This window comes from Streptomyces sp. NPDC127098, from assembly GCF_042722465.1.
In the GTDB taxonomy this organism is placed as follows: Bacteria; Actinomycetota; Actinomycetes; order Streptomycetales; family Streptomycetaceae; genus Streptomyces; species Streptomyces millisiae.
Genome location: NZ_JBHXFJ010000002.1, coordinates 1 through 110,855, shown reverse-complemented (window position 1 = coordinate 110,855; position 110,855 = coordinate 1). Strand labels below are relative to the sequence as shown.

Annotated in this window: 108 protein-coding genes (1 of these 108 running past the window's edge); 53 read left to right on the top strand and 55 right to left on the bottom strand. The window is 72.9% G+C overall.

The window, feature by feature from the left end; all coding sequences use genetic code 11:
* A protein-coding gene (locus ACFWI8_RS01985) for a glycoside hydrolase family 31 protein (protein WP_387084505.1) crosses the window boundary here: on the top strand, positions 1–725 show its 3' end. Its footprint begins 1,330 nt before the window's first position; 725 of the gene's 2,055 nt are visible here — the last part of the coding sequence; its start codon lies beyond the left edge, outside the window; the stop codon is at positions 723–725.
* A 12-nt stretch (positions 726–737) separates the two neighbouring features.
* Here the strand turns inward: ACFWI8_RS01985 and meaB are convergent, their stop codons facing one another.
* The 3 genes from meaB to ACFWI8_RS01970 are packed head-to-tail and all read right to left on the bottom strand — an operon-like array spanning position 738 to position 5,895.
* Positions 738–1,760 (bottom strand): methylmalonyl Co-A mutase-associated GTPase MeaB, encoded by a 1,023-nt coding sequence (gene meaB, locus ACFWI8_RS01980; protein WP_387084503.1) that lies wholly within the window; start codon positions 1,758–1,760, stop codon positions 738–740.
* A complete protein-coding gene (gene scpA / locus ACFWI8_RS01975; RefSeq protein ID WP_387084501.1) occupies positions 1,757–3,964 on the bottom strand; it encodes a methylmalonyl-CoA mutase in 2,208 nt (735 codons plus the stop codon). Before scpA ends, meaB begins: the two co-directional genes overlap by 4 nt.
* Positions 3,964–5,895 carry a methylmalonyl-CoA mutase family protein gene (locus ACFWI8_RS01970; protein ID WP_387084499.1) on the bottom strand — a complete coding sequence of 644 codons (1,932 nt, stop codon included), beginning with the start codon at positions 5,893–5,895 and terminating at the stop codon, positions 3,964–3,966. The genes scpA and ACFWI8_RS01970 overlap by 1 nt, the downstream gene beginning before the upstream one ends.
* Positions 5,896–6,381: 486 nt before the next feature.
* Here ACFWI8_RS01970 and ACFWI8_RS01965 point away from each other — a divergent pair, with 486 nt between their 5' ends.
* Both ACFWI8_RS01965 and ACFWI8_RS01960 read left to right on the top strand, forming a co-directional pair.
* The gene (locus ACFWI8_RS01965; protein ID WP_311595154.1) at positions 6,382–6,825 is read left to right on the top strand and encodes an archease; all 444 of its coding nucleotides are present in this window, start codon (positions 6,382–6,384) and stop codon (positions 6,823–6,825) included.
* A gap of 51 nt (positions 6,826–6,876) precedes the next feature.
* The gene (locus ACFWI8_RS01960) at positions 6,877–8,319 is read left to right on the top strand and encodes an RtcB family protein (RefSeq protein ID WP_387084497.1); all 1,443 of its coding nucleotides are present in this window, start codon (positions 6,877–6,879) and stop codon (positions 8,317–8,319) included.
* Between the two features lie 301 nt (positions 8,320–8,620).
* Here the strand turns inward: ACFWI8_RS01960 and ACFWI8_RS01955 are convergent, their stop codons facing one another.
* From ACFWI8_RS01955 to ACFWI8_RS01945, 3 genes are read right to left on the bottom strand one after another with little or no spacing between them, the layout of a single operon-like run.
* Complete coding sequence (locus ACFWI8_RS01955; protein ID WP_387084495.1) at positions 8,621–9,496, bottom strand: biotin-dependent carboxyltransferase family protein; 876 nt, start codon at positions 9,494–9,496, stop codon at positions 8,621–8,623.
* Positions 9,493–10,161, bottom strand: a complete 669-nt coding sequence (locus tag ACFWI8_RS01950) for an allophanate hydrolase subunit 1 (protein ID WP_387084493.1) — start codon at positions 10,159–10,161, stop codon at positions 9,493–9,495. Before ACFWI8_RS01950 ends, ACFWI8_RS01955 begins: the two co-directional genes overlap by 4 nt.
* A complete protein-coding gene (locus ACFWI8_RS01945) occupies positions 10,158–10,928 on the bottom strand; it encodes a LamB/YcsF family protein (protein ID WP_387084491.1) in 771 nt (256 codons plus the stop codon). Before ACFWI8_RS01945 ends, ACFWI8_RS01950 begins: the two co-directional genes overlap by 4 nt.
* 217 nt (positions 10,929–11,145) lie before the next feature.
* On the opposite strand from ACFWI8_RS01945, the gene ACFWI8_RS01940 reads away from it, so the two are divergent.
* On the top strand, positions 11,146–12,051 hold the full coding sequence (locus ACFWI8_RS01940) for a class I SAM-dependent methyltransferase (protein WP_387084489.1): 906 nt from the start codon (positions 11,146–11,148) through the stop codon (positions 12,049–12,051).
* A gap of 45 nt (positions 12,052–12,096) precedes the next feature.
* On the opposite strand, the gene ACFWI8_RS01935 is transcribed toward ACFWI8_RS01940, so the two are convergent.
* From ACFWI8_RS01935 to ACFWI8_RS01905, 7 genes are all read right to left on the bottom strand, one after another.
* Positions 12,097–13,185: an NAD(P)-dependent alcohol dehydrogenase gene (locus ACFWI8_RS01935; protein WP_387084487.1), complete on the bottom strand. Its 1,089-nt coding sequence runs from the start codon at positions 13,183–13,185 to the stop codon at positions 12,097–12,099.
* Between the two features lie 4 nt (positions 13,186–13,189).
* Positions 13,190–14,593 (bottom strand): aldehyde dehydrogenase family protein, encoded by a 1,404-nt coding sequence (locus ACFWI8_RS01930; protein WP_387084485.1) that lies wholly within the window; start codon positions 14,591–14,593, stop codon positions 13,190–13,192.
* An 8-nt stretch (positions 14,594–14,601) separates the two neighbouring features.
* A complete protein-coding gene (locus tag ACFWI8_RS01925; RefSeq protein WP_387084483.1) occupies positions 14,602–15,357 on the bottom strand; it encodes a (5-formylfuran-3-yl)methyl phosphate synthase in 756 nt (251 codons plus the stop codon).
* A gap of 202 nt (positions 15,358–15,559) precedes the next feature.
* Positions 15,560–16,300, bottom strand: coding sequence for a triose-phosphate isomerase (locus ACFWI8_RS01920; protein WP_387084481.1), 741 nt, complete (start codon positions 16,298–16,300; stop codon positions 15,560–15,562).
* 10 nt (positions 16,301–16,310) lie between these two features.
* Positions 16,311–16,769, bottom strand: a complete 459-nt coding sequence (locus tag ACFWI8_RS01915) for a ribose-5-phosphate isomerase (protein ID WP_387084479.1) — start codon at positions 16,767–16,769, stop codon at positions 16,311–16,313.
* A complete protein-coding gene (locus ACFWI8_RS01910; protein WP_387084477.1) occupies positions 16,766–18,484 on the bottom strand; it encodes a dihydroxyacetone kinase family protein in 1,719 nt (572 codons plus the stop codon). Before ACFWI8_RS01910 ends, ACFWI8_RS01915 begins: the two co-directional genes overlap by 4 nt.
* A complete protein-coding gene (locus ACFWI8_RS01905) occupies positions 18,481–19,410 on the bottom strand; it encodes a sugar phosphate isomerase/epimerase family protein (protein ID WP_387084475.1) in 930 nt (309 codons plus the stop codon). The genes ACFWI8_RS01910 and ACFWI8_RS01905 overlap by 4 nt, the downstream gene beginning before the upstream one ends.
* Before the next feature lie 114 nt (positions 19,411–19,524).
* Between ACFWI8_RS01905 and ACFWI8_RS01900 the strand changes: the two genes are divergently transcribed.
* The gene (locus ACFWI8_RS01900) at positions 19,525–20,256 is read left to right on the top strand and encodes a GntR family transcriptional regulator (protein ID WP_387084473.1); all 732 of its coding nucleotides are present in this window, start codon (positions 19,525–19,527) and stop codon (positions 20,254–20,256) included.
* Between the two features lie 105 nt (positions 20,257–20,361).
* Here the strand turns inward: ACFWI8_RS01900 and ACFWI8_RS01895 are convergent, their stop codons facing one another.
* On the bottom strand, positions 20,362–20,928 hold the full coding sequence (locus tag ACFWI8_RS01895) for a TetR/AcrR family transcriptional regulator C-terminal ligand-binding domain-containing protein (RefSeq protein WP_387084471.1): 567 nt from the start codon (positions 20,926–20,928) through the stop codon (positions 20,362–20,364).
* Positions 20,929–21,008: 80 nt separating this feature from the next.
* Between ACFWI8_RS01895 and ACFWI8_RS01890 the strand changes: the two genes are divergently transcribed.
* The 3 genes from ACFWI8_RS01890 to ACFWI8_RS01880 all read left to right on the top strand — a co-directional run bounded on the left by ACFWI8_RS01890 (position 21,009) and on the right by ACFWI8_RS01880 (position 23,513).
* A complete protein-coding gene (locus tag ACFWI8_RS01890; RefSeq protein ID WP_387084469.1) occupies positions 21,009–22,250 on the top strand; it encodes an MFS transporter in 1,242 nt (413 codons plus the stop codon).
* A gap of 73 nt (positions 22,251–22,323) precedes the next feature.
* Positions 22,324–22,812, top strand: coding sequence for a GNAT family N-acetyltransferase (locus ACFWI8_RS01885; RefSeq protein WP_387084467.1), 489 nt, complete (start codon positions 22,324–22,326; stop codon positions 22,810–22,812).
* Positions 22,813–22,835: 23 nt separating this feature from the next.
* A complete protein-coding gene (locus tag ACFWI8_RS01880) occupies positions 22,836–23,513 on the top strand; it encodes a GPP34 family phosphoprotein (RefSeq protein WP_387084465.1) in 678 nt (225 codons plus the stop codon).
* A gap of 6 nt (positions 23,514–23,519) precedes the next feature.
* Here the strand turns inward: ACFWI8_RS01880 and ACFWI8_RS01875 are convergent, their stop codons facing one another.
* Together ACFWI8_RS01875 and ACFWI8_RS01870 are read right to left on the bottom strand one after the other, a co-directional pair.
* On the bottom strand, positions 23,520–24,098 hold the full coding sequence (locus ACFWI8_RS01875; protein WP_387084463.1) for a GNAT family N-acetyltransferase: 579 nt from the start codon (positions 24,096–24,098) through the stop codon (positions 23,520–23,522).
* The gene (locus ACFWI8_RS01870; RefSeq protein ID WP_387084461.1) at positions 24,059–24,727 is read right to left on the bottom strand and encodes a phosphotransferase family protein; all 669 of its coding nucleotides are present in this window, start codon (positions 24,725–24,727) and stop codon (positions 24,059–24,061) included. Before ACFWI8_RS01870 ends, ACFWI8_RS01875 begins: the two co-directional genes overlap by 40 nt.
* Positions 24,728–25,128: 401 nt before the next feature.
* On the opposite strand from ACFWI8_RS01870, the gene ACFWI8_RS01865 reads away from it, so the two are divergent.
* From ACFWI8_RS01865 to ACFWI8_RS01845, 5 genes are all read left to right on the top strand, one after another.
* A complete protein-coding gene (locus ACFWI8_RS01865; RefSeq protein ID WP_387084459.1) occupies positions 25,129–25,971 on the top strand; it encodes a tripartite tricarboxylate transporter substrate binding protein in 843 nt (280 codons plus the stop codon).
* A complete protein-coding gene (locus ACFWI8_RS01860) occupies positions 25,968–26,489 on the top strand; it encodes a tripartite tricarboxylate transporter TctB family protein (protein ID WP_387084457.1) in 522 nt (173 codons plus the stop codon). Before ACFWI8_RS01865 ends, ACFWI8_RS01860 begins: the two co-directional genes overlap by 4 nt.
* The gene (locus ACFWI8_RS01855; protein WP_387084455.1) at positions 26,486–27,979 is read left to right on the top strand and encodes a tripartite tricarboxylate transporter permease; all 1,494 of its coding nucleotides are present in this window, start codon (positions 26,486–26,488) and stop codon (positions 27,977–27,979) included. Before ACFWI8_RS01860 ends, ACFWI8_RS01855 begins: the two co-directional genes overlap by 4 nt.
* Positions 27,980–28,004: 25 nt before the next feature.
* Positions 28,005–29,006, top strand: a complete 1,002-nt coding sequence (locus ACFWI8_RS01850; protein ID WP_387084453.1) for a 4-hydroxythreonine-4-phosphate dehydrogenase PdxA — start codon at positions 28,005–28,007, stop codon at positions 29,004–29,006.
* Between the two features lie 343 nt (positions 29,007–29,349).
* Positions 29,350–31,035, top strand: a complete 1,686-nt coding sequence (locus tag ACFWI8_RS01845; RefSeq protein WP_387084451.1) for a DUF885 domain-containing protein — start codon at positions 29,350–29,352, stop codon at positions 31,033–31,035.
* A gap of 158 nt (positions 31,036–31,193) precedes the next feature.
* Here ACFWI8_RS01845 and trxA read toward each other — a convergent pair whose 3' ends face one another.
* The 5 genes from trxA to ACFWI8_RS01820 all read right to left on the bottom strand — a co-directional run bounded on the left by trxA (position 31,194) and on the right by ACFWI8_RS01820 (position 34,316).
* Positions 31,194–31,532, bottom strand: a complete 339-nt coding sequence (gene trxA / locus ACFWI8_RS01840) for a thioredoxin (protein WP_387084449.1) — start codon at positions 31,530–31,532, stop codon at positions 31,194–31,196.
* The gene (locus ACFWI8_RS01835; protein ID WP_387084447.1) at positions 31,529–31,966 is read right to left on the bottom strand and encodes a MerR family transcriptional regulator; all 438 of its coding nucleotides are present in this window, start codon (positions 31,964–31,966) and stop codon (positions 31,529–31,531) included. The genes trxA and ACFWI8_RS01835 overlap by 4 nt, the downstream gene beginning before the upstream one ends.
* A gap of 201 nt (positions 31,967–32,167) precedes the next feature.
* Positions 32,168–33,001, bottom strand: a complete 834-nt coding sequence (locus ACFWI8_RS01830) for a hypothetical protein (protein ID WP_387084445.1) — start codon at positions 32,999–33,001, stop codon at positions 32,168–32,170.
* Positions 32,983–33,894, bottom strand: a complete 912-nt coding sequence (locus ACFWI8_RS01825) for a radical SAM/SPASM domain-containing protein (protein ID WP_387084443.1) — start codon at positions 33,892–33,894, stop codon at positions 32,983–32,985. The genes ACFWI8_RS01830 and ACFWI8_RS01825 overlap by 19 nt, the downstream gene beginning before the upstream one ends.
* Entirely contained in the window at positions 33,891–34,316 is a 426-nt protein-coding gene (locus ACFWI8_RS01820) for an ATP-binding protein (RefSeq protein WP_387084441.1), read from the bottom strand. Before ACFWI8_RS01820 ends, ACFWI8_RS01825 begins: the two co-directional genes overlap by 4 nt.
* Before the next feature lie 161 nt (positions 34,317–34,477).
* On the opposite strand from ACFWI8_RS01820, the gene ACFWI8_RS01815 reads away from it, so the two are divergent.
* The 5 genes from ACFWI8_RS01815 (at position 34,478) to ACFWI8_RS01795 (ending at position 39,190) form a co-directional block, all read left to right on the top strand.
* Positions 34,478–35,731 (top strand): XRE family transcriptional regulator, encoded by a 1,254-nt coding sequence (locus tag ACFWI8_RS01815; RefSeq protein ID WP_387084439.1) that lies wholly within the window; start codon positions 34,478–34,480, stop codon positions 35,729–35,731.
* Between the two features lie 5 nt (positions 35,732–35,736).
* Positions 35,737–36,291 (top strand): GNAT family N-acetyltransferase, encoded by a 555-nt coding sequence (locus tag ACFWI8_RS01810; RefSeq protein ID WP_387084787.1) that lies wholly within the window; start codon positions 35,737–35,739, stop codon positions 36,289–36,291.
* A 91-nt stretch (positions 36,292–36,382) separates the two neighbouring features.
* Positions 36,383–36,868, top strand: coding sequence for a hypothetical protein (locus ACFWI8_RS01805; RefSeq protein WP_387084437.1), 486 nt, complete (start codon positions 36,383–36,385; stop codon positions 36,866–36,868).
* Between the two features lie 104 nt (positions 36,869–36,972).
* Positions 36,973–38,211 carry a DUF4032 domain-containing protein gene (locus tag ACFWI8_RS01800; RefSeq protein WP_387084435.1) on the top strand — a complete coding sequence of 413 codons (1,239 nt, stop codon included), beginning with the start codon at positions 36,973–36,975 and terminating at the stop codon, positions 38,209–38,211.
* A 67-nt stretch (positions 38,212–38,278) separates the two neighbouring features.
* On the top strand, positions 38,279–39,190 hold the full coding sequence (locus ACFWI8_RS01795) for a YbhN family protein (RefSeq protein WP_387084433.1): 912 nt from the start codon (positions 38,279–38,281) through the stop codon (positions 39,188–39,190).
* Positions 39,191–39,236: 46 nt separating this feature from the next.
* Here ACFWI8_RS01795 and ACFWI8_RS01790 read toward each other — a convergent pair whose 3' ends face one another.
* The 3 genes from ACFWI8_RS01790 to ACFWI8_RS01780 form a co-directional block, all read right to left on the bottom strand.
* On the bottom strand, positions 39,237–40,811 hold the full coding sequence (locus ACFWI8_RS01790) for an alkaline phosphatase D family protein (RefSeq protein ID WP_387084785.1): 1,575 nt from the start codon (positions 40,809–40,811) through the stop codon (positions 39,237–39,239).
* 133 nt (positions 40,812–40,944) lie between these two features.
* Positions 40,945–41,883, bottom strand: coding sequence for an arabinan endo-1,5-alpha-L-arabinosidase (locus ACFWI8_RS01785; protein WP_387084783.1), 939 nt, complete (start codon positions 41,881–41,883; stop codon positions 40,945–40,947).
* Positions 41,884–41,999: 116 nt separating this feature from the next.
* Entirely contained in the window at positions 42,000–43,592 is a 1,593-nt protein-coding gene (locus ACFWI8_RS01780) for an alkaline phosphatase D family protein (protein WP_387084431.1), read from the bottom strand.
* Between the two features lie 353 nt (positions 43,593–43,945).
* Here ACFWI8_RS01780 and ACFWI8_RS01775 point away from each other — a divergent pair, with 353 nt between their 5' ends.
* Complete coding sequence (locus tag ACFWI8_RS01775) at positions 43,946–45,520, top strand: alkaline phosphatase D family protein (RefSeq protein ID WP_387084782.1); 1,575 nt, start codon at positions 43,946–43,948, stop codon at positions 45,518–45,520.
* A gap of 25 nt (positions 45,521–45,545) precedes the next feature.
* Here the strand turns inward: ACFWI8_RS01775 and ACFWI8_RS01770 are convergent, their stop codons facing one another.
* The 4 genes from ACFWI8_RS01770 to ACFWI8_RS01755 form a co-directional block, all read right to left on the bottom strand.
* Positions 45,546–45,914 carry a VOC family protein gene (locus tag ACFWI8_RS01770; protein ID WP_387084429.1) on the bottom strand — a complete coding sequence of 123 codons (369 nt, stop codon included), beginning with the start codon at positions 45,912–45,914 and terminating at the stop codon, positions 45,546–45,548.
* Positions 45,915–46,048: 134 nt separating this feature from the next.
* Positions 46,049–46,459 (bottom strand): hypothetical protein, encoded by a 411-nt coding sequence (locus tag ACFWI8_RS01765; RefSeq protein WP_387084427.1) that lies wholly within the window; start codon positions 46,457–46,459, stop codon positions 46,049–46,051.
* A 163-nt stretch (positions 46,460–46,622) separates the two neighbouring features.
* Entirely contained in the window at positions 46,623–47,198 is a 576-nt protein-coding gene (locus ACFWI8_RS01760; protein ID WP_387084425.1) for a TerD family protein, read from the bottom strand.
* Positions 47,199–47,295: 97 nt separating this feature from the next.
* On the bottom strand, positions 47,296–47,751 hold the full coding sequence (locus ACFWI8_RS01755) for a tellurite resistance TerB family protein (RefSeq protein ID WP_387084423.1): 456 nt from the start codon (positions 47,749–47,751) through the stop codon (positions 47,296–47,298).
* Between the two features lie 204 nt (positions 47,752–47,955).
* On the opposite strand from ACFWI8_RS01755, the gene ACFWI8_RS01750 reads away from it, so the two are divergent.
* The 5 genes from ACFWI8_RS01750 (at position 47,956) to ACFWI8_RS01730 (ending at position 53,603) form a co-directional block, all read left to right on the top strand.
* The gene (locus ACFWI8_RS01750; protein ID WP_387084421.1) at positions 47,956–48,750 is read left to right on the top strand and encodes an endonuclease I family protein; all 795 of its coding nucleotides are present in this window, start codon (positions 47,956–47,958) and stop codon (positions 48,748–48,750) included.
* Between the two features lie 148 nt (positions 48,751–48,898).
* On the top strand, positions 48,899–50,152 hold the full coding sequence (locus ACFWI8_RS01745) for an MFS transporter (RefSeq protein ID WP_387084419.1): 1,254 nt from the start codon (positions 48,899–48,901) through the stop codon (positions 50,150–50,152).
* Positions 50,153–50,361: 209 nt separating this feature from the next.
* Complete coding sequence (locus ACFWI8_RS01740) at positions 50,362–51,312, top strand: phosphoglycerate dehydrogenase (protein ID WP_387084417.1); 951 nt, start codon at positions 50,362–50,364, stop codon at positions 51,310–51,312.
* Between the two features lie 84 nt (positions 51,313–51,396).
* Positions 51,397–52,827, top strand: coding sequence for an Nramp family divalent metal transporter (locus ACFWI8_RS01735; protein ID WP_387084415.1), 1,431 nt, complete (start codon positions 51,397–51,399; stop codon positions 52,825–52,827).
* A 98-nt stretch (positions 52,828–52,925) separates the two neighbouring features.
* Positions 52,926–53,603, top strand: a complete 678-nt coding sequence (locus tag ACFWI8_RS01730; RefSeq protein WP_387084413.1) for a class I SAM-dependent methyltransferase — start codon at positions 52,926–52,928, stop codon at positions 53,601–53,603.
* Between the two features lie 35 nt (positions 53,604–53,638).
* Here ACFWI8_RS01730 and ACFWI8_RS01725 read toward each other — a convergent pair whose 3' ends face one another.
* Entirely contained in the window at positions 53,639–54,292 is a 654-nt protein-coding gene (locus ACFWI8_RS01725; protein ID WP_387084411.1) for a hypothetical protein, read from the bottom strand.
* Positions 54,293–54,388: 96 nt separating this feature from the next.
* Positions 54,389–55,054 (bottom strand): hypothetical protein, encoded by a 666-nt coding sequence (locus ACFWI8_RS01720; RefSeq protein ID WP_387084409.1) that lies wholly within the window; start codon positions 55,052–55,054, stop codon positions 54,389–54,391.
* A 146-nt stretch (positions 55,055–55,200) separates the two neighbouring features.
* Between ACFWI8_RS01720 and ACFWI8_RS01715 the strand changes: the two genes are divergently transcribed.
* On the top strand, positions 55,201–55,332 hold the full coding sequence (locus ACFWI8_RS01715) for a hypothetical protein (RefSeq protein WP_387084407.1): 132 nt from the start codon (positions 55,201–55,203) through the stop codon (positions 55,330–55,332).
* 61 nt (positions 55,333–55,393) lie between these two features.
* Here ACFWI8_RS01715 and ACFWI8_RS01710 read toward each other — a convergent pair whose 3' ends face one another.
* Positions 55,394–56,179 (bottom strand): hypothetical protein, encoded by a 786-nt coding sequence (locus ACFWI8_RS01710; RefSeq protein ID WP_387084405.1) that lies wholly within the window; start codon positions 56,177–56,179, stop codon positions 55,394–55,396.
* Positions 56,180–56,240: 61 nt separating this feature from the next.
* Between ACFWI8_RS01710 and ACFWI8_RS01705 the strand changes: the two genes are divergently transcribed.
* Complete coding sequence (locus ACFWI8_RS01705) at positions 56,241–56,591, top strand: hypothetical protein (RefSeq protein ID WP_387084403.1); 351 nt, start codon at positions 56,241–56,243, stop codon at positions 56,589–56,591.
* Here the strand turns inward: ACFWI8_RS01705 and ACFWI8_RS01700 are convergent.
* Positions 56,577–57,185 (bottom strand): helix-turn-helix domain-containing protein, encoded by a 609-nt coding sequence (locus ACFWI8_RS01700; protein WP_387084401.1) that lies wholly within the window; start codon positions 57,183–57,185, stop codon positions 56,577–56,579. The genes ACFWI8_RS01705 and ACFWI8_RS01700 overlap by 15 nt on opposite strands.
* An 86-nt stretch (positions 57,186–57,271) precedes the next feature.
* Here ACFWI8_RS01700 and ACFWI8_RS01695 point away from each other — a divergent pair, with 86 nt between their 5' ends.
* From ACFWI8_RS01695 to ACFWI8_RS01685, 3 genes are all read left to right on the top strand, one after another.
* Positions 57,272–58,273: an NAD(P)/FAD-dependent oxidoreductase gene (locus ACFWI8_RS01695; protein ID WP_387084399.1), complete on the top strand. Its 1,002-nt coding sequence runs from the start codon at positions 57,272–57,274 to the stop codon at positions 58,271–58,273.
* Positions 58,270–58,899 (top strand): class I SAM-dependent methyltransferase, encoded by a 630-nt coding sequence (locus ACFWI8_RS01690; RefSeq protein WP_387084397.1) that lies wholly within the window; start codon positions 58,270–58,272, stop codon positions 58,897–58,899. The genes ACFWI8_RS01695 and ACFWI8_RS01690 overlap by 4 nt, the downstream gene beginning before the upstream one ends.
* Positions 58,900–59,043: 144 nt before the next feature.
* Positions 59,044–60,786, top strand: a complete 1,743-nt coding sequence (locus tag ACFWI8_RS01685; RefSeq protein ID WP_387084395.1) for a stealth family protein — start codon at positions 59,044–59,046, stop codon at positions 60,784–60,786.
* Between the two features lie 3 nt (positions 60,787–60,789).
* Here the strand turns inward: ACFWI8_RS01685 and ACFWI8_RS01680 are convergent, their stop codons facing one another.
* Positions 60,790–61,005, bottom strand: coding sequence for a hypothetical protein (locus tag ACFWI8_RS01680; protein WP_387084393.1), 216 nt, complete (start codon positions 61,003–61,005; stop codon positions 60,790–60,792).
* Between the two features lie 270 nt (positions 61,006–61,275).
* On the opposite strand from ACFWI8_RS01680, the gene ACFWI8_RS01675 reads away from it, so the two are divergent.
* Positions 61,276–61,758 (top strand): hypothetical protein, encoded by a 483-nt coding sequence (locus ACFWI8_RS01675; RefSeq protein ID WP_387084391.1) that lies wholly within the window; start codon positions 61,276–61,278, stop codon positions 61,756–61,758.
* A 100-nt stretch (positions 61,759–61,858) separates the two neighbouring features.
* Here ACFWI8_RS01675 and ACFWI8_RS01670 read toward each other — a convergent pair whose 3' ends face one another.
* The 7 genes from ACFWI8_RS01670 to ACFWI8_RS01640 form a co-directional block, all read right to left on the bottom strand.
* Positions 61,859–62,596 carry an alpha/beta fold hydrolase gene (locus tag ACFWI8_RS01670; protein WP_387084389.1) on the bottom strand — a complete coding sequence of 246 codons (738 nt, stop codon included), beginning with the start codon at positions 62,594–62,596 and terminating at the stop codon, positions 61,859–61,861.
* A gap of 62 nt (positions 62,597–62,658) precedes the next feature.
* Positions 62,659–63,324, bottom strand: a complete 666-nt coding sequence (locus ACFWI8_RS01665; protein WP_387084387.1) for an SDR family oxidoreductase — start codon at positions 63,322–63,324, stop codon at positions 62,659–62,661.
* 37 nt (positions 63,325–63,361) lie between these two features.
* Complete coding sequence (locus ACFWI8_RS01660) at positions 63,362–63,655, bottom strand: hypothetical protein (RefSeq protein WP_387084385.1); 294 nt, start codon at positions 63,653–63,655, stop codon at positions 63,362–63,364.
* Positions 63,656–63,727: 72 nt separating this feature from the next.
* Positions 63,728–65,089 (bottom strand): cation:proton antiporter, encoded by a 1,362-nt coding sequence (locus ACFWI8_RS01655; protein WP_387084383.1) that lies wholly within the window; start codon positions 65,087–65,089, stop codon positions 63,728–63,730.
* A gap of 10 nt (positions 65,090–65,099) precedes the next feature.
* Positions 65,100–66,260, bottom strand: coding sequence for an acyl-CoA dehydrogenase family protein (locus ACFWI8_RS01650; protein ID WP_387084381.1), 1,161 nt, complete (start codon positions 66,258–66,260; stop codon positions 65,100–65,102).
* Positions 66,261–66,283: 23 nt separating this feature from the next.
* The gene (locus ACFWI8_RS01645; RefSeq protein WP_387084379.1) at positions 66,284–66,568 is read right to left on the bottom strand and encodes an acyl carrier protein; all 285 of its coding nucleotides are present in this window, start codon (positions 66,566–66,568) and stop codon (positions 66,284–66,286) included.
* Positions 66,568–67,584, bottom strand: coding sequence for a beta-ketoacyl-ACP synthase III (locus ACFWI8_RS01640; protein ID WP_387084377.1), 1,017 nt, complete (start codon positions 67,582–67,584; stop codon positions 66,568–66,570). The genes ACFWI8_RS01645 and ACFWI8_RS01640 overlap by 1 nt, the downstream gene beginning before the upstream one ends.
* A 264-nt stretch (positions 67,585–67,848) precedes the next feature.
* Here ACFWI8_RS01640 and ACFWI8_RS01635 point away from each other — a divergent pair, with 264 nt between their 5' ends.
* The 16 genes from ACFWI8_RS01635 to ACFWI8_RS01560 all read left to right on the top strand — a co-directional run bounded on the left by ACFWI8_RS01635 (position 67,849) and on the right by ACFWI8_RS01560 (position 83,783).
* On the top strand, positions 67,849–68,124 hold the full coding sequence (locus ACFWI8_RS01635; RefSeq protein ID WP_387084375.1) for an acyl carrier protein: 276 nt from the start codon (positions 67,849–67,851) through the stop codon (positions 68,122–68,124).
* Positions 68,117–69,337 carry a beta-ketoacyl-[acyl-carrier-protein] synthase family protein gene (locus ACFWI8_RS01630; protein WP_387084373.1) on the top strand — a complete coding sequence of 407 codons (1,221 nt, stop codon included), beginning with the start codon at positions 68,117–68,119 and terminating at the stop codon, positions 69,335–69,337. Before ACFWI8_RS01635 ends, ACFWI8_RS01630 begins: the two co-directional genes overlap by 8 nt.
* Positions 69,334–70,440, top strand: a complete 1,107-nt coding sequence (locus ACFWI8_RS01625; RefSeq protein ID WP_387084371.1) for a beta-ketoacyl synthase N-terminal-like domain-containing protein — start codon at positions 69,334–69,336, stop codon at positions 70,438–70,440. The genes ACFWI8_RS01630 and ACFWI8_RS01625 overlap by 4 nt, the downstream gene beginning before the upstream one ends.
* A gap of 53 nt (positions 70,441–70,493) precedes the next feature.
* Positions 70,494–71,837 carry an NAD(P)/FAD-dependent oxidoreductase gene (locus ACFWI8_RS01620; RefSeq protein ID WP_387084369.1) on the top strand — a complete coding sequence of 448 codons (1,344 nt, stop codon included), beginning with the start codon at positions 70,494–70,496 and terminating at the stop codon, positions 71,835–71,837.
* A gap of 11 nt (positions 71,838–71,848) precedes the next feature.
* Positions 71,849–73,438, top strand: coding sequence for an acyl-CoA carboxylase subunit beta (locus ACFWI8_RS01615; RefSeq protein ID WP_387084367.1), 1,590 nt, complete (start codon positions 71,849–71,851; stop codon positions 73,436–73,438).
* 35 nt (positions 73,439–73,473) lie between these two features.
* Positions 73,474–74,160 carry a 4'-phosphopantetheinyl transferase gene (locus tag ACFWI8_RS01610; protein ID WP_387084780.1) on the top strand — a complete coding sequence of 229 codons (687 nt, stop codon included), beginning with the start codon at positions 73,474–73,476 and terminating at the stop codon, positions 74,158–74,160.
* A gap of 91 nt (positions 74,161–74,251) precedes the next feature.
* Positions 74,252–74,899 carry a MerR family transcriptional regulator gene (locus ACFWI8_RS01605; protein WP_311595272.1) on the top strand — a complete coding sequence of 216 codons (648 nt, stop codon included), beginning with the start codon at positions 74,252–74,254 and terminating at the stop codon, positions 74,897–74,899.
* 433 nt (positions 74,900–75,332) lie between these two features.
* Complete coding sequence (locus ACFWI8_RS01600; protein WP_387084365.1) at positions 75,333–76,805, top strand: MFS transporter; 1,473 nt, start codon at positions 75,333–75,335, stop codon at positions 76,803–76,805.
* A gap of 211 nt (positions 76,806–77,016) precedes the next feature.
* Positions 77,017–78,078 (top strand): SMP-30/gluconolactonase/LRE family protein, encoded by a 1,062-nt coding sequence (locus ACFWI8_RS01595; RefSeq protein ID WP_387084363.1) that lies wholly within the window; start codon positions 77,017–77,019, stop codon positions 78,076–78,078.
* Positions 78,079–78,127: 49 nt separating this feature from the next.
* A complete protein-coding gene (locus ACFWI8_RS01590) occupies positions 78,128–78,703 on the top strand; it encodes a TetR/AcrR family transcriptional regulator (RefSeq protein ID WP_387084361.1) in 576 nt (191 codons plus the stop codon).
* Between the two features lie 98 nt (positions 78,704–78,801).
* Entirely contained in the window at positions 78,802–79,791 is a 990-nt protein-coding gene (locus ACFWI8_RS01585; protein WP_387084359.1) for an AfsA-related hotdog domain-containing protein, read from the top strand.
* Positions 79,788–80,480, top strand: a complete 693-nt coding sequence (locus tag ACFWI8_RS01580) for an HAD family hydrolase (protein WP_387084357.1) — start codon at positions 79,788–79,790, stop codon at positions 80,478–80,480. Before ACFWI8_RS01585 ends, ACFWI8_RS01580 begins: the two co-directional genes overlap by 4 nt.
* Before the next feature lie 2 nt (positions 80,481–80,482).
* Entirely contained in the window at positions 80,483–81,187 is a 705-nt protein-coding gene (fabG, locus tag ACFWI8_RS01575; protein ID WP_387084355.1) for a 3-oxoacyl-ACP reductase FabG, read from the top strand.
* A gap of 76 nt (positions 81,188–81,263) precedes the next feature.
* Complete coding sequence (locus ACFWI8_RS01570; protein WP_387084353.1) at positions 81,264–81,707, top strand: ester cyclase; 444 nt, start codon at positions 81,264–81,266, stop codon at positions 81,705–81,707.
* Between the two features lie 401 nt (positions 81,708–82,108).
* On the top strand, positions 82,109–83,146 hold the full coding sequence (locus ACFWI8_RS01565; protein ID WP_387084351.1) for a sensor histidine kinase: 1,038 nt from the start codon (positions 82,109–82,111) through the stop codon (positions 83,144–83,146).
* Complete coding sequence (locus ACFWI8_RS01560) at positions 83,133–83,783, top strand: response regulator transcription factor (protein ID WP_311595285.1); 651 nt, start codon at positions 83,133–83,135, stop codon at positions 83,781–83,783. Before ACFWI8_RS01565 ends, ACFWI8_RS01560 begins: the two co-directional genes overlap by 14 nt.
* On the opposite strand, the gene ACFWI8_RS01555 is transcribed toward ACFWI8_RS01560, so the two are convergent.
* Positions 83,774–84,535, bottom strand: coding sequence for a BTAD domain-containing putative transcriptional regulator (locus tag ACFWI8_RS01555; protein ID WP_387084349.1), 762 nt, complete (start codon positions 84,533–84,535; stop codon positions 83,774–83,776). The genes ACFWI8_RS01560 and ACFWI8_RS01555 overlap by 10 nt on opposite strands.
* Before the next feature lie 352 nt (positions 84,536–84,887).
* Here ACFWI8_RS01555 and ACFWI8_RS01550 point away from each other — a divergent pair, with 352 nt between their 5' ends.
* Entirely contained in the window at positions 84,888–85,601 is a 714-nt protein-coding gene (locus ACFWI8_RS01550; RefSeq protein WP_387084347.1) for a thioesterase II family protein, read from the top strand.
* Between the two features lie 32 nt (positions 85,602–85,633).
* Here the strand turns inward: ACFWI8_RS01550 and ACFWI8_RS01545 are convergent, their stop codons facing one another.
* From ACFWI8_RS01545 to ACFWI8_RS01505, 9 genes are all read right to left on the bottom strand, one after another.
* The gene (locus ACFWI8_RS01545; RefSeq protein ID WP_387084345.1) at positions 85,634–86,731 is read right to left on the bottom strand and encodes an SMP-30/gluconolactonase/LRE family protein; all 1,098 of its coding nucleotides are present in this window, start codon (positions 86,729–86,731) and stop codon (positions 85,634–85,636) included.
* A 31-nt stretch (positions 86,732–86,762) separates the two neighbouring features.
* The gene (locus tag ACFWI8_RS01540; RefSeq protein WP_387084343.1) at positions 86,763–87,998 is read right to left on the bottom strand and encodes a 3-deoxy-7-phosphoheptulonate synthase; all 1,236 of its coding nucleotides are present in this window, start codon (positions 87,996–87,998) and stop codon (positions 86,763–86,765) included.
* A 49-nt stretch (positions 87,999–88,047) separates the two neighbouring features.
* Entirely contained in the window at positions 88,048–89,139 is a 1,092-nt protein-coding gene (locus tag ACFWI8_RS01535) for an acyl-CoA synthetase (protein ID WP_387084341.1), read from the bottom strand.
* Positions 89,139–89,444 (bottom strand): acyl carrier protein, encoded by a 306-nt coding sequence (locus ACFWI8_RS01530; RefSeq protein ID WP_387084339.1) that lies wholly within the window; start codon positions 89,442–89,444, stop codon positions 89,139–89,141. The genes ACFWI8_RS01535 and ACFWI8_RS01530 overlap by 1 nt, the downstream gene beginning before the upstream one ends.
* A complete protein-coding gene (locus ACFWI8_RS01525; RefSeq protein ID WP_387084337.1) occupies positions 89,441–89,929 on the bottom strand; it encodes a hypothetical protein in 489 nt (162 codons plus the stop codon). Before ACFWI8_RS01525 ends, ACFWI8_RS01530 begins: the two co-directional genes overlap by 4 nt.
* A 9-nt stretch (positions 89,930–89,938) precedes the next feature.
* A complete protein-coding gene (locus ACFWI8_RS01520; protein ID WP_387084335.1) occupies positions 89,939–91,714 on the bottom strand; it encodes a prenyltransferase/squalene oxidase repeat-containing protein in 1,776 nt (591 codons plus the stop codon).
* Positions 91,711–92,856, bottom strand: coding sequence for a phenylacetate--CoA ligase family protein (locus ACFWI8_RS01515; RefSeq protein WP_387084333.1), 1,146 nt, complete (start codon positions 92,854–92,856; stop codon positions 91,711–91,713). The genes ACFWI8_RS01520 and ACFWI8_RS01515 overlap by 4 nt, the downstream gene beginning before the upstream one ends.
* Positions 92,857–93,298: 442 nt before the next feature.
* A complete protein-coding gene (locus tag ACFWI8_RS01510; RefSeq protein ID WP_387084331.1) occupies positions 93,299–93,781 on the bottom strand; it encodes a DUF6644 family protein in 483 nt (160 codons plus the stop codon).
* 2 nt (positions 93,782–93,783) lie between these two features.
* Positions 93,784–94,518, bottom strand: coding sequence for a DUF6152 family protein (locus ACFWI8_RS01505; RefSeq protein ID WP_387084329.1), 735 nt, complete (start codon positions 94,516–94,518; stop codon positions 93,784–93,786).
* A gap of 76 nt (positions 94,519–94,594) precedes the next feature.
* Here ACFWI8_RS01505 and ACFWI8_RS01500 point away from each other — a divergent pair, with 76 nt between their 5' ends.
* Positions 94,595–95,482 (top strand): LysR family transcriptional regulator, encoded by an 888-nt coding sequence (locus ACFWI8_RS01500; RefSeq protein ID WP_387084327.1) that lies wholly within the window; start codon positions 94,595–94,597, stop codon positions 95,480–95,482.
* On the opposite strand, the gene ACFWI8_RS01495 is transcribed toward ACFWI8_RS01500, so the two are convergent.
* Positions 95,463–96,362, bottom strand: a complete 900-nt coding sequence (locus tag ACFWI8_RS01495) for a LysR family transcriptional regulator (RefSeq protein WP_387084325.1) — start codon at positions 96,360–96,362, stop codon at positions 95,463–95,465. The two genes, ACFWI8_RS01500 and ACFWI8_RS01495, sit on opposite strands and share 20 nt — an antisense overlap.
* A 103-nt stretch (positions 96,363–96,465) precedes the next feature.
* Between ACFWI8_RS01495 and ACFWI8_RS01490 the strand changes: the two genes are divergently transcribed.
* From ACFWI8_RS01490 to ACFWI8_RS01475, 4 genes are read left to right on the top strand one after another with little or no spacing between them, the layout of a single operon-like run.
* A complete protein-coding gene (locus tag ACFWI8_RS01490) occupies positions 96,466–98,022 on the top strand; it encodes an MFS transporter (RefSeq protein WP_387084323.1) in 1,557 nt (518 codons plus the stop codon).
* The gene (gene hutH, locus ACFWI8_RS01485) at positions 98,019–99,548 is read left to right on the top strand and encodes a histidine ammonia-lyase (protein ID WP_387084321.1); all 1,530 of its coding nucleotides are present in this window, start codon (positions 98,019–98,021) and stop codon (positions 99,546–99,548) included. Before ACFWI8_RS01490 ends, hutH begins: the two co-directional genes overlap by 4 nt.
* A gap of 38 nt (positions 99,549–99,586) precedes the next feature.
* The gene (locus ACFWI8_RS01480) at positions 99,587–100,840 is read left to right on the top strand and encodes an epoxide hydrolase family protein (RefSeq protein WP_387084319.1); all 1,254 of its coding nucleotides are present in this window, start codon (positions 99,587–99,589) and stop codon (positions 100,838–100,840) included.
* Positions 100,841–100,873: 33 nt separating this feature from the next.
* Positions 100,874–104,743, top strand: a complete 3,870-nt coding sequence (locus tag ACFWI8_RS01475) for a molybdopterin-dependent oxidoreductase (protein ID WP_387084317.1) — start codon at positions 100,874–100,876, stop codon at positions 104,741–104,743.
* Here the strand turns inward: ACFWI8_RS01475 and ACFWI8_RS01470 are convergent.
* From ACFWI8_RS01470 to ACFWI8_RS01455, 4 genes are read right to left on the bottom strand one after another with little or no spacing between them, the layout of a single operon-like run.
* Positions 104,737–105,549: an ABC transporter ATP-binding protein gene (locus tag ACFWI8_RS01470; protein WP_387084315.1), complete on the bottom strand. Its 813-nt coding sequence runs from the start codon at positions 105,547–105,549 to the stop codon at positions 104,737–104,739. The genes ACFWI8_RS01475 and ACFWI8_RS01470 overlap by 7 nt on opposite strands.
* A complete protein-coding gene (locus ACFWI8_RS01465; protein WP_387084313.1) occupies positions 105,550–106,608 on the bottom strand; it encodes a FecCD family ABC transporter permease in 1,059 nt (352 codons plus the stop codon).
* A complete protein-coding gene (locus ACFWI8_RS01460) occupies positions 106,605–107,648 on the bottom strand; it encodes a FecCD family ABC transporter permease (RefSeq protein ID WP_387084311.1) in 1,044 nt (347 codons plus the stop codon). Before ACFWI8_RS01460 ends, ACFWI8_RS01465 begins: the two co-directional genes overlap by 4 nt.
* A gap of 19 nt (positions 107,649–107,667) precedes the next feature.
* Complete coding sequence (locus ACFWI8_RS01455; RefSeq protein ID WP_387084309.1) at positions 107,668–108,738, bottom strand: iron-siderophore ABC transporter substrate-binding protein; 1,071 nt, start codon at positions 108,736–108,738, stop codon at positions 107,668–107,670.
* 252 nt (positions 108,739–108,990) lie between these two features.
* Here ACFWI8_RS01455 and ACFWI8_RS01450 point away from each other — a divergent pair, with 252 nt between their 5' ends.
* Complete coding sequence (locus ACFWI8_RS01450) at positions 108,991–110,757, top strand: DUF6055 domain-containing protein (protein ID WP_387084307.1); 1,767 nt, start codon at positions 108,991–108,993, stop codon at positions 110,755–110,757.
* Positions 110,758–110,855 lie beyond the last annotated feature (98 nt).

Genomic DNA, 110,855 nt, shown 5'->3' with positions numbered 1-110,855 from the left:
CCGAGGCCCTCGGCGACGACTTCGTGCCGATCTCCCGCTCCGGCACCGCCGGCTCGCAGCGCGACCCCGCGCACTGGGCCGGTGACATGCCGTCCACCTGGAGCGGCCTGGTCTGCACGCTGCGCGCGGTGCTGTCCATGTCGCTCAGCGGCTTCTCCATGGTGACCCACGACGCCGGCGGCTACTGGACACCGGCCTCCTACCGGCGGGCCGGCGAGCTGCGCGAGACCATGGAGCCGGACGCCGTGTTCGCCGACGTCGAGCCCGAACTGTACGGCCGGTGGGCCCAGTGGGCCGCGTTCTCGCCGATCATGCGGTTCCACGGCACCGGCCGGCGCGAACCCACCGCCTACCCCGAGCCGTACCGCTCGGCCGCCATCGCCGCCTGCCGGCTGCGGCACCGGCTCGGCCGGTACATCGGCGACACCGCGGAGACCACCGACGGGCTGCCGCTGATGCGGCCCATGCCGCTGGCCTTCCCCGGCGACCGACAGGCCAGGGACGCCGAGCTGCAGTACCTGTTCGGCCCCCACGTGCTGGTGGCGCCGCTCCTCGAACCCGGCGGCCGGCGCGCCTTCTACGTGCCGCCCGGGGAGTGGGTCGGTCTTGTCGGCTGCCCGCGCCTCACCGGACCCGGCTGGCGGGAGGTGACGTGCGCGGCCGACGAGTTCCCCGCCTTCGTGCGCGCGGAGTACGGCGTCGAGGCCGTGCTCGACCCGGCCTGAGCCCGGTCGCCGTCAGTGCCCGTCGCCCGGGACGTCCTCCTCGGCCGGCTCGTTGAACGCGGCGAGCAGCCGCTCGGCGGCCAGCGTCGGCGTCAACGAGCCGTCCCGCACCTGCCGTTCGAGCGCCGGGGTGAGCCGCAGGACCGCCGGGTGGCCGTGCAGCCGGCCGAGCAAGTCGTCGTGGACCATCGACCAGGTCCACTCCACCTGCTGGTCGCGCCGCTTGGCGGCCAGCAGACCGGCCGCCTCCAGCGCCCCCCGGTGCGCCTCCAGCTTCCGCCACACCTCGTCGAGCCCGGCCTCCTCCAGCGCGCTGCAGGTGAGCACCGGCGGCGACCAGACCGCGTCGGCCGGCCGCAGCATCCGCAGCGCGCCCCGCAGTTCGCGCGCCGCCGCCCGCGCCTCCCGCTCGTGCGGGCCGTCGGCCTTGTTGACGGCGATGACGTCGGCCAGTTCGAGGACGCCCTTCTTGATGCCCTGGAGCTGGTCCCCGGTCCTGGCCAGGGTGAGGAAGAGGAACGAGTCGACCATGCCGGCCACCGCGGTCTCGGACTGGCCGACGCCGACCGTCTCGACGAGGATCACGTCGTAGCCGGCGGCCTCCATCACCACCATCGTCTCGCGGGTGGCCCGGGCGACCCCGCCGAGCGTGCCGGCCGAGGGCGAGGGGCGCACGAACGCGTTCTCGTCGACGGCGAGCCTGGCCATGCGGGTCTTGTCGCCGAGGATGGAGCCGCCGGTGCGGGTGGAGGACGGGTCGACGGCCAGCACCGCCACCCGGTGGCCGAGGCCGGTGAGCAGGGTGCCGAGCGCGTCGATGAATGTCGACTTGCCGACCCCCGGCACCCCGCTGATGCCGATGCGCCGCGCCCGGCCGGCGTGCGGCAGCAGGTCGAGCAGCAGCCGCTGCGCCAGCCGCCGGTGGTCGGGCCTGGTCGACTCCACCAGCGTGATCGACCGGGCCACCTGCGCCCGGGAGCCGGCCAGCACGCCCTTGGCGTACCCCTCGACGTCGATGACGGGCCTGGGCGTCACGGTGCTTCGGGGGCGAGGTCGAGGTCGAGACTCCCGGCCAGCGTCAGCAGCAGGTCGTGGGCGGCCTCGGGGATCACCGTGCCGGGCGGGAACACCGCGGCCGCGCCGGCCTCGCGCAGCGTCGGCACGTCGCCCGGCGGGATCACCCCGCCGACCACGATCATGATGTCCTCCCGGCCCTGGGCGGCCAGTTCCTCGCGCAGCGCGGGCACCAGCGTCAGGTGGCCGGCGGCCAGCGAGGACACCCCGACGATGTGCACGTCCGCCTCCACGGCCTGCCGCGCCACCTCCTCTGGGGTCTGGAACAGCGGGCCGACGTCCACGTCGAAGCCCAGGTCGGCGAAGGCCGAGGCGATCACCTTCTGGCCCCGGTCGTGCCCGTCCTGTCCCATCTTGGCGACCAGGATCCGCGGCCGGCGGCCCTCGCCCTCGGCGAACGCCGCCACCAGTGCGCGGGTGCGCTCCACGCCGGGCGACGTCCCGGCCTCCTCGCGGTACACACCCGAGATGGTACGGATCTGGCCGGAGTGCCGGCCGAACACCTGCTCAAGGGCGGCCGAGATCTCGCCCACCGTGGCCTTGGCCCGGGCCGCGTCCACCGCGAGCGCCAGCAGGTTGCCGTCGCCCGTGGCACCGTTGGTCAGCGCCCGCAGCGCGTCGTGGCAGGCGGTCTCGTCCCGCTCGGCCCGCAGCCGCCGCAGCTTGGCGAGCTGCTGGGCGCGCACCGCCGAGTTGTCGACCTGGCGCACCTCGATGCGCTCGTCGGCGTCCACCCGGTAGAGGTTGACGCCGATCACCGGCTGCCGGCCCGAGTCGATCCGGGCCTGGGTGCGGGCGGCGGCCTCCTCCACCCGCAGCTTGGGGATGCCCGCGTCGATCGCCCTGGCCATGCCGCCGGCCGCCTCGACCTCCTCGATGTGCTGCCAGGCACGCCGCGCCAGGTCGTGGGTCAGCCGCTCCACGTAGGCGCTGCCGCCCCAGGGGTCGATCACCCGGGTGGTGCCCGACTCCTGCTGGAGCAGTATCTGGGTGTTGCGGGCGATGCGGGCCGAGAAGTCGGTGGGCAGGGCCAGCGCCTCGTCCAGCGCGTTGGTATGCAGTGACTGGGTGTGGCCCTGGGTGGCGGCCATCGCCTCCACGCAGGTGCGCACCACGTTGTTGAACACGTCCTGCGCGGTCAGCGACCAGCCGGAGGTCTGCGAATGGGTGCGCAGCGACAGGGACTTGGGGTTCCTCGGCTCGAAGCGGCGCACCAGGCGGGCCCACAGCAGCCGGGCCGCGCGCAGCTTGGCGACCTCCATGAAGAAGTTCATGCCGATGCCCCAGAAGAACGACAGGCGGGGCGCGAAGGCGTCCACCTCCAGGCCGGCGGCGACGCCGGCCCGCAGGTACTCGACGCCGTCGGCGAGGGTGTACGCCAGCTCCAGGTCGGCCGTGGCCCCCGCCTCCTGGATGTGGTAGCCGGAGATGGAGATCGAGTTGTAGCGGGGCATGTGCCGCGAGGTGTAGGAGAAGACGTCGGAGATGATCCGCATCGAGGGCTGCGGCGGGTAGATGTAGGTGTTGCGGACCATGAACTCCTTGAGGATGTCGTTCTGGATGGTCCCCGCCAGCTTCTCGGGCGGCACGCCCTGCTCCTCGGCCGCCACGATGTACAGCGCGAGCACCGGGAGCACCGCGCCGTTCATCGTCATCGACACGCTCATCCGGTCCAGCGGGATGCCGTCGAAGAGCTGCCGCATGTCGTAGATCGAGTCGATGGCCACGCCCGCCATCCCGACGTCCCCGGTGACCCGGGGGTGGTCGGAGTCGTAGCCGCGGTGGGTCGGCAGGTCGAACGCCACCGACAGGCCCTTCTGACCGGCCGCCAGGTTCCGCCGGTAGAACGCGTTGGACTCCTCGGCGGTGGAGAACCCGGCGTACTGCCTGATCGTCCACGGCTGGTTGACGTACATCGTGGGGTAGGGGCCGCGCAGGAACGGCGCCACCCCCGGGTAGGTGCCGAGGAAGTCCAGGCCCGCCAGGTCGTCGGCGGTGTACAGCGGCCGGACGGGGATGCCCTCGGGCGTCTCCCACACCAGGTCCTCGACCGAGTGGCCGCTGCTCTCCTTGACCGCCGCCCGCCACCGGTCGACGTCGACGGGTGCCTCGCCGTCGCCGGGACCGTCCAGGGGCACCTCGGAGAAGTCGGGGATCATCGGCATCACGCCACCTCCGGCGCATCGCTGACGGGTTCTTCGGGCACGTCGATGACGGAGTCCAGCAGCGAGGACAGCACGGCGACCGCGTCCACGCCGACGAAGACGAACGTGTCGACGCCGGCGGCCCGGTACTCCGCCTCCCGCTCACCGGGGCGCCCCGCGAGCAGCACCCGGCGCGCCCCGGCCGCCTTCAGCGCCGCCGCCACCGCCGCGGCCTGCTCGGCGTAGAGCGCGTCGCTGGAACACAGACAGGCGACTGCGGCACCGCTGGCCCTGAACGCGGCGGCCACGGTTTCCGCGTCCACCGACACCGGCTCGTGCACCGGCTCGATCCCGGCCGCCTGGAACAGGTTGGCCGCGAAGCCGGCCCGGGCTGTGTGCGTCGACACCGGCCCGAGCGCCGCCAGGAGCACCCGCGGCTCGACGCCGGCCGCCCTGGCCTCGTCCGCCCTGACCCGCAGCGCCTCGAACGCCTCGTCCCTGCGCACCCTCGGAAGCCCGCCGCCCGCCCGGGCCGGCGCCGGGGCCCGCTCCGGCAGCCGCTCACCCGGGTTGGCGAACTCGCTGACCCCGGTGATCGGTTCCCGCCGCGTGGCCAACTGCCGGCCGCGCCGCGCCCACTCCTCGGCGAGCCGGTCACCCACAAGACCGGAACGCAGGGCGGCCGCCTGCCCGCCGGCCCGCTCCAACTCCTGGAACCACGCCCAGCCGGCCCGCGCCAGCTCGTCGGTCAGCCGCTCCACGTACCAGGAGCCGCCCGCCGGGTCGACGACCCGCCCCAGGTGCGACTCGGCCAGCAGGATCGCCGAGGTGTTCCGGGCGATCCGCCGCGCGAACGCGTCCGGCAGGCCGAGCGCCTCGTCGAACGGGAGCACCGTCACCGAGTCCGCGCCGCCCGCCCCTGCGGCCAGCGCCGCCACGGTGGTGCGCAGCATGTTCACCCAGGGATCGCGCCGCGTCATCATCACCCGCGAGGTCACCGCGTGCTGCCGCTGCGCGCCGGCCGCCGGCGCCGCGCCGCTCGCCTCACCCACCCGCGCCCACAGCCGGCGGGCCGCCCGCAGCTTGGCGATGGTCAGGAACTGGTCGGTGGTCGCGGCGTAGCGGAACTCCAGTTGCCCCAGGGCCGCGTCCACCGAGAGCCCGGCCGCGGTCAGCTCCCGCAGGTACGCCACCCCCGTGGCCAGCGAGCACCCCAGCTCCTGGGCCGGGCTGCCGCCCGCCTCGTGGTACGGCAGCGCGTCCACCACCAGGGCGCGAACGCCCGGGTGGTCCCGGTGGCAGCGGGCGGCGAGGCCGGCGGCCGCCCACAGCCGGGTGGTCAGTTCGGCCTGCTCGCCCTCGCGGGCCGCCAGGCCGAGCGGATCGGCGCCCAGCACGCCGAGCACCGCGCCCGGCGCGAGACCACGCCCGTCCGCGATCCGCAGCAGCTCCCTGGCCGCCGCGTCGAACGCGGCACCCGCGTCCAGCACCACGGGCGCCAGGTCGAGCAGCACCCCGTCGAGCGCGGTCTCCAACGCCGCCACCGGGACGCCGCCCTCGCCGACGGTCAGCCACACCGAGGTGACGCCGTTCTCCAGGTCGGCCAGGACCGCCTCGTTGACCCGCGCCGGGTCCGCCGCACCATGGAACTGCCGCACGTCCCAGCCGGCGACCGCGGTGCCCTCCGGGCGCGCGCCCCTGACGAACGGCGCGAAGCCCGGGAACCCCGGATCAGGCGCCTGGTCGTCCGCCGTGTACAGCGGCCGGGTGACGATGCCGTCGGCCAGCGCCGTGCTCAGCACCTCCTCGGCCGCGGCCCCGTCCAGGCCCGGCCGGCCCGCCCTGGCCAGGACGCCGGCCACCAACTCCCGCCAACGGTCCCCTGACACCTCGGGAAAGCCCTCGGCCAGGGGCAGCTCGCCCCCGGCCGTCGGCATCGGCCCCTTCGCCATGGTTCTCCTCTCCTCCCGTCAACCCGGTGAGGTTCGCACGCCGGACCAAAAGACCCATCAAGGATGGCTAAAGGCGACACGGAAGCGGCCCGTAGCTGGCAGGGTACGCGGGGTGGGGTCGCCTGGCGTACCCCTCAACAGGTCGTGGACCGCCCCGTGCGAGAGCGCCCCGGCGAGCACGGCGCCGCGTCGCGCCACGCCCACGTCCCACACGCCGGCGCGCGACCCCACTGCGCGCGCCGGCGCTACCCCCGACCGGCGTGGCCGCCGGCCCCGGTACCCGCCGGCTACCCCCGGCGCCCCCGGTCCTCCGCCGCACTCCGCGGCTCCGCGGACGACGGGCGGAACGCCAGCATCGAGCGCGGGCCCGGCCACTGTCACGCGATCCCGGTGTCGGGGTGCGGACATGGCGGCAGTACGACAGGCCCCGTGGCCGCGACCGCGGCGCGGGATGCGCGCGGCGCGCCGGCGCGCCACCATGGAGGTATGGCCACCGGCGGCGAGCACCCCGGCGGGCGCGGCGGCCACCGCGGCGTCCCGCACACCGCTGACCTGCGCGTCTCGGCCTGGGGGCCGACGCGCGAGGAGTGCCTGACCCAGGCCGTGCGCGGCGTCGTCGAGTCCTTCGCCGATCCCTCGTCGGGCGCCCGCGCCCCGCGACGGCGGCACACCGAGATCCACGCCGACGACGACCCCGAGCTGCTGGTGGCGCTGATGGACGACGTCGTCTACCGGCTCGACACCGCCGGCGAGGTGCCGGTCGACGTGGACCTGGACCCGATCCCCGGCGGGCTGCGGGTCGCCTACCGGATGGCCGACGCGGACGACCTCGAACCGGTCGGCGCCGCCCCCAAGGCCGTCACCCTGCACGACCTCGCGCTCGGCCGCGGGCCCGCCGGCTGGACCTGCTCGGTCACCCTCGACGTCTGAGACGACGACGTCCGCGTCACGCCCGCCCCCGTTCCGGGAGGAGACCGCCCGATGACCCAGCACGCGGAGCGCGTCCAGATCACCGAGGCCGGCGCCTACCGGTACCGCATCCCGCGCCACGGCGCGATGCGGGTGCCCGGCGTCGTCTTCGCCAGCCCCGAGCTGCTGCCCCAGGCCGCCGGCGACCAGGCCCTCGACCAGGTCGTCAACGTCGCCGCGCTGCCCGGCGTCGTCGGCGCCTCCTACGCCATGCCCGACGTGCACTGGGGCTACGGCTTCCCCATCGGCGGCGTGGCCGCCACGGACGTGGCCGCCGGGGGAGTGGTCTCGCCGGGCGGCGTCGGCTTCGACATCTCCTGCGGCGTCCGGCTGCTCGCCGCCGACTGCGACCGCGCCGAGATCGCGCCCCGGATCGGCGCGCTGCTCGACGCCCTCGGGCGCCGCACCCCGCGCGGCGCCGGGCGCGGCGCGGTCTGGCACATCGGCCGCCGCGACCTCGACCGGGTGCTGCGCGAGGGCGCCGTCCACGCGGTGGAGAGCGGCCACGGCGTCGAGCGCGACCTGGAGCGGTGCGAGGACGGCGGCGTGCTCACCGAGGCCGACCCGGCGGCCGGCCGGGTCGGCGACCGGGCCAGAGAACGCGGCCTCGGCCAGCTCGGCAGCCTGGGCTCCGGCAACCACTTCCTGGAGGTCCAGGAGGTGGAGACCGTCCACGACGAGGCGACGGCGCGCGCCATGGGCCTGGTCGCGGGACAGGTCTGCGTGATGATCCACTGCGGCTCGCGTGGCCTCGGCCACCAGATCTGCACCGACCACGTGCGCACCATGGGCCGCGCCATGCGGCGGTACGGCATCGAGGTGCCCGACCGCCAACTGGCCTGCGCGCCGGCCGACTCACCCGAGGGCCGCGACTACCTGGCCGCCATGGCCGCCGCCGCCAACTACGCGCGGGCCAACCGGCAGCTGCTCACCGAGTCCAGCCGGGCGGCGTTCGCCGGGACCGTCGGCCACGGCCTCGACCTCGTCTACGACATCTCGCACAACCTGGCCAAGATCGAGACGCACCGGGTGGACGGCGAGACCCGCCGGCTGTGCGTCCACCGCAAGGGGGCGACCAGGGCGCTGCCGCCCGGCCACCCCGAGCTGCCGCCCGACCTCGCCGAGGCCGGCCAACCGGTGCTGATCCCCGGCACCATGGGCACCGCGTCCTACCTCCTCACCGGTGTCCCCGACGGCGACGCCTGGCACTCCACCTGCCACGGCGCGGGCCGCGTCGAGAGCCGCCACCAGGCGGCCAGGGAGGTCAACGGCGGCCGGCTGCGCGCCGACCTCGAGGCCCGGGGCATCGCCGTCCGCGGGACCACGGCCCGCGGCCTGGCCGAGGAGGCGCCCGGCGCCTACAAGGACATCGACGCGGTGGTGACGGCCGCCGAGGGCGCCGGCCTGTGCCGCCGCGTGGCCCGCCTCGTGCCACTCGGCGTGGTCAAGGGCTGACTGTCGCGGTGCGGCGGGCCTGCGGCCCGGCTTGCCGGGGCCGTCCGTCGCGGCAGCGCGGTCGGCTGCCGGCTCCGCCGGGGCCTTGCCGATGGCGAGTGCGGTGTCGCGCGGTCGGGCGGCGCGATGCGATCGATGCCCGCGGCACGCCCCGGGCCTTCGGCCCGGCTCGCCGGGCCCGAGCGGGGCGCGGCGCGGCGCGGCGGGAGCCTGCGCTGGGGCGCGGCCTCCGGCGCGGCAGCGCCGTCGGCTGCCGGCCCCGCCGGCCAGGCGTTCCGCCCTGCCGGCCGGCGGTGTGCGGTCAGACCCGAGCGGAGCGGAACCGGACGGTCGCCCCCGGGGGGATCTGGCCGGCCAGGGGCAGGTCCGCGCCGAGCACCACGGCGATCACCGGGTAGCCGCCGGTGACCGGGTGGTCGGCGAGGAACAGCACCGGCTGGCCGTTGGGCGGGACCTGGAGCGCGCCGGCCACCATGCCTTCCGCCGGCAGCTCGCCGTCCCGCTCCCGCCGCAGTTCAGGACCCGAGAGCCGGATGCCGACCCGGTTGCTGCTGCTGGTGGCCGTCCAACGGGCCGCGCACAGCAGCTCGACGGCCTCCGGCGGGAACCAGTCGTCGCGTGGCCCCGGCAGCACCCGCAGCGCGAACTCACCGGGCGGCGCCGAGCACGGCGCGGCGTCGACACCGGGAAACGGCGCGGCCGGCGGCGAGCCGACCCGCAGCGTGTCGCCGGCCCGCAGCGGCGCGGGGCCGAGCCCCGACAGCAGGTCGGTCGCCCGCGAGCCGAGCACCGGCGGCACGTCGAGCCCGCCCCGCACCGCCAGGTAGCTCCGCAACCCCGAGGCGGGCGGCCCGAGTTCGAGGACCGTGCCGTCCCGCAGCACCAGCGGCGCGGCGAACGGAGCCGGGATCCCGTCCACCGTCACAGCACCCGGGGCACCCGTCACCGCCACATACCGCACGCCGCGCCCGCGCGCCCGCACCCGCAGGCCGCCGAAGGTGGTCTCGACGCCGGCGGCGTCCGCCGCGTTCCCCACCAGCCGGTTGGCCAGGGCCAGCGCCGGCCCGTCGGCGGCGCCGGACCGCGGCACGCCGAGCTCCGCCCAGCCGAACCTGCCCCGGTCCTGGACGGTGGCCAGCGGACCGGTCGCGAGAATCTCGAGACGCCACCCGGTCATGCCGCGGCCCCCGCCCCGATCGCCGTGAAGCGCACCGTCCGCCCGGGCACCAGCAGCGCCGGCGGGTCGCGGCCGGTGTCCCACAGCGGCGCGTCCGTCGTTCCGAGCAGCCGCCAACCGCCCGGCGAGGAACGCGGATAGACGCCGGTGAAACCGCCGGCCACCGCGACCGAGCCCGCCGGCACGGCGGTTCGCGGCTCGGCCCGGCGCGGCACGTGCAGCAGGGGATCGGTGCCGGTCAGGTAGCCGAAGCCCGGGGCGAAGCCGGCGAAGGCCACCGTGTAGCGGGCCGATGTGTGCCGGGCGACGACCTCGGCCACGCTCAGACCGGTCAGCGCCGCGACCTCCGACAGGTCGGGCCCGTCGTAGCGCACCCGGATGGTCAACGGGGCGTGCGCCGGGGCGGGGGGCGCCACCGAGCCGGTGGCGAGTGCGCGGGCCCGCTCGGCCAGCGCCCGGCGCACCTCGGCGTGGTCGGTCAGCGCGGGGTCGTAGCGCACCAGCAGGGTGGTGGCGGCGGCCACCAGTTCGCCCACCCCCGGCGGCCGGTCGGCGACCAGCGAGGCGCGCAGGGCCAGCACGCAGGGCAGCCCGTCCAGCTCGGCGAGCACCGCCTGGTCGCCCACCCGCCGCACCGCGCGCAGCCCGCCGTCCGGTGCCGTCACGCGGGCACCGAGAACGGTCGCGGGGTGTGGCCCGCGCGCTCCAGTTCGAACCGCAGCCGACGGGCGATCTCCACGGCCCCCGGGGTGTCCCCGTGCACGCACAGCGACCGGACGTCGATGGGGAGCGTGGTGCCGTCCACGGCCTCCACCACCCCCTCGGCCACCATGCGGAGACAGCGGTCCACGATCACCTCCGGGTCGTGCAGCACCGCGTTCGGCCGGCCACGCGGCACCAGGGTCCCCTCCGGGGTGTAGGCGCGGTCGGCGAAGGCCTCGTGCACCGGGGTCAGACCCACCTCCGCCGCGATCCGCAGCCAGACGCTGCCCGGCAGGCCGAGCACCGGCAGCGCCGGGTCGTACCGGCGCACCGCCTCGGCGACGGCCGCCGCCTGCTCCTCGTGGTGCACGATCGCGTTGTAGAGCGCCCCGTGCGGTTTGACGTAGGAGACCCGGGTGCCGGCCAGCCGCGCGAAGCCGTCGAGCGCGCCGATCTGGTAGACCACCTCGTTGACCAGCACGTCCGGCTCGACGTCGATGAACCGGCGGCCGAAACCGGGCAGGTCCCAGTAACTCACCTGGGCGCCGATGGCGACACCCCGCGCCGCCGCCGCCTCGCACACCCGTCGCATCACGCTGGGATCGCCGGCGTGGAAGCCGCAGGCGACGTTGGCGCTGGTGACGATCGAGAGCAGCGCCTCGTCGTCCCCGAGCCGCCACTGCCCGAACCCCTCGCCGAGATCGCTGTTCAGGTCGATCACTGTGCTCATCGGGACGTGACCCTACCGTGGGGGCGGCGGCCGGCGTCGGCAGCCGCGACGGGCTCCGCGGCCCGGTCGCGTTAGCGCACTCGGCGACGCGCCGGAGCCGCTCGGGCGGGGTTCCTTCGTACGAGCTACCTTCGCCGTTTTCGTGGGCACCGGGACACGGGGGCCTGGACGATGAACGCGTCGCAGGAACAGCGCTTTCGCATCGGGGCGGAGACACATGGTTGACACAGCTCGTCGCAACGCCGTCACGGAGGGTGTGGAAGGCGGTGTCGGCCTGACCGCGCTCCTGGTCGCCGCCGCCCGGGCGATCGAGACGCACCGCGGCGACAGCCTGGCGCAGGACCCCTACGCGGAGCACTTCGTGCGCGCCGCCCCGGCGTCCGCGGGCTGGCCGGTCCGCCCCCACCAGGTGCCGGACGGGGACGCCGACCCGCTGTGGGGGCGGTTCGCGCGCTACTTCGGGCTGCGCACCAGGGTCCTCGACGACTTCCTCCTCACGTCGGCGCGGGGTGGGGCCCGGCAGGTGGTGCTGCTCGGGGCGGGCCTCGACGCGCGGACCTTCCGGCTCGACTGGCCACCCGGCTGCGTGGTCTTCGAGATCGACAGGGCGGCCGTCCTGACCTTCAAGCACCGGGTGCTCGACGAGGTGTCCGCCGCGCCGCGGGCGACGCGCGTACCGGTCCCGGTCGATCTGCGCGGCGACTGGGTCGGAGCACTGACCGGTGCCGGCTTCGACTCCGCGGAACCGACCGTCTGGCTCGCCGAGGGGCTGTTGTTCTACCTGCCCGCCGCCGCCGAGACCTATCTCGTCGACACGGTGGACCGGTTGAGCGCCGAGGGCAGCGCCCTGGCGTACGAGGCCAAGCTGGAGAAGGACCTGACCCGGTACCGCGACAGCCCGCTCTACACCTCCACGAAGGAGCGGATCGGGATCGACCTGCTGGCCCTGTTCGACAGGGATCCGCGGCCCGACTCGGTGGCCGCCCTGGCGGACCGCGGCTGGTCCACGTCGGTCCACACACCGTTCGACTTCACCCGTAGGCACGGACGCGGCCCGCTGCCCGAGCCGAACGACGCGCTGGAGGGCAACCGGTGGGTGTTCGCGAACAAGTCCAGGCCGTGACAGCGGGGTTCGGCGCCGCCCGCCACGGGCGGCGCGAGCTCGCCTTTACGGCACCAGGACGGGTTTGACCACCCGGCCCGCTTGGACGTCGCGTTCGGCCGCGTCGATGTCGCCGAGCGGGTAGGTACGGACCAGTTCGTCGAAGGGGAACCGCCCGGCCCGCCACAGCCCGACCAGGCGCGGGACCAGCAGGCCCGGCACCGAGTCCCCCTCGCAGACATGGGAGATCCTCCGGCCCCGGTCGAGACCGCCGGGTTCGATCGGCAGCGGGGCGTGGAGCCGTGCGACCAGGGCGAGGTGCCCGGTCGGACACAGGGCCCGAAGCGCGTCGTTGATCAGCGGGGCGGAGGCCGTGGTGTCGAGCGCGTACCGCGCGCCGCCGTCGGTCAGCCGGCGCACGCGTCCTGGCAGGTCGGCCGATCCGGCGGGCAGCGGGATCGCGCCGAACCGCTCGGCGAGGAGCAGCCGTTCGGGGTGCCGTTCGACGGCCACGGTCGTCGCCCCGGCGGCGGTGGCCGCCATCACCGCCGCCAGGCCCACCGATCCCGCCCCGAGCACCAGGACGGTGTCGCCCGGCCGGACTCCGAAGGTGTTCAGGACCGTTCCCGCGCCGGTGAGGAAGCCGCAGCCGAGCGGCCCGAGCAGTTCGACGGGCAGCGCCGGATCCACCCGGACGGCGTTGCGGGCCGAGACCAGCGCGTACTCGGCGAACGAGGACTGTCCGAACCAGCGCGGGGCCAGCGGGCGTCCGGCCGCGTCGGTGAACCGTGCCGCCTGCTCGGCGCGCCCGCCGAAGAGATTGAGCGCGGCGAACGAGTCGCAGTAGGCGGGGGCCCCACCCAGGCAACTCCGGCAGTCACCGCAGGAGTCGAAGCTCAGCACGACGTGGTCGCCGGTGCCCAGGCCGGTGTTGGGGCCGCCCGTCTCCACCACCACCCCGGCCCCCTCGTGGCCGAGCACCGCCGGCAGCGGTGAGCGGCCGGCCGAACGCCGCACCGCGAGATCGGTCCCGCACATCCCGGAGCCCGCGATCCTCACCAGCACCTCGCCGTCGACCGGCCCCGCGTTCAGGACCACCTCCTCGACCGCGAACCGGCTCTCGTACGAACGCAGTACCGCCGCGTCGAACCTCATCCCGTCACGGCTCCTCAGGACGGTGCACCACGAACGGGCTGAGGTTCCCGTAGAGCCCCCACGGCCCGCCCGCGACGCCGACACCGCTCTCCTTGACGCCCGCGAAGGGCTGGGCGAGCGACAGCTCGCCATGGTGGTTGATCCACGCCGTCCCGCACTCCAGCCGGTGGGCCACCGCCTCGGCCCGGTCCAGATCGGTCCCCCACACCGAGCCGCCGAGGCCGAAGCCGGTCCCGTTGGCCGCTTCGACGGCCTCGTCGAGCCGGCCGTACGGCAGCACCGGCAGCACCGGGCCGAACTGCTCCTCCGTCACCACCGGGTCGTCCGGCGGGACATCGGTCAGGATCGTCGGGGCGAAGAAGTACCCCGGCCGGTCGAGACGGTGGCCGCCGACCACGGCGCGGGCCCCGGCCGCCAGGGCCCGGGCCGTGTAGCGCTCGACGCGGTCCAGCTGGGCGGCGTTGTTGACCGGCCCGAGACGCGAGTCCGGGTCGAGCCCGGGCCCGACGACCACGGCCTTCGCCCGGTGCGCGAGCGCCTCGACCACCCGGTCGTGGATCCGGGCCGGCGCGTAGACCCGCTTGACCGCCATGCAGACCTGCCCGCAGTTGCGGAACGCCGCCCAGAACAACCGGTCGGCGACGCGCTCCACGTCCACGTCGTCGAGCAGGACGGCGGCGTCGTTGCCGCCCAGTTCCAGGGTGACCCGGGCGAGCGAGGTCACCGCGCCCGCCGCGACCGCCCGGCCGGTGGGACCGGATCCGGTGAACGTCACGTGGCGGATCCCCGGGTGGGCGGCGAGGGCGGCGCCCAGGGGCTCGCGACCGGTGACGACCGTCAGCACGCCGTCGGGGAGGGCGGTGGCGAGGACGGCGGCGAGCAGCCGGGTGGCGAGCGGCGTGTGGGGCGAGGGCTTGAGCACCATCGTGTTGCCCGCCGCCAGCGCGGGCGCGAACTTCGCCGACGCCAGTTGGAGCGGGAAGTTCCACGGGACGATCGCGGCGACGGGCCCGAGCGACCGCCAGTGGATCTGGCTGCGCACGGGCCGACCGTCCGTGATCGTCCTGGGGAGGACGCCCAGGTCCGCGAAGTAGCGCAGCCGGGCCGCCGTGCGGGCGACCTCGGCGTGCGACTCGGCCAGCGGCTTGCCCTGCTCACGGGTGAGCAGCGGAGCGAGGTCCGCTCCGGCCGCCGCCACGGCGTCGGCCGCCGTGCGCAGCGCGGTGGCGCGGGCGGCGGGGTCCGCACGCCAGCCAGGCCAGGCCGCGCGGGCCCGGTCGACGATCTCCGCCAACTCGTCGGGGTGGTGGTCGGGAGCCTCGTCGAACGCCTCACCCGTCGCCGGATCGACGACGGGGAGACGGCCGCCCGGGCCCCCGGGTCCGCGCCGGGACCGACTCGTGCCCATCCGGGCGGTCAGCTCGCGGCGGCGACGGCGGCCGCGTGCGCCCGGGCCTGCCGGTCCATCTCCGCCCGGAAGGCGGCGACCAGGTGGGGCTGAATCCGCCCGCCGTCGCGGTCGCCCCGCTCGCAGACCGCGCCGCGCACGCCCACGATGTCCGTGCCGATGCGGGTCAGCGCGTCGAGGTCCCCCTCCCTGACGCTGCCGGCGAGCGCGGCGAGCAGCCCCGCCTCGTGGGCCAGCCGGACGAACTCCGCGCAGCGGTCCGGCGGGACGTGGTCGAACAACCGGCTCCCGTCCTTGATCGCGGTGTCCAACATGGCCGCGTCGCAACCGGCGCGGTGGGCGATGTCGGGCAGGGCGAGCGGGTTGACGCAGCCGATCCGGTGCGCGTCGGCGTAGCCCGAGGCGACGACCAGGGCGTCAGGACGGTGGTCCTTCACGGCCCGGACGACCCCGCGCATCACCTCGACGGCCTGGTCAGGCGTCGTGCATCCGTAGAGGCCCACCTTGACGTACGTGGCTCCGGAGACGACCGCGCCGAGCGCCGCCTGGGCCACGGTGCCGGGCTTGTACGGCACGTCCCCCACGGTGGCGGACACCGGCTTGTCGGCCGGCACCGCGTCGCGGATCTCCCTGATGACCCACGGGAAGTTGGCACCGAGCGAGCCCTCGTCGGGCTTCTTGACATCGACGATGTCGAGATGCCGCGCCGCACTCGCGCAGACGAGGGCTTCCTCGACGCTGTCCGGAGAGACGAGAAGCAACAATGTGGACCCTTTCCACGGCGTGTCCACCCGGCCGAGCGGCCGGTGCGCGGAGTCGCCAGGAGCCCGGGCGACCGGCTCATTCTGGTCGTCACCCGAGGACCGTCGGCAGGGCGCGCGTCGACCGGACGAGTCACTCGCCGTCCGCCCCCGCGCGCCGTCCACGCCGGGAAGCGCCCCCTCGTGGCGGGGGCGGTGCGGCGGGTCAGCGCCCGGCGGCGATGTCGAGCAGCCGCAGGAACCCTTCCACCCGCCAGGCCGCGCGGCCGACGAAGAGCCCGTCGACGCCGGGGACGCGTAGCAGGTCGGCGGCGTTCTCCGGGGCGACGGAGCCGCCGTACAGCACGCCGGCGACCCGGTCGCCGACCGCGTCCCGCAGGGCGGCCACCGGGGCGGCGATCTCCGCCGGGGTTGCGGGCCGGCCGGTGTCGCCGATGGCCCAGACCGGTTCGTAGGCCAGCAGGACCGTGCCGGTGTCGGCCGACCCGTCCAACGCCGCGAGCGCCTGGGCCACCACGTGGTCCGCGGAGCCGCCGGCGTCGAACGTCGGCGCGTCCTCGCCGACGCAGACCAGCGGGATCAGCCCGTGCCGCAGCGCCGCCCGGACCTTGCGGCGGACCGTGGCGTCGGTCTCCGCGAAGTGGGTCCGCCGCTCCGAGTGGCCGAGTTCCACGATCGCCGCCCCCGCGTCGGCCGCCTGCGGCATCGAGATCTCCCCGGTCCAGGGACCCTCGTCCGCCCAGTGCGCGTTCTGCGCGCCGACCAACACCGGGGAGTCGGCGCCCAGCGAGCGTGCCACCGTGTCGATCGCCGTCGCCGGCGGGATCACGAACGGCCGCACGCCGGCGGGCGCCTCCGGGCCGACCGCCTCCCGTAACCGCGCCGCGTACGCCGCCGACTCGGTGATCGTCTTGGTCATCTTGAAGCTGGTGCCGATCCAGCGCACGGCGGGACCCTCACCCCTCGTAGGAGCGGATCGCCTCGACCTTGGCCGCCGAGGCCGACGCCGGGTCGAAGGTGTACGTCAGCCACTCCCTGGCCAGCCGGCGCGCCAGCTCGAGGCCGATCACCCGCTGGCCGAGACACAGCACCTGCGCGTTGTTGGAGAGCACGGAGCGCTCCACGGAGAACGAGTCGTGCGCCGTGACCGCCCTGATCCCCGGCACCTTGTTGGCCGCGATGGCCACCCCGAGTCCCGTGCCGCAGACCAGCAGCGCCCGGTCGGCCCGCCCCTCGGCCACCAACCGGGCCGCGTCCACCGCGACATGGGGGTAGTCGGTGCCCTGCCCGGCGGCGATCCCGACGTCGACGACCTCCGCCACCAGATCGTGGGCCGCCAGGTCGGCCTTGAGCGCCTCCTTGTAGTCGAAGCCGGCGCCGTCGGCGCCCACCGCTATCCGCAACCGCCCTGTCACTGGAACTCCTCACTCAGTGCCGTCACGATCAGCGCGAACGAGACCGCGCCCGCGTCGGGGGTGCCGATCCCGCGTTCGCCGTGCACCCGGGCCCGGCCGAGGCGCGCCGGGATGTCGGCCGTGGCGTCCGCGGCCCGCCGCGCCGCCCGCGCGGCGGAGGCGGCGGCGCGGGCGACGGGTTCGCCGGCCTCCAGCGCCCTCGTCAACGTCTCGGCGAACGGCACGGCCGCGTCCACCAGCGTCTTGTCGCCCGGGCGGGCGCCGCCCAGCTCCGTGACGGCGTCCACCGCCGCCCGCACCCCGGCGGCCAGCCGGGTCGCCTCCGGCGCCGCGTCGTCGCCGAGCGCCGCGCCGAACGCCGTCAGCATGGCGCCCCACAGCGCCCCCGACGTGCCGCCGGCCCGCTCCGCCCACGCCTCGCCGGCCAGGACCAGCGTCGTCATCGCACCGGCCCCGGCGGCCGCCGCCTCGGCGCCGGCCGTGGCGGCCGCCGCCGCTCCGCGCCGCATCCCGATGCCGTGGTCGCCGTCCCCGGCGACCGCGTCGAGCCGGCCCAACTCCGCCTCCTCGGCGGCGATCACGTCGCGGACCTTCTCCAGGGCGGTCACCAGACGCCGCGCCGCCGCGCGCGACGGCGCTGCGCCCGCCGTGACCGTGGGGGTGGTCGCGTAGGTGTCCAGGTCGTCCGTCCGCGCCGGCCGCGGCGCGACCACGCCCTTCCGGTACGCGGGGGAGTCCGCCGGCGCCTGCCAGAGATCGGCCAGCTCGTCGTCGAGGAAGGTGAGGGTGAGCGAGAGCCCGGCCATGTCCAGGCTGGTCACCAGCTCGCCGACCTCCGGGTCGACCGGCCGCAGCCCGTGCTCGGCAAGCCGCTCGGCGACCCGCCGGTGGACCACGTACAGCTCCTCGTACTTGGTCTCGCCGAGACCGTTGACCAGCACCGCCACCCGGTCCTCGGCGTAGCCGACGTGCCACGCGGGCCGTTCCGCGAGCAGCCGGTCGACCAGCAGGTCGGCCACGGCGTCGGCGCTCGTCAACTCCCGCTCCTCGATGCCGGGTTCGCCGTGGATGCCGAGCCCGATCGCCATCCGGCCCGGCGCGACCGTGAACAGCGGCTCGGCCGCGCCCGGCAGGGTGCAGCCGCCGAAGGCGACGCCCAGGGACCGCGTCGCGGCCACCGCCCGACGGCCGACCCGCTCCACCTCGTCGATGTCGAGGCCGCGTTCGGCCGCCGCCCCCATGATCTTGAACACCGGCAGGTCGCCGGCGATCCCGCGGCGCGTCGCGTGCTCCTCGGGCGGTGCGGAGGCGATGTCGTCCGTCACCGTCAGCACCCGCACGTCGAGCCCCTCGGCCCGCAGTCGGACCGCCGCCTGGCCGAAGTGCAGCACGTCGCCCGCGTAGTTGCCGAAGGAGAGGATGACGCCGCCGCCCGCCTCGCAGGCCCGCGCCACGGAGGCGACCTGGGCGGCGGACGGCGAGGCGAACAGGTTGCCGCAGGCCGCGCCGTGCGCCAGACCCGGGCCGACCCAGCCGGCGAACGCCGGGTAGTGGCCGCTGCCGCCGCCCACCACCAGCGCGACCCGCCCCCGCGGGGTCGCGTCGGCCCGCACCACCCCGCCGCGCACCCGCCGCACCCGGCCGGCGTGCGCCGCCGCGAACCCCGCCAACGCCTCGTCGGCGAAGGCCGCCGGGTCGTTGCACACCACCGTCACCTGGCACCCCCGCGCAGCTTGGCGGCCAACACCCGCCGCAGGTACTCCCGGTTGGTGGCCGACACGCTCAACCCGTCACCGCCGTAGTGCTCCACGCAGATCGGCCCGGCGAACCCGGCGGCCAGCGCGATCTCGACCGCCCGCCGGTAGTCGACGAACCCGGACTCGGCCGGGGCCGGCACGGTGAAGTAGGCGCCGGTCGCCGGGTCGTGGTCCCGGTAGTAGTTCTTGATGTGCCAGTAGTTGGTGAACGGGGCGGTCGCGAGCACGATCTGCTCCCAGTCCTCCACCGGCCGGTGCAGCCGCACCAGGTTCCCGATGTCCGGGTTGAGCCCGACGTTCGGCAGGTCGATCTCCCGCACCAGCCGGACCGCGCTCTCCGCCGTCCCGAGGTAGGTGTCCTCGTACATCTCCAGCGACACGGCCACCCCGAGCCCGGCCGCGTGCTCGCCGACCCGCCGCAGCCGCTCGACGGCGAGCCCCCAGGCCCGCTCGTCCCCGACGGGGTCGCTCGCGCCCGGCTCGGTCCAGAACCACACGGCCGCCCGCTGCCGCTCCGTGAGCTCGCGGTGCAGCCCGACCGACACCGTCCCGACGCCGAGCTCGGCCGCCGCCTCGACGGTCCTGAGCAGGTACGCCAGGTTCTCCGCGGCCCGCTCCCCGTCCGGATCGGTGACGCTGCGCCGCACCGTGGAGATCGCGGTGACACCGAGTCCCGCCTCCCTGAGCTCCCCGGCCAGCTCCCGGCGCCGCTCGGCGGTCAGGTCCCCTGGCCGCACCCAGGTGTCGGTCAGGTCCACGTGGGTGAACCCGGCGGCGGCCACCTCGTACAGGGTCCCCGCCCAGCGCGCCGCCGGCGCGTCCTGGGCCTCGGGGAACTGCAGGAGCGCGGCGCCGATCGGCCAGTCCTGCGCAGAGAAGGGCATGTGCGTCTCCGAACGTCGATGTCAGCGGGGCGCCCGTATCGTGGATCGTATAGGATCTATTCTCGTCGGTACAGTCCGCGTGCGGCCCCGCCCGCCCGATACCATCGAGCCGATATGACTCCGCAGAGCCCGCCCACCCAGCCGAAGACCTCCGTGGTCCCGCGCCGCGCCCTCCGGGACGGCGTCTACGACGCGATCCTGGAGAAGCTGCTCGACGGCTCGACGCCGCCCGGCAGCTCGCTGAACATCGACTCGCTGTCGCGGGAGTTGGGCGTCTCCCAGACGCCGGTGCGCGAGGCGCTGGTCCAGATGGAGCACACCGGCCTCGTCGCCAGGACCGCCCTCAAGGGCTACCGCGTCGCGCCGCCGCTCTCCGCCGACCAGATGACGGAGCTGATGGACGCGCGCGCCGTCGTCGAGCTCGCCGCCGTGGAGCGCGCGGCCCTCCGCGCCGCCGACCTCCTGTCGGACCTGCGCGCCGCCCACGCCCGCCACGTCCTCGCGGCCCACGAGGTCGCCCGCCTACGCAGCGGCGAGGGACCCCCGACCGGCTACGCCGACCTCCGCGAGTGCTTCACCGCGGACTGGGCCTTCCACCTGGTGATCATCCGCGCCGGGGGCAACCACTTCCTGACCCAGATGGCCGAGTCGCTGAACGCCCACGCCCACCGGCTCCGCCAGTCGGTCGACCACGGCACCTTCGACATCGACCAGGCCGTCACCGAACACGCCGCGATCCTCGCCGCGTTCGAGTCCGACGACCCCACGGCCCCGGTCGAGGCCATGCGCGCCCACCTCGCCGCCATCGACCGCCGCTCCCACGCCGAGGAGGACGGCGAGGACTGACGGGCGGTCACCGCTTCGCGGTAACTCGGCAGGCCGCACGCCCATGGGAAGCCCAGTGGATCGGCGGAGGTCAGCGACAACAGCCGCCCGTTCGCCGGGCAGGTCCTAGCCGAGCAGGCCGGCGACCAGGTCCCGCGCCCAGTCCGGGCCGGCCGGGCGGTTGATGAAGACGGCGCGGTAGTAGAGCGGGCCGAGCAGCAGGTCGGCGGTGCGATCGAGGCTGGGTGGGTCGCCGCCGCGGGCGCGTTCGCGGTCGAGGATCGCGGCGAGCTGGGTGTGCCGGTCGGCCACGCACGCGTCGCAGCCGAGGGGGCCCGTGCCGACCGCCGCGCGCATCAGTTTGAGGACGTCCGGGTCGGCCAGGTCGGTCGCGAACTGGCTGACCCACCGCTCCAGATCGCCCCGCAGCGAGCCCGTGTCCGGCACCACCACGTCGCCGCTGAACCGGCTGCTCGCGATGTCGCCCAACAGCTCGGGCACGGAGCCCCAGCGCCGGTAGACGGTCGTGGCGTGCACGCCGGCCCGGGCCGCGATGACCGGGATGGTGAGGTTCTCCGCCGCGTCCTCGGCCAGGAGCTCGGTCACGGCGCGATGCACGGCGTACCGGACCCGCGCGGACCGGCCGCCGGGCCGGGGGCGGGTGGCGCTCGTGCTGTGGTCGCTCGTCGTCACACCTCCACTATTGCATTGATCGCTGCTTTTGCTGCTACGCTCCCGGGTAAACGCAGCGATCACTGCAATATGGAGCTCGGATGCCCGACATATCCCAGCGCCCCGCGGCGCGCCCCAGGACAGGCACGGCGGCGTTCGCCGCGGTGGCCGCGATCTTCGTGCTCTTCACCGCGGCCTCGAGCGCGCCCTCGCCGCTCTACGTCGTCTACCAGGAGGCATGGGGTTTCTCCGCCGCCACGCTCACCGTCGTCTTCGCCGTCTACGTCATCGGCATGCTGGCGGCCCTGCTCGTCGTCGGCGCACTCTCCGACCACGTCGGACGCCGCCCGGTCGTCGCGGGGGCGATCGCCCTGGAGGCCGTCTCACTCGGCCTCTTCCTCGCCGCGGACCACGTCTCCGTGCTGCTCCTGGCGCGGCTGCTCCAGGGCATCGCCACCGGCGCCGCGATGACCACGCTGGGCGCCGCCCTCGTCGACCTCGACCCGCCCCACGCCCCGGGCCGGGCCGCCCAGTTGAGCAGCGTCATCCCGCTCACCGGCCTCGCCGTGGGCGCCCTCGGCACCGGTGCCCTGGTCGAGTACGCCCCGGCGCCCACCCGCCTGGTCTACGGCCTGCTGCTCGCCGGCATGGTGCTCTCGGCCGCCGTGTTGCTGTTCCTCCCCGAGACCTCGGCCCGCCGCCCGGGCGCGCTGCGCTCGCTCGCCCCGCGCCTCGGCGTGCCCCACGCCGTCCGCCCCGACCTGTACACCCTGTTGCCGATCCTGATCGCCAGCTGGGCGCTGGCCGGCCTCTACCTCTCCCTCGGCCCCTCCGTCGCCGCCGGTCTGCTCGGCCTGCGCAGCCACCTGATCGGCGGCCTCGTCGTCACGCTGCTCTGCGGCACCGGCGCCGCCGCCGCGCTGCTGCTGCGCGGCCGGTCGACCGTCCGGCTGCTGGACGCCTCGGCGGCCCTGCTCGCCTTCGGCACGGCCGTCTCCCTGACCGGGATCGAGACGGACGCCGTCTCCCTGGCCGCGGCCGGCACCGTGGTGGCCGGCGTCGGCTTCGGCGGCGCGGGCCTCGCCTGCTTCGGCACCCTGGCCCGGCTGGCCGCGCCGGCGGAACGCGGTGAACTGTTCGCCGTCGTCTTCGTCATCGCCTACCTGGCGTTCAGCCTCCCGGCCGTCGTCGCCGGCTTCGCCGCCACGTCCGCCGGACTGCACCCGACGGCGCTCGCCTACGGGCTCACCGTCGCGGCCCTCGGCGTGCTGGCCCTCGCCGCCCAGCGCCTGCGCGCCCGCCAGACCGCGCGGCAGGCCACCTGCCCGCAGGCCGCCGTGTAGCCGGGCCCGGGCGGCAAACGGGATTGCGCCCGTCGCGTCGCGCGCCCATGCTGACGAGCCGGAGGTGACGCCGATGGACAGCGTCGTGGTGGCGCTCACGGTCCGCGACCTGGCCCCCGCCGACCTGCCCTGGTGCGGCTGGTCAGGGTCCGAGCTCCACCTGGGGCACGTGGCAGGCGAATTGCGCAGGGCCGAGCTCGGCGAGGTCGACTACCTGGCGGTCTGCCCGCCCTCCGGGCTGCCGATGGCGATCGGCGGCGTCGACCACCGGGCCCGCGAGGGCTGCGGCGTGCTCTTCCAGTTGGCCGTGCACCCGGCGCTGCGCTCGTGCGGCCTCGGCACCCTGCTGGTCCGGGCCGCCGAGGCGCGGATCAGGGAACGAGGGACCGGCCGCGCGGAGTTGAGCGTGGAGGAGAACAACCCGCGGGCCCGGGCGTTGTACGAGCGGCTCGGCTACGTCGCGTACGGCAGCGAGCCCGCCGGCTGGGACGAACTCGCCCCGGACGGCTCGGTGCGGCGGTATGAGACCGTGTGCACAGTGATGCGGAAGGACCTCGCCTGACGGGCGGGAGAGGGGACACGGGGATGGCGCCGCTGCTGGAGACCACGCTGGGCGAGCAGTTGCTGCTGCTCTCCCTCGACGACGAGTCCGGGACGGGGAAGGAGTCGGAGAAGGCGGGCTGGGCGATCGCCGCGGCCTCGCTCGTGGAGCTGGCCCTGGCCGGCCGGATCGACGTGACCGACGACAAGGTCACCGTCCTCGACCCGACGCCGGTCGGCCAGCCCGTGCTCGACGCCGCGCTCGCCGGGATCGCCGGCCGGGAGAAGCCGGCCGGCACCAGGCACTGGATCGAGCGCCTGAAGAAGGAGGCCGCGGCCGGAGCGAGCGCCGGCCTGCTGGAGAAGGGGCTGGTGAGGGAGGAGCGGAAGAAGGTGCTCGGCATCTTCCCCGTCCGCCGCTACCCCGAGGCCGACGGCTCGGTGGAGGCCGCGGTGCGGGAGCGGCTCGACGCCGTCGTCCTCCGGGGCGCCACCCCGGACGAGCGCACGGCGGCGCTCGTGGCCCTGCTGCACGGCGCGAAGCTGCACCGACTGGCCTTCCCCGACGCCGACAAGCGCACCGTGGAGACCGCCATGGCGGCGATCGCCCAGGGCCAGTGGTCCGCGACGGCGGTCCGCCGCGTCGTCAAGGCCGCGGAGGACGCCATGGGCGCGATCATCGCGGTGACCATAGCGACGACCGTGGTGACCGCCACCAGTTGACGTCCCTCAGCCGCGGCCGAGCTCGTCCGGCAGCAGCGAGCCGACCCAGGCGTCGACGCGGTCGCCGCGGTGGAGGAGCCGCTTCCTGAGCGTCGCCTCCACCCGGAAGCCGACCTTCTCCGCGACCCGGCGGGAGGCGACGTTGCCGACCTCGGCGCGCCACTCGACCAGCTGGAGGCCCAGGTCGGCGAAGGCCCACCGGCAGGCCGCCGCGGGGGCGGTCGGCGCCACGCCCAGGCCCCGGGCGGCGGGGTCGACCCAGTAGCCGATCTCGGCTGTGCCGTCACCACGGAGGTGCAGTCCGACCCGGCCCAGGCGGTCGGCGGTGGCGGCGTCCTCGGCGAGGAACTCCGCGCGGCTGCCTTCGGCCCAGCCGTCCGCGGCCAGCCGGCGGACGAAGTGCTCGGCGTGCGAGCGGCGGTACGGGGCCGGCAGGTCGATGAACCGCTGGAGCGCCGGGTCGAGGGAGACCCGGTGGACCCAGTCGATGTCGGCCTCGGCGAAGGGGCGGAGCCGCAGCCGGCCGGCGTCCAGCACCACGGGCGTCATCGCCAGCCCGCCGTCGCCGCGGCGCGCTCGCGCCACAGGAGGACGCCTGGCCCTTCTGGCTCCCAGCGGTGGCAGAACCGTTCCAGCGCCTCGCACCTGGCCAGCATCGCGGCCCGCCGGTCCGGCCAGGCCGGGACGTCGCCGCCGTATGCCCGGAAGAAGTGGTCGAGGGCCCCGACCTGCTCCGGGTGGTGGGCGCGGACCAGCCACTCGCACCACGCCAGGTCCTCGACCGGCTGCCCGAGGCGGGCGAACTCCCAGTCGACCAGGGCCGTCACCTCCAACGAATCCGGGTCGAGCAGCACGTTGTTGGGCCCGAAGTCGCCGTGCACCAGCACCGTGCCGGGGCCCGCCGGGCCGAGCCCCAGGTCGTCGGTCGGGGTGTCGTGGACGCGGCGCAGCAGCCGCCCGCACGAGGCGAGGACGGCCGGCGCGTGGCCGGCGTCCAGGAGCTCCTGCCCGGGGACGCCCGGCAGGAAGCCGAGCGTGAGGGTGCCGGCCGCCGCGGCGCGGACCGGCGGCACCGGCAGCCGGCCGCGCAGGCGGGTCAGCAGCGTGCGCTCACGCTCCAGCCGCGGCGCCGCGTCCGGCCCCGCGTAGGTCTTCGCCACGACGGCACCGTCGCCGAGCGTCTGGTTGGTGTAGCCGTGCCTCAGGGGACGCATGCGTCGATCATCGACCACCGGTGAATCGGCCGACAGCGTGGGGGACGGGTCCTGAAACGACGGTGGCTTCCGGCAGGTCGTCTCGTCAGGACGCTCGCCCGCGGGGGAGCGGTCGCCGGGTGACCGAGGCCCTGGCGCGGTTCCTCGCCGACTGACGGCGGCGCGCGCCGGCGTTCGAACTGATTCCCGCCCGACTCTTGCCAGGGGCACGGCCGCCCCCTACCTTCTTCAAATATCCAATAGGATCTCGGATGTTTGCAGGAAGGCTGACGATGACGTCACCGCTGCGCAGCCGGCTGGGCGTCGTAAGCGCACCACTGGTTCTGTGTCTCGCGTCGTGTTCGGTCCTCGACACGACCCCACCCGTTCCCGACGACTGGACCCCGCGCGGTTCGGTGCCCATGGTCGTCGCCTTCGCGCCCGGCGGCGGGAGCGACCGCTCGGCGCGGGTCATCGCGCAGGGGCTCAACGAACTCGACGACGGCTTCGACGTCAACGTCGAGAACAAGGAGGGCGGCTCCGGCGCCGTCGGCTGGGCCACCTTCATGGCCGAGCGCGGCAACGGCAACACCCTGCTGGTCGCCGAGACCGCGCTCAACACCCTGCCGCTGGTCTACGACGTCCCCTTCACCTACCGGGACTTCACCCCGCTGGTGATGTTCGCCGAGGACTCCCGCGTCGTGGTGGCGCCCGCCGACTCCGAGTTCCGCGACTGCGGGGACGTGATCGAGGCCAGCGAACGCGGCCGCGTGGTGGTCGGCTCCAGCGGGCGGACCGGCGCCGACTCCCTGGTGGTCGCCGAACTCACCGAGGAGGGCGGCTCGTTCGACACCGTCCCGTACGGGTCGAGCGGCGAGGTGATGACCGGACTGCTCGGCGGACAGGTGGACTTCGCGCCGACCAGCGCCGCCTCCGTCAAGCCCTACCTGGAGAGCGGCGACCTGGTGCCGCTGTGCAGCATGACCGCCGAGCGCTACGACGACCCGGTGCTCGGCGAGGTGCCCACCGCCCGCGAGCAGGGCATCGACGCCGAGGTCACCGTCTGGCGTGGCGTGTTCGGCGCCGGCGAGATCGCCGACGTCCAACGCGACTACTGGATAGCGGAGATCCACGAGGCGATGGACTCCGACACCTACCGGGACTACCTCGCCGACGACCTGCTGCTCCCGGCCGACCGCAGCGGCGACGAGTTCGCCGCCTACCTCGCCGAGTACGACGACCGGATGCGGGAGATCTACCGATGAAGCAGGACACCCGCCCGTCCGTGGTCGTCGCCTACGCCGCGCTGGCCGCCGTCGGCGCCGCGTTCTTCGCCCTCTCCTTCGAGTACCACTGGTCCAACCCCGAGGACGGCGCCGTGGGCCCCGGCGCGCTGCCGCGCGTCGCCGGGCTGGCCCTGCTGCTGCTCGGCCTGGTGCTGGTCGGCCAGGAGCTCCGTACCGGCACCGCGCTGGAGGGCGACGGCCTGGTCGTCGAGGACGGCGACCACAGCCCCGAGGAGCGGCGGCGGATCCGCCGCAAGCTGCTGGCCGTCGTCGCGACCATGGTGGTCACCGCGCTGGCCATCCCGCTCCTCGGGCTGCTGCCCGCCCTCACCCTGATGACGCTGTTCCTGGCCGTCGTCGTGGAACGCCAGCCGCTGACCCGCTCGTTGCTGGTGGCCGGCGCCACCTACGCCACAGCCCACCTGATCTTCGTCGTCGTCCTGCGCGTCCCGCTGCCGCTCGGCGTCTTCGACCCGGCCGTCTGGAGCGCCCAGTGATCGGAAACCTCGTCACCGGCTTCGAGGCCGCCTTCACCCCGGACAACCTGCTCTGGTGCTTCGTCGGCGTGCTGCTCGGCACCGTCATCGGGATCCTCCCCGGACTCGGCTCCGCGACCGGCGTCGCCATCCTGATCCCGGTCACCCTCACCTTCCCGCCGCTCACCGCGCTGATCATGCTCGCCGGCATCTACCACGGTGCCCAGTTCGGCGCGACCATCACGGCCATCCTGATCGCCACCCCGGGCGAGGCGTCGTCCGTGATCTCCACGCTCGACGGCTACCAGATGGCCCGCAAGGGCCGGGCCGGCCCCGCGCTCGCCATCTCGGCGATCGGCGCGTTCGTCGCCGCCATGGTCTCGCTGTTCGCGCTGATGGCGGTCGCCCCATTCTTCGCCGAGGCAGCGCTCACCTTCGGGCCGCGCGAGATGCTGGCCGTGATGATCCTCGGCCTGTGCACCATCGTGGTGTTCTCCGGACGCAACCTGGCGCTCGGCATGGCCATCGGCCTGCTCGGCGTGCTGATCGGCTGCGTCGGCGTGGACGTCGGCAGCGGCACCGCCCGCTACACCTTCGGCGAGATCGACCTCTACGGCGGGGTGCCGTTCGTCGAGGTCATGATCGGCCTCTTCGCCATCGGCGAGCTGCTCAACCAGCTGCACCTCGGCATGGCCCCGCCCATCAAGGCCAGGTTCCGCGAACTGATGCTGACCCGCGAGGACCTGAGGCGGTCGGCCGCGCCGGTCGCCCGGGGCACCGTCGTCGGCTTCCTGCTCGGCTGCCTGCCGGGCGCCGGCACCACCCTCGCCTCGTTCATGGCCTACGGCACCGAGAAGAAGTTCTCCCGCAACCGCAAGGAGCTCGGCAAGGGCGCCATCGAGGGCGTGGTCGCGCCCGACGCGGCGACCAACGCCGCCTCCAACGCCAACTTCATCCCCACCCTGGTGCTCGGCGTGCCGGGCGGCGCCACCACCGCCGTGCTGCTCGGCGCCTTCCTCGTCTACGGCATCCAGCCGGGACCACAGCTCTTCGACAGCCAGCCGGAACTGGTCTGGGGGCTGCTGGTCTCGTTCTTCCTCGGCAACCTGATGCTGCTGCTCCTCAACCTGCCGCTCGCGCCCGTCTTCGCCCAACTGCTGCGCATCCGCTACGCCTTCCTCTACCCGCTGATCATCGTCACCAGCGTGCTCGGCGCCTACTCGGTGAAGAGCAGCATGTTCAGCGTCTGGGTGGTGCTGCTCTTCGGACTCGTCGGCTACGCCATGAAGCGCCTCAACTTCCCCATGGCGCCTCTGGTGTTGGGCCTGGTGATCGGCCCGCTGTTCGAGAAGGCGCTGGTGCAGACCTCCGCCCTGGGCGGCGACGACGGCCTCTTCCTGCTGCGCAGCCCGGTCGCCGTCACCATCCTGACGCTCGCCCTGCTGCTGGTCGCGGGCCCCGCGCTCGGTCGCGTGCTGCGCCGCCGCGTGACGGCCCGCGCGGCCAACTGACCCCCGACGCCACGAAAGGCACCGCATGACCACCGCCCCGCCCCGCCCCCGCGTCGCCATCACCCTCGGAGACCCGGCCGGCATCGGACCCGAACTCGTCGCCCGGCTGCTCGCCGACCCCGAGACCACGGCCGCCGCCGACCTGTTGCTGATCTCCGACCCGGCCGAACTCACCCTCGCCGAGGCCGACTCGGGCCTCACCGTCGACTACACCACCACGCCCACCGAGGGCCGCCCGCTGCTGGTGGACAACGGGGCACGGCGGCCCGCCGAGCCCTTCGAGCGGCGCCGGGCCACCGAGGCCGGCGGGCGGTGGGCGATGGACAACCTGCGGGTGGCGCTCGACCTGGCCGCCAAGGGCGAGGTCGACGCCATCCTGTTCGCCCCGCTCAACAAGTCCTCGCTGCACCTGGCCGGGCTCGCCGAGAGCGACGAGCTGCGCTGGTTCGAAGTCGTCCTCGGCGTCGAGGGCTTCACCTCGGAGCTCAACGTGCTGCCGGGCCTGTGGACCTCCCGCGTCACCTCGCACATCTCCATCGCCGAGGTGGACGCCGGCATCACCCGCGAGCGGGTGGCGGCGGCCGGCCGGCTGCTGGACGGCGTGCTGCGCGGCGGCGCCGGCATCGCGGCCCCGCGCATCGGGGTCTGCGCGCTCAACCCGCACGCGGGGGAGAGCGGCCGCTTCGGCCGGCACGAGATCGACATCATCGCGCCGGCCGTCGAGGACCTGCGCGCCGAGGGGATCGACGCCACCGGGCCCTTCCCCTCCGACACCATCTTCCTGCGGGCCCGCGCCGGCGACTTCGACGGGGTGTTGACCATGTACCACGACCAGGGGCAGATCGCGATGAAGCTGATGGGCTTCGACGGCGGCGTCACCATCGCCGGCGGCCTGCCCATCCCCATCTGCACCCCGGCCCACGGCACCGCCTTCGACCTGGTCGGCAGGCGCGCCGCCACCATGGGCTCGATGAACAACGCGTTCCGCCTGGCCACCAGGCTCGGCGCCGCGGCGGCCGGGAGGTAGGCGGTACCCGGGCAGGTCGGGCGGACACCGCGTGGCCGGCCCGCACGGCGCCGTCCGTCCCGGCACGTTCGGCGGAGCGCTAACGCTGGGAGGTGCCCCCATTCGCTCCGCTCAAGGCGGAGGGTCGCCCTCACAGCGGGTTGTTCGGGCGATTCGACAGCTCTGCTTCCCAGGTCCGTCCCGCGTCGCTGTCGCTGTCGCCCGCGAACCGGGCGAGCGGACCCACCCGTGGCGGGGCCCAACGGCGCTGGCACGGCCACCACCGCACGGTGTGTGACCGAGGTAACCCCTTAATCAAACGGGAGTTCCTTCCTTTGCCCCGCACGTCGGAGATGATGGCACGATGCAGCGTTCTGGCTCCTCCCTCTCTGCTCCCCTCCCCGGTACGCCTCGCGCGATCGCCGACGATTACGTGGACCGGCTCGTCGAGCTCAACCCCGTGGCCGGCACCCTGTTCGGTGCCAACCCCGGTGCGGACGATTTTCCCGACTACTCCCCGGACGGCCACGCCGCGCTCGCCGCCGTCGAACGCGCCACCCTCGCCCGGCTGGACGCGGTGGGCGACCCCGGCGACGTGGACGAGCGGCGCGCGGCCCGGCTGCTGCGGGAACGGCTCGGCGCCTCGCTCGCCCTGGAGGAGGCGGGGGAGAACCTGCGGCAGGTCGACAACCAGTTCTCCCCGGTGCATCAGCAGCGTTTCGCCTTTCTGTTGATGCCCACCGCCACCGACGAGGACTGGGCGGTGGTCGGCCGCCGGCTCCGTAACGTCCCGGCCGCGCTGCGGGGTTACGCCGATTCGCTGCGGGCCGGCGCGGCACGCGGCCTGAACGCCGCCCCGCGCCAGGTGGAGACCGTCGTCGAGCAGCTGGACGCCTGGCTGGAGTCCGACTGGTACCGCACCTTCGCGGCCGGCGGCCCCGAGGCGCAGCGCGCCGAGCTGGCCGCCTCGGCCGACGCGGCGACCGCCGGTCTTGCGGAGCTACGCGCGTATCTGAGCGAGGGTTACCTGCCCGCCGTCGCCGGTACCCCGGACGCGGTAGGCCGTGAGCGCTATCTGCTGTCGGCGCGCCACTGGACCGGCTCGGACCTGGATCTGGAGGACGCGTACGCGTACGGCTGGGAGGAGTTCCACCGGCTGGAGCGCGAGATGCGCGCGGTCGCGGCGGAGATCCTGCCGGGCGAGTCGACGTTCGCCGCGATGCAGCACCTGGAGAAGAAGGGCCAGGCGATCGACGGCGAGGAGGAGATGCGGGTCTGGCTCCAGGAGCTGATGGAGCGGGCGATCAGCGATCTGGACGGTACGCACTTCGATCTGGCGGATCCGATCAAGCGGGTGGAGGCCAGGATCGCCCCACCCGGCAGCGCGGCGGGCCCGTACTACACCGGCCCCTCGCTGGACTTCGCGCGCCCGGGCCGCACCTGGCTGCCGACGCTGGGCAAGACCAGGTTCCCGGTGTGGAACCTGGTCTCCGCCTGGTACCACGAGGGTGTCCCCGGGCACCATCTCCAGCTGGCGCAGTGGGTGCTGGTGCAGGAACGGCTCTCACGCTTCCAGGTGAGCGTGGGCTCGGTGAGCGCGGCGACCGAGGGCTGGGCGCTGTACGCCGAGCGGCTGATGGACGAGCTGGGGTATCTGACGGACCCGGCGCACCGGCTCGGCTATCTGTCGGCCCAGATGCTGCGCGCGGTGCGGGTGATCATCGACATCGGCATGCACCTGGGGCTGAAGGTCCCGGCCGGTGAGAGCTACCACCCGGGCGAGGTGTGGACGCCGGAGCTGGCCACCGAGTTCCTCATGACCCACACCGGGACGGAGCCGGAGTACACGCGCTCGGAGCTGACCCGCTACCTGGGCATGCCGGGCCAGGCCATCAGCTACAAGCTCGGCGAGCGCGCCTGGCTGGCTGGCCGCGAGGCGGCGCGTGCGGCGGGTGGCGCCGGCTTCGACCTGAAGGCCTGGCACATGGCGGCGCTGTCGCTGGGCTCGCTGGGTCTGGACGATCTGGCGGACGAACTCGCCGCGCTGTGACGGTGCGATGACTGATCCCCTGCCCAAGCGGGCCCGGTGCGGGTCCGCTTGAGCAGGCGTGGCGCTGCCCGGACTCCAACGGAGTCGGGAACGTCTACACCCTGGTCTGCAACACCGGCCGGCCCAGGACAAGACCATCCCATGTCATCGGTGACGGGCTACGCGTCGAGATCGTCGGCGAGCTCCTGGAGCAGCCGCCGCTTGGGCCGGGCGCCGACCAGCGAGCGCACCGGCTCGCCGGCGCGGAACAGCATCAGCGTCGGCATGGACATCACCTGGTAGGCCGCGGCGGTGGCCGGGTTGTGGTCCACGTCCACCGAGACCACCCGCAGCCGGTGCGCCTCCTCCCGCGCCACCTCGTCGAGCACCGGCGCGATCATGCGGCACGGCGGGCACCAATCGGCCGTGAAATCCACCAGCACCGGCACGTCGGAGCCCAGCACCTCCGCTTCGAACGTCGCGTCGGTGACCTCGGTCACGCTCGTCGTGGCAGTCATCGTCCGTCCTCCGGGGCGTCGTCGATCAGTTCGTCGATCAGTTCGCAGCGCGGCGGCGGGCCGCCCGGCAGCCGGGCGCCGGCCGCCAGCTCGGCGGCGGCCAGCCGGGCGCCGAGCGTGGCCCGCACCTCGGTGAGCCGCGCGACGAAGGCGTCGAGCTCGGCCAGCTTGCGCCGGTAGACCTCGAGCGAGGCCGGGCACACGTCCCCGGCCGGCTCCCCGGACCGCAGGCAGTCGACGAACGGCCTGGTCTCCTCCAGGTCGAAACCGAAGTCCCGCAGGGTCTGGATCTGCCGCAGCTGCCGCAGGTCGTCCTCGTCGTAGTCGCGGTAGCCGTTACCCGCCCGCCGGGACCGCAGCAGCCCCCGCGACTCGTAGTAGCGCAGGGTCCGGGTCGTCGTCCCCGCGCGCTTCGCCAGCTCACCGATGCGCATGGCTCCGAACGTAAACCTTTACGTCGACGTTCAGGCAAGCGGCGATGCTTGCGGCGCCACCGTGACGCCCCGATGAGCAGCCCAGGCTTCGGCTGCCTCGGCCAGTGCCCTCAACCACGTTTCCTCGGGCCGGCGCAGCGCGAACGCCCAAGCCTCGCAGCGGGCTGCCCAGACTCCGCGACCGCGGAGAGCGCTTCCCCCCTACCGGACGGGCTCGACCGTGACGCCTCGGTGTCGGGCCCACGCCTCGGCCGCTTCGGCGAACGTCCGCCGGCCTTGTCTGTCCGGTCTGCGGTCTGCCATCTCCCGCCACATGCGCACCGTGGCGCCGGCGAAGGCATCGATTCCCTCCGGGTTCGCCTCCCGCCACGCCGCGCAGCCGGCCCCCCACGACTCCGCGGCCACGGGGCTGAGTCCGGCAGCCACCAGCTGAACGACGATCTGTGCCGGATCGATGAACCCGGCCCCCCGGGTGGGCCACCCCCAGTCCACCACCCAGGCCCGGCACGCGCCAATGATCAGGTTCTCCTGATGGAGGTCGGCGTGCAGGAGCGCATCCCCACGGAGGAGTTCGGCCTCCGACTGGTCGGAGAGAAAGCGGTCCCACCGGGTCTCGGTCCAGTCTCGCGCGGCCTGTGGGGGCCTTACCGCCCCGATCTCGTCCACGAGTTCGCGGACCACGGGCAGATCCGCCGAGCCGGGCGAGAAGTCCGCCGGCCGCCCGTCCAGCACCTCGAAACCGAGGGCGATCCATTCCCCGTCCTCCGCGTCCCAGAGCAGCCGGGCGGACAACGGCCCCGCGAGTGGCGTGACCAGCTTCTCGCGCAGGAGGGATTCCCGCCGCCAGCCGTGGTTCGGCTCCGCCTTGACGAAGACCGGCCCTTTCTCGCATTCCAGGACCGCCGTGAGGCCCGGCTCCTTTTCGTCCCCGATGGGCCGGAACTCGTTCACGTGCCCGGTGTAGGGATGAATCAACGATTCGACCCCGGGGGGCATACCGTCTGTCATGAGATCTCTCACCGGAAAGGGCCGCATGGATCACTGGGATAACCGGGCCTGCATTCCCCCTGATCAGGCGGACAGGGAACGGGGAAATCCCCCTTTGGGGCGCAGGGCGTCTGGGCAGGGTAGCAGGGCGTCTGATCGGGATAGCAGCGCTGATCCGGAGCACACTCCTCGGGCCGAACCGCCCTGCCGATCCTGGCGGTGGCATCGGTCATGAGTGCGCCGTCGAGGAGGCTCGCCAACGGGGTGGCCCTGACGTTTCCCACCGGCATCCAGTTGGAGAAGACGCACGGAGAGACCTCACCGTCCGGCCCGATGGCGGCCCTGCCGTCCCCGCATCGACCGCAGAGGCCGCTCGGGTCGGGCGTGCGTTCCGAGGCCCCACGCCCGAAGGGACGGACGCTATCCACCCCGATCGTCGTCACGCCGACGCCCTGTAGCTCCGACCGTGCCTCGTCCACGCGCTGGGCCTCGTCGGCCGCGACGATGCCAACCCGCAGTCGGACGCCCAGGCGGACGGCCTTCTCGATGTTCGCGCGGGTCCGCGCATGGCTCGGGCGCCGCGTCATGGCGTTGTGCTCGACTGCCTGGTCGGAGTAGTACGAGGTCGCCAGCGAGACGCCGGGACGTTGGAGCAGGCGCCACCACGCGTCGGTGACGTGCACGAGATTGCTGTAGACCTCGACCGCCAGGCGGATGTTCAGCGCGCGGTCCACCAGTTCGGCCGCGTGCGGGTGCATGGTCGGTTCCCCGCCGATGAGTTGGACGTGTCGCACGCCGCAGGCGGCGGCCTGGTCCAGCACGTCGATCCAGTCCTCGCGGCTCATGGTGCCGTGGGTGCCGTCCGGCCCCGAGGCGTTGTAGCAGTGCACGCAGCTCAGCTGGCACTTCCGCGTCAGGTCCAGCCAGAGAAAGCGCGTCATCGCGACACCTCCCGCAGCCGGCAGGCGAACCAGACGATCTTGCCGACGCGCGGGTGAGTGGCCTCCCACCCGAACCGGTCGGCCATCTCGCGCAACAGCCACAGCCCCCGACCGGAGTCGGCATCCCACTCCGGCCTGCCGATGACCGGAATTTCCGACGACCGGTCGAAGACCTGAACCACGGCCTCGCCGCCGATGCGAACGATCCGCAGATAGCACTGCCGACACTCCACGTGCCGGATGACGTTCGACAGCAACTCCGAGACCCCGAGCCGCGCCACCTCGACGGCCGCCGGCGAGGCGTCCCAGCCACGGAACACGTCGGCCACGGCCCGCCGCCACAGCTCTATCTCCTGGGCACGGGCGACCAGCGACCATCCGTACACGTGCTGTTCCCTGGCGACTCCTGCGGCGGCCTGCATGGCACCTCCGAGGCTCTGGTGTGACGACGGCTTCCTGTGCCAGTGAACGACTGGCCGCTACGGAATGTCAGGAACAAACGACGCTTCGCGCAGGACGTCGGACCGGAAAATTCCGCCGCGCGCGGTTCGGCCGTCAGGGGTTCTGCGACTACCTTGAGTGCGTGGCCGGTAACAGCACCCTCAAAGCGCGTATGGCGGAAGCTGGCTTCACGCAGACAGAGCTGGCCGAGGCGGTGAACGCCATCCTGCAGGCGGACGGGCATGCGGGGACGGTCGGTGATCGCACCGTGCGTAATTGGCTGACGGGCAGGACGCGCTGGCCGCACCGCAGGCAACGGGTCGCGTTGGAGGCAGTATTCAATTGCCCAATTACCGAGTTGGGCTTCGCTCCCAGACGCGATGTCTCGCGCCCGGTTCCCTCGGAGGCATCCGTGCTTCGCCGCCGCTTCATCAGCACATCCGCTCACATGGCCATGGCTCACGCCGCCGGTGCAGCCCAATCCGCCCGCCCGCGCGTGGGCTCAGCTGACGTCCAGCGGCTGTTGTCCAAGTTCGCTGTCATCGTTGCCAGCGATCACCGCTACGGCGGAAGGTTGACCATCGAAGCCCAGGCTGCGGCTCTGGCCGGAGAAGCTCTCACACTTCAGGAACGCGGCAGCGCGAGCCAGCGCGTTCGCGCGGCGCTATATGCCTGCGCGGCGTCCTTCACGTCGAGCGCCATGTGGGCCGCGATCGACGGGCGGCGCTTCGAGGCGGCGCAACGGCACTTCGCTCGCGCCGTGAGCCTCGCGGCCATGTCGGGCGAGCCGACGATCCAGTTCCGCATCTGGTCTCACGCTGGAAGTCTCTACCGTCATCTTGGCCGCCCCGCAGACGCGTTGGCAGCGAACGACGTGGCCCGTCGCGCCACTCTCACGCGGCGAGATCCCATGTTCGCCTCGCTGGGACACGCCCGGCACGCGGCCATTCATGGGCTGAGAGGCGACTCCCGGGCCGTGCGGCAGCTTCTGGGCAACGCCCAGGACGCTCTGCAACGGGCTGAACCTGGCGAGTCCCGCCCGGTCTGGATGAACGCCTTCTATGACCAGGCCGAGTTGGAAAGCCTCGCGGTGGCAGCGTATTTGGCGTTGGGAAGATATGAAGACGCCGAAGCACACGCTCATCGCAGCCTGGCCCTCTTGAAGCCGGCGATGCAGCGTTCGCGGGCCATCACCACAGCACGTCTCGCGCAGGCGCAACTCGGGCAAGGCGAGGTCGAGCGGGCCGTAGCAACCGCCATGTCCATCCCCGACGAGCCATCGGGCCAGCATCCCCGAATCACCAGCATGCTCGGCGAGTTCGACACGCGTCTGCGCGTGGCCGCTCCCTCAAGCCAGGCTGCCCGTACCTGGAACCAGTACTTCCGAGAGACGTGAAGGGAATCATGGTGGCCACCGCTGTTGAACTTCGTCGTACTTCCGAGATCGACGCCGTCTGGACCATCCTCATCGAGGTGTATGCCGAGGTTCGAGCCGACAAACTCCATTTGCCGCACTACTCCGTGGAGCGATTCGGCGAACGGCTTGCGCGGCATGCCTCCGAGCCGGGGTGGGAAGTGGTGATCGCGTTCGACGGCGACGAACCAGTCGGGTACGCCTACGGCAATGCCATCGAGCCAGACGACCGTTGGTGGCAACGAATGACGACTCCGTTGCCGGCAGGCTGCGCAGACAAGCCAACGATGGCGCTCAAGGAGATCATGCTGCGGGCTCCCTGGCGTGGGCTGGGCATCGCTCGGCGCATTCATGACGCGCTCCTCGCGGCCAGGCCGGAGGAACAGGTCACGCTCCTGGTCAATCCCCTGGCGGGGAACGGCAAGGTCAAGGCCCTGTACGAGTCGTGGGGGTACACCGAGATCAGTTCCCAGCAACCCTCCCCGGACGGGCCCGTCCTCACGGCCATGGTGCGGCCGACGCGGGCCACGGCCCCGCGCTGAACAGACAAGGACGGCAGCGGAAAGCGCCAAAGCCGGTGAGTGAGGTGCGGGATAGGCTCCGCTGCCTATTGTCGAGCTGACCAGGAGAGGCATGCCCACCATTGCCGTGACCGGCCACATGGATCTCACGGAGGCCACCGAGCGGCTGGTGCGGGCCGAGATGCGGAGGTTGCTCGTGCGGCACGACGTCACCGAGCTGGTGGGGGTCTCCTGCCTCGCCGCCGGGGCGGACACGCTCTTCGCCGAGGCGGTGTTGGAGGCTGGCGGCCGCCTCGTCCTGGTGATTCCCGCGCGTGACTACCGGGCGCGGAAGGTGGCGCCGGAGCATGCCGCCACGTTCGACCGGCTGGTGGCGGCGGCCGGCGAGGTGGTCACCATGCCGTGGGAGCGGGCCGGTGGCGAGGCGTACACGGCGGCGGGGAAGGAGTTGCTGCGGCGCGCCGACCGGCTGGTCGCCGTGTGGAACGGCGCACCGCCGAGCGGGAAGGGCGGGACCGCCGACGTGGTCGCGGAGGCGCGTGCGGCCGGCATCCCGGTGGACGTGGTGTGGCCGGCGGGCGCGGCGCGGCGCGGCTGAGCGGAGGAGGCGGCACGCGATCCGCGTAGCGGCCCCGCGCCGGTCATGAAACTTTACGTCGACATGGCGGCAAACCGCAGGGGACCGTGACGCAGACTGGGGTCATGGACCTGCAGATCACCGCCACCGACCCCGAGCACCCGATCACGCTTCTCGACCTGCCGTGGGACGTGCCGCTGACCGACTGGCCCGAGAAGCACCTGGTCTCGCTGCCCCGCGGCATCTCCCGGCACGTGGTGCGGTTCGCCAGGGCCGGCGGCGAGGTCGTCGCCGTCAAGGAGGTCGGCGAGTGGGCCGCGGTCCGCGAGTACGGGCTGCTGCGCGACCTGGGCCGGCTCGACGTGCCGGCGGTCGACCCGGTGGCCGTCGTCACCGGCCGGTACGACGCGCATGGCGAGCCGCTCGAACCCGTCCTGATCACCCGGCAGCTGAAGGGCTCGCTGCCCTACCGGTCGATGTTCGAGACCACCATGCGCCCCACCACCATCAAGCGCCTGCTCGACGCGCTCGCCGTACTGCTGGTCCGGCTGCACCTCAACGGCTTCGCCTGGGGCGACTGCTCGCTCTCCAACACCCTGTTCCGCCGGGACGCCGGCGCCTACGCGGCCTACCTGGTCGACGCCGAGACCGGCCAGATCCAGCCCACCCTCTCCAGGGGACAGCGCGAGTACGACCTGGAGGTGGCCCGGGTCAACATCGCCGGCGAGCTGATGGACCTGGAGGCGGGCGGCTCGCTGCACCCGTCCGTCGACCCCGTCCCCTTCGGCGACGAGATCTGTGAGCGCTACGGCGAGCTGTGGCACGAGCTCACCCGCACCTCCGTCTACCCCAAGGACAAGCGCCACTACATCGACCGGCGGATAAGGCGACTCAACGACCTGGGCTTCGACGTCGCCGAGATGCAGATCAAGCGCTCGCCCGACGGGGACGCCGTCACCTTCTGGCCCAAGGTCGTGGACGCCGGCCACCACCAGCGCCAGCTGCTCCGCCTCACCGGCCTGGACGCCGAGGAGAACCAGGCCCGCAGCCTGCTGCGCGACCTGGAGACCTGGATGGTCACGCAGGACGACTACGCGCCAGGCGACCCGCTCGGCGCCCGCCCCGAGGTGCTGGCCCACCGCTGGGTGCGCGACGTCTTCCGGCCCATCGTCCGGGCCGTGCCGCGCGAGCTGCGGGAGAGCGTGGACACCGCGCAGATCTACCACGAGCTGCTCGAACACCGGCTGCTGCTCTCCGAGCGGCGCCGCGAGGACGTCTCCATGGAGGAGGCCGCCCTCGACTACGTGGCCCGTCGTGGCGAACGCGGCCCCGACGACGAGGGCGCGGTTGTCTTCCCGGCCTGACCCGGCCGTCTCCTCCCGGCCACCACCCGGATCACCGAAGGACACGTCGCGGCGCCATGCTCGTCGCGTGCTCCGACGGATCCTCTGTCTGCTGCCGATCGTCGCCGTGGCCGTCTGGCTCTACCACAACAGGACGCACCTGGGCTCCGGCGTCCGGCAGGCGCTCGACGGGAACGGGTACTGGATGCTGGCCGCCGTGGCCAGCACGCTGCTCGGCTGGGTCGCCGTCTCCTTCGCCCGGCAGGGCACGGTGCTGGAACGCCTGCCCGCCGGCCGGCTGCTGGTCACCCAGTTCGCCGCCGGCGCCGCCAACCACCTGCTGCCCTCCGGGATCGGCGCCGGCGCCGTCAACATCCGCTTCATGGCCCGCTGCGGCCTGCCGCCGGCCCGCTACTCGGCCGCGCTCGCCCTCTACTACCTCGCCGAGGGCGTCGCCCGCGGGACGCTGCTGCTCGCCTTCCCCGAGGCGCTGCGGCTCGAGACGCTGCTGCCCGAGGAGATCGGCCTGTCGCTCGCCGCCACCCTGGCGGTCGCCGCGCTGCTCGGGGTGGCCGTGGCGCTGGCCTGCGTGGGCCGGATCCGCCGGGCCGTGGCCACCTTCGTCCGCACCGCGCTCACCGACGTCCGCTCGCTGCACGCCAGGCCGTCCCGGGCGCTGGCACTGTGGGGCGGCTCCTTCGCCTTCCCGATGCTGCAGGCCGCCGGACTCGTGACCGTGGCCCTCGCGCTCGGCCTGACCCTGCCGGTCGGCCACCTGGTGCTCGCCTACCTGGCCGCCTCCGTGGTGGCGGCCGCCGTGCCCTCGCCCGGCGGCATCGGCTCGGTCGACGCGGCGCTGGTCGTCGCCCTGGTGGCCACCGGCGCCACCGCGGGCGCCGCCACCGCGACCGTGCTGGTCTTCCGGGTGATCACCGTCTGGCTCCCCCTGCTGCCCGGCGCGCTGGTCCTGGCCGGCCTGGTCCGGTGGAAGGTGGTGTGAAGCGGCCGCCCCGCCGTCCGCGGTGGGCGGTGCCGCCGCCAGGCGGCTACTGGCCGACCAGGCCCGGCTCCAGCACCTTGGTGTAGAGCACCGCGCCGCCCAGCTCGCGCAGCCTGACGGTCAACTCGCCGCTGTCGCCGTCGATCGCCACCTCGCCGTAGAACTGGTAGCCCTCGGCCGGCGACACGTTGCCGCGCTCCGGCGCCTTGACGAACACCCGCTCCGGGCCGAAGGTGCCGTCCAGCGCGCTGGCCGGGAAGGCCCCCGCGTTGATCGGCCCGGTCACGAACTCCCAGAACGGCTCGAAGTCGCCGAACGCCGCCCTGGACGGCTGGTAGTGCTGGGCCGAGGTGTGGTGCACGTCGGCCGTCAGCCAGACGGTGCCGGTGATCCGGCGGTGCTTCACGAAGCGCAGCAGCTCGGCGATCTGCAGCTCACGGCCGAGGGGCGCGCCCGGGTCGGCGTTGGCGATCGCCTCGATGTCGGTGGCGCCGTCCGGCACCACCAGGCCGATCGGCATGTCGGCCGCGATCACCTTCCACACCGCCCGGGAGCGGGACAGCTCGGTCTTGAGCCAGCGCAGCTGCTCGGCGCCGAGGATGCCCTGCTCGTTCTCCTGCTCCCGGCCCGGGGAGTTGGCGTCCCGGTGGGTGCGCATGTCGAGCACGAACACGTCGAGCAGCGGCCCGTAGCGCACCACCCGGTGCACCCGCCCGTCACGGGTGGGGCTCAGCGTGGGGATGGGGAAGTACTCGGCGAACGCGCGCCGCGCCCTGGCGGCCAGCACGTCGACGGACTTCTCGGTGTAGCGGGCGTCGGTCAGGATCTCGCCCGGGTACCAGTTGTTGGTGACCTCGTGGTCGTCCCACTGCACGATGGCCGGCACCTGGGCGTTGAAGCGCCGCAGGTTGGCGTCCTGGAGGTTGTAGCGGAAGTTGCCCCGGTACTCGGCGAGGGTCTCGGCGACCTTCGCCTTCTCGGGGGTGGTGACGTTGCGCCACACCCGGCCGTCAGGCAGGGGCACGCTGTCGGTGAGCGGCCCGTCCGCGTAGACGGTGTCGCCGCTGAAGAGGAAGAAGTCGGGGTCGAGGCGGCGCATCTCCTCGAAGAGCAGGTAGCCGCCGAGCTCCTGGTTGATGCCCCAGCCCTGGCCGGCGAGGTCGCCCGACCACACGAAGCTCACCCCGGCGCGGCGGCGGGCCGGCGCGGTGCGGAAGGTGCCGGTCACCGGCTCGCCGACCCGGCGCGGGTCGTCGGGGTCGGCGAGCAGCACCCGGTAGTGCACCTGCTCGCCGGCCGGCAGGCCGTGCAGCGGCGTGGTGCCGGTGAAGTCGGTGCCCGGGCCGAGCAGCGGGCCGCGCCAGCGCTCGACCCGCCGGAACGAGTCGGTGGCCGAGGTCTCCACGACCATCCGGGCCGGCCGGTCGGAGCGCGCCCAGACCAGACCGGACGAGCTGGTGACGTCCCCGACCTGGACGCCCCAGTCGGCGCCGGGCCGGCCGGAGAGCGCCAGCGCGGGCGCGGTGCCGGCGAGGGCGGGCAGGGCGAGCCCGGCCGAGGCGGCGAGGCCGCCGCGCAGCACGTTTCTCCTGGACGGTCGCATCGAGGGCAACTCCGGCATCCGCTCTCTCCTGTCGCTCACGCGTTCTCCGACAGTCGGCAGCATGGTCCGGAGACCGCCCGCGGCCGAGGCACACGGGCGGAAATCTCGGCGAACAGCAGCCCAACGCACCAGTCCGTCAGTTACCAGCCCGTCAGTAGAGGACGGGCCAGCCGCTGCTCCAGTTGATGAGGTTGACGCCGAGCTTGGGCGCGCCGTTGTCCTGGCCGTCGTAGTAGTGGTAGACGAGCAGGTCGCCGTCGACGTCGTTCATCACCGACTGGCCGCCGGGGCCGACGTACCGGCCCTGCGTCTCCCGCACCAGGGTGCCGCCGCCGTTCATCAGGTTGACGCCGTTGCGGTCGACGAACGGGCCGTTGGGGCTGGTGGAGCGGCCCACCTTGATGTGGTAGGTGCTGCTGGTGCCGGCGCAGCAGGTGCCGTAGGAGTTGAACAGGTAGTAGTAGCCGTTGCGCTTGACCAGCGACGGGCCCTCGATGCCGCCGCCCTGTGAGGCCAGGCTGTAGACGGTGCGGTTGGTGGCGTGCCGCAGGCCGGTGGCGGGGTTGAGCTGGATCTGCTTGATCCCGGTCCACCAGGAGCCGAACGTCAGCCACCAGGTGCCGTTGTCGTCGACCAGCAGGTTGGGGTCGATGGCGTTGTGGTTGGAGCTGGAGGTGGTCGAGTAGACGATGCCGCGGTCGGTGAAGCTGCCGGGACGGCCGGTGGTGGAGGTGGCCAGGCCGATCGCCGAGTGGTTGGAGCCGAAGCTGGAGACCGCGTAGTACAGCCAGTAGGTGCCGTTGTGGTAGGAGATGTCGGGGGCCCAGGGGCTCTGCTCGGGCGAGTAGGTCGACCACCAGGACAGTGGCGAGGCGAACGCCGAGCCGGCGTTGGCGAACGCGATCCGGTCCGACGAGGTGCGGGCGTCCAGGCGGTTGTTGGAGCCGTAGAGCACGTAGCCGGAACTGGTCCTGATCATCGAGGGGTCGTGGATGCCGGTCGCGCCCGTCACCAGTCCGGGGTTGGGGTAGGCGACGGCGCTGCCGGGCGTCAGCAGCAGCATGGCGGCGGCGGCCAGGGCCGCCGCCATGACGCGGGACAACAGGCGGTGCACAGGGCTCACGGTGGCACTCCTCACCGGTGGGGGTAGCTCTCACCGCTGAAGTGGTCGCGGCACCGCCGAAGGTTGCCGGCCGCCCGCCGCCGTCAGGCGAGTTCGACGCCCGGGCGGCCGTTCTCCACCCGCAGGCCGGCCAGCGTGCTCGCGGTGGCCGTCGGCTGGCGGACGGTGTCCACGATCCGTACCCGGGCGTCGACGCCGTCCCGGTCGATGTCGAAAAGGTGGTAGCCGCGGTGCGCGTCGAGCAGCTTCCAATGCGGGTTGTCGGGCCTGCGCGGGTCCCACTCGGCGCGGAACGCGGCCTGGTCCTGGTCGCCGTTGGAACTGATCGAGGTGCCCACGAACTCGGCCCCGACCACCTGGGAGTTCGGCTCGGCGAAGTCCCGCCTGAGGTCGCTGACCATGGTCAGGTGGCGGTCGCCGGAGAGCACCACCGGGTTGCGGAAGGCGGCGAACTCGGCGAGCAGTTCGTTCCTCTCCACCTGGTAGCCGTCCCAGGCGTCGTAGAACCACTGCTTGCCCTCGCCGACCAGCAGGTCGGTCTCGGCCATCATGATCTGCGAGCCGACGAGGTTCCAGCGGGCGGGGGAGCGCCGCATCCCGTCCAGCAGCCAGCGCTTCTGCTCGGCGCCGAGCATCGTCAACAGCGGGCTGCGGGCGCCCTCCTGGCTGGTCGCCTGGTCGCTGCGGTACTGCCGCGTGTCGAGCACCTGGAGCCGGGCGAGCCGCCCGAAGTCCAGCCGGCGGTGCGCCCTGATGTGCGGGCCCGAGGGCACCGCGGTGGCGCGCACCGGCATGTGCTCGTAGAACGCCTGGTAGGCGGCGGTCAGTCGGGCGACGAACGCGTCGTGCGGCTGCCGGTCGGGGTCCTGCGGTATCTCGCCGGCGAAGTCGTTGTCCACCTCGTGGTCGTCGAAGGTGACGATCCACGGCGCCTCGGCGTGCATCCGCGCCAGGTCCGGGTCCGTGCGGTACTGGGCGTACCGGTTCCGGTACTGGACCAGCGAGTACGGCTCCCCGGTGCCCTCGTGGCGGCGGACGGCGGTGGCCGAGGGGCCGCTCTCGTAGATGTAGTCGCCGACGAACAGCACCGCGTCCACATCCTGCGCGGCCATGTCCGCGTAGGGCGTGAACCAGCCGTGCTGCCAGTTCTGGCAGGAGGCGAGCGCGAGCCGCAGCCGGCCGCCCTCGGCGTGCGCCGGGGGCGCGGTCCTGGTGCGCCCGACGGGGGAGAGCTGGTTCCCGACCCGGAAGCGGTACCAGTGGTCGCGGTGCGGGCGCAGGCCCCGGACGTCGACGTGCACGCTGTGCCCCAGCGAGGGCTCGGCCCGCGCGGTGCCCTGCCCGACGATCCGCCGGAAGCGGGAGTCCTCCGCGATCTGCCAGCCGACGGACACCGCCTGGTCCGGCATGCCGCCGCCGTTCAGCGGGTCGGGTGCCAGCCGGGTCCACAGCACCACGCCGTCAGGGAGCGGGTCGCCGGAGGCCACGCCGAGCGTGAACGCCCCGTCGGGCACCGTGGGTTCGGCCGGGCGGGCGGCGACCCGGGGCACGGCGTCCGTCCGGGGCGGCACGGCGCCCGCGGGGGCGGCGCCCGCCAACTGGCCGACCGCGGCGCTGCCGAGAGCCGTGGCGCCGGCCGCGAGGAAGCGGCGTCGGCCGGTGGTCGGTTGGGACATGACGATCCTCCGGTATGTCGGGGACATGGCACGCTGCCGGGACAGACCGTGACAGCCGCTCGATACCGGTGCCTTAACGGCGGTGAGCCGCGACCTTACGGCGCAATGTGACCTGGTGACCGCGTCCGATGGCCGAAAGGCGCTGGAATGCTCCGTTCTCCGGGGCGTCGGAGAACGGCGTCGATTGTTCATCCGGCGATTTCCGGAACGACGAAAGCGGCTGCTTGCATCGCAGTCCGGTGAAAATCCTCCGAATCGTCCTCGGAATCCGGAAAAGCGGCCCTGGAGTCACGTTGTCCCGCCCCCCACACCCCCCACACCGGAATCCCGCTCAGCCCGTGCTGCCCGCCGGAATGCGCGGCGAGCCGAACCGCCGCCGTTTCCTCACGCTCGCCGCCGGCAGCGCGCTGGTCGCCGCGCTGCCCCTGGCCGGCGCCACGGCCGCGCCACGGCGCGCCGTCCCCCGGCTGTCCGGCGATCCCTTCACCCTCGGCGTCGCCTCAGGGGACCCGCTCCCGGACGGCGTCCTCCTGTGGACCAGGCTGGCGCCAGAGCCGGTGGCGCCCGACGGGCTCGGCGGCATGCCCCCGCTGGCCGTCCCGGTCGACTGGCAGCTGGCCGCCGACCCCCGGTTCCGGCACGTGGTGCGCTCCGGGGTGGCGCAGGCCACACCGGAACTCGGCCACTCCGTGCACGTCGAGGTCGAGGGACTGCGCCCGGACCGCGAGTACTGGTACCGCTTCCGGGCCGCCGGCCACCTCAGCGAGACGGGCCGCACCAGGACGGCGCCGGCCGCGGGCGCCGCCCTCTCCTCGCTCACCTTCGCCTACCTGAGCTGCCAGAACTACTTCGAGGGCCACTTCACGGCGCTGCGCCACCTGGCCGACGAGGACCTGGACGTCGTGGTCCATCTGGGCGACTACATCTACGAGATCAGCGAGCCGAGCGCGATCGGCCGCGACCACCTGCCGGTCGGCGAGCCGAACTCGCTGGCCGACTACCGGGTCCGGTACGGGCAGTACAAGAGCGACGGCGACCTGCGGGCCGCGCACGCCGCCGCGGCCTGGATCGTCACGATGGACGACCACGAGGTGGACAACGACTGGGCCGGCGACGTGGGCGGCGAACAGGAGACCGGCGACGCCTTCCTGGCGATGCGCGCCGCCGCTTTCCAGGCCTACTACGAGAACCTGCCGCTGCGCAGGAGCGCGATCCCGAGCGGTCCCGACATGGCGCTGCACCGGCGCTTCGACTACGGCGACCTGGCCCGCTTCCACGTGCTCGACGGCCGGCAGTTCCGCGACGACCAGGTCTGCTACGGCCCCGGCCTCGACCACGACTGCGCCGACCGGCTGGCCGCCGACCGCTCGATGCTCGGCGCCGCGCAGGAGCGCTGGCTGACCGAGGGGCTGCGGGACTCGGGAGCCGTCTGGGACGTGCTCGCCAACCAGGTGCTGATGATGCAGGCGGACGCCGCCGCGGGCCCGGAGCGCGACTTCGGAATGGACACCTGGGACGGCTATGCGGCGGCCAGGGACCGCCTTTTCCGGAGCGTCCGGGACAACCGGGTGGAGAATTTCGTGGTGTTGACGGGCGACGCGCACCGGAATCTCGCCGCCGATCTCAAGGCCGATTTCGACGACCCCGAATCGGCCACCGTGGGCGCCGAATTCATGGCCACGTCCATCACGTCGAGCGGCGACGGCGTGGACCACGACGAGTGGGGGCGGCGCTGGCTCGCCGAGAACCCACACATGCGCTTCCACAACGGACAGCGCGGCTACGGACGTTGCCACGTCACCCGGGACGAGTGGCGCACCGACTACCGGATCGTCCCCTACGTCAGCCGCCCCGGCGCCCCGGTCTCCACCCGCGCCAGCGTCTACGTGGCGGCCGGCGAGCCCGGCATCGCCCAGGTCGAGTCGTGAGCACGGCGGCCGGACAGGGCCCCCATCAGGCGTACTCGTCGGTGCGCACGAAGAGGCAGAACGGGTGGCCCACGGGATCGCACAGGACCCGTACGTCGGCCCGGGGTTGGAACTCCGCGAGGGTCGCGCCCAGGGCCAGGGCGTGCCCCACGGCGGACGCCAGGTCGCTCACCCCGATGTCCGGGTGCGTCATCATCTGCTGCTCGGACCCGGTGGAGGGCCACCGCGGAGGCGTGAAGAGCGGCTCCGTCTGGAACGACAGCCCGGCACCGCCGTCGGGCGGCGCGAGCTCCACCCAGTCGGGTTCGTCCCGCCGCGTCGGCCACCCGAGCAGGCGCTGGTGGAACCGTGCCAGTTCGCGGGCGTTCGGCGCGTCGAGCGTGGTCGCGGTCAACGTGAAACGTGGTTGCGGCTGCATACCGTGCCGCTGCCCGGCTCCGCCGTTTCGAAGGGCAACCGGCGCCGGGTCTTAGGGTCGCCGCCGACCGTGATCCGAGTCCCGGGCCGCTTCGGCGCACGATGTCCGGCTCACGGCTCGGGGAACCTCCCCCGCTGGGTGATCAGCCACATCCACCGCTCCAGCGTGGCGACGAACTCCTCCAGGTCGGGGGTGGTGTGGGAGGCTCGCTGGTGGTCCCAGTCGGGGTCGAGGACGACGACGCGGAAGCCGTGGCCGCCGTACCAGCCGGCGTCGACGTTGATCTCCCGAGACGGTGGGCCGCCCAGCCCCGCGGTCGCCCAGGGCGGCGTCGCGGTACGCGCCCAGTACAGGTCCTCGGAGTCGTTGGCCTCGATCCGCCCGTCCGGCAGGAGTCGGACGTCCAGGGTGTTGTGGATGACGTGCCAACCCGCGGGTATCCGCAGCGGGACCAGGGCCCATTTCTCGGAAACGGCCATCGCCAGCGGGGAGTCGGGCGGAAGCCGGAAGATCGGGTCCATGCGCCGAGAGCGTACTGTGGCGTACGTTCCGCGAGGAGCCGAACCGGCCGCTGGCGCTGGTCACCGCCATGGTGCTCGGCTGGGCCCGGGGCCGTGCCGCTCCGGCGCCGAGACCGGCACCGGAGCAGCCGGGAGCCAGCGGGCCGTGCCCGGGGCCGCCGTCCTACACGTTGACGCCGTAGTCGGTGGCGATGCCGGCCAGGCCGGAGGCGTAACCCTGGCCCACCGCGCGGAACTTCCACTCGGCGCCGTGCCGGTAGAGCTCGCCGAAGATCATCGCCGTCTCGGTGGCCGCGTCCTCGCTGAGGTCGTAGCGGGCGATCTCGGTGCCGTTGGCCTGGTTGACGACGCGGATGAACGCGTTGCGGATCTGGCCGAAGCTCTGGCCGCGGGCGACCGCGTCGTGGATCGAGACGGGGAAGACGATGGAGGCGATCTCGGCGGGCACGGCCGCCAGGTTCACCTTGATCGCCTCGTCGTCGCCCTCGCCCTCACCGGTGAGGTTGTCCCCGGTGTGCTCCACGGAGCCGTCCGGGCTGGTCAGGTTGTTGTAGAAGACGAAGTGCTGGTCGGAGGCGACCTTGCCGCTCGCGGTGCACAGCAGGGCGCTGGCGTCCAGGTCGTAGTCGGCGCCCGTGGTCGTGCGGACGTCCCAGCCGAGCCCGACCACCACCGCGGTCAGGCCGGGTGCCTCCTTGGTCAGCGAGACGTTGCCGCCCTTGGACAGGGTTACTCCCACGCTCTCCTCCTCGATGCGTACGGGGTCCGTGGATATGTGCCCGGATGGGCCCTCGGTTAAGAAACTACAGCAGTGTAGAAATTGTCCGGCCGTCGGTTCAGAGGTCGAACTCGGCAGGCGGCAGGCCGAGCGCGAAGCAGGCCTCGCGGACCACGCCACGCTCTTCCTCGTCGAAGTGCCCGTCCGCGCCGCCGATCACGATGCCGATCTGGATGACGGCCCGCGCCTCGGCCGGCTTCTTCTTGGCCTTCGCGACCTCCTGCAGGAGGCTGACCTTACCGAAGTCGAAGTCGTTCGTGAGCTTGTCCAGGTAACCCTCGAAGCGCTGCTGCAGGTCCATGGCGTCGAAGTTCTGCAGGACCTCGTTGCCGGCGATCAGTTGTGCCACGCGGCGGCGCTCGGCGGGGTCGACCGAGCCGTCGGCGGCGGCCACCAGGGCGCAGATCGCCATGCTCGCGTCGCGGAACGCCCCGCTCTTGAGGTCGTTCTTCCGGGCGTTGAGCTGAGCCTGCATCGACGACGCGGACTCCTTGATGCGGTCCCACAGGGCCATGGGGAAACTCCGTTGGATCGACTGGCGGATCACTTCTACGCAAGTGTAGAACCAGCGGCGGGGTCCGCGTGACGAGGGGCTCACACGCGATCACGGGTGACGCGCGTAGTTTCCCGAGTGCCTGGCAGGTACATATCACTCACGAACGGCCGCTCGCCCGAGGGGCGTTCACGCCGTACCGCCACCCCCACGGAAAGGTCCCCCATGCGCAGGACCCTGCTCACCGGCGCCCTCACCCTCGTCCTGATAGCCCCGCCCGGCCTCGCGGCCGCCACCGCGACCGCCGCCGCGCCGGTCGTGGAGACCCAGGACGACGCCTACTACGCGGACGCCCTCGGCCTCACCGGCGAGCCGCTGCGGGACGCGCTGCACGAGATCATCAGCACCGGCGTCACCACCCTCAGTTACTCCCAGGTCTGGGAGGCCCTCAAGGTCACCGACCGGGACCCGGCCAACTCCGCCAACGTGGTCCTGCTCTACACCGGCCAGTCCCGCTCCGCGTCCCTCAATGGCGGGGACGTCGGCGACTGGAACCGGGAGCACGTCTGGGCCCAGTCGCACGGCGACTTCGGCACCTCGCCGGGCCCGGGCACCGACGTGCACCACCTGCGCCCAGCCGACGTGCAGGTCAACAGCTCGCGCGGCAACAAGGACTTCGACGACGGCGGCTCGGCCGTCGCCATCGCTCCGGGCAACTACACCGACGCCGACTCCTGGGAACCCCGCGACCAGGACAAGGGCGACATCGCACGGATGCTCTTCTACATGTCCGTGCGGTACGAGGGCGGCGACGGCTTCGCCGACCTCGAACTCAACGACGCGGTGAACAACGGCAGTCGGCCCTACCACGGCCGGCTCTCCACCCTCCTGGAATGGAACGAGCTGGACCCGCCGTCCGCCTTCGAGGAGCGCCGCAACGAGCTCATCCACGACCAGTACCAGGGCAACCGCAACCCGTTCATCGACCACCCGGAGTGGGCCGAGGACATCTGGGGGTAGGGCGCGACGGTCGGCGGGTCCGGACGGGCCGATATCGCCTGGTTGGACCCGCGGGACCGGACATAGACTCCGCCGGGGCGCGCCACCGGGCGCGGCCTTCCTCGTCGTGCCCGCCGTCCGTCCCGCTCGCGCGCCCCCGGAGTAAGCGATGTCCCGAACCGTCCCCGGCACCCGGCCCGTCAGCGCCCGGGTGGCGGTCTTCGCGCTGTTCTTCACCAACGGCTTCGTCTTCTCCAACGTCGTCCCGCGCTACCCCGAGATCAAGGCCGAGCTCGGCCTGTCCAACGCCGCCCTCGGCACGGCCATCGCCGCCATGCCGCTCGGCGCGCTAATGCTCGGGCTGACCGCAGGACCGCTGATCAGGCGGTTCGGCTCGGCGCACACCGCCGTCGTCAGCCAGCTGCTGATGGGCGTCAACATCGTGCTGGTGGGCACCGCGCCCGGGTACGCGGTGCTGTGCGCGGCGATCTTCGTCGCCGGCAGCCTGGACGCGGTCAACGACGTCGCGATGAACGCGCACGGCATGCGGGTGCAGCGCCGCTACGGCCGGTCGATCCTGAACGCCTTCCACGGGCTGTGGAGCGTGGGCGCGGTGCTCGGTGGCGTGGCCGGCGCGGCGGCCGCCCAGTTCGAGCTGGCGCTCGCCCTCCACCTCGGCCTGGTCGGCGCGGTCACCCTCGCCTCGGCCCTGGTCTCCTCGCGGTTCCTGCTGCCGGGCCCCGACGACACCGAGCGCGACCCGGCCGCGGCGCCCGCGGCGGCCGGCGGCGGTGGTGGGCGGGCCTGGCTGCGGCGGCCGGTACTGGTCGCGTTCGCCGTGCTCGGTCTGATGACGGCGGCCACCACCGTCGTCGAGGACGCCCCGAGCTCCTGGGGCGCCGTGTACCTCCAGAGCGAGCTGGCGGCCGGCCCCTTCGTCGGCGGCCTCGCCTTCATGGCGCTCCAGGGCACCCAGACCGTCGGCCGGCTGCTGGGCGACCGGGTGGTCCAGCGGCTCGGCGACCGCGCCACCGCCAGGATCGGCGGGGTGCTGGTCACGGGCGGCATGGGCGCGGCGCTGCTGTGGCCCTCCGTGCCGAGCACCGTCGTCGGCTTCGGCCTGGCCGGACTCGGCATCGCGACGCTGATCCCGGCGGCCCTGCACGCCGCCGACGAGGTGCCGGGGCTCTGGCCCGGTGCGGGCATCAGCGTGGCCGCGTTCCTGCTCCGCATCGGCTTCCTGGTGTCCCCGCCGGTGGTGGGTCTGATCGCCGACGCGCACTCGATCCGGCTCGGCCTGGCAGTGGTGCCGGTCGCCGGCCTGGTGATCCTGGGGACCGCGCACGTCCTGGACACCAGGCGGCAGCCGGCGGCCGAGGCCGGCGCGGCGCCGGGTGCCGAGGACGCCCGCGCCGCCGCCTGACGTCCGGCGCCGCCTGACGGTCGCGGCGCATCGCGCGACCCGTCCCACTCGTGATCCCATTCCTGCGCGATCCGCGCAGATGTATGCCCTGCGGTGCCGGGAACTCGGCGTTCTCTCGCGCGAAATGCGCGAAGACTCTTGCGCGAAACAAACAGTCATGCGACGGTTTCCCGCATCACGATCCTGTCGGCCGCACGGGAAGCCGAGGCATGCCCACCACGCTCATCACCACGCCCACCTTCGCGCGGTACTCCCGCGACCCCTGGACCCTGCTGGAGAGCGCCGGCGCCGGGCCGGTCCGCCCGGTCGAGGACGCCGCCCTGCCAGGACCCGAACTCCTCGCCAGGGTCGGCGCCGCCGACGCGCTGATCGTCGGCATGGACCCGATCACCGCCGAGGTCATCGAGGCCGCCGGGCGGCTGAAGGTCATCGCCAAGCACGGCGTCGGCGTGGACACCATCGACCTGGCCGCCGCCCGCGCTCGCGGCATCCGGGTCACCTACGCTCCCGGCAGCAACTCGCGGGCCGTCGCCGAGTTCACCTTCGGCCTCATGCTGGCCGCCGCCCGTCGCGTCCCCGAGGCCGACGCGCAGCTGCGCGCCGGCCGCTGGCCCAAGCTCTTCGGCCCCGAACTCGCCGGCAAGACCCTGGCCATCGTCGGGTTCGGCCGCATCGGCCGGCTCCTCGCCGGCTACGCCCAGGCGTTCGGCATGACCGTGCTCGCCCACGACCCCTACCTCGACGACGCCGAGATCAGTGCCCGCGGCGCCCGCCCCGCACCCCTGCGCACCGCCCTGGCCGAGGCGCACTTCACCAGCCTCCACCTGCCGGCCGACCCCGGCGCCCCACCGCTGCTCGACGAGGCGACGCTGCGCGCCATGCGCCCCGGCGGCTACCTGATCAACGCCGCCAGGGGCGGCCTCGTCGACGAACGGGCCCTCGCCGCGCTGCTCGTCGAAGGCCACCTGGCCGGCGCCGCAGTGGACGCCTTCGCCGTCGAGCCGCTCGGCGACAGCCCGCTGCGCACCGCGCCCAACGTCGTGCTCACCCCGCACATGGCCGCGTGCAGTCACGAGGCCAACCGGACCATGGGCGTGACCGTCGCCGAGGACGTGGTCCGGGTACTGGCCGGCGAGGAGCCGCGCCACGAGGCGACCTGACCTGGCCCCTCGTCCCCGACCTTCCCCACCTCCCCCCAGAACCGCTCCCATTCCGGCATCGGCGCCGGAAAGGAAGGACCCCACATGGCCACGACCGAGACGGAAGCCCCCGCGCCAGCCGCCGCCGAGGCGGTCGACCCCTACCTGTTGCGCGCCGAGGACGTACGCGAGCCACCGAGGACCTTCGGCGGGCGACTGCGCCACCTCGGCCCGGGTCTTGTGCTCTCGGCCGCCATCGTCGGCTCGGGCGAGCTGATCGCCACCACCGCGCTCGGCGCCCGCGCCGGATTCGTCCTGCTGTGGCTCGTCATCATCAGCGCGACCGTCAAGGTCTGGATCCAGGCCGAGTTGGCGCGATGGACCATCCTCAACGGCCGCACCGCGCTCGACGGCTACCGCGACGTCGGCCCCCGGATCGGCCGCCTCGGCTGGATCAACTGGCTGTGGATCGGCATGGACTTCGCCAAGATGTTCCAGCGCGGCGGCATCATCGGCGGCACCGCCGCCGCCTGTTCCATCCTGTGGCCGATCAGCGGCGAGGCGCTCAGCTTCTCCTCCCTCTTCTGCTGGACCGCGATCATCACCGCCAGCGTCGTCCTGCTCCTCCAGACCGCGCGCTACGCGGTCGTGGAGCAGGCCGCCGTCATCTCGGTCGTCCTCTTCACCACGATCACCGTGGGCCTCGCCCTCGCGCTGCCCTTCACCGACTTCGGCTTCGGCCCCTCGGACCTCGGCGAGGGCCTGAGCTTCACGATCCCCGCCGGCACCCTCGGCATCGCACTCGCCATGTTCGGCCTGACCGGCGTCGGCGCCGACGAGATGACGACCTACACCTACTGGTGCCTGGAGAAGGGCTACGCCCGCTGGACAGGACCCGACGACGGCACCGAGGAGCGCGCGCGGCGCGCCGAGGGCTGGCTGAAGGTGATGCGCCTGGACGTCACCGTCTCGTGGCTGGTCTGCACCCTGTGCACCCTCGCCTTCTACGTCATCGGCGCCTCCGTGCTCAACCCGCAGAACCTGGTCCCCGAGGGCAACGACGTCATCACCACGCTCTCCCGGATGTACACCGACACCATGGGGCCGTGGGCCAAGTACGTCTTCCTGGCGGGCGCGATCGCCGTGCTCTACTCCACCATCATCGGCTCGACCGCCAGCGTGCCGCGGCTGTGGACCAACTCCCTCGGCCTGCTCGGCGTGATCGACTGGAACGACCTGAAGGTCCGCCGCCGCACCATGCGGCTGCTCACCGTCTGCCTCCCGCCGCTGTGGGCCGCCTCCTACCTGTGGGTCCAGTCGCCGGTGTTGATGGTGCAGATCGGCGGCATCGGCGGCGGCATCTTCCTGGTGGCCGTGGTCATCGCCGTCTGGCGACTGCGTGCCCTGGGCGTCGAACGACGCTTCCGCGGCAGCCCCTGGCTCACCGTGGCCCTGGCCGTGAGCAGCGCGGCCATCGCCTTCCTCGGCGTCTACGCGATCCTGGACGTCTTCGGCATCTCGGTCGACGGCTCCTGACCGGCCCGTCCGCCCTCGGCGGACACGGGGCCCCACGCGTCCCGTTCCGGGTAGTCATCCGCCCGGGACGGGACACGGGGCCGCACCGAGGAGGAACGATGGGACGCACGGCGGCGTACGACGGGATCGCGGACTGGTACGAGAGCGAGTTCCTGCCCGGCCACCGGGGCCCAGGACCCGACGGCGACCCGCTCGAACTCCGCCGCCTCCTGCGGCAGACGCTGGGCGAGGGCGCCGGGACCTGCCTGGAGATCGGCTGCGGCACCGGCGCCAACGCGGCCTGGGTGCGCGAGCTTGGCTGGACCCCGGTCGGCGTCGACCTCTCCGGCGGGATGCTGCGCCACGCCCACGGCCGGCTCCCGGCCGCCCACGCCGACGCGACCCGGCTGCCGATCCGGGACGGCTCGGTGCCGGCGGTGCTCTCGATGATGGTGCACACCGACATGCCCGACTACCCGACGGCGCTGCGCGAGGCCGCCCGCGTGCTGCGCCCCGGCGGCCGCCTCGCGCACATCGGCGTCCACCCCTGCTTCTGCGGCGGCTTCGCCGACCGCACCGACCCGGCCGGCGTGGTCCTCCACCCCGGCTACCTGGACGGCCACTGGACGAGGCGGTCCTGGACCACCGAGGGCCTGCGCGACAAGGTGGGCGCCAGCCACTGGCCGCTCCCCGCCCTGCTCGGCGCCTTCCGCGCCGCCGGCCTCACCCTCGACTCCTTCGACGAGGGCGGCTCCCCGACACCCACCGTGCTGGCGGTTCGCGCCACCAAACCCTGAACACCGGCGAAACCGTGGACGCCCGGCACGGTCCGTCACGCACCCCGGTCCATGTGGTGCGGTTTCGGCCTCGGGACGGGGCGCAGCGCCCTGCGGAGCCACCAGGCGGCCGTCGTCAGAAGCAACAGGTGCACCGACGTGAACCACCACCGCAGCGACGGATCGGTCTCCTCCCGGACTCCGGCTACGAGAAGCGATGCGTTCCACGCGAGCGCCACCAGGGCCACGACCGCCCAGGCCAGGCGCCGCGCCCCCATCCTGCGTGCGCTGAGCCGGCCCGTCCGCGCATGCTTGTCGACCTCCGCGGACACCCGGTTCCAGGAAGCCTGACGCTGGCCCGGGTCCGGCTCCGCGTCCTCACCGCCCGACGGCACGGCCTGCCACGCCTCGCGCAGCCACCGCACCTCGCGCTCGCGCCACACGCTGACCGCCAGCGGCAGCACGAGCAGCAGTAGCAGCAGCGCGCTCGGCTCCGGGTGGTCTTCCGCCCAGAGCGCCGGAAGCCAGTTGGCGCATATCGCCGCCAGACCGATCTGGATGTTACGGAAGAAGAGCTTCCGTAACGACAGGTCCCGTGCCGTCACCCAACGCAGCGCCAACCCCCGCGCCATGCGCACCCGGTCCGCCGCCTCCGGGTTCGCGGGCGGATCGACCTCCGGAGGCCAGGGAGGCAGCGCAGCACGCAACACGGGGCACCCGTCTTTCAGTCGCAGCGGATCAGGACACCTCATGGTCACACGGCCCACACGCGGGGGTGGGCGGGCGCCGCCACCGTGCGGGACGGCTCAGGAGAGCAACGACGGGAAGGCCACGCGCCCCTCGGGAACGGTCACCAGTGGATCACCGTGTTCGGGAGCGGGCACCGAGGAGAGTCGCCGCCAGGTCTCCCACACGAGGCCGAACAGCGTCGGCAGCGCCTTTGCCGTCAGTGCACCGCGAGACCGGCTGGCCGCCAGGTTTCTGACCCGCCATTCGCCGGCCGGAGTGCGCTGCCTGCCATTGAGTATCGGGCGGAGCTCGACCTGAAGCAGGTACTCCAACGCAAGGCCGCACTCCTCTCCCTGACCCTGCTCCGCGACGACCCTCTCCGCCTCGGGCAAGCCGTCGACAAGGCGGGGCCACTGCACCACGATCACCCGCTCCCAGATCTCCGGTGGGACCGTGTTGCCGAGGTGGTGGCTCTCGCCCACGGCCAAGTCGCGGAGCCTGCGCTCGGATTCACGCGTCTGCCCGACGTAGCTGAGCCCGGCTCCCGGGAGTTGCACGCCGTAGACCACGGGGCCGTCGACAGAAGTGCTGTCGGCATGCGACATGGTGAGCAGGTCGCCCAGACGATGGGCGAAGCGATACCGCCGTTCCTGCCACGCAATCAACTCCGTTGCGCCACCCGTGAGTACGCCGAGCGCCTGATGCCAAGCTTGGTAGGCGTCCGCCAGTGCTTCGTCCGACATGGCTGCCAGTCTGCCGCCACGACACCGGGCGTGGGGAGGCTGGGCCTGAGTCCCCGTGGGGGAGGCGACGCCAGTGCTGCCGAGGGACCGCAGCCCGGCCGACTACCGGCTGGACGCCATCGGCGCACTCGCGCATCTGGCTTCGTGTGTTCCAGCACCTGGCGGATGACGGCAGGGGCGAACGCCGGCACCTGATCGCCGGCTTCATCGACGACATCCTCACCGCCTGCTATGCGCGAACCTCCAGTCGCGCCGACGACGCCGACCTGCGCCACTGACCGCTGACACACTGGAGACTGCTGGCGACCCCCGCACGGAACGCTACTGGCACCGGCCGGATCAGCGGATGCGGCCGCCCGTCGTGACGAGCCATTCGCCGGTCTCCCAGTCGGTCGGGCCGTCGTCGACCCGGTAGCACAGATCGAAGCGGAGGCCGAGGCCCGGCCACGGGGAGACGACCGGGACGACGCGGAAGATCTCCGCCAACCCGGGGAAGACCAGGCCCTCCGGCTCCGGGAAGAGCCTTTCGAGTTCCGCGCGGGTCAGGTCGGTCCAGAGCGCGAACTGCCAGAGCGGCGTGGTCAGCCACGTCTCGTGGACCAGTTCGAACCTCGGCTCGCGGCCCACGACGAAGTCGCGGATGTCGTCGTGGCGTTCGGCCGAGGTCGAGGGGAGGACGAAGGGCCACTCCTCGCCCGTGGGGTAGCGGTACATGGCGGACGCCGCCGCGAGCACGCGGACCAGGTCCTGCCACCGCTCGGGCGGCACCAGCCGGGAGGGCAGGTTCACGCCCGTGTGATCGACCCGCCTGACGTGGCCGGCGAGCCGGCGGACCAGGTCGGGCAGCTCGACCGCGGCCGGCAGGGTCCGGGTGTCGTCGGCCTCGTCGGCGCGTGGCGTGCGGATGGACTGGCCGGCGTCGAAGGCGACCTCGGGCGCGGGGACGTCGGCCAGTCGGAACGTCGTCACCGGCCGGGCACCGGCGGGCCGCGGTGGGGTGAGGGTGAGGCGGTCGTCCGTGGAGGCGTAGGACACCGCGGCGAACAGCGAGCACAGTCGGTCGAGGACGTCGCGCCCCTCCGCCGTCTCGGGAAGCAGGAACGATATCTCTGACAGTGGGTCCACGCGCCGGACCGTAGCGGGATTTCGCGGGCGCGCGCCAGCGCGAGGGGGGAGGATGGGGGCCATGGCCAAACGTTCCGTGGGTTCGCGTATGTCCCTCTGGTCGCAGGACTCGGTGCTGTCCATCGGCTCGGTGGGCTCGGTGCTCTCCATCGGGTCGGTCGGTTCCGCGCTCTCCGTCGGGTCGGTGGGGAGCACCCTGTCGGTGGGGTCGATCGGGTCCGCGCTGTCCGTGGTCTCGGCCGGGTCGTGGCTCAGCGTCGGGTCGTTGCTCTCGGCGGGGTCCCGCTGGTCGGTGCTGTCCTGGCGCTCGGTCGGTGGGTTCGCGAGCGCCGGGGCGGTGGCCGGCGCCGCGCTCGTGGTGCTTGCCAGGACGCGGCCGGGCGACGCGGGGGCGCGCTCAGTCCGAGCGTGAGCCGGTCGCCGAGCGGCCGCCCCGGGCCCGGACGTGCATGCGCTCGCCCTGCGGTCCGAAGATGGAGAGGTACTCCACCGGCTGGTCGCCCGCGTTGGAGAAGCCGTGCGGGATGCGGGTGTCGAACTCGGCGGCCTCGCCCGTGGTGAGGATCAGCTCGTGCTCGCCGAGCAGCAGCCGCAGCCTGCCGGAGAGGACGTACAGCCACTCGTAGCCCTCGTGGGTGGCCTGCTCGTTCCCGCACCCCTGGCCGACCGGCATGATCTGCTTGTACGCCTGGAGGCCGCCGAGGTTGCGGGTCAGTGGCACGAAGACCTGGCCGTGCCGGGTGAAGGGACGGGGGCGGATGCGGGGATCACCCGTGTCCGGGGCGCCGACCAGCTCGTCGAGCGGCACCCGGTAGGCCCTGGCCAGCGGCAGCAGCAGCTCCAGTGTCGGCTTGCGCAGCCCCGACTCAAGACGCGAGAGGGTGCTGACCGAGATCCCCGTGGTCTCGCTCAGCTGGCTGAGGGTGCCGCCACGCTCCAGGCGCAGCGCCCGCAGCCGCCCGCCCACCCCGCTCAGCACGGTGGTCAGCTCGTCGTCGTCCGTCATGCCTCTATTTGCCGATGCGGCAAGCATTTTTGTCAAGCCGGTCGCGGTGGATCGAGTATCGCCGGTGAGCCGAGGAGGTATCGAACATGGCGGAAGAAAGATCGGAAAGCCGGCTGGACGGCGTGGAGCGCCACGAGGTGGTGGTGGTCGGCGGCGGAGCCGCCGGACTGAGCGGGGCGCTGGTACTGGCCAGGGCGAGGCGCTCGGTCCTGGTGATCGACGAGGGGCGGCCACGGAACGCGCCGGCGGACAGGATCCACGGCTACCTGGGCCTGGAGGGCACCCCGCCCGCCGAGCTGCTCGCCCGCGGGCGAGCCGAGGTGACGGGCTACGGCGCCCGCGTCACCGAGGGCCGGGTGGTCTCCGCGGAGCGCGGCCCCGACGGATTCCGGCTCGGCCTCGCCGACGGCTCGGCGGTCCTGGCCGACCGGCTGCTGGTGGCCACCGGGCTGGTGGACGAGCTGCCGGAGATCCCGGGACTGGCCGAGCGTTTCGGGCGCGACGTGCTGCACTGCCCCTACTGCCACGGCTGGGAGGTGCGCGACCGGTCCGTCGGGGTGCTGGCGACCGGCGCGACCGCCGAGCACCTGGCGCTGCTGTGGCGCCAGTGGAGCGGTGACGTGACGCTGTTCGCCCACACCGCGCCGGAGCTTGACGACGAGCAGCGGGAGCGGCTCGCGGCCCGCGGGGTGACCGTGGTGACCGGCCGGGTGGCCGGGCTCCGGGTGGACGACGACCGGCTCGCCGGCGTCGAACTCGCGGACGGCCGCACGGTGCCGGTCGCGGCGCTGGCGGTCGGCACCTTCCTCGCCGCCAGGAGCGACCTGCTCGCCGCCCTGGGGCTCGCGCCGGTGCCGCAGGAGATGGCGGGCCAGGTGGTCGGCAGCCGGGTGCCGGCCGACCCCACCGGGGCGACCGAGGTGCCGGGCGTGTGGGTCGCCGGCAACGTCACCCAGCTCGCCGAGCAGGTCATCGGCGCGGCGGCGGCCGGCCTCAGGGCGGGCGCGGCCATCAACGCCGACCTGATCGCCGAGGACACCCGCCGGGCCGTGGCCGCGGCGCGCGCCGCGCGGGAGGTGCTCGCGTGAACGAGGAGCACGAGCGGATCTGGGAGGAGATGTACCGGTCGGCCGAGCGGAGGTTCAGCGGCAACCCCAACCACGACCTGGTCGCCGAGGTCTCCGCCCTGACCCCGGGCACCGCCCTCGACCTCGGCTGCGGCGAGGGCGGCGACGCGCTCTGGCTGGCCGGGCAGGGGTGGCGGGTGACCGCCGTCGACATCTCGGCCACGGCGCTCGCCCGCGGCGCCGAGGACGCCAGGCGGGCCGGACTCGACGACCGGATCGACTGGCAGCACCGCGATCTCGCCGCCTCGCTGCCGGACGGCCCCTTCGACCTGGTCAGCGCCCACTACCTGTACCTGCCCGACCAGATGCCGATCAGCCAGGTGCTGCGCCCGGCGGCCGAGAAGGTCGCCCCGGGCGGGGTGCTGCTGATCGGCTGGCACGGCGCACCCCCGTCGTGGGCGCCCGAGCACCACCACGAGATCGGCTACCTCACGCCCGAGGAGGTCCTCGACCGGCTCGACCTGCCGGCGAAGGAGTGGCGGCTGCTGCTGGCCGACAGCCGGCGGCACGGAATGGCCTCGCCCGAGGGCCGGCTGGCCATGCGCACCGACTACGTCCTCAAGCTGGCCCGGCTCGCCGCCTCGTAGGCCGGGGTCACGACTGGAACACATATGATTCACCGGATGGTTTCCCGGGCTTAACTCGTCGCCCCCTCGGTGGCTGACCGACGGGCCGGTCCGCGCGGGAGCGATCGGTCACGAGGTGAGGACACAGAGGGGGGACGACCCGTCATGCAGGCACGCGTCAGGAGACTCGGAGCGCGGCTGCTGCCGGAGAAGGTGCGCGAGGCGCGCGCCGAGCGGCTGCGGGCGGCGAAGGCGTCGGCGGAGGAGCGGAAGCGGGCGGATCGCGTCGCGGCGCGGCGCCGCGAACTGCTGCACTCCGATCCCGAGATCCGCACCGTGGAGGTCGCGGGCACGGTCTTCTACGGCCGGACGGTGACCCGCTTCAGCGCCGCCGACGCGGCGGCCCGCAACCTGGGCCTGGTGTGCGACGCGCTGGAGAGCGCGGAGATCGAGTACTTCCTCGTGCCGGGCCGCTCCCACACCCGGCACGTCGTCGGCGTGCGCCACGCGGACCGCAAGCGGCTGCTGTCCGCGATGCGCTCCACCTACGGCGGCACCGCGCTGTACGCCATGAAGGCCGGGGCCGAGGCCCTGCCGGGGGACGCGGTGCTCTACGCCGACGGCTCGCTGCCCGCGGCGCTGAAGCGGCAGGACACGATCCGCTTCGGCGAGATCCTGCTGAGCCCCGCCGGGGGAGTGCTCGCCGACTTCGACCACGGCTGCGAGGTCGAGTTCTGGCGGGACGGCCGGCGCTTCCTGGACGACGCCCGGCTGCTGGAGCGCCGTGGCGTGCTGCGCAGCCTCGCCCCGGCCGCGGTCGTCGCGGACTCGCTGGTGGCGCCGCGGTTCAACGCGGTGACCGACACGCTGCCGAGCGAGGCCCGGGTGCCCGCGACGCTCACCGTCGCCGGCCGCGCCCACCCCACCTACGAGGGCTTCGCCCACCCCCGCCTGGACACCGTGGACTTCCCCGTCGACGTCGTCTACACCTGGGTGGACGGCGCGGACCCCGAACTGGCCGCGCGGCGGGAGGCGTACCGCTCCGGCGGCGAGCCGCCCCGCATCAACGCCCGCGAGACCGGCGCCTCCCGCTACGAGAGCCACGACGAGCTGAAGTACTCGCTGCGCTCCCTGGAGATGTACGCCCCGTTCGTGCGCACGATCCACATCGTCACCGACGGGCAGACGCCGTCCTGGCTGAACACCGAGGCCCCCGGCGTCCGGATCGTCGACCACAAGGAGATCTTCGACGACCCGAGCGTCCTCCCGGTCTTCAACTCCCACGCGATCGGCACCCAGCTGCACCACATACCCGGGCTTTCCGAGCGCTACCTGTACTTCAACGACGACGTCTTCGTCGGCCGGCCGGTCGACGCCGGGCACTTCTTCCACGGCAACGGCATCGCCAAGCTCCCCTTCGCCCCCTTCCAGATCGGCCTCGGCGACCCGCACCCGGACGAGCCCGCCCCCAACTCCGCCGGCAAGAACGTCGCGCGGCTGATGATGCGGGAGCACGGCAGGCTGATCGTCAACAAGTTCAAGCACACCCCGCACCCCCAGATCCGGGCGGTGCTGCGGGAGATCGAGGAACGCTTCCCCGAGGAGGTGGCGCGCACCGCGCGCAGCCGCTTCCGTTCGCTGACGGACGTGGCGATGGCCTCCACGCTGCACCACCATCACGCCTACCTCACCGGCCGCGCGGTGCCGGGCAAGTACTCGCTGCGCTACATCGACATCGGCAGGCCCGAGGCCGCGGCGGCGCTGGCCGAGCTCGCCGACACCCGCCGCTGGGACTTCTTCTGCCTCAACGACGTGCAGACCCCGGAGGAGGAGAAGGAGAACGCCGCCGCCCGCCTCCACTCCTTCCTTGAGTCCTACTTCCCCCTCCCCAGCCGCTTCGAGCGCTGAGCGTCAGTCGGGGGCCGGGTCGGAGCCGGTGGCGGAGTCCAGCACCCGCCACCGGCCGACCTCGCGGTAGGCCGAGTCGTGGACGGCGGACCCGTCGCCGGGTTCGAGCGCGTAGTGGCGGACGTTGCCGCCCCAGTAGCGGAGGATCCGCCCGAGCTCGCGGGCCGACTCGCCCTCGGGCGCGGCGTCCGCCAGCTCGACCTCGAGCAGGAACTTCATCTGACCCTCTCCTGTCCTGGTACGAAGGCTTGTGGCATCAATTCTTTCATAGGACAGGGATGGGGACTTCTGGCCTTCAACCCCCAGTGAGCAGGGGGGACACCCGAGGAGAAGTCTCAAGTGGGAGGCAGGGCACCCCGCCCCGCGCGGCCTTAGTGTGAGGAGCGCGTAATGACACTAATTAACCGTTGCGGGTGAAGTGATGGGCCAATCGGCAGTGATGTGGGGATTGTCCAGGAGGAATGACCCACAAGCGCAAAGCGAGGGCAGATGGCCATGGACCTGGAGGACCTGGTCTCGGGGGAGAAGATGATCGTCAGCGCCCACTCGGGCGGTGTGCTGATCCCCGATTCCTTCATCAACAAGAGACAGCACCTCAAGGCGCTGCGTGCCGACCACGACGAGCTCCAGGGGGCTCACCGGTGGACGTTCGCGAAGTCGGGTGACGACACCTTCGTCATCGGCCATGTCAGCAGCGGGCGTTACATGGAGCCGCTGCGCAAGAGCGAGACCAGCGCGGTCTACGAGAACGTCAGGTACCAGGGCCCGATCCTGCTGGAGATCGGCCCGCTCGCCGACGCGCGGGACCAGTGGGAGCTGCGGAAGAAGGGGGACTACTACCAGATCGGCCTCAAGGACTCCCGGTTCGTGGTGGGCCTGACCCACCCGGACCACGGCGACAGCTGGGTCACCCTCCTCGACCCCTGGTGGAGCATGGACCGGCTCTGGCTGATCCAGGACGCTCCGAGCTGAGCCGTGGCACGCGTGGCGCGCGGCGGTCGATCAGGCCGCCGCGCGCCGCGTCCCGCCCGTTGAACCCCGCCCTTTGAACACCGCCCTTTGCCCCGCCCGTTCAGCCTCGCTCGACGGCGGCCCAGTGGCGGCGCAGCTCCTCGGCGCCCTGCCGGGGCTGTTCCAGCGGCCACCAGTGGTCCGCGTCGAGGGCGACGAACCGGGCGCCGGTGCGGGCGGCCAGCTTCACGCCGTGCTGGGGCGCCTGGTACCGGTCGTGGTTGCCCCAGATGACCAGCCCCGGGGGGAGTTCGGCGTTCTCCTCCGGCCACCAGTCGCCGATGTAGACCGCGGAGCGGTAGAAGGCCAGGCCGGCGTTGAACATGGTGGCGTCGTAGTGCTCCGCGGTCACCGGGGCGTGGTACTCGGGCACGCCCGCCTCGCCGAGGCCGATGATCTGCCACTCGCGCGGGTAGCCGAGGTACTCGTCCCTGGCGGCCTCGCCCAGGGTGGTGGTCTGCCAGACCCGCGCGTTGTGGTGCCACGCCCAGTCCGGGTCGCAGGTCGAGGTGAGCGCCCAGCTCCGCAGCAGTTCGGGGTTGTTCTTCAGCACGCTGTGCAGCACCATGCCGCCGACGTCGTGCGCGACGACGTGCACGGGGCGGCGGAACCTCCGGAGTTCGCCGGTGAGCCACTCGGCGAGCTCCCAGCGGGTGCCGGTGAGGCCGCCCGGCATGGCCCGGCCGTAGCCCGGCAGGTCGAGGGCGACCGTGTCATAGCCGCGCAGGTGCTCGCGCAGCGGATCCCAGAGCCGGTGCGTATCAGGATAACCATGGACGAAAACGACCTTGGTGGACATGGCTTGCCTTCCAATCCTCGGTGGACGGTCGCGCGGGAAGCGGGGCGGTGTGCGAACCGGGTTCAGGAGAGCTCGGCGACGGACGCCAGCGCCCGGTCCAGGGGGACGTCGCCGCCGGAGAGGTCGAAGAGTCGGTGGTGGGTGGCGGGCTGGTCGACGCAGGCGATGGCCACGGCCGCCAGGTCGCCGCGGGAGAGCGAGCCGCCGTCGAGGTTCCTGGCGACCGTGACGTGGCCGGTGGGGCCGCCGTCGGTCAGCCACGGCGGCCGGATCACCGTCCAGACCAGGCCGGAGCGGACCAGGTGCTCGTCGGCCTGGCCCTTGGCGGCGGCCACCCGCCAGAGGAGGAACCGGAGGGAGAGGGGGATGCGCCGGGGGTCGTCGCTGCCCATCATGGAGATCTGCACCCAGCGCCTGACGCCCGCCCGCTCGGCCGCGTCGATGGCCCTGATGACGCCGTCCCGGTCCACCCGCCGCGCCTGCCGGCCGGAGACGGTACGCCCGGCCGCCGCGTTGATGACGACCTCGCAGCCGCCGAGCGCGGCCTCGATCTCGGCGGGTGAGGACGAGGCCAGGTCGAGCAGGACGGCCTCGGCGCCCGCCGAGCGCAGCCGGGCGGCGGCCTCCTGCCCGCGGGCGGTGGCGCGCACGTCCCGACCGGCCGCCAGCAGTTGCCTGACGACCACGCTGCCGGTGCCGCCGGTGGCGCCGAAGACGGCGATCTTCATGGATTCCCCTCGGTGGGTGTGGTGCCGCCTGGCCGTGTCAGCGGGCGGCGGCCGGGCGGAAGCTGGCGGAGGCGACGGGCGGTGCGGCGGCGGCCGGCGCAGGGTGGGCCGGGCAGCCGGCCAGCGCCGAGGCGGCCTCGGCCGACGAGGGCGCGGCGCCCCAGACGGCGCAGGCGCACACGGCCCCGGCGACGGCGGCGGGCGCGGCCGGGCCGGCCGCCGCGGCCGCCGGGGCGAACGAGGCGGCGGCGCCGCCGACGCCCAGGGCGGCCGTGCCCCGGAGCAGGGCACGTCTCCCCATCGAGGACCGGGCCGACGACATCTCAGGCATGGGAACTCCCGTGGAGTGGAGGGCACCTGACGGTACCCCAACTAACGATAGTTGCACTATCGACAGCGGTGCTCACAGTTTGGGCCCTGTACCACCGCCCACGTCGGCGGCCGTCCCGACCGGCTCGGCCCGCTGCCCGACGGGCCGGGTGCGGGCCAGGTCCTCCGGCGAGTCCTCGACGGTGTGCCGCATGGCGAGCCGCAGCAGCGGCGGCGCCATCAGCGAGGTGACGACGGCCACCAGCACGATGATCGTGTACGCCTCGGTGGACAGGATCCCGAGCCGCATCCCGACCATGGCGATGATCACCTCCACCACCCCGCGGGCGTTCATCCCGGCGCCGAGCGCCAGCGACTCCCACCGGGTGAGCCCGCTCAGCAGCCCGCCGATCGCCGCGCCGAGGAACTTGCCCACGATGGCCAGCACGACGATGGCCAGCGCGATCGCCAGGGTCTCGGGATCGGCCAGCGCCGTCAGGTCCATCCGCAGCCCGGCGGTGGCGAAGAAGATGGGGGCGAAGACGTAGAGCGTGATCGACTCCACGGGCGCCGTCCAGCCCGGCCGGCCCCCCGGCGCCGCGCCGATCAGCCAGCCCACCAGGAAGGCGCCGAGGATGGCCTCGAGCCCCAGCGCGTGGGTGCCCGCCGCCGCGAAGAGCACCAGGACCACGGTGGCCACCACCGGCGCCGAGTCGCCGCCGGAACGATGGGCCCAGCTCATCAGCGGGTTGATCACCAGCCGCCCGACGAGCGGCGAGCTCGCGAACACCGCGACGGGGGTGATGATCGCCACCGCGACGCTGCCGCCGCTCAGCCCGGTGGTCGCCATCGCCGTGACCATGGGCAGCATCAGCCAGCCGAAGGCGTCACTGATGGTCCCGCTCACCAGGATCAGCTGACCGATCTTGCGGTGCATCAGGTTCATGTCGATCAGCGTCTTGGCGATCACCGGGATCGCGCTCACGCACATCGCGACGCCGAGGAAGAGCGCGAACACGATGGCTTCCGAGCCCGGCTCACGCAGCGAGTCGGCCAACAGGAGGCCGGCGCCGATGCCGAGCCCGAGCGGCAGCACCACCCCGGCCGCGCCGACGGTCAGCGCGGTGGTGCCGTGCCGGCGCACCAGCGACTTGTCGAGGTGCATACCGCTGATGGCCACCAGCATCAGGACCCCGAACTGCCCCACCGCGTCCAGGAGGTGCACCTGGTCGACGGAGAGCCAGTCGCCGAGACCGGGAAGGAGGCCGCTCAGCAGCGAGGGGCCTAGGATGATGCCGACGGTGAGCTCGCCGGCGATGGCGGGCATGCCGAAGCGCATGGCCAGGCGACCCAGCAGGAAGGCGGCGCCGAGCAGCAGGCCGACCTGGAGCAGGAAGGTCAGCAGCGGATGTCCCGACAGCGGCGCGGGTGGGGCCGCGGCCAACAGGTCGGTCATGGTCGTCCCCTCACCCGCGCCGGGAAGCGTGCCGGACGTAGCGGCCGTAGGTCAGCTCGCGCAGCACGTCGTCCCCGCCCTCGACGATCGAGATATGGCGCATGTCGCGCAGCAGCCGCTGCACCGGGTGCGCCTCCGTGTAGCCGAGGCCGCCGAAGCCCTCGGACACCGCGCTGACGATCCGCCAACCGACCTGCCCGCAGTGCATCTTGGCCATCACCGCCGACTTCAGCACGCCCTGGCCGTGGAAGGCGGCGGCCGCGTCGGGGCGGGCGTAGAGCTCGTCGTACTCGTCGGCGGCCCGCCAGCACACCGACTTCAGGCTCTCCAACTCCATCTCCAACTGCCCCATCCGGGCGGCGAAGACCGCGTTCTGAGCGAGCGGCCGGCCGCCGAGCCGTTTGCCGGCCGCATAGTCCATGGACAGGTCGCGGGCCCGCCGGGCGATGCCGATGGAGATCGCGGCCATCAGGATCCGGCTGCCGTTGAGGCCGACCTCCAGGACCCGCAGTCCGTTGCCGGTCAGCTCGTTGGCCGCCGGCACCACGCAGTCGGTGAAGGTCGCCGGATAGGTGCCGGTGCCGTGCAGCCCCGACATCGGCCAGCGCGGCCCCGGCGTGAAGCCCGGGGCGCCGGCGGGCACCAGGACCACGGAGAAGTCCCGGTGGTCCGCCGCGTTCCTGGCCAACACCAGGCAGAACCGGCCGAAGGCGAGGTTGGTGGAGAACGCCTTCTCGCCGTCGACCACGAGCCGGTCGCCGTCCCGTCGGAAGGTGGTGGCGGTCAGGGCGAGTTCGCTGCCGGCCGCCGCCTCGCTGCCCAGCGCCGCGCAGAACGTGCCGGCCTTCGCCATCTCGCCGAGGTACCGCTCAGCGACCTCGGCGGTGCCGTAGAACTCCAGCATCCGGGAGCCCAGGATCGGCAGCATCGCCGTGAAGGCGAACCCCGGGTCGTGGTAGGCGAGTCGGGCGACCAGGTCGACGGAGGCGCGCAGCGGGACCCCGGCCCCGCCGAGGCGGGCCGGCAGCCACCAGTTGGCGAGGCCGGCGGCGCGGAACTTCTCCCAGAGCGGATGGTCGTCGTCGTACACCGTGTCGGGTCCCGGCGCCGGCGCGTCCGCGAGCGTCCCGGTGACGAACGCCCGGAACTCGTCGGCGAAACCGGCCGGCACTGTGCTCTCCTCCCGCGGCCCGCTCATGCGCCCGCGTCGCCGGCCGGGCCCGCCACGGCCGGCCGGATCTCGTTGAGCACGTGGACGATGTCGCTGATGGTCTCGACGTCGTTCAGGTGCTCGTCGGATATCTTCACCTGGTACTTCTTCTCCAGGAAGACGAGGAAGTCCATCAGGTTCAGCGAATCCATCCCCAGATCGTTCTCCAGGGACGAGGCGCCGCTCACCTCGACTTCCTCCAGATCGAGGTCGAGCTGTTCGGAAAGCGCGTGGAGATCCGCGACGATCTCTCCCGAGCTGATGGTCATCAGTTATCGTCTCCCGAGTTACGCGAAATGGAGTCCGGCCACTGGAGAATGGTCGCTCCCCAGCTCGCGCCCGCGCCGAAAGCGGTCAGCAACATTCTTTCCTTGCCAGCCAGCACGCCATTGGCGCGAGCCCGGCTCAGGGCCATCGGAATGGAGGCGGCCGCGGTGTTCCCGATATCCGTGAGATCCACCAGGGACTTCTCGGCGGGCAGGCCGAGTTCCCTCGCGACCTCGTTGAGAATGCGGACGTTCGCCTGGTGCGCCACCAGCAGGTCGACGTCGTCGACCGACATCGACCGGTCGGCGAGCGCCCGCCGGCAGGTCTCCACCATCCGGGCGACCGCGTGCCGGTAGGTGGCCCGCCCGTCCATCCGCAGGTACGGGTCGTGCGGGTCCTCCCCGGCGGCCCGCGGGAGGGCGCTGCCGCCGGACCGCACGTGGGCCAGGGCCCACAGGTTGCCGTCGGAGCCCAGGTGCACCCGCCCGACGGCGCCCAGCTCGTCCGGGTCGCCGGCCCGCAGCACCATCGCCGCGGCGCCGTCCCCGAAGATCGGGGCGGTGCCCCGGTCGCCCGGATGGATGATCGACGAGTACTTCTCGGCCCCGACCAGCAGCACGGCGCGGGCGTTGCCCGTGCTGATCAGGCCGGACGCCACGCCGAGGCCGGCCAGGAAGCCGGTGCAGGCCGAGTTCACGTCGAACGAGCCGGCGCCCGCGAGACCCAGTTCGCTGGCCACCACGGGCGCCGTCGCCGGGCACTTCATGTCCGGCGTGGTGGTGGCCACGATCACCAGGTCGACGTCCCCGACCGTGGCCTCGGCGAGGGCGGCGCGTCCCGCCCTGACGCCGAGCACCGAGGTGGGTTCGTCGTCGCCGGCCCTGGCGCGGGCCCTGATCCCGGTCCTGGTCCTGATCCACTCGTCGCTGGTGTCCATCCGCAGCGCCAACTCGTCGTTGGTCTCCCGACCTGCGGGCAGATAGTGGCCGATGGCATCGATAACCGCGGCGCGAGCCATGCTGATCCCCTCGCTCATAAGGCGGCACATCACTGCGGTAATTGCTACCGGCCGCACATCAAAGGAGTATCAATCGCGCATACAGTTCCCGTCAGTCGGCCCGGAATTCCGCCCGCGACGTGACGCAGGTAACTCCGGCCCATCTCCGGTGGTACCACTTTAGGGGAAGTCGGGTGGAACTTAAGGGGGCATCGGTTGCGCCGCGCCACGGCCGGTCGCTTAACTCGAATCGTCTCCACCGACCCCGAGACCGAGGAGTGTCCGGTGACCCAGGATGCCGCCCAGGCCGTGTCGCAGCTGCACACCGCCGTCCGCTCGATCGTCGCCGAAGAGCTGGAAATCGAGCCGGAAGAACTCACCGAGAGCGCCAACTTCGAAGAGGAATACGAGGCGGACTCCCTCTCGTTGCTGGCGATCGTGGCCCGTTTCGAGCACGAGTTGGACGTCACCATTCCGTCCGACCGCGTCGGCGAGATGGTCAGTCTGGAAATGGTCCTCAAGCTCGTGACCGAGCACCGCGGAGCGGGCAGTGATGTCTGAGCCGAACACCCGGCGCGTGGCGGTCACGGGTCTCGGCGTCGTCAGCAGCGTCGGAATCGGGGTGGAGCCGTTCACCGAGTCCATCAAGGCCGGTCGCAGCGGGATATCCCCGATCAGCAGCTTCGACGCCAGCGGCTACGACAAGCGCAACGCCGGCGAGGTCAAGGACTTCGACCCCGGCGCGATCCTGGAACGCCTCGACCCCGAGGACTGGGGCCGCAGCGGCCAGTTCGCCGCCTCCGCCGCGCGGCTCGCCGTCCGTGACGCGGGCATCGACCCCGAACTGCTCAGCGCCTCCGCCACCGGCTCCGCCATGGGCACCGCCAGCGGCGAGCCGCGGGTGATGTACGGCATCGCCGAGCAGTGGTCGAGGACCGGCGGCGACGAGTTCGGCCCCGGCCCGGTGGGCAGCGCGCCCGCCAACCGACTGGCCGGCGCCGTCAACAGCGAACTCGGCCTCACCGGCGAGGCCGTCACCTTCGGCACCGCCTGCTCGGCCAGCAACTACACGCTGGGCTACGGCTACGACCTGGTCCGCACCGGGGAGGCCGACTTCTTCCTGGCCGGCGGCGCCGACTCGGTCAGCCGCTACACCCACCTCGGCTTCTCGCTCATCGGCATCATCTCCGAGATCCTGCGTCCCTTCGACAGCAAGCGCTCCGGCATCGTCACCGCGGAGGGCGGCGTCTGCCTCCTGCTGGAGCCGCTGGAGCACGCCGTCGCGCGCGGCGCCCGGATCTACGCCGAGATGCTGGGCTACGGCGTCAACTGCGACGCCAAGCACATGACCCAGCCCGACGTCCCCACCATCACCTCCTGCATCCAGGCGGCGCACACCTCCGCCGGCGTCAAGCCACAGGAGATCGACTACATCTGCGCCCACGGCACCGGCACCCCGGCCAGCGACGCCGCCGAAGTCGCCGCGGCCCGCGCCGTGTTCGGCGACGACGTGCCGCCGATCAGCTCCATCAAGTCGATGCTGGGCCACACCATGGGCGCCGCCAGCGGCCTGGGCGCGGTGATCTGCTGCAAGGCGCTGGAGGAGGGCTTCCTGCCCCCGACCGCCACGCTGCGCGAGACCGACCCCGAGCTCGGCCCCGGCATCGACTTCGTGCCGGGCGTGGCCAAACCGGCCAACCTCAACATCGTCGAGAACCACGGCTTCGCCTTCGGCGGCAACAACGCCATCACCGTCTTCGGGAGGGTCAAGTGACCACGTCGGTCCTGGACCCGGTCGCCATCACCGGCTGCGGCGTGGTCTCCCCTGCGGGCGCCGGGCTCGACGCCCTGCGCGCGCTGCTCGACGGCGAGACCACGGCCAACGCCACGCCCGTCGCCGAGGACGCGGAGGCGCTGCCGCCGGTCGCCGTGCGCACCGTCCCCGAGATCCGCCTCGCCGACTACGTCGGCCGCAAGGGCACCCGCCGGCTCGACCGCATGATCGGCTTCACCCTGATCGCCACCCGGCTCGCCCTGGAGTCCGCCGGCGGCGCCGACGACGACGCGCTGCGCGCCAGGACCGGCGTGGCCGTCGGCACCACCACGGGCAGCGTGCGCAGCGTCTACGAGCTCGCCCACTCCATCTTCCGGCCCGAGGTCGGCTACGTGCCCTCCCGGTTCCCCAACTCCGTGATGAACTCCTGCGCCGGACAGGTCGCCGTCTGGAACGCCTTCCAGGGCGTCAACTCCACCCTGGCCAACGGGCACGCGTCGAGCGCGTCGGCGCTGCGCTACGCCCGCAACGCCATCCGCTTCGGCCACGCCACCCGGGTGTTCGTGGGCGGCGTGGAGGAGCTGAGCCCGCAGGTGGCCTGGGGCTGGCACAAGTCGGGCACGCTCACCCAGGACGCCCTGCTCGGCGAGGGCTGCGCGATGCTGGTCGCCGAGGACCCCGCGCGGGTCGGCGACCGCGAGGTGCTGGCCGAACTGCTCGGCGCCGAGGTCGGCTACTTCGACCCGCGCGACCGCCGGATCACCCCGGCCCGCGGCCTCGCCCGCTGCGTCACCCGGCTGCTGGAGCGCGCCGGACTGACGGCGGGCGACGTGGACCTCGTCTCGCCCGGCGCCGCCAGCCAGCACGGCGCCCGCGCCGTCGAGGAGTACGGGCTGCGGCTCGCGCTCGGCGAACTGCCGGCCGCCGTCCGGGTCTCCGAGGCGGTCGGCGACTGCTACAGCGCCAGCGGTGCCCTCCAGGCGGCCGCGGTGCTCGCCCGCTGGTCGGGAGGCTCCCACCCAGGTGAGCGGCACGCCCTGGTCACCTCGCTCGGCACCGACGGCTCCGTCGGCTGCTTCCTGCTGCGCCGCCCGGCCGCGTAGCCGGCACCGCCCCACGCGCCACACCGGACCAAGTCAACGAGAACAGGTGGATCATGAAGACCGATTTCGACGTGATCATCGTCGGCGGCGGCCCCGCCGGCTCCTCCGCGGCCTCCTACCTGGCCAAGGAGGGCCTCTCGGTCGCCGTCTTCGAGAGCGAGATGTTCCCGCGGCCGCACGTCGGCGAGTCCCTGGTGCCGGCCACCACCCGGGTGCTGCTGGAGACCGGCGTGATGCCGAAGATCGAGGAGGCCAACTTCCCCAAGAAGTACGGCGCCACCTGGACCACGCCGAGCAAGCACGCCGTGATGAACCAGCCCTCGCTCTCGATGGACTTCGCCGTCGACGGGCACGCCGAGGTCAGGTTCGGCGAGCGGGCCCAGGAGGGCGTGGACCGCGACTACACGTACCACGTCGACCGCGGCAAGTTCGACCTGATCCTGCTGAAGCACGCCGAGGAGCTGGGCGCGAAGGTCTTCCAGGGCGTCCGGGTGTCCAAGGTCGACTTCGACGACCCCGAGCAGGTCACGGTGACCGTCAGGATCGGCCCCAGGTCGACCGACTTCACCGCGAAGGTGGTGGTCGACGCCTCCGGGCGGCAGACCCTGATCGGCAGGCAGCAGAAGATCAAGATCGGCGACCCGCACTTCGACCAGTACGCCGTCCACACCTGGTTCGACGGGCTCGACCGGGGCGCGCTCTGCCAGGACCCCAAGGAAGTCGATCACATCCAGATCCACTTCCTGCCGATGAACGACACCTGGGTCTGGCAGATCCCGATCACCGACACCATCACCAGCATCGGCGTGGTGACCCAGAAGAAGCAGTTCGCCGAGCTCAACGCGGACCGCGAGAAGTTCTTCTGGAAGTTCGTCGGCACCCGGCGCGACCTGACCGAGGAGCTGAAGAAGTGCGAGCGGGTGCGGCCGTTCCGCGCGGAGGGCGACTACAGCTACTCCATGGAGCAGGTCGCCGGTGACCGCTACGTGCTGATCGGCGACGCCGCCCGGTTCGTCGACCCGATCTTCTCCAGCGGCGTCAGCATCGCGATGAACACCGCCCGACTGGCCACCCGCGACATCATCGCGGCGGCCAAGGACGACAAGTTCGACCGGTCGCGGTTCGCCGAGTACGAGCGCCTGCAGTCGATGGGCACCCGCAACTGGTACGAGTTCATCCAGATCTACTACCGGCTCAACATCCTCTTCGCCGAGTTCGTCCAGGACCCCAAGTTCCGGATCGACGTGCTCCAGCTGCTCCAGGGCGACATGTACGAGGAGAGCCCCAAGGCGCTGGTCGCCATGCGCGAGTCGATCAGGGAGGTGGAGAACGACCCGGGTCACGTCTGGTACCCGTACCTCTCCAACCTCAGGACCAGCGTCCCCACCAACGCCTAGGGAGGCGGGCGTTGACCGGAGATGTCGCCGCACCGTCCGTGCCCGAGGCGCCCGACGTGCGGGACCGAGTCGCCGAACTCCGCCAGATCAGGACGGAGAACGGCAAGGGCATCAGCCAGCGGGCCACCGACAACCAGCGGGCCAAGGGCAAGCTCACCGTCGACGAGCGGCTCGCGCTGCTCTTCGACAAGGGCACCTTCAGCGAGATCGAGCCGCTCCGCAGACACCGGGCCACCGGCTTCGGCCTGGAACGGCAACGCCCCTACACCGACGGGGTGGTGACCGGCTGGGGCCTGGTGCACGGCCGCACGGTCTTCGCCTACGCCCATGACTTCCGCATCTTCGGCGGCTCGCTCGGCGAGTCGCACGCGGAGAAGATCCACAAGATCATGGACATGGCCGAGACCGCGGGCGCCCCGCTGGTCAGCCTCAGCGACGGCGCCGGGGCCCGTATCCAGGAAGGCGTCATGGCGCTCGCCGGCTACGGCGGCATCTTCCGGCGCAACGTCGCCGCCTCCGGCGTCATCCCGCAGATCAGCGTGATCCTGGGGCCCTGCGCCGGCGGCGCCGCCTACTCGCCGGCGCTCACCGACTTCGTGTTCATGGTCCGCGGGATGTCGCAGATGTACATCACCGGGCCCGACGTGGTGAAGGCGGTGACCGGCGAGTCCGTCTCCCACGAGGAACTCGGCGGCGCCGCCACCCACGCCAGGATGTCAGGGGTGGCCTCCTTCGTGCACGACACCGAGGCCGAGTGCCTGGAGGAGGTGCGCTACCTGCTGTCCCTGCTGCCGGCCAACAACCGGGAGCGGCCGCCGGTGGTGCCCACGGACGACCCGGCCGAGCGGCGCGGTGAGGCGCTGCTCGACCTGGTGCCGGCCGACCCGCGCCGCTCCTACGACATGCGGGCCGTCATCGAGGAGATCGCGGACCACGGCGAGTTCTTTGAGGTGCACGCCCAGTGGGCGGGCAACATCCTGTGCGGCTTCGTCAGGCTCGCGGGCCAGACGGTCGGTCTGGTGGCCAACCAGCCCAACTCGTTCGCCGGGGTGCTCGACAGCCGGGCGAGCGAGAAGGCCGCCAACTTCATCGAGTTCTGCGACGCGTTCAACATCCCGCTGGTCACGCTGGTCGACGTGCCCGGCTTCCTGCCGGGCAAGGACCAGGAGCAGAACGGGATCATCAGGCACGGCGCCAAGCTGCTGTACGCCTACTGCAACGCCACCGTGCCGCGGATCTCGGTGATCCTGCGGAAGGCGTACGGCGGCGCCTACATCGTGATGGACTCCCGCTCCATCGGCACCGACCTGGCCTTCGCCTGGCCGATCAACGAGGTGGCGGTGATGGGCGCCGAGGGCGCGGCCAACGTGATCTTCCGGCGGGAGATCGCGGCATCCGACGACCCGGAGGCCACCAGGGCCCGGGTGGTGAGGGAGTACAAGGCGGAGCTGATGCACCCGTACTACGCGGCCGAGCGCGGCCTGGTGGACGACGTCATCGACCCCGCCGAGACCCGCTCGGTGCTGATCAGGTCGCTGGCCATGCTGCGCGCCAAGAAGGCCCACCTGCCCGAGCGCAAGCACGGCACGACGCCCGTGTAGGGCCTGAGCGGGGGAGCGAGAGGAGTCGCCGGATGTTGCTCGAGCCGATCCTGCCGCCCTGGGTGGCGGTCGCCGAGGCGTTCGGCGACCCGCCGGAGGCGGCGCTCCTGCCCGCGGAGGAGGCCGTCGTCGCGCGGGCCGCCACGCGGCGGCGGCTGGCGTTCACCACCGCCAGGCACTGCGCGCGGCTGGCCATGGGCCGGCTCGGGCTGCCGCCGGCGGCGATCCTGCCGGGGGCGCGCGGCGCCCCGGGCTGGCCCCCCGGCGTCACGGGGTCGATCACCCACACCACCGGCTACCGGGCGGCGGCGCTCTCGCGCGAGGCGTTGGCCGTCGGGGTGGACGCGGAGCCGCACGGGCCGCTGCCGGCGGGCGTGCTGGCGCGGATCGCCACGGCCGCCGAGGCGGCCGCGCTGCGCCGGCTGCCGCCCGGCACGCACTGGGACCGGATGCTGTTCAGCGCCAAGGAGAGCGTCTACAAGGCGTGGTTCCCGCTCACCGGGCGCCAACTCGGCTTCCACCAGGCCGAGATCTTCTTCGAACCGGACACAAGGTCGTTTTCGGTCGGGTTCCTGGTGCCGGCGCCCGAGGTGGGCGAGGCAGGGGCGGCGGGATTCCGGGGGCGGTTCGCGGTCGGTCGCGGATTGCTGGCGACCGCCGTCGCCGTTCCCGACGGGCGCACGCGTCACGCGGTGCTCACGAGCGCGATTCGGGCCCGATAAAGGTGAATTCACGCGCCTTGGCCGGCGCTTCACACCACGGGATCGAGAGCGCTCTCTACGGAGGATTCGCCGGGTGGCTTATGCTGAGGGAATGCGTATTGGAGAGCTGGCGCAGCGAACCGGAGTTTCGGTTCCGACGATCAAGTACTACGCCAGGGAAGGGATGCTTCCCGCGGGCGAGCGCACCAGCCCGAACCAGGTGCGCTACGACGAGTCCCATGTGCGCCGGCTCAAGCTGATCCGCGCCATGCTCGAGGTGGGCGGCCTGTCCATCGCGGCGGCCCGCGAGGTGCTGGCCGAGGTCGACTCGCCGGGCGGCACCGTGCACGACATGCTGGGCGTCGCCCAACTGGCCGTCAGCCGGGCCGCGGCCGAGCGAGGCACCGCGGAGGAGCGGATGCTGGCCGAGCGGGAGGTGGCGGAGCTGGCCCGCCGGCACGGGTGGAACCCGGCGAAGGCCGGGAAGAACCCGGGCTGGGCGATGCTGGTCCAGATCGTCACCACCTACCGTGACCTGGGCCAGGGGGAGATGCTGGTACTGCTCGACCGCTACGCGGAGGCGGCCAGCGAGTTGGCGGCCGCCGAGCTCGCGGTGGTGGGGGAGATGGCCGGCACGGACGGCAAGATCGAGGGCGTGGTGCTGGGCACCGTGCTGGGGGACGCGGCGATGGCCGCGCTGCGCAGGATCGCCCAGGAGGACACCTCCCAGCGGGTCACGGCGCGGGCCGAGTCCGCCTGAGCCGCTCGCTCGCCCCGCTCCAGGGCCCCTGACCCTCCGTCCGGCGACGGTCCGTCAGGGGCCTTCCTGTTGCCGGGAGTTCTTGGTGAGTTCTTGGCAGGGAGCCCCCGCCAAGAGGTGATAGTGACGGTATCGATAGTGTAGAGTGTAGCTCGTTGAGGGTGGCGAACGCCCACGGCGCCGGTCCGTGGGGGTGGCCATCCGGACGCCGGCACGCTCACGCCCATGCGCGCCTCGACGGAGTCGCGCGGGGCCCAACCAAGCGTCGGAAAACGCACGCCGCTTGGCCGTCCTGACATTCTTCCTGTGCGCGGTTCTCGCGATTTCCGCCGGGCGAAGGAGACGCCGTCGTTTCTCTTCCTCAGGGCTTCCGCAGGAAAGTCATCCAGCTCAGAAAAGTCACCCAGCGCAGAGAAAGAAACGGGAGACAGGAATGACAAGCAAGAGCCCTGGGGTGCTGTGGGCGCTCCTGGCGGCCTCGCTCCCCATGTTCATGGGGTCCCTGGACAACCTGGTCGTCACCACCGCCCTGGCCACCATCGCCGAGGACTTCGACACCACCCAGGCCGAGCTCCAGTGGGTGGTCAACGGCTACACGCTGCCGTTCTCGGGCGCGTTGCTGGCCGGAGCCGTGCTCGGCGACCGCATCGGACGGCGTCGCGTCTTCCTGTGGGGCATCGGCTCCTTCACGGTCGCCTCGGCCTTCTGCGCGATGGCCGATTCCGTGGGGTGGCTGGTCGCCGCCCGGGTCCTCCAGGGCGCCGGCGCCGGCCTCATCCTGCCGGTCTCGCTGACGCTCGCGGTGGCCGCGGTCAGTCGTGAGCAGCGCAACATGGCGGTCGGCGTCTGGGGCGCGGTCAACGGCATCGGCATCGCCGTCGGCCCGCTGGCCGGCGGCCTGGTGACCGAGGGCCTCGACTGGAGCTGGATCTTCTGGATCAACGTGCCGGTCGGCCTGATCGCCTTCCCCCTGGCGATGTGGGCCATCCGGGAGAGCCGGGGCGACGACCGCAGTCTCAACGTCACCAGCCTGGTCCTGGTCGTCGGCGCCGTCGTCGTCGCCGTCTGGGGCATCGTGCAGGCGGCCGACCACGGCTGGGGCGAGACCAACGCCGTCGTCGCGCTGGTCGCCGCGGCCGTGCTGCTGATCGGCTACATCGTCCACGAACGGCGCGCCCAACAGCCGCTGATCCCGCTGCGCATGTACCGGATCCCGGCCTTCATGCTCAGCAACGCCGTCGCCTTCACCATGTACTTCGGTGTCTTCGGCTCGATCTTCTTCCTGGCCCAGTTCCTCCAGGGACCCATGGGCTACGGCCCGCTCGAAGCCGGCCTGCGGACTCTTCCCTGGACGGCGGCGCCCATGGTGGCGGTGCCCATCGTGAGCGCGCTGGTGGACCGGTTCGGCGGCGGGATCCTGCAGGCGATCGGCTCGGGCCTCCAGGCCGTGGCGCTCGCCTGGATCGCGCTCGTCGCCGAACCGGACCTGTCCTACGGCGCGATGATCGCCCCCATGATCCTGGCCGGCATCGGCATGGGCATGGTCTTCGCGGCCAACCCGGCCACCGTCATCGGCTCGGTGCGCGACGCCGAGCACAACAAGGCGTCCGGCGTGAACAACACCGTCCGCGAGTTCGGCGGCGCACTCGGCATCGCCGTGCTCACCACCATCTTCACCCACGGCTTCGACGGCCACCCGATCGCGGGCCCGGAGGACGCCGGCGAGGCGTTCGTCGCCGGCCTCGAGCCCGCCCTGTGGTTCGGCGTCGCCGTGGTCGCGCTCGGCGCCGTCCTCGGCCTGTTCATCCGGCACGGCGGCGGCGCCGGGACCCCGCCGCCCGCCGAGGGCTCGGCGGCCGAGCGGGGCCTGCCGGAACAGGGGCTCACCGTCACCGAGTCGCGCTGACTCGCGGCCGGCCCTCGAATACCACTACCCCGCCCCCGCGCGTCCGGGGGGTGACCGTCCCCGCGGCACCCCCCGGGCGTGGCCCCCACCGGCCGATCACCAGTCGACGCGTGTCACCTCCGAGTCCCGGTGCCAGGTTGCCATGTACCTGCCAGCCCACCGGGCGGCGGTGCGCGAGCCGCCACGACTTCGCCAAGAGGAGCCACCAGCCATGACCACCCCAGGAACCCGCCGCGGCCACCGCGCCGCCCTCGCCCTCTGCGCCAGCGGACTGCTGCTCACCGCGCTCCAGGTGCCGGCCACCGCCGTCGGCCACCAGGGCCCCGACCGCCACGCCCACGGGCGGCACTGCCCGGACGACGAACTGCCCGCGGCTGTCACCGCCGTCTCGCCCGAGCTGTACCCCGAGGGCGTCGCCTGGGACCCGACCCGGGACGCCTTCCTGGTCACCTCGTCGCGGCAGGGGAACGTCTCCGTCGTCACCCCAGACGGCGAGGTCAGCGAGCTCACCCCGAGCATCGGTCTTGTCTCCACCCTCGGCATCAAGGTCGACACCCGCAGGAACCGGATCATCGTCAGCTACACCGACTACTGGGTCAGGCGGATGCTGCCCGTCGAGCAGCCGCCCACCTCCGGCGTCGCCATCATCGACCTCACCACCGGACGGCTGCTGCGGAAGGTCGACACCGGACAGGGCCGCGAGAACTCCTTCGCCAACGACCTGGCCTACGACACCCGCACCGGCACGGTCTACGTCAGCGACTCCGTCTCCGCCACCATCCAGCGGATCGACACCAGGGGCCGGGTCAGCGACCTGGTGACCGACGAGCGCTTCGCCGCCGAGTTCATCGGCCTCAACGGCATCGCCTGGCACCCCGACGGCTACCTGCTCACCACCCGCTACGACACCGGCGAGATGTTCCGGGTCACCCTGCGCGGCGAGCCCCGCGTCACCCGGGTCGAGGTCCCCCAGTCCCTGGTCGGCGTCGACGGCATCACGCTGCGCTCCGACGGCACGCTGCTGGCCGTCCAGAACGAGCTCGGCGCCGGCCTCGGCATGGAGCGCGGCGACACCGCCGTCACCGCCCTCGCCTCGCGCGACGGCTGGCGCACCGCCCAGGTCGTCGACCGCACCGACCCCTGGGCCTTCCCCGCGCCCACCACGATCGCCGAGACCCCCGGCGGCGCCTACGCCGTCAGCGGCCAGGTCGACGTGCTGATGGGCGGCGTCGGCACCGCCGACACCTTCTGGCTCCAGCGCGCCGGGTTCTGAACCAGCGCCGGCCCGTGGCCGGTCCCATCCGGCCGAAGGAGGAGGCCGCATGGCACGAACGACCGCCAGGGAAAGACGCGACCGCGTTCTCAGGGCGGCAGTCAGGGAGTTCTCCAGGGGCGGATACCACGGCACCACGACCGCTGTTATAGCCAGGCGTGTCGGCGTGTCTCTGCCCTGTCTTTCCCGGCTCTTTCCCACCAAACAGTCACTCTTTCTGGAGGTGGTGAACCTTTGCCTCGCCGAGATCCGCACCACATTGCTCGAAGCGGCCGCTTCGGCCCCTGCCGAAGAACGGCACCGCGCCATGGCCGAGGCGTACCGGCGGCTCATCTCGGACCCGGAGAAGTTGCTCATGCAACTCCAGGTGTACGTCTCGGTCGCCACCGCGGAAGTAAGCGGTGACCTGCGGCTCGGTGCGGCGATCCGGGAGCGCTGGATGCAGCTGTGGGACGACTCGCACATCGTCCTGAGCGCCGACGGAGGGGAAACCACGTACTTCATCGCGCACGGCATGCTGATCAATGCCCTGATGGCGATGGGATTTCCCGCGACCCATCGGGTGTGGTCGGGTTTCGAGTTGCTCGACACCCCACTCGCGCGAGCGGCCCCCGGTCACCCGTAACAGTCGTCGACGACGGCTTTTATGCGTGCTGTATCTGTGGTTGACGGCATTCCGTGAGACTCGTAGGCGACCATTTCCGAGAAATCGAGGGACGGGTAATGACCACGCATGGGGACCCGGAACCGGACCCAGATTCCTCCGAGCCACGCCACGAACGCACCCTGGACCGCGCGCTGGTCCACAAGGCCGCGGTCTCCGAGGTGTTCGTCACCGACGTCAGACCCACCGGCGAGCGGACGGTGCGCACGGCCGTTCAACTGCCCCTCGTCCACGCCTACTACAACGACCACGTGCAGTCGCCCGCCACCCACGACGCGCTGCTGTTGCTGGAGGCCGGCCGGCAGGCGGCCATCGCCGGCACCCACGCCCACATGCGGTTCGACCACGACACCACGATGATCGTGGACCGCTTCACCTTCGCCCTCGACGACCTGAAGGCGCTGGTGATCGGCCCCCAGCCGGGCAGCGTGCTGATCGACACCGAGTACATCGGCGAGCCCAACAGGGCCGGCCGCTACCGCAAGGGCAGGGTGGCCCAGCGGTACCTGGTGGGCGGCGAGCCGGTCGGCGAGCACGTGATGGACGTGCTCTTCCTGCGGCACCGGGAGAACGACGCCCTGCGCCGCGCCCAGCGGGGCACGCCCGCCCCGCTGACCTCCGACTACGAGGACGCGCGGCCCGGCGACGACCCGCGGCGGGTGGCGCCGGAGCGCGTCGGTCGGGTGCACCCGCTGAACGTGGTGCTCGCCGGCGAACTGGTCGACGAGGCAGGCGTCAGCGCGGAGTTCACGCCCAGCTTCCGCAACCGGTCGCTCTTCGACCACGTCTACGACCACCTCCCGGCCATGACGCTGGTCGAGGGGGCCAGGCAGCTGGCCCTGCTGAGCCTCGACGCGCCGCGCACCACCCACACCGTGGGGATCGCCGCGCACTTCGCGCGCTTCGCCGAACTCGACGACACCGTCCGGCTCTCGGCCCCCCGCCCCGGGCCGCCCGACGAGGAGGGGCGCGTCACCCTCCCGGTCACCTTCCACCAGAACGGCGCCGAGATCGCCTCGGTCACGATGACGATGGGGAGCCTCCTGTGAGCGGAGCGAGCGGCCGGAACGGCGTGAACGGCGTGGACCGGTTCGGTGGTGAACGGATCGCGGTGTGGACCGACTTCGGCGGTGTCCTCACCCCGCCCCTCTCCCACACCATGGCCGTCTTCTGCGCCCGGGTCGGGGTGCGTCCCGAGATCCTGAACGAGGCGCTGGGCAAGGTCACGGCCCGCTACGGCACCGAGGACGTGATGCTGCCGATCGACACCCCGCTGGTCACCGAGGCGGAGTGGCTGGCGGAGATCGGAGAGGTGCTGGCCGCCGACCACGGGATCACGCTGCGGCTGACCACCCTGGCCGACATCTGGTTCGACGGGCGGGAGACCAACCACGCCTGGGTCGACGCGCTGCGCGCGGCCCGCGGGCGCGGCGCGTTCGTCGGGATGCTGTCCAACATGGTGCCGACCTGGGACGCCCACTGGCGCCGGATGGTCGATCCGGCCGAGCTCTTCGACGACGTGCTGCTCTCCTTCGAGGTCGGGCACCGCAAGCCGTCGCCCGAGATGTTCGCGCTGGCCGCCGAGCGGGCCGGGGTGCCGCCCGAGCGGTGCCTGCTCGTCGACGACCTGGCCCACAACTGCGCCGGCGCCGAGGCGGCCGGCTGGCGCGCGCTGCACTTCACCGACCCGGCCGAGGCCGTCGCCCGGCTCGCCGAGACAGTCGACAAGGGGGTCTGAACATGAGCCGTTCGGTGCTCGTCACCGGTGGCAACCGGGGCATCGGCCTGGCCGTCGCCAGGGTGCTGGCCGAGCAGGGGGACAAGGTGGCCGTCACCCACCGCACCGGCGACCCGCCCGAGGGTCTCTTCGGGGTCCGCTGCGACGTCACCGACCGCGAGTCGGTGCGCCGGGCGGTCGCCGAGGCCAGGGTGCAGCACGGGCCCATCCAGGTCCTGGTGTCCAACGCCGGCATCACCCACGACAAGCTGCTGGTCGGGATGGCCGACGAGAACTTCCGCTCGGTGCTCGAGACCAACCTGATGGGCGCGGTCAACGTCGCCCGCGAGGTCGCGCCGGACATGATCAAGGCGCGCTGGGGGCGGATGGTGTTCATGTCCTCGACCAGCGGCCTGACCGGCGCGCCGGGACAGACCAACTACGCCGCGTCGAAGGCCGCGTTGATCGGCTTCGCGCGCTCGCTGGCCCGCGAGGTCGGGCGCCGCAAGATCACCGTGAACGTGGTGACGCCGGGGCTGATCGAGACCGACATGTCCAGGGACGTCACCCCGGTCCGGCGCGAGAACCTGCTGGGCCAGACCGCGCTGCACCGGGTGGGGACCCCGGAGGAGGTCGCGCACGCGGTGCGGTTCCTGGTCAGCGAGGGGTCCTCGTACGTCACCGGCGCGATCCTGCCGGTGGGCGGCGGCCTCGGCCTCGGCAACTGACTTCCGGCCATCCGGCCGGGACGTGTTCCAACGATCGACGACCAACCACACTGTCAGGGAAGGCAGGTTCCACGGCATGTCGGAAAGCGTGCTCGAGATCGCCCACCAGATGGGGAAGATCTTCAACGACCTCGACGAGGAGGTCGCCCACCGCCTCGTGGCCCCGGAGTTCGTCGACTACGAGGCCCCTCCCGGTACCCCCGGCGGTCCGAACGGCTACCTGGGCACGGCCCGCTGGATGAACAGCGTCTTCGCGGACGCCAACTGGGAGCACCTCGACAGCTTCGCCGAGGGCGACAAGGCCGTGCTGCGGCTGCGGTTCACCGGCACCCACGTCGGCAACTTCCTCGGCGTCGAGGCGACCGGCAACAAGGTCGACGTCGAGCACATCCACATCTACCGGGTCGAGGACGGCAAGGTCGTCGAGCACTGGGCCTGCCGTCAGGACCTCTTCCTGCTGGCCCAGCTCGGGGCCGTGAAGCTGGAGCTGCCGCCGACCGGCGGTCCGCAGCACGGCTGACCCTCCGTCCGTGACGCGCCGGCCGCCGCCGCCACCGCGGCGGCCGGTTTCGCGTGCGGGGGCCGGCGTGGCGGCGCGCCAAAACGCGCCGGCACGATCGCGGCTTTGGCGGCGATCCGGTGCGGTTGCACATTCAAGGTCAACGGCACCTCTGGTTGCATTACTGTTATTTGACCTTTCGGGCGACTCCTGGGACCGAAAACAGTATTGTTGGCCGGCGGCTGTGAAGATATTATGAAAGTGGCCTATCTCGACCGGCGTTCTGATCCGACCAATCAGTTCAACCTACGGGGGAGAGTCAGATTCTGAGTCAACCGGAACGTGAACGAGAGGCGTCCACCACGGGGTGTGTGGTGGGCGGTGGGCGGGTGAATGGCGGGGAAATACTCCCCGAGTCGTCGATGATCGACCGCCTCTACGCCCGCTACGAGGAGCGGCTGGCGTACGCCCTGCTGGAGCGCCGGGACCTGCGCGCCGAGTGGCGCAGACAGTTCGGATACGTCTTCGACGACTGTCTGCGGAGCCTGAAGGTCGGCCGCGTGGTCGTCAACGACGACAAGGTGGCGCTGGCCTCCCTGTTGGGGGTCTCGACGGCGCTCTCCGGAATCCCGCTCGACAAGCTGACGCTCGCCTGGGGCGAGATGATCGACGTTTTCCTGTCTGGGCTCACCGGGTTCGGCGCCGGCCGGCTGCTGCCGACCGGAAGGACCCAACTCGCCCTCGCGGCGATCAACAGAAGCGTCGTCGAACGCAGCCGAATATCCTCGGTCTGGTACGAGAAAGCGTTACTGAAAAAGCTCGAAGGGCTTCGCACCGCGGACCGTAAGCGTGCCGCGCGCGAACTGCACGACTGGTTCGGCAGTAACATCAGCCTAGCACTCAGGAAACTCGAACTCCATAATCTGGCAACGGAATCGAAAGAAACTTTCTCGCGGCGACACATCGAGGATCTGCACGCGATACTGGGCAATCTTTTCGAGGGGGTCAGAAGGCTTTCCTCGGGTCTACGCCTGCAGACTCCGGTGTCCAACATCGACCGCGAGCTGCGGTCCTATGTCGACGCCTACGGGCTCGACCTGACCGATGTCACCATCTTCGTCGACGGAGACGAGACGGACGTGCCGTCGCATGTCCGCGGCGAGGTGTTCCTCGTGTTGCGGGAGTGCCTGCGGAACATTTTCACGCACGCCGGCGCCGGGCAGGCACTGGTCATGCTCCAACTGTCGGCGAGCCGGGTGTGCGCCGTCGTCCAGGACGACGGCCGCGGATTCGCGTCGAGTTCCGACGCCGTCGGTCCGCGCACCGGCAGCGGCCTGATCTCCATGAAGGAACGGATCAGGGCGCTCGGCGGATCCTTCACCATCACCAGCGTGCCGATGAACGGAACACGAATCGCCTTCCTCGTGCCCCTCACGGACGGACCCCATGACCTCGTCTGACCCCATCCGCATCGTGGTCGCCGACGACCACACCCTGCTGCGCGAGACGCTCTGCGAAACCCTGCTGGTGGAGGAGGACTTCGCCGTCTGCGGGGTGGCCGGCACCGGCGACGAGGTGGTCGCCGTCACCGGCGACACCCACCCCGACGTCGTACTGCTCGACCTCGGCATGCCGCAGCACGACCCGCTGGACACCGTGGCCCGGCTCCACCGGGTGTCGCCCCGGCCCAAGGTCATCGTGCTGACCGTCCACGACCGGGCCGACCTGGTGCGCCGGCTCATCGACGCCGGGGTCGCCAGCTACCTCTCCAAACACGTCAGCCGGAAGTACCTGGTCACCACCATCCGCAGCGCCCACGAGGGCCAGGGCGTCACCATCGCGGTGCCCGGCGGCTTCACCGTCGGCGGCGGCGCCGAGCAGTCCATCGTGCTCTCCCCCAGGGAGCTCGAGGTACTCACGCTGGTGGCCGACGCGCTGAGCAACCGGCAGATCGCCACCCGCCTCTCGATCACCGAGGGCACCGTCAAGCGACATCTGCGCAACGTCTTCGAGAAGTTGGGGGCGTCCTCCCGCATGGAGGCCGTGCGCACCGCGCGGGAGGCCGCTCTCATCACCCCCGAGTCCTCCTACCTCTGATATCCGGAGGACAGAATCTGCAGGTATGTCTGGTGCAGGTCGTCGGACGGCTCTATTCCGAGCTGTTCGTCGAGGCACCGGCGGGCGTCGTGGAAACTGCGCAACGCCTCGCCGCGCCTTCCGGAGCGGTGCAGCACCTCCATGAGTTGGGCCTGAAGCCATTCGTTCAGCGGGTCGGTGGCCACCAACTCGTAGAGTTCGGGGACGAGATCCCGATGCCGGCCGCTCCGCATGTCCGCCTCGATGCGCAACTCCAGAATTCGGGCCCGCTTCTCCGCGAGATGCGCCAGATGACCGGAGAGCACAGGACCTACCGGAATTCCCTCCAGCGCGCTGCCCCGCCACACCGCGAGGGCGGCGCGAAGCCGCTCGGCGGATTCCGCGTAACGCCCGGTGTCGAACAGCGCGCGCCCCTCGCGGGCCAGCCGGTCGAACCGGCTCACGTCCAGCAGTTCGTCCGGGATCGAGAGCTGGTAGCCCATCGGCCTGGTGTGCAGCGCCACTCCGGAGGACGGCCCGGGACCCGAGGAACTCAGCACCCGCCGCAGGTTGTAGACGTGCGTCCTGATCGTCGTCGCCTCGTTGCGCGGTGGGGATCCCGACCACAACTCCTCGCTGAGCGTCTCGATCGAGACGAAGTGATTGGCCCGCAGCGCCAGCAGTCCTGTCACCTTGGCCAGCTTGAACCCGCGTACCCGACACGTCGCGGAACTGCCTATCACTTCGAGTGGGCCGAGGACGTTGAGTCGCATTATGCACCTCTGAATCCCCCGGGTGGAAAACGCCCGGCACGGTCGATGAGGACGACTCATACAAGCATGGGCGACAGACCCCTGGCGATTCCACATAAAGGTCAACCGACACTGCCTCCAAAGGAGTAGACGGCTGCCCCTGAGTGCGCATCGGGAAAACCGGGAACGGGCGACGCCCCGATGGCATCATGAGGTGTCGTACGGAGAGCGGGCAACGATACCGGGGCACCGGAAGAGGATTGGCCATGAGGCTACGCGAAGAATACGGGAGGGAGTCCCGCACATGACGGGCTCGATATTGTCGGTACTTCGTCACCAGCCCGCACCTGACCCGAAACTCACCCTTTACCTGATGCACCACGCGGGCGGCTCGCACAGCACCTTCCGGCCATGGCTGCCGCACTTCCCCGAGGACTGGGAGCTCCGGCTGGTCGTCGCGCCGGGCCGGCCCAAGGCCGCCGCGCACCCCGCCGAGCGCCGGCTGACCGTGATCAGCGACGCCCTCGCCGACCGGCTGGCGGCGGAGAACCACGGGCCCTACGCGCTGTTCGGGCACAGCATGGGCGGCCTGGTGGCCTTCGCCGCCGCCCTGGAGACCCAGCGCCGGGGCGGTCCGCCGCCCGTCTGGGTCGGCGTCTCCGGGCACCCGGGCCCGTTCTTCTCGATCACCCGCTCCGACCCGCCGCTCCACGGCCTCCCGCCGGACGGGCTGCGGCGGGCGCTGACCGACCTGGGCGGGCTGCCCGACCGGATCCTGCGCGATCCGCTGCTCTGGGAGCGCGTGCGGCCCCTGGTCACCGCCGACCTGGAGGCCGCCGAGACCTGGGAGCCGGCCACCTCGCCGGCGCCCGTGCTGCGGCGGCCGCTGTCCGCCTTCTGCGGCGAGTCCGACCCGGTGGCCGACGAGCGGGACGCCCCGCACTGGGCCCGGCACACCACCGACTTCCTCGGCGTACGCTCCTTCCCCGGCGGCCACTTCTACTTCCTCGAGGATCCGGAACCGCTGGTCAAGCGGATCGTCGACGACATCCGCTCGGTACTACCGAGCCCCGCCCCGCGCGGCTGAGGCGCGGGGCGGGGCTCGGCCGGTGCCGGGGCTCAGGGCAGCAGCCGCAGCCCCTCGATGCCGGGCAGCGTCATCCGCACCACCACCGCCGGCCCGGGGTCGCCGAGCGAGGTGCCCAGGTGCGCGGTCACGAACAGCTGGTCCATGTCGGGCCCGCCGAACGCGAAGTTGGTGATGCAGGGCGTCCGGGAGTCCAACGAGCCGAGATCCCGCCCGTACCGGTCGCGCACCCGCACCAGACCGGTGCCGAAGTGGGCCACGAACAGCCGGCCCTCGGTGTCGAAGGCCAGGCCGTCCGGCTGCGCCTCGCCGTCGGTCCAGGTGTTGGGCTGGGACGGCAGCCGGGCGAAGACCGTCGGGCGCACCGGCCGACCCGGCTCGGGGAGCGCGAACCTGATGATCCGGTTCCGTCCGCTCTCCGAGACCAGCAGTGCCCGCCCGTCGGGGCTCAGCGCCAGGCCGTTGGGGTAGTCGAGCACCCCCTCGTCCCCCTCGTCCACCACCGTCATCAACTCCGCGCGCGGATGGGGCAGGTAGTAGACCCGGCCGGGCAACCCGCCCGCGAACGGACCCGGATCGGTGACATAGGCGCCGCCGGTCCGCGGGTCGATCGCCACGTCGTTGGCGGCCCGCAGCGCCCGCCCCCGGTCGTCACGGTCGATCACCCGCAGCACCGTGCCGTCCGCGTCCAGCCAGACCACGGCCCCCGGCGGGCCCATCTGCGCCACCAGATGGGTGCCGTCCGCCAGCACCTTGTGCCCGTTGGGCGCCCGGACGGCGCGCGTCCACTCGGTCACCGCGCCGTCCATGCCGATCAGCAGGATCTCGGTGCCCTGGGTGTTGGACATGAACAGCCGCCCCGCGGCGTCGAAGACCATGCCCTCGCAGCCGTGCGGGCCCATCCTGGCCACCTCGTCCACCCGCGGCACCGGCAACAGCGGCCCCGCGGCCCGATCGTCGTCGACGGGGGACGCGGCCCGCTCACCGGCCGGCCGCCCGGCCGCCCAGGACTGGCCGGCGCCCAGCGGCGAGGCCACCCCGAGCAGGGCCCCGAGGCCGGCGGACGCCCCCAACAGGGACCGCCGGCTCGGGCTCGGCGCTCGGTCTTCCCTGGCACGTGCGATACGCATCGGCGGCTCGTTCTCCTTCGTGGACCGCGGGTCACTCATGACGGGTGTGGGACGGGGCGGCGGGCCGGGCGGTCAGCTCCGCCGCCAGCCGGACCACCTGCTCCGCCTGCTCCGGGTTGAGCCGCGGATCGCAGGCCGACTCGTAGCGGGGGAGCGGGATGGGGGAGTGCAGCTGGCCCTCGTGCGTGACGCACTCCGTCACGTCGTCCGGGGCGGTCTCCAGGTGCAGGCCGCCGGGCGGCAGTCCGTGCGCGCTCATCGCGGCGAAGAACCCCTCGACCTCGGCGAGCACGTCGTCGAGCACCCGCGTCTTCTGCCTGGCCGCCGTCTGCCTGGTGTTGCCGTGCATCGGGTCGGTGATCCAGGTGGCGTGCGCCGCCCGTGGCCCGAGCGCGGACAGCAGGGCGGGCAGCCGCTTCGGCAGCTTCTCCGCCCCCATCCGCACCACGAACGTCAGCCGGCCAGGACGCTCCTCCGGGTTCAGCCGGTCGAGCAGCGCGGCCACGTCGGCCGGCGAGGCGTCCGGGCCCAGCTTCACCCCGATCGGATTGCTGATGGAGGCCGCCAACTCCACGTGCGCGTGGTCGAGTTGCCTGGTCCGTTCGCCGATCCACAGGAAGTGCGCCGAGGACGCGTACCGCCCGCCGGCGGCGTCGGGACGGGTCAGCGCGTGCTCGTACTCCAACAGCAGCGCCTCGTGGCTGACGTAGGTGGGCGCCAGTGCGGCCCGCACGTCCCCGGTCCCCCGGGGATCGTCGGAGCCCGCCAACTCGGCGAGCGCGGAACCGGCGCAGTCGTAGGCCCGCAACAGCCGCCGCGGGTCGGGACGGCGGGCCACCTCGGTCGCCTCGACCGAGTTCACGGCGTCGCCGCGGTAGACCGGGAGCACGGTGCCGTCCGGCAGCGTCTCCCACGGGCTGGACCGCGGCTTGGCGAACTGGCCGGCGAACCGGCCGATCCGCACCACGGGCAGCTTGGTCAACGACTCGAACACGTCGGCGAGTCCGTGCAGCAACGTCGCCTTGGCGCGCACCCGGTCCGGGGTGCTGTCCTCGAACAGCTCGGCGCACTCGCCGGCCTGGATCACGAAGGCGGTACCCCGCGCCACGAAGGCCAGTTCGTCCCGCAGCGCGGCGGCGGTCCCGGCCGTCACCAGCGGGGGGCGCTCGGTCAGCTCGCCGAGCACGGTGTCCAGTTCCCCCCAGTGGGGGGCCCAGTCGGGCTGCTGAGCCGCACGGGTCGGTATCAGCAGGCGGGTGGTTGACATGCGTCCTCTCTTCTCCGGCACTGGTCGGGTGTCGGTCGGCCGATCGCTGTCAGGCGTGGGCGAGGGCCTCGCCGGACGCCGCCTCCGGTTCGCGGCGAGCGTGCGCGAGCAGGTCCCGCAGGGCTGGGATTCGGATCTTCCCGGTGGTGGTGCGCGGCAGTTCGGGCACGGTGTGCACCGCTCTCGGCCCCGGCGCCCCGGGCAGCGCCGCCCCGATGGCCGCCCTGATCCCCGGGGCGCCCGCGCCGGCCGGGCGGGCCCCGGCGGCCAGGCACACCTCGTAGTGCTCCCCCCTGACCGGGTCGGACACCGGCAGGCAGACCGTCTCGATCCCGGGGAACGCGGCCCGCACAGCGGCCTCGACCTGGTCGAGCCAGACCCGTCGTCCGTTGACCTTCACCAGCCGCGACGCGCGCCCCAGGTAGTCGAACTCCTCTGGCCCGCGCGGGCGGACGAGGTCCGCGAGCCGCCAACTCGCGGGCGGCGCCGCCATGTCGGCCCGGCGCGCGACGCGCGGGCTCGTGACCCGCAGGTGGTGGGCGCCCTCGCCGCCCGTGTCCTGGCACGGGTCGGGCAGCAGCGACACGTCCGGCAGCAGCCGCCAGGGGCCGGGGTCCGCGCCGGTCGGGGCGACCGGCCGGTGGGCCACCGCGCCGGTCTCCGTCGAACCGAGGAGGCTGACCGCGCGGAAGCCCGTGCCGGCCAGCGCCCGTACCACCTCGCTCGCGGCCTCGGTCGGCGCCGCCGAGCTGTGCAGCGCGACCACCGAGGGCAGCCGGCGCAGCGCGGGGACCAGCCGCCGCAGCAGCGGCCAGCTGGACGGCAGGCAGACCAGCAGGGTGCGGGCGGCGCCGCGCAGCGGCGGCACCGCGGTCACCTCGTGCGACCACGCCTGGTGGACCTCGACGTTCCACAGCCGGGGCAGCACCTCCCCGAAGAGGTGGCCGTAGAGGTGGTGGGTGGGGGCGAAGTTGACGATGTGGTCGAGGGTTCCTGCGGGGCCGACCACGGTGTCGGCCACCAGCTCCGCCTCGGCGCGCAGCTGGGCGTCCGTGCGACGCCAGGCCACGGGGTCGCCGGTGTGTCCCGAGGTGGTGAACTCGGCCTCGCCGTCGGGTCCTTCGACCGGTCGCGCGGCCATCAGGCCCCGCCGTCGAGTACCGCGCCGTCCTCCAGGCGCTCGCGGACGAACCGCGTCATCCGGCTGACGCTGGAGAACCAGTGCCGGACGTCGTCGGCCACGAAGTCGACCTCGACGCCGAACCTGGTCTCCACGGCCGTGACGCACTCCATGGCGGTGAGGCTGTCGTAGCGCTCGCCGAGGGCGGTGGTCAGCTCGGCGTCGTCGGCGACGCCGGCCAGCGCGTCGCCGAGCGGCACGGCGAGCGCCTCGCGGACGCCGTCGCGGATCTGCTTCTCGTCGGGCACGGTGGTGGGGGCGGTCATGCCGGGGTCTCCTCACGTCGCGCGAGCGCGCCGTCGTCGGTGGGGGCGGGCAGGTCGTCGAGGGTGTCGACGCGGCGCAGCGCGCCGTGGTCGGCCACGTAGACGTGGCCCCTCGCGGTGGGTTGCAGGTCGAGGTAGAAGAAGGCGGTGCCGGGGCCGACGCCGAGCGCGCCGGCGATCTCGGCGGCCAGCTGGTCGCGGAAGTCGGCGTCCCGGTCGACGCCGATCTGACAGACCACCGAGGCGTGGTGCAGCGGCTCCTGGGCACCGGGCCGGCCGGGCGCCGTCGGGTCGGCGGCCGGCGCGGGCAGCGCCTCCACCGGGAAGGCGCCGGCGTAGAGGCTGCCCGGCTCCTCGGTGACGAAGCGGACCACGGCGTGCGTGGGCGTGACGCCGCGTCCGGTGAGCCAGCGGGTGAGCCGGACGGCGACGGCGCGGCGTCGGCGCGCGGGCAGCTCGGGGCTGGTGATGGTGATGGTGGGCACGAGGGTCCTTCAGGAGAGGGTGAGGGCGGGCAGCTCCGCGAGCTCGCCCCGGACGCGCCGGGCCAGCAGGGTGCCGACGCAGGTCGCCAGCAGGTCGTCGCCCTCGGGCGGCGCGAGTGGGGTCCAGGCGGTGCCGGCCCCGGTGACGACGCGGTCGACGAACCTGCGCAGATGGTCGGTGTCCAGCGCCACCCCGTGTCGGTCGGCGGTGAGCACGGCCTCGTAGGTGCTCAGCAGGTCCGGTATGCGGCGGCCCTCGTTGGCGTAGCCGCCGCCGGTCACCCGGTGCCGGTCGAGGGCGGCGCGCACCGCGGCGGGGCGTGGCCGGCCCACGGCCTGCCGGGCGCGCAGCACCTGGAGGGTGGCGCGCAGGGTCGGCGCCCCGCCGGGCACGTTGGCCGCCGGCTCGGCGTCCGGCTCCCCGGCGTCCACCGTGGTGCGGCAGGCGTCGAGGAAGCCGACCAGGCGGGTCCCGTCGAGCACGTCGGGGTGGTCGGGCCGCAGCAGCGACTGGATCTCGGCGGCCGACACGGTGGAGACCACGTCGGATCCGCGGCCCTCCCAGTAGCCGAACCCGCCGTCGGGGTTCTGGAGTTCGCCGAGCCAGTCGGCGACCCGCTTGCGGGCGCCGGGGTCGTCCCGGAGGGCGCCGGCCGAGAGCGCCCAGAGGGTGCAGCGGACCTCGCTGCCGCGGGCCGGCATGTACATCACGCCGCCCTCGTTGGGCAGCAGGCAGCCGGCGAGCCAGTCGCGCAGCTCGTCGGGGCCCGGGGCGGTGGCCGGGGCGTCGGGGTCCGCGATGAGCAGCGTGGCCGAGGTGGCGAGCGCGTCGGCGGCCAGCGTCGGCTCGCGGTAGGTGAATCCGCCCTGCTCGCAGGCGAGTTCACGCATCCGGGCGGTCACCGCCGTGGAGTGCTCGGCGGTGGGGGCGCCCAGCGCGTGCAGTGAGCCGATGGCGCAGAACGAGGCCCAGACGTCCTCGACGGGATAGCCGTCCCAACGGACGAACGCCCCGGTGGCGCCGCGCCTTCGCTCGATCCAGGCGACGCAGGCGGCCGGGTCCGCGGGGGCGCCGCCCAGCGCGTCGAGCGCCGCGGTGGCCCGGTAGGTGGCCCACATGCAGGGCACCTCGGCGGCCGGCGAGAAGCGGAACCCGCCCTGCGGCGTCTGCTGCGCCCGCAGCCAGGCCAGGAGCCGCTCCACGTCCCAGGGCGGCGCGGTGCGGCCGGTCCTGGCGAGCACCCGCCAGGCGAGCACCCCGTAGAAGCAGGCGCGGACGTCGGCGACCCCGGCGGCGGCGTGCTCGGGGGTCCAGCCGAGTCCGCCGTCCGCGGTCTGGAGCGCGCCGAGCCAGCCGAGCAGCCGGTCCGGCTCGGGCACCGGCTCGCGGCACACCTCGAGGGTGGTGCGGGTGGAGAAGAAGGTGGCCCACGCGTCGGGGAGCTGTCCCGGCATCATGGCGAAGGCGTCGCCCGACCAGGTCTCTCGCAGCCAGGCGGCGGTGCGGTCGAGACCGGCCGGGGCGTGCTCCGCGACGCCGAGGCGGGCCAGGTCGATCAACCCCTGGGTGCAGTAGTAGGTGGCCCAGGCGTCCGAGGCCATGCCGCGGCTCCACGCGTAGCCGCCGTCCGCGTTGCGGCGGGTGGCCAGGTAGCGGGCGGTCCGCTCCGGGTGCGGCACGCCGTCGGGGCGGCGCAGCCAGCCCAGGGTGCGGATGGCGGCGTAGGTGCACCACAGGTCGGGCTGGCCGGTGGCCACCCCGGCCGGGGAGGCGGTGGTGGTCATGAACCGGCCTCCACCACGCGGAGGTTGGTGCGCTTCCAGCTCTTCTGGGAGGCGCCGCTCTTGGTGTTGACGGGAAGCGCGTTGACGAAGCGCACGTCGCCCCAGGTCACCCGCAGGCTGCTGCGGGAGGCGGCCTGCACCGCGTCGGCCAGCTCGCCCTCGGCGCCGCGGTCCCAGTCGCTGTCGCGCTCCAGCAGGAGGCGCAGCGGCCGGCCCTCGGGGTCGACCTCCATGAGGTAGCCGGTGGCCGCGGTCTCGCCGTAGACGATCTCCTCCACCTCGCGGACCGTGACCTTCGCGCCCGCCAACACCAGCGCGTCGCTGCTGCGGCCGTGCACGGTGACGGAGGGAGCGGCGGTGCCGCAGCGGCAGTCGTCGGCGACGGTGACCTCGTCCCCGGTGTCGAGGCGCAGCAGCGGCCTGGCGTGCAGGTTGAGCGGGGTGACCACGAGGCGGCCGCGCTCGCCGGCACGCAGCGGCCGCACGCCGTCCGCGGTGGCGAGCTCGAAGTGGTTGGCGGCCAGCAGGAGGTGTTGCCGCCCGGCGTGGCAGGAGGTCGCCAGCGTGCCGGTCTCCGTGCTGCCGTAGCTGGCGTCGTAGACCTCCGCCTGCCACCAGGCGCCGAGCCTGGCGCGGAACGGCGCGGTGTTGACCTCACCGAGCAGCATGATCTTCTCGACCGAGGCGCGGTGCGCGGCGAGTTGGTCGCGGCGCTTGAGCAGCCGGGTCAGCTGCTGGGCCACCCCAGGGGCCACGTAGAGCACGGTCGGGCGCAGGGTCTCCCAGATCTGGGTGAGCCGGTCCCAGTCGCAGATGCCGGTCGCGAAGGGGTAGGCGCGCGTGTGCACAGCGCCCAGATATTCGCACACGTGAACGACGAGATCGCCGACCGGAACGACGTCGGACGGCAGCAACACCAGCACCCGGTCGCGCTCGCCGAGCAGCGGGCGCCATGCCTCGGCGACCGAGACCGCGTTGCGGATGGCGTCCTCGGCGAGCCGCGGGGTGGGCGTGGGGCGGCCCGTGGTGCCCGTCGTCTCGTAGTACTTGTCGGCCTCGGCCGGCTCCACGATGCAGTAGTCGAGCGGCCTGGCCTTCAGATCCTCCTTGCGGGTGATCGGGTGGTCGCGGAACGTTTCCATCGAGAACGGCGGGAGGGGCCTGTAGGCCGGCGCGGTCGACGCCCGTTCCCAGACCTTTTCGAGCTTGTGCTCGTGGAAAGCGGAAGGCGGATTCTCGGTTCGAAAGCGGGTCGCCTCGGCGCGGGCGTCGAGCATGAGCTCGAGCCGGTCTGCCGTGGTTATGAGCACGTCACATCCCCCTGGTCGGTTGTGGTGCGCAAGACGTCTTTCGGTGGTTTCGAAAGTAGTCGTCGGGGTGAGGGCGCCACAATGCGGGGATGATTATGTTTGGTACCGCATTATTGCGCGGGTGAGCACAATCGCAAATGTTCACAGATTCTTCATCTGCGGATGTTGTTCTCGGATACATCCGAATGGGATGCCGGGAAAGCGGAATAAATTACTCCGGAAAGCGGCAGGAAAAAGGCCCGTCCGAAGACGGGCCATGGAATTCAGAACGACATCAGGTGTACGCGAGCAGCCTCCCGGCGGCGATCACGCCCACCCAGACCAGGGTCGAGACGATCCCGGCCGCGCGGGCCGCGGCCGGCGCGACCTCACGGACGTCCCACCGGTCGACCGAGCGGTAGACGCCGAGGTGGAAGACGGCGACGTTCACCCCCGCGAGCAGCAGGAGCCCCAGCTTCCAGGGTGCCGCGGCGCTGTTGCCCACCGCCGCGGCGCCGGAGACGAACATCACCACCCCGGAGAGCGCGGCGATCACGAAGCCGAGCCGGGCCAGCGGCAGCAGGTGCCTGGCGGCCGACGTCACCGGCAGCAGCCGGCGGCCGACCCCGAGCAGCCGCAGGTCGAAGGCGATGGCCGGCCCGACCAGCACCGCGATGCCGACCAGGTGCACCGTCTCGAGCGACGAGTACACCCAGGGGGTCGTGCGGACGGCCTCGCCGAGCTCCGTCCGCTCCAGCCAGTCGTAGAACTCGTCCATGCTCAGTCCCGGTTGCCGCGCCGCACGACGTAGAGGCCGCCGCCGACCACCACGAGCACGCCGACCGCGAGCAGCGCCCAGACGACCGCCGACGAGGAGCCCTCGTCCTCGGCCGCGCTCTCCCCGGCGTCGTCGGCGCTGTCCGGCCCGCCGGTGCTCTCGGCGCTCCCGGTGCTCTCGGCGGGCGGGTCGCCCGCGTCCGCCCCCTCCTCGGCGCCCTCCGCCGGGGCCGCCTCGGGCATCGCCGGCAGCGGCACCGAGCGCTGGCGCACCACTTGGCCGCTCTCCACCACGATCAGCTCCGGCCGGATGTGGGCGTCGTCGTCACGGCCCAGGTAGCCGACCGCCTCGATCGACTCGCCCTCGGTCACCTCGCCGTCGAACCCCCAGGCCGAGAGCCGCTCGATCGGGGCCAGGTCCATCGTCAGCCGCTCCGCCTCGCCGCCGTAGGGCCGGGTGGCCTCCAGCACCTCGCGTCCGTCGAGTTCCTCGAGTTCCGGAGGGATGTCGAGTTCGGCCCAGCCGGCCGGCACCGAGACCGGGGTCTCGAGCTCGATCGTCACCTCGGGGTGGGGATTGCCCCACCGGACCTCGCTGACCGTTCCCGACACGTAGTAGGCCGCGGTCGTGTCGTACTCCTCCCACCCGTGGTGCGCGGCCGCGGGGTTCGCGGTCGCCAAGCCGATCACGGTCGCAACGAGCAGGGAGAAGGCGGTGGTTGCGGAAGCACGTCGCATGGCAGCAAGGCTGGTGGATGGCATGCTTCACGGCTACATAGTTCCATGGGACAGTAATAACTGATCAAATATTGCTATGAATCTCGACCAGCTCCGCTACATCGTGCTCCTCGCCGAGGAGCTGCACTTCGCAAGAGCAGCGTCAAGACTCGGGCTGCAGCAACCCCGGCTCAGCCAGCAGGTTCGGAAGCTCGAGGACGAGCTCGGGGTACTGCTGTTCGAGCGCACCACCAGGGAAGTACACATCACCTCGGCCGGCAAGGGCTTCGTCGCCGAGGCCCGGCGGGTGCTGCACCATGCCGAGCGTGCCAAGCGCATCGCACGGCAGACGGGGCGGGGCGAGGTCGGCCAGCTCTCGCTCGGCTTCGTGGGCTCCGCCTCCCACGAACTGCTGCCCAGGCTGCTGCGGCGCTTCCGGCAGGGCTACCCCGGCGTCAAGTTACAACTCCGCGAGATGGCGAGCAGCCAGCAGATCGGCGAACTCCTCGCCGGCCGCCTGGACATCGGCATCCTGCACGGTCCGGATGGCGGCGTGGGCCACCCGGAGCTGGCAGCCCAGGAGATCTCCCGCGACCGGCTGGTCGCCGCCCTCTCCCGCCGACATCCCCAGGCGTACCGCGACCCGCTGCCGATCGCCAGCCTCGCCGATGACGCGTTCGTGCTCTTCCCGCGGCGGCTCGGCCCGTCGCTGCACGACCAGATCATGCACCTCACCCGGTCGGCCGGCTACGAGCCGCAGGTCACTCAGGAAGCCGTGCACATGCACACCATCATCGGCCTCGTCGCGGCCGACATCGGCGTCTCCATCGTGCCCGGCGCCATGGCCTCGCTGCGCCGCTCCGACGTCGTGTTCCGGCCGCTGACGCCGCAGTCCCACAGCATCGCCCTGCATCTCGCCTGGCGGCGCGGCGAGACCAGCCCCGTGGTCCGCAACTTCCGCAACCTCAACGCGCCTCGGACCTGACCACCTCTTCGGCGTGCCGCAGAAAGCGACGGAGCGCGGGAAGCTCGCTGTCCCGTCGCCAGGCGAGGCCAAGCGGCACCGTCGGCTCCGGCTCGGCGAACCGCCGGATGGCCACGCCGGGCACCCGCAGCCGACTGGCCCGGCCCTCGACCACGACGGTGACCCCGGCGCCGAGGGCCACCGCGTGCAGCAGCCGCTCCTCCTCCGGCTCCCAGCGCGCCACCGGCGGTCGCACCCCCGCGCCGAACACCTGATCAAGCATCCGATCCCACATGCCAGGGCCGTGCTCGCGCGGCCACCACACCAGGGGCTCGCCGGCCAGGTCGGCGCGGCGGATCCGACGCCGGCGGGCCAGCGGGTGGTCCACCGGGACCACCGCCACCAGTGGCTCCACCGCGACCTCGCGACAGGCCAGATCGCCGGCGAGGTCGATCGGTGGCCGCACGAACGCCGCGTCGAGCGAACCGAGCCGTAACAGCCGTTCGTGCAACGCCGTGTAGCCGCTGGAGAGCCGCATCTCGACGCCGGGGCACTCCTCCCGGAACCCGTCCACCAGCCGCGCCGTCACCCCCTGGGCCGCGGAACGCGTCAGCCCGACGCGCAACTCGCCGGTCTCGCCCGCCCCGTAGGACCGCACCAGGGCCTGCGCCGCGCCCGCCCGCGTCAACAGGTCGCGCGCCAGCGGCAGCAGCGCCCGCCCGGCCCCCGTCAACGCCACCCCACGCCGGTCCCGCGCGAACAACTCGGCGCCCAGCCGCCGCTCGAGCACCTTGATCTGCTGGCTGAGCCCGGGTTGCGCGATGTTCAACCGCCGCGCGGCACGGCCGTAATGAAGCTCCTCCGCGACCGCGACGAAGTACCGCAACTGCCGCAGCTCCATGCGCGGAAGTCTACGCGGCGCGCCCGCCGTGAGAAGTGTCCGCGATCAGCTGGGAAGAAACCGGTCTTGGCCGGTCGGGCGTCAGCCGTGGATGAATGTCGTGATGCCAAGACCGGGAGAAAGCATCACGCGCCGCCGCTCCGTCGCCCTCGCCTCGATCCTGCTCGCCACCTTCGTCGGCCACGTCGACTCCAGCATCGTCCTGCTCGCCCTGCCCGCCATCAGGGAGGAACTCGGTGCCTCCTACGGCCAGACCCAGTTCGTCGTCGCCGGCTACACCGCCGCCTACGCCGCCGGCCTGGTGACCGGCGGGCGGCTCGGCGACCTGCACGGCCGGAAGCGGGTGTTCCAACTCGGCGTCGCCGCCTTCACCCTGCTCTCGGCCGCGTGCGCGCTGGCGCCCGACGCCACCGCCCTGCTCGCCGCCCGCACCCTCCAGGGCCTGGCCGCCGCCCTGATGCTCCCCCAGGTGCTCGCCATCGTGCAGGCCACCTTCGCCGGTTCCGAACGCGCCCGCGCGATCGGGGCCTACGGCGCCACCATGGGCCTGGCCTGGATCGCGGGCCCGCTGGGCGGCGGCGCCCTGCTGGCCTGGGACCCCGGCGGCCTCGGCTGGCGGGCCCTCTTCCTGGTCAACCTGCCGGTCGGCCCGCTGATCCTGCTCGCCGCCCGGTGGACCATCGTGGAGAGCCGGGGCCCGCGCCAGCGGCTCGACCTCGCCGGCGCCCTGCTGCTCGCCGTCGCGCTCTACGCCCTGCTGCTGCCGCCGGCCTCGGCCGAGGGCGGCCAGTGGTCCGGCTGGCTCGTGCTCCCCATGGCCGGCGGCCTCCTCGTGCTCACCGCCTTTCTCACCCTGGAACGCCGCCTCCAACGTCGCGGCCTGGCCCCGCTGTTGCCGCCGAGACTGCTCGCCGAGCGCCGCATGGCGCGCGGCCTTGGCGCCCTGCTCGCCTTCTACGGCGGCAACATGGGCTTCTTCACCCTGGTCGCCTACCACGTGCAGAACGGCCTGGAGCGCAGTCCACTGGTCTCCGGACTGGTCTTCGCGCCGCTGGCCGTGGGCTTCGCGCTGGCCAGCGCCGGCAGTCGCGTCCCGCACGCCAGGTTCGGCCACCGGCTGCCGGTCGGCGGCGCGCTGCTGACGGCGGTCGGTCTTGCCGGCGTGGTCGGTATCGTCCTCCGGGTGCCGGAGGACTCCCAACTGCTATGGCTCCCCCTGCCGTTGGCGCTCATCGGGCTCGGCCAGGGCCTGGTGGCCTCCCCGCTGATCACCGTCGTGCTCGACGGCACACCGGTTGCCGACAGCGGAGCCGCGAGCGGGGTGCTGCTCACCGCGACCCAGGTCGCCCACGCGTCCAGCGTGACGGTGATCGGCGGCCTGTTCGTGGCCGTCCTCGGCGCCGAACCCGGCGCCGCCGGCCTCGACTTCGACGACTACAGCCGGGCCACCGGCACCGCCTGTGCCGCCGCGCTCGCCCTGGCCCTGCTGACCGCCGTGCTGGCCCGCCGGCTCCGCCCGGCGTCGCCCGCCACCGTCGACACCGGCCGAACCCGGGACCCCGGGCCGGCCGGGCCGCTCCACCCCGCCCCGGCGGGGGACGGCGCCCCGTCGTCCCCGGCCCTGCGCCCTTCCCGACCGACCGCCGAGGAGGCGACATGACCACCACCCTCCCCGCCCCCGTCACCATCGGATCCGCCACCCGGCTCACCCCCGACCTCCTGGAGCGCGCCGCCGCCGGCCCACTCGCGGTCCGCCTGGACCCCGCGACCCGGCGCCGGGTCGGCGACTGCCACCGCTTCCTGCTCCGCTGCCTCGCCGAGGGACGCCCGGTCTACGGCGCCACCACCGGCTTCGGCGCGCTCGTCGGACTGCCGGGCCGCACCGACGCGGCCGACCAGTGCGAGAGCCTGCTCGACCACCTCACCGCGGGCCAGGGCGACGACCTGCCCTTCGAGGTGGTCCGCGGCACCCTGCTCGCCCGCCTGTGGGCGCTGGCCAAGGGCCACTCGGGCGCCCGCGAACAGGTGCTCGACGCGCTCGTCGCGGCGCTCGACACCGGGTTCGCGCCCGCCGTGCCCGAGCTCGGCTCCGTCGGCGCGAGCGGCGACCTGGTGCCCACCGCCCACCTGGTGCGCGGGCTGCGCGGCGAGGGCCCCGCGCACCTCGCCGGCCGGCGGCTGCCCGCCGCCGAGGCCCTGCGCCTCGCCGGCCTCACCCCCGTCGACCTGGCGGGACGGGACGCCCTCGCGCTGGTCAACGGCACCTCCTTCACCGCCGCCGCGGCCGGCCTCGCCCTCGCCCAGCTCACCCGCTCCCTGGACGCCGCCCTGCGGCTCACCGCGCTGCTTGCCGAACTCCTCGGCAGCGCGCCGGACTTCGCTGACCCCTCGCTGCTCGCGGCCTACCACCACCCGGACGCGTCCGCCGCCGGCGACCGGCTGCGCGACCTGCTCGCCGGCACCAGGCCCAGCGGCGAACGCCCCCTGCAGGAGCCCTACTCCATCCGCTGCGCGCCCCAACTCCTGGGCGCCGCGATGGCGTCGGTACGGCACGCGGCCTCCGTCATCGAGGACGACCTCAACGGGATCAGCGACAACCCGCTGTTCTTCCCCGAGGAGGACAGGGTCTGCCACGGCGGCAACTTCTTCGGCCAACCCGTCGCGTTCGCCGCCGACCTGCTCTCGCTTGCCGCCGTGCAGACCGCGAACCTCGCGGAGCGCCAGCTGGACCTGCTGCTCGACCCGCACCGCAACGGTGGCCGCAACCCGCTGCTCGCGGCCGACCCCGGCAGCCAGCACGGCCTCGCCGGCGTCCAGCTCACCGCGACCGCCATCACCGCCCAGATGCGCCGTACCGCGACCCCGGCCAGCGTCCAGAGCCTGCCCACCAACCTCCACAACCAGGACATCGTCCCCTTCGGCACCCAGGCCGCGCTCGGCGCCTACCGCCAGGCCCGCGCGCTGCGCCTGCTGCACGGCTCGCTCGCCCTCGCCCTGCGCCAGGCCGCCCACCTCGGCGACCGCCTGCCCACCGCCCCCGCCTGCGCCGCCGAGCTCGACCGGCTCGCCGAGGCGCTGCCCCCGGTCAGCCCCGACCGCCCGCTGGCCGCCGACGTCCGGCTGGCCGCCGACCTGCTGGACGCCGCCGCCGGCGATCCGCCACGCCCCGGCCGGCCGTCGTTCTAGGACGCCGGGCGTCCTGTTGGCCGCCTAGCCTCCGGGGCATGGCAGACACCACGCCGCACGACAGCACCATCAGTCCCTTCCGCATCGAGATCCCGCAGGCCGCGGTCGACGACCTGCACGCCAGGATCGCCAACACCCGCTGGCCGGACGAGCTGCCGGGCGTCGGCTGGAGCCGCGGGGTCCCGGTCGGCTACCTGCGGGAGCTCGCCGACCACTGGCGCACCGCCCACGACTGGCGGGCCCAGGAGGCCGCGCTCAACGCCCACCCCCAGTTCCGCACCACGATCGAAGGACAGCGCCTGCACTTCCTGCACGTCCGCTCGCCCGAGCCGGACGCCCTGCCGCTGATGCTGCTGCACGGCTGGCCGGGCACCTTCGCCGACTTCCTCGACGTCATCGGGCCGCTGACCGACCCCAGGGCACACGGCGGCGACCCGGCCGACGCGTTCCACCTGGTGATCCCCTCACTGCCCGGCTTCGGGTTCTCCACCCCGCTCGCCGGGCCCGGCATGAACGCCGACCGGATGGCCGGCCTCCTCACCGAGCTGATGGCGCGCCTCGGCTACCGGCGGTACGGGGTTCAGGGCTACGACACCGGCTCCTGGGTGGCCCCCCGGATGGGGCGGCTGGCACCCGAGAGCGTCGTCGGCGTCCACCTCAACGCGATGATCTCCTTCCCCGTGGGCGTCGAGGGCGAGACGGAAGGGCTCAGCGAGGCCGACCAGCGCCGCTGGCAGCGCATGCGGGACTTCAACGACGGCTACCTCCAGTGCAACGCCAAGCGGCCGGCCACCGTCGGCCACGCCCTGCACGACTCGCCCGTCGGCCAGCTCGCCTGGATCGTGGAGAAGTTCAAGGAGCTGACCTGGCCCGCGGAAGGGCTGCCCGAGGACGCCGTCGACCGGGACCGGATCCTCACCGACGTCTCCCTCTACTGGTTCACCGGCACGGCCGTCTCGGCGGCGCAGATCTACTACGAGGAGATCTCCGCCGCCGAGTGGAGCACAGCGAGTGCCGAGGGGGAGTGGGGCGAGGGCGCGGGCGACTGGGCGCCCGAGCGCGGCACCGTTCCCACCGGCGTGCTGCTCTCCGCCCACGACGTGACCGTGCGCCCGTGGGCCGAGCGCGACCACCACGTGGTGTCCTGGACCGAGCTCGAGGAGGGCGGCCACTTCCTCGCCATGGAGGCCCCCGACGTCCTGACCGCCGAGGTCAGGGCCTTCTTCCGGGAACCACGCCGGCCGGCACCCGGTGCTCACACGGGAGCGGCGGGCGGTGTGCAGGGGGCGTAACGCGGCTTGATCGCGGCACGTGACGCCCGCGTAATGGGCCGTTCGTACGGTCGACGCACCAGGGTCGAAGGTGGAAGGGGCCGCGAGGTGTCCGCAGCGGAATCCGGGGGCGTGCGCACCGTCTGCTCCTACTGCGGGGTGGGCTGCGGAATGGTGCTGGACATCGCCGTCGGCCCGGACGGCCGGCGCACGGTGCGCCGGGTCACCGGCGACCGCGACCACCCGGCCAACTTCGGACGGCTCTGCACCAAGGGCGCCACCACCGCCGACATGCTGGCCGCCCCAGGACGGCTCGCCACCGCCCTCCGCCGGGCCCGGCGCGACGCCGAGCCCGAGCCCGTCGACGTGCCGGCGGCCGTCACCGAGACCGCGCGGCGGCTGCGCGCCATCGTCGACGAGCACGGCCCCGACGCCGTCGCCCTCTACGTCTCGGGCCAGCTGAGCCTGGAGGCCCAGTACCTCGCCAACAAGCTGGCCAAGGGCTTCCTGCGCACCAACCAGATCGAGTCCAACTCCAGGCTCTGCATGGCCAGCGCCGGCACCGGCTACAAGCTGTCGCTGGGCGCCGACGGCCCGCCCGGCTCATACGAGGACCTCGACCACGCCGACGTCTTCCTCGTCATCGGCTCCAACATGGCCGACTGCCACCCCATCCTGTTCCTGCGCCTCATGGAGCGGGTGCGGGCCGGCGCCAAGCTGATCGTCGTCGACCCCCGGCGCACCGCCACGGCCGAGAAGGCCGACCTGTACCTGCCCATCCGCCCCGGCACCGACCTGGCCCTCCTCAACGGCCTGCTGCACCTGCTGGTCGCCGGCGGCCACACCGACCAGGGGTTCATCGCCGCGCACACCGAGGGCTGGGAGGCGATGCCCGAGTTCCTCGCCGACTACCCGCCGGACGCCGTCGCCGCCATCACCGGACTTCCCGAGGCCGACATCCGTCGCGCCGCCGAGCTGATCGGCACCGCGGGGGAGTGGACGAGCTGCTGGACCATGGGGCTCAACCAGTCCACCCACGGCACCTGGAACACCCAGGCGCTGATCAACCTCCACCTGGCCACCGGCGCCATCTGCCGCCCCGGCAGCGGCCCGTTCTCGCTGACCGGCCAGCCCAACGCGATGGGCGGCCGCGAGATGGGTTACATGGGCCCCGGCCTGCCGGGACAGCGCTCGGTGCTGGTCGCCGAGGACCGCGCCTTCACCGAGCGGCTCTGGGACCTGGCGCCCGGCACCCTGCGCGCCGAGGGACCGGCCCAGGGCACCGTCGAGATGTTCCGGCGGATGGCGGCGGGCGAGATCAAGGGCTGCTGGATCATGTGCACCAACCCCGTCGCCTCGATGGCCAACCGCGACACCGTGGTCGAGGGGTTGCGGGCCGCCGAGTTCGTCGTCACCCAGGACGCCTACGCCGCCACCGAGACCAACGCCTACGCCGACGTGGTGCTGCCCGGCGCGCTGTGGGTCGAGGGCGACGGCGTCATGATCAACAGCGAGCGGAACCTCACCCTCACCCGGCAGGCCGTCGACCCGCCGGGCCAGGCGCTCCCCGACTGGCGGCTCATCACCCTGGTCGCCCGCGAGATGGGCTACGCGGACGCCTTCCCCTACGAGAGCGCCGAGGAGATCTTCGAGGAGCTCAAGGGCGCCTGGAACCCGACCACCGGCTACGACCTGCGCGGGGTGAGCTACGAGCGGCTCGACGCCACCCCGGTGCAGTGGCCGGCCGCCGCGCCGGACGGGCCGGAACGCAACCCGGTCCGCTACCTGCCGCCGGACGGCGGCGGCCCCCGGTTCCCGACCGCCAGCGGCCGCGCCGGCTTCTACCCACGCCCGCACGTGCCGCCCGCCGAACTCCCCGACGACCGGTACCCGTTCGTCCTCAACACCGGCCGGGTGCAGCACCAGTGGCACACCCTCACCAAGACCGGCCGGGTGGCGCGGCTCAACAAGCTCAACCCCGGGCCCTTCGTCGAGGTGCACCCGGACGACGCGCGGGCCCTCGGCATCGCCGAGGGCGACTCCGTCGAGGTCGCCTCCCGCCGCGGCCGGGCCGTGCTGCCCGCCGTGGTCACCGACCGGGTGCGGCCCGGCTGCTGCTTCGCGCCGTTCCACTGGAGCGACCTGTTCGGCGAGCGGATCACCGTCAACGCCGTGACCAGCGACGCCGTCGACCCGCTCTCCAGACAGCCGGAGCTCAAGGTCTGCGCCGTCGCCCTGACCAGGGTCGCCGCCCGCCCCACCACCCCCGAGCCGGTCACCACCGAGCCGCTCGCGCCGCCGGCGCGCACCACGCCGAGAGGGCGCGAGGTGATGGTGCTGTGGGCCTCCCAGACCGGCAACGCCGAGGAGTTCGCCAACGCCGCCGCCGGCCGGCTGCTGGCCGCCGGACACCCGGTGCGGCTCGCCGGCATGGCCGAGTCCGACCCCGCGACGCTGCCCGCCGCGGCCGACCTGCTGCTGGTCACCAGCACCTTCGGCGACGGCGACGCGCCCGACAACGGCGTCGACTTCTGGACCAACCTCGCCGACGGCGGTGCCCCCCGCCTCGACGGCCGCCGCTACGCCGTGCTCGCCCTCGGCGACTCCGCCTACGACGACTTCTGCGGCCACGGCCGCCGCCTCGACCGCCGGCTCGCCGAACTCGGCGCCACCCGCCTCGCGCCCCGCACCGACTGCGAGCCCGACTACGAACCCGCCGCCTCGGCCTGGCTCGACCAGGTGCTCGCCACCCTCTCCGGCGGCGCCGCGCCCATCCCCGCCGCCCCCGTCGCCCCCACCCGCCGCAAGCGGGTGACCGCCACCGCCCGGCTCACCGGCAACCGGCTGCTGAGCCTGCCGGGCGCCGGCAAGGAGGTGCGCCGCTTCACCCTGGACGCCCGGGACAGTGAGACGCCGCTCGAGTACGAGGTCGGCGACGCGCTCGGCATCCGGCCCACCAACTGCCAGGATCTCGTCGCCGAGTGGCTGGCCGTCACCGGACTCGACGCGGCCGCCGAGGTCACCCTGGAGAACGCCGGCGACCTCCCGTTCGCCGAGGCCCTCCACCGCCACCTGGACATCACCCGCATCACCCAGGGGCTGCTCCGCTTCGTCGGCGACCGCACCGGCGACCGCGGACTGCGCAAGCTGCTGCGCCCCGGCAACGCCGGCGAACTCGCCCAGTACTCCTGGTGCCGGCAGGCCGTCGACGTCGTCGCCGAGCACCCGGTGCGGGCCACCGCCCAGGAGTGGGCCGACGTGCTCGGCCGGCTCAAGCCCCGCCTCTACTCCATATCGTCGTCACCGCTCGACGACCCGCGCACCGTCTCGCTGACCGTCTCCGTCGTCCGCTACGAGAACCTGCGCGGCCGGCGCCGCAAGGGCGTCTGCTCGACCTTCCTCGCCGACGCCGAGCCCGGCACCGAGATGTCGGTCTTCGTGCAGCGCGCCCCGCACTTCCGCCCCCCGGCCGACCCGGCCACCCCGATGGTGATGGTCGGCCCCGGCACCGGCGTCGCGCCCTTCATCGGCTTCCTCGACGAACGACGCGCCCGCGGCCACCGCGCCCCCAACTGGCTCTTCTTCGGCGAGCAGCACCGGGCCACCGACTTCTACTACCGCGAGGAGCTGACCAGCTTCCGCGACCAGGGCGTGCTCACCCGGCTCGACACGGCCTTCTCCCGCGACCAGCGCGCCAAGGTCTACGTCCAGGACCGGATGCGCGAGCACGGCCCCCGGCTGTGGTCCTGGCTGAAGGACGGCGCCCACTTCTACGTCTGCGGCGACGCCAGCAGGATGGCCCGCGACGTCGACGGCGCGCTGCGCGAGATCGCCAGGCGCCACGGCGGCCTCGGCGAGGACGAGGCCGCGGCCTACGTGCGCCGCCTCGCCGCCGACCGCCGCTACGTCCGCGACGTCTACTGAGGCCGGCCGCCCGCCACCTCGATCGGGTGCCGCGCGTGCGGCACCACCATCGGCGTGCCGGTCACCGGGTCCGGCACGATGTCGCACGGCAGCCCGAACACGTCCCCGACCAGCTCGGCGGTCAGCACCGTCTCCGGCGGGCCCTGGGCCACCACCCGGCCCTCGTGCATCACCACCAGGTGGGAGGCGAACCGCGCCGCCTGGTTGAGGTCGTGCAGCACCGCCACGATCGTCCGCCCCTCGCGGTGCAACTCGGCGCACAGCTCCAGCAGCTCGTACTGGTGGGCGATGTCGAGGAAGGTGGTCGGCTCGTCGAGCAGCAGCAGCTCGGTCTCCTGCGCCAGCACCATCGCGATCCACGCCCGCTGCCGCTGACCGCCGGACAGCTCGCCCGCCTGCGCGTCCGCGAGATCGGTCAGCCCGGTGCGCTCCAGCGCGAAGGCGATCGCCGCGTCGTCCGCCGGCGACCACTGCCGCAGCAGCGTGTGGTGCGGATAGCGGCCGCGCCGCACCAGGCCGCGCACCGTGATGCCGTCCGGCGCCACCGGGCTCTGCGGCAGCAGCGCGACCCGCCGGGCCGCCTCCTTCGCCCGGTAGCCGTGCAGGTCCCTGCCGTGCAGCAGGATCCGCCCGCCGACCGGCTTCAGCACCCGGGCGAACGCCTTCACCAGCGTCGACTTCCCGCAGCCGTTCGGGCCGATGATCATCGTCAGACCGCCGTGCGGCACGTCCAGGCTCAACTCCCGCACGATCGGCTCGCCGCCGTACGAGATCGTCACCCCGTCCGCGCTCAGACCCGTGCCCACTTACAGCCGCCCCTTCCGCCACTCACGAACCAGCAGATAGCCGAGATAGACGCCGCCGAGCGCCATGGTGTAGATGCCGACCGGCAGCCCGTCCGACCAGGGCGCCTGCTGCGCCGCCAGATCGGCAAGCACCAGCAGCAACGCGCCCACCAGGGCGGCCAGCGTCTGGTGCGCGCCGGTGGAGCCGGTCAGCCGGCGGGCGATCTGCGGCGCCGTGAGCGCCACGAACGCGATCGGCCCCGCCACGCTGACCGCGCCGGCCGACAGCACCACCGAGAGCGTGACCGCGAACACCCGGGTCCGCCTGGGGTCCGCGCCGAGTCCGGCGGCCAGCTCGTCGCCCATCTCGCCGACGTCCAACCGCCGGGCGAGCAGCGCCGCCAGCGGCACGACCGCCGCGAGCACCAGCCAGATCGTCGCCGCGTGGTTCCAGTCCCTGGCCGACAGGCTGCCGTTGACGTACGCCATCAGCACCGAGGCACGGTCCCGCTCCACCACGTAGACCACGTACTGAGTGAACGCGTACGCCATCGCGGCCACCCCGATCCCGGCCACGATCAGCCGGCCCGGGTTGCGGAACCCGGTGCCCGTCGAGAAGTACACCAGCAGCATCGCCGCCGCCGCGCCGCCCAGCGCGCCCAGCCACACCGGCAGCGTGCCGGGCAGCAGCAGCGCGAAGACCGCGGCGCCCGCGCCCGCCCCGGCGCCCAGGCCGATCACGTCGGGGCTGCCCAGCGGGTTGCGGGTGACCGACTGGAAGAGCGCGCCCGACAGGCCGAGCGCCGCCCCCGCGCCGATCGCCACCACCAGGCGAGGACCGCGCAGCCGCTCCAGCACGAACTCCTGGCTGCCCTCGGCCCCGCCGAACAGCGCCCCGGCCAGCTCGCCCAGCGGAATCCCGAGCCGCCCCAGCGTCAGCGTGGCCACGCAGGCCGCGAGCAGCAACACGAACACGCCGAGCACCGCCAGCAGATGGCCGCGGTGCACCGGCAGCGCCACCGCCCGCCCGATCCGCAGCACGCCCCCGCCCCCGGCGGGGACCTCACCGGAGACCGTCACGCGCTCCCCCTCATCCGCCGCACCGCGAACAGCAGCACCGGCGCCCCGACGAACGCGGTCACCACGCCCACCATCAACTCCTGCGGACGCACCACGACCCGGCCCAGCACGTCGGCGAGCAGCAGCAGCGCCGGACCGACGACGGCCGCGTAGCCGACCTGCAGCCGGAAGTCGACGCCCACCAGCGCCCGCACCACATGCGGAACGGCCAGGCCCACGAAGGCGATCGGGCCCACGGCCGCCGTCGCCGCCGCGCTCAGCAGCGTCGCCGCGACCAGGCCGGCCGAGCGCAGCACCGTCGGGTTGGCGCCCAACGAGGTCGCCGACTCGTCGCCCAGCGCCAGCGCGTTGAGCCCGGGACCGAGCAGCAGCGCCAGCGCGAGGCCGGCGAGCGCGAACGGCAGCACCGAGCGGAACACGTCGAAGTCCCGGCCGCCCAGCGCCCCGACCACCCAGTAGCGGTAGCTGTCGAACGCGTCGGGATGGGTCAGCGCGATCGCCTGCACCAGCGCCGTCAGCACCGCCGACACCACGGCGCCGGCCAGCACAAGACGCACCACGCTCCCGTCGGCGCCGGCCGCCCCGATCACGTAGACCAGCAGGCCGGCGAGCAGCGCGCCCGGCAGCGCCCACCACACGGTGGCCGCCTGCCCGGAGGCGCCCAGGAACGCGGTCGCCGACACCACGGCCGCGGCGGCGCCCGCGTTGATGCCGAGCAGCCCGGGATCGGCCAACGGGTTGCGGGTGACGCCCTGCATCAGGGTGCCCCCGACGGCCAGGCAGACGCCGGCGAGCACGCCGAGCGCGGTGCGCGGGTAGCGGCTCTCCACGACGGTGGTGACGTAGGGGTCGGCGTTACCGGCCCACACGTCGAGGACGTCGCCGAACGACGTCGACCTGCTGCCGAACATCACGCTGGCCAGCACGGCGAGCGCCAGCACGACCAGGCCGACGAGCAGCGCGTACACCCGGCGAGCGGTGCCGACGCGGGAGGCGTCGGCACCGCTCGGGCGGGACTTCGCGAGGGTGGTGGTGGTCACGAGGGTGGGTTACCCGGGATCACTGGTCGATCGTGGCGACGGCCTCGTCGATCAGCGGCAGATAGCGGTCGATCACCCACGGCACGGTGAGCGGGTTGATGATCGAGGAGGCGGTGACGAAGGAGTTGTCGTCGCTGGCGACGACGCCACCGCGCTCCACGGCCGGGATCGCGGCGTACAGCGGCTGCGCCTCGATCTCCTGACGGGTCTCCGCGTCGGTGTAGAAGGTGAAGATCAGGTCGCTGTCGGCGAGTTGGTCCGCGTTCTCCAGGCCGATCAGCGCCGAGTCGGTGCCCTCGGTCTCCTCGAAGGTGTCGACCACCGGGTCCACGGTCAGGCCCAGGCCCGAGACCATCGCTACCCGCTGCTCCTCCGGCAGGAAGACACCGAGGGTGCCGGGGCCCGAGGTGTAGATGTAGGAGAAGGTGACGTCCGCGTACTCGGGGCGGGTCGCGGCGGCCTCGGCCAGCTGGTCCTCGATGTCCCCGATCAGGTTGGCGGCCTCGTCGGGCTGGCCGAGGGCCGTCGAGATGATCTCGATCTGGTCGTCCCAGTTGGTCGACCACGCCAGGTCCGGGTAGGCCACGGTCGGCGCGATGTCGGAGAGCACGTCGAACTGGTCCTGGGTGATGCCGGACCAGGGGGCCAGGATCACGTCGGGCTCGAGCTCGATGATCGCCTCGAAGTCGATGTCCTCGCCGCCGGTGAACTGCGTCGGCAGCTCGTCGCCGGCCTCGGTCACGGCCTCGTGGATCCACGGCAGGTAGCCGGTGTCGTCGGCGCCCCACTCGTAGCTCTCGATGCCGACCGGGGTGTGGCCGAGCGCGATGGCGGTCTCGGCCGAACCCTGCCCGAGGGTCACGACGCGCTCGGGCTGCTCCTCTATGGTGGCCGGGCCGAGCGCGCTCTCGATGGTGACGGGGAAGGCGCCCTCGCTCTGCGCGGAGTCGCCGGAGTCGCCCGAGCCGCCGGTGGTCCCCTCGTCGTCGGAGGAGTCGGACGAGCAGCCGGTGAGCACGAGGGCCGCGGCGGCGGTGGCGGCGGTGAGGGAGAGCGCGGATCGGCGCAGGCGGGTCAGGCGGGGCGACATGCTGTTCCTCGGTGGGTGTGTGGTGCGTTGGTGTCCGGGGACGGAGGCTAGCTTAGGTAAGCCTAACCGTACAGTGCCTTCCGGTGGCCGCCCGCGCCGGGGCGTGGTGCCGAGGGTGGAAATCCTTTGCCCGGAGCGTTCCGCGGCGGGGTCATGGGAGCGCTTCCATGAGACCATCTCCCTTGTCGCACGCGCATGTTCCTTGCGAGCCGCGCTCTCTTCGAGCAAAGGAGCAGTACTGTGCCATCCGGTATGTCATGGACACGTCGCAATTTTGTGGCGGTGGCCGCCCAGTCGCTCGTCGCGGCGGGGGTCGGCGGGGCCGGCGTGCTCCGGCCGACGCCAGCCACCGCCCTGGCCAAGTCCCTGTATCTCCCCGCCCGTTGGCAGTCCACCGGCGAGGTGCCGTGGAGCCGGGACCGGAGCAGGGAGTCGACCAACTTCATCCTGCTGTGGGGCGAGAAGTCGGGGACCGACCCGCTCAACGCCCCGGCCGAGTTCCGGTTCGACCCGAACAACATCCTCAGCCAGCTGGAGACCCTGTACTCCTTCTACGTGAACACCATGCGGTTCACGGCGGAGACGGGGCTGCTCGCCCAGTACAAGATCGTGGTGATCGTCACCCGCACCTGGAACCGCACCGCGCTCGACGCCTGGGCCACGGGCGGCTCGGTGGACGGCACCGTGGGCGTCATCAACATCGCGCCGGCCGCCGCCCAACCGGGCTCCTGGGGCCTGGCGCACGAACTGGGCCACGTCTTCCAGAACTACACCTTCCTCGGCCGGGGGGCGGGCGTCGGCTTCACCGACCCGTCGGCCGGCACCTTCTGGGAGACCAGCGCCGAGTTCATGGCCATGCGGGTCTACCCGAACGGGGGCGCCGGCGACCTCACCCGTTTCCTGCGCACCGAGAACCTGGCCTGGTCGTCCAGCCGCCACCACTACGGCAACTGGATGCTCATGCAGTACCTGGTCGACCGGTACGGGGGCATCCAGACGTTCAACGACATCTGGAACCAGGCGCGGAGCAACGAGCACCCGCTGGAGACCTACCGGCGCGTCAACAACCTGACGCAGACCCAGCTCAACACCCGGGTCGCGGAGTACGCCCAGCGCCAGGTCACCTACGACTACTCGAACCGCGCCAACATCATGCCGTTCATCAACGGCGTCTACGGCGCGGGCTTCATCAACGCGTACAACGGCGTGCCGGTCGACGCGATCGACCAGTCCACCGGCCACTACGCCATCTCGAACCGGATCGCGCCCTCGGACTACGGCTACAACAAGATCCGGCTCGTGCCGAGCAGCGACGGCGGCCTGATCACCCTGCGTTTCAGGGGCCACGTCAACGCGGCGGCCGGCTCCGGCTGGTCGTACGGCTTCGTCGCGGTGCGGAACGGCGTGCCGCGCTACGGGCCGATCCACAACGGCGCGGACGCGCAGGTCACCTTCCAGACCCAGTCCGGCGAGCGGGACGTCTACCTGGTGGTCACCGGCACCCCGAGCACCGTGCACCACTACGCCTTCCTGGACGGCTACCCGAGGAACTACCGCTATCCGTACGAGTTCACCGTCCAGGGCGCGGTGCCCTCCGGACACGAGCCCGGCTACCAGAAGCCGGCCGCCACCGGTGGCGGCCACTGGCACGCCAACGGCGGCGGCTGGGTGGACAACCGGGCCAACGTCGCGGCCAGCGTCCACGTCGGCCCGCGCGCCGCCGTCTACGGCAACTCCACCATCAGCGGCAACGTCCGCGTCGAGGGCCTGGCCTGGGTGAACTCCGGGGCCACGATCCGCGACAACGTGGTGGTCAGGGACAACGCCATCGTCCAGGGCGGCGCCAACCTGTCGGGCAACGTGGTGGTCGGCGGCGACGCCGAGCTGTGGATCGCCTGCTCCTCGGGCACCTACCTGACGTTCAACCCCGACCGCGGCTGCGACGGCCGCGGCGGCGAGACGGACATCAACCCGGCGACCAGCGCGTTCTCCGAGGCGGAGATCGCCATCAGTCGCTGACGCGCGTTGATGCTCCTATTGGTTGTCAAGCGGCTTGGAGCCAGTCGCGGTAGGAGTGGGTGAGGGCGTCGTCCCGGGTGAGTCCTCGTTCGAGTCGG

Coding starts and splice junctions, on each gene's coding strand:
- ACFWI8_RS01805 (WP_387084437.1), top strand. CDS start 36,383: ATGCCCACCATTGCCGTGACCGGCCACATGGATCTCACGGAGGCCACC.
- ACFWI8_RS01515 (WP_387084333.1), bottom strand. CDS start 92,856: ATGGAAACGTTCCGCGACCACCCGATCACCCGCAAGGAGGATCTGAAG.
- ACFWI8_RS01630 (WP_387084373.1), top strand. CDS start 68,117: ATGTCTGAGCCGAACACCCGGCGCGTGGCGGTCACGGGTCTCGGCGTC.
- ACFWI8_RS01955 (WP_387084495.1), bottom strand. CDS start 9,496: ATGACCGGGTGGCGTCTCGAGATTCTCGCGACCGGTCCGCTGGCCACC.
- ACFWI8_RS01595 (WP_387084363.1), top strand. CDS start 77,017: ATGACCACCCCAGGAACCCGCCGCGGCCACCGCGCCGCCCTCGCCCTC.
- ACFWI8_RS01765 (WP_387084427.1), bottom strand. CDS start 46,459: ATGGACCCGATCTTCCGGCTTCCGCCCGACTCCCCGCTGGCGATGGCC.
- ACFWI8_RS01645 (WP_387084379.1), bottom strand. CDS start 66,568: ATGACCATCAGCTCGGGAGAGATCGTCGCGGATCTCCACGCGCTTTCC.
- ACFWI8_RS01965 (WP_311595154.1), top strand. CDS start 6,382: ATGGCCACCGGCGGCGAGCACCCCGGCGGGCGCGGCGGCCACCGCGGC.
- ACFWI8_RS01500 (WP_387084327.1), top strand. CDS start 94,595: ATGAATCTCGACCAGCTCCGCTACATCGTGCTCCTCGCCGAGGAGCTG.
- ACFWI8_RS01755 (WP_387084423.1), bottom strand. CDS start 47,751: ATGGCCCTGTGGGACCGCATCAAGGAGTCCGCGTCGTCGATGCAGGCT.
- ACFWI8_RS01885 (WP_387084467.1), top strand. CDS start 22,324: ATGGACAGCGTCGTGGTGGCGCTCACGGTCCGCGACCTGGCCCCCGCC.
- trxA (WP_387084449.1), bottom strand. CDS start 31,532: ATGACTGCCACGACGAGCGTGACCGAGGTCACCGACGCGACGTTCGAA.
- ACFWI8_RS01720 (WP_387084409.1), bottom strand. CDS start 55,054: ATGTCGGACGAAGCACTGGCGGACGCCTACCAAGCTTGGCATCAGGCG.
- ACFWI8_RS01790 (WP_387084785.1), bottom strand. CDS start 40,811: ATGCCGGAGTTGCCCTCGATGCGACCGTCCAGGAGAAACGTGCTGCGC.
- ACFWI8_RS01665 (WP_387084387.1), bottom strand. CDS start 63,324: ATGAAGATCGCCGTCTTCGGCGCCACCGGCGGCACCGGCAGCGTGGTC.
- ACFWI8_RS01735 (WP_387084415.1), top strand. CDS start 51,397: ATGGCCACGACCGAGACGGAAGCCCCCGCGCCAGCCGCCGCCGAGGCG.
- ACFWI8_RS01870 (WP_387084461.1), bottom strand. CDS start 24,727: ATGCGTCCCCTGAGGCACGGCTACACCAACCAGACGCTCGGCGACGGT.
- ACFWI8_RS01490 (WP_387084323.1), top strand. CDS start 96,466: ATGCCAAGACCGGGAGAAAGCATCACGCGCCGCCGCTCCGTCGCCCTC.
- ACFWI8_RS01640 (WP_387084377.1), bottom strand. CDS start 67,584: ATGGCTCGCGCCGCGGTTATCGATGCCATCGGCCACTATCTGCCCGCA.
- ACFWI8_RS01830 (WP_387084445.1), bottom strand. CDS start 33,001: ATGCGGCCCTTTCCGGTGAGAGATCTCATGACAGACGGTATGCCCCCC.
- ACFWI8_RS01745 (WP_387084419.1), top strand. CDS start 48,899: ATGTCCCGAACCGTCCCCGGCACCCGGCCCGTCAGCGCCCGGGTGGCG.
- fabG (WP_387084355.1), top strand. CDS start 80,483: ATGAGCCGTTCGGTGCTCGTCACCGGTGGCAACCGGGGCATCGGCCTG.
- ACFWI8_RS01935 (WP_387084487.1), bottom strand. CDS start 13,185: ATGAGGTTCGACGCGGCGGTACTGCGTTCGTACGAGAGCCGGTTCGCG.
- ACFWI8_RS01565 (WP_387084351.1), top strand. CDS start 82,109: ATGATCGACCGCCTCTACGCCCGCTACGAGGAGCGGCTGGCGTACGCC.
- ACFWI8_RS01780 (WP_387084431.1), bottom strand. CDS start 43,592: ATGTCCCAACCGACCACCGGCCGACGCCGCTTCCTCGCGGCCGGCGCC.
- ACFWI8_RS01845 (WP_387084451.1), top strand. CDS start 29,350: ATGCAGCGTTCTGGCTCCTCCCTCTCTGCTCCCCTCCCCGGTACGCCT.
- ACFWI8_RS01530 (WP_387084339.1), bottom strand. CDS start 89,444: ATGACCGCCCCCACCACCGTGCCCGACGAGAAGCAGATCCGCGACGGC.
- ACFWI8_RS01570 (WP_387084353.1), top strand. CDS start 81,264: ATGTCGGAAAGCGTGCTCGAGATCGCCCACCAGATGGGGAAGATCTTC.
- ACFWI8_RS01670 (WP_387084389.1), bottom strand. CDS start 62,596: ATGTCCACCAAGGTCGTTTTCGTCCATGGTTATCCTGATACGCACCGG.
- ACFWI8_RS01450 (WP_387084307.1), top strand. CDS start 108,991: ATGTCATGGACACGTCGCAATTTTGTGGCGGTGGCCGCCCAGTCGCTC.
- ACFWI8_RS01695 (WP_387084399.1), top strand. CDS start 57,272: ATGGCGGAAGAAAGATCGGAAAGCCGGCTGGACGGCGTGGAGCGCCAC.
- ACFWI8_RS01535 (WP_387084341.1), bottom strand. CDS start 89,139: ATGGCCGCGCGACCGGTCGAAGGACCCGACGGCGAGGCCGAGTTCACC.
- ACFWI8_RS01785 (WP_387084783.1), bottom strand. CDS start 41,883: ATGGCGGCGGCCCTGGCCGCCGCCGCCATGCTGCTGCTGACGCCCGGC.
- ACFWI8_RS01700 (WP_387084401.1), bottom strand. CDS start 57,185: ATGACGGACGACGACGAGCTGACCACCGTGCTGAGCGGGGTGGGCGGG.
- ACFWI8_RS01940 (WP_387084489.1), top strand. CDS start 11,146: ATGGTTGACACAGCTCGTCGCAACGCCGTCACGGAGGGTGTGGAAGGC.
- ACFWI8_RS01730 (WP_387084413.1), top strand. CDS start 52,926: ATGGGACGCACGGCGGCGTACGACGGGATCGCGGACTGGTACGAGAGC.
- ACFWI8_RS01850 (WP_387084453.1), top strand. CDS start 28,005: ATGACCACCGCCCCGCCCCGCCCCCGCGTCGCCATCACCCTCGGAGAC.
- scpA (WP_387084501.1), bottom strand. CDS start 3,964: ATGCCGATGATCCCCGACTTCTCCGAGGTGCCCCTGGACGGTCCCGGC.
- ACFWI8_RS01825 (WP_387084443.1), bottom strand. CDS start 33,894: ATGACGCGCTTTCTCTGGCTGGACCTGACGCGGAAGTGCCAGCTGAGC.
- ACFWI8_RS01930 (WP_387084485.1), bottom strand. CDS start 14,593: ATGGGCACGAGTCGGTCCCGGCGCGGACCCGGGGGCCCGGGCGGCCGT.
- ACFWI8_RS01555 (WP_387084349.1), bottom strand. CDS start 84,535: ATGCGACTCAACGTCCTCGGCCCACTCGAAGTGATAGGCAGTTCCGCG.
- ACFWI8_RS01800 (WP_387084435.1), top strand. CDS start 36,973: ATGGACCTGCAGATCACCGCCACCGACCCCGAGCACCCGATCACGCTT.
- ACFWI8_RS01880 (WP_387084465.1), top strand. CDS start 22,836: ATGGCGCCGCTGCTGGAGACCACGCTGGGCGAGCAGTTGCTGCTGCTC.
- ACFWI8_RS01520 (WP_387084335.1), bottom strand. CDS start 91,714: ATGACCACCACCGCCTCCCCGGCCGGGGTGGCCACCGGCCAGCCCGAC.
- ACFWI8_RS01510 (WP_387084331.1), bottom strand. CDS start 93,781: ATGGACGAGTTCTACGACTGGCTGGAGCGGACGGAGCTCGGCGAGGCC.
- ACFWI8_RS01600 (WP_387084365.1), top strand. CDS start 75,333: ATGACAAGCAAGAGCCCTGGGGTGCTGTGGGCGCTCCTGGCGGCCTCG.
- ACFWI8_RS01740 (WP_387084417.1), top strand. CDS start 50,362: ATGCCCACCACGCTCATCACCACGCCCACCTTCGCGCGGTACTCCCGC.
- ACFWI8_RS01820 (WP_387084441.1), bottom strand. CDS start 34,316: ATGCAGGCCGCCGCAGGAGTCGCCAGGGAACAGCACGTGTACGGATGG.
- ACFWI8_RS01705 (WP_387084403.1), top strand. CDS start 56,241: ATGGCCAAACGTTCCGTGGGTTCGCGTATGTCCCTCTGGTCGCAGGAC.
- ACFWI8_RS01905 (WP_387084475.1), bottom strand. CDS start 19,410: ATGCCCTTCTCTGCGCAGGACTGGCCGATCGGCGCCGCGCTCCTGCAG.
- ACFWI8_RS01480 (WP_387084319.1), top strand. CDS start 99,587: ATGGCAGACACCACGCCGCACGACAGCACCATCAGTCCCTTCCGCATC.
- ACFWI8_RS01495 (WP_387084325.1), bottom strand. CDS start 96,362: ATGGAGCTGCGGCAGTTGCGGTACTTCGTCGCGGTCGCGGAGGAGCTT.
- ACFWI8_RS01960 (WP_387084497.1), top strand. CDS start 6,877: ATGACCCAGCACGCGGAGCGCGTCCAGATCACCGAGGCCGGCGCCTAC.
- ACFWI8_RS01475 (WP_387084317.1), top strand. CDS start 100,874: ATGGGCCGTTCGTACGGTCGACGCACCAGGGTCGAAGGTGGAAGGGGC.
- ACFWI8_RS01620 (WP_387084369.1), top strand. CDS start 70,494: ATGAAGACCGATTTCGACGTGATCATCGTCGGCGGCGGCCCCGCCGGC.
- ACFWI8_RS01455 (WP_387084309.1), bottom strand. CDS start 108,738: ATGTCGCCCCGCCTGACCCGCCTGCGCCGATCCGCGCTCTCCCTCACC.
- ACFWI8_RS01540 (WP_387084343.1), bottom strand. CDS start 87,998: ATGTCAACCACCCGCCTGCTGATACCGACCCGTGCGGCTCAGCAGCCC.
- ACFWI8_RS01680 (WP_387084393.1), bottom strand. CDS start 61,005: ATGAAGTTCCTGCTCGAGGTCGAGCTGGCGGACGCCGCGCCCGAGGGC.
- ACFWI8_RS01660 (WP_387084385.1), bottom strand. CDS start 63,655: ATGCCTGAGATGTCGTCGGCCCGGTCCTCGATGGGGAGACGTGCCCTG.
- ACFWI8_RS01585 (WP_387084359.1), top strand. CDS start 78,802: ATGACCACGCATGGGGACCCGGAACCGGACCCAGATTCCTCCGAGCCA.
- ACFWI8_RS01775 (WP_387084782.1), top strand. CDS start 43,946: ATGCGCGGCGAGCCGAACCGCCGCCGTTTCCTCACGCTCGCCGCCGGC.
- ACFWI8_RS01505 (WP_387084329.1), bottom strand. CDS start 94,518: ATGCGACGTGCTTCCGCAACCACCGCCTTCTCCCTGCTCGTTGCGACC.
- ACFWI8_RS01890 (WP_387084469.1), top strand. CDS start 21,009: ATGCCCGACATATCCCAGCGCCCCGCGGCGCGCCCCAGGACAGGCACG.
- ACFWI8_RS01750 (WP_387084421.1), top strand. CDS start 47,956: ATGCGCAGGACCCTGCTCACCGGCGCCCTCACCCTCGTCCTGATAGCC.
- ACFWI8_RS01655 (WP_387084383.1), bottom strand. CDS start 65,089: ATGACCGACCTGTTGGCCGCGGCCCCACCCGCGCCGCTGTCGGGACAT.
- ACFWI8_RS01900 (WP_387084473.1), top strand. CDS start 19,525: ATGACTCCGCAGAGCCCGCCCACCCAGCCGAAGACCTCCGTGGTCCCG.
- ACFWI8_RS01590 (WP_387084361.1), top strand. CDS start 78,128: ATGGCACGAACGACCGCCAGGGAAAGACGCGACCGCGTTCTCAGGGCG.
- ACFWI8_RS01675 (WP_387084391.1), top strand. CDS start 61,276: ATGGCCATGGACCTGGAGGACCTGGTCTCGGGGGAGAAGATGATCGTC.
- ACFWI8_RS01835 (WP_387084447.1), bottom strand. CDS start 31,966: ATGCGCATCGGTGAGCTGGCGAAGCGCGCGGGGACGACGACCCGGACC.
- ACFWI8_RS01605 (WP_311595272.1), top strand. CDS start 74,252: ATGCGTATTGGAGAGCTGGCGCAGCGAACCGGAGTTTCGGTTCCGACG.
- ACFWI8_RS01860 (WP_387084457.1), top strand. CDS start 25,968: ATGAAGCAGGACACCCGCCCGTCCGTGGTCGTCGCCTACGCCGCGCTG.
- ACFWI8_RS01545 (WP_387084345.1), bottom strand. CDS start 86,731: ATGCGTATCGCACGTGCCAGGGAAGACCGAGCGCCGAGCCCGAGCCGG.
- ACFWI8_RS01970 (WP_387084499.1), bottom strand. CDS start 5,895: ATGGCGAAGGGGCCGATGCCGACGGCCGGGGGCGAGCTGCCCCTGGCC.
- hutH (WP_387084321.1), top strand. CDS start 98,019: ATGACCACCACCCTCCCCGCCCCCGTCACCATCGGATCCGCCACCCGG.
- ACFWI8_RS01685 (WP_387084395.1), top strand. CDS start 59,044: ATGCAGGCACGCGTCAGGAGACTCGGAGCGCGGCTGCTGCCGGAGAAG.
- ACFWI8_RS01560 (WP_311595285.1), top strand. CDS start 83,133: ATGACCTCGTCTGACCCCATCCGCATCGTGGTCGCCGACGACCACACC.
- ACFWI8_RS01945 (WP_387084491.1), bottom strand. CDS start 10,928: ATGAGCACAGTGATCGACCTGAACAGCGATCTCGGCGAGGGGTTCGGG.
- ACFWI8_RS01550 (WP_387084347.1), top strand. CDS start 84,888: ATGCACCACGCGGGCGGCTCGCACAGCACCTTCCGGCCATGGCTGCCG.
- ACFWI8_RS01865 (WP_387084459.1), top strand. CDS start 25,129: ATGGTCGTCGCCTTCGCGCCCGGCGGCGGGAGCGACCGCTCGGCGCGG.